General features: G+C 39.6%; 116 protein-coding genes, 1 tRNA gene, 1 other RNA gene and 3 riboswitches (2 of these 121 cut by a window edge). Of the genes, 86 read left to right on the top strand and 32 right to left on the bottom strand.

The features are described from left to right. Together ACWM35_RS18910 and ACWM35_RS18915 are read right to left on the bottom strand one after the other, a co-directional pair. A protein-coding gene (locus ACWM35_RS18910) for an ABC transporter ATP-binding protein (RefSeq protein ID WP_454820418.1) crosses the window boundary here: on the bottom strand, positions 1-93 show its start. It extends 588 nt beyond the left edge of the window; 93 of the gene's 681 nt are visible here — the first part of the coding sequence; the start codon lies at positions 91-93; the stop codon falls past the left edge of the window. Next, the gene (locus ACWM35_RS18915; protein ID WP_454820419.1) at positions 77-1,303 is read right to left on the bottom strand and encodes an efflux RND transporter periplasmic adaptor subunit; all 1,227 of its coding nucleotides are present in this window, start codon (positions 1,301-1,303) and stop codon (positions 77-79) included. The genes ACWM35_RS18910 and ACWM35_RS18915 overlap by 17 nt, the downstream gene beginning before the upstream one ends. A 208-nt stretch (positions 1,304-1,511) precedes the next feature. On the opposite strand from ACWM35_RS18915, the gene ACWM35_RS18920 reads away from it, so the two are divergent. Together ACWM35_RS18920 and ACWM35_RS18925 are read left to right on the top strand one after the other, a co-directional pair. Continuing rightward, positions 1,512-1,889 carry a response regulator gene (locus ACWM35_RS18920; protein ID WP_454820420.1) on the top strand — a complete coding sequence of 126 codons (378 nt, stop codon included), beginning with the start codon at positions 1,512-1,514 and terminating at the stop codon, positions 1,887-1,889. Continuing rightward, positions 1,890-2,786, top strand: a complete 897-nt coding sequence (locus ACWM35_RS18925; RefSeq protein ID WP_454820421.1) for a hypothetical protein — start codon at positions 1,890-1,892, stop codon at positions 2,784-2,786. Between the two features lie 96 nt (positions 2,787-2,882). Here the strand turns inward: ACWM35_RS18925 and ACWM35_RS18930 are convergent, their stop codons facing one another. From ACWM35_RS18930 to ACWM35_RS18940, 3 genes are all read right to left on the bottom strand, one after another. Continuing rightward, entirely contained in the window at positions 2,883-3,809 is a 927-nt protein-coding gene (locus ACWM35_RS18930) for a TIGR03943 family putative permease subunit (protein ID WP_454820422.1), read from the bottom strand. Between the two features lie 12 nt (positions 3,810-3,821). Beyond that, entirely contained in the window at positions 3,822-4,820 is a 999-nt protein-coding gene (locus ACWM35_RS18935; protein ID WP_454820423.1) for a permease, read from the bottom strand. Between the two features lie 140 nt (positions 4,821-4,960). Beyond that, entirely contained in the window at positions 4,961-5,992 is a 1,032-nt protein-coding gene (locus tag ACWM35_RS18940) for a metal ABC transporter solute-binding protein, Zn/Mn family (RefSeq protein WP_454820424.1), read from the bottom strand. Between the two features lie 360 nt (positions 5,993-6,352). Between ACWM35_RS18940 and ACWM35_RS18945 the strand changes: the two genes are divergently transcribed. Then, positions 6,353-7,540 (top strand): GTP-binding protein, encoded by a 1,188-nt coding sequence (locus ACWM35_RS18945; protein ID WP_454820425.1) that lies wholly within the window; start codon positions 6,353-6,355, stop codon positions 7,538-7,540. 23 nt (positions 7,541-7,563) lie between these two features. Beyond that, entirely contained in the window at positions 7,564-7,713 is a 150-nt protein-coding gene (rpmG, locus tag ACWM35_RS18950) for a 50S ribosomal protein L33 (RefSeq protein ID WP_117325841.1), read from the top strand. Positions 7,714-7,760: 47 nt separating this feature from the next. Here the strand turns inward: rpmG and ACWM35_RS18955 are convergent, their stop codons facing one another. Both ACWM35_RS18955 and ACWM35_RS18960 read right to left on the bottom strand, forming a co-directional pair. Then, on the bottom strand, positions 7,761-8,399 hold the full coding sequence (locus ACWM35_RS18955) for a response regulator (protein ID WP_454820568.1): 639 nt from the start codon (positions 8,397-8,399) through the stop codon (positions 7,761-7,763). 4 nt (positions 8,400-8,403) lie between these two features. Next, positions 8,404-9,195: a sensor histidine kinase gene (locus ACWM35_RS18960; RefSeq protein WP_454820426.1), complete on the bottom strand. Its 792-nt coding sequence runs from the start codon at positions 9,193-9,195 to the stop codon at positions 8,404-8,406. Between the two features lie 211 nt (positions 9,196-9,406). Between ACWM35_RS18960 and ACWM35_RS18965 the strand changes: the two genes are divergently transcribed. The 9 genes from ACWM35_RS18965 to ACWM35_RS19005 all read left to right on the top strand — a co-directional run bounded on the left by ACWM35_RS18965 (position 9,407) and on the right by ACWM35_RS19005 (position 21,875). Next, entirely contained in the window at positions 9,407-10,984 is a 1,578-nt protein-coding gene (locus ACWM35_RS18965) for a copper resistance CopC/CopD family protein (protein ID WP_454820427.1), read from the top strand. Positions 10,985-11,005: 21 nt separating this feature from the next. Then, a complete protein-coding gene (locus ACWM35_RS18970; protein WP_454820428.1) occupies positions 11,006-11,647 on the top strand; it encodes a YcnI family copper-binding membrane protein in 642 nt (213 codons plus the stop codon). Between the two features lie 159 nt (positions 11,648-11,806). Next, on the top strand, positions 11,807-14,146 hold the full coding sequence (locus tag ACWM35_RS18975) for an EAL domain-containing protein (protein ID WP_454820429.1): 2,340 nt from the start codon (positions 11,807-11,809) through the stop codon (positions 14,144-14,146). Between the two features lie 80 nt (positions 14,147-14,226). Then, positions 14,227-14,475: a CsbA family protein gene (locus ACWM35_RS18980; protein ID WP_454820430.1), complete on the top strand. Its 249-nt coding sequence runs from the start codon at positions 14,227-14,229 to the stop codon at positions 14,473-14,475. 280 nt (positions 14,476-14,755) lie between these two features. Next, entirely contained in the window at positions 14,756-16,735 is a 1,980-nt protein-coding gene (uvrB, locus tag ACWM35_RS18985) for an excinuclease ABC subunit UvrB (protein WP_454820431.1), read from the top strand. A 7-nt stretch (positions 16,736-16,742) separates the two neighbouring features. Then, the gene (gene uvrA, locus ACWM35_RS18990) at positions 16,743-19,619 is read left to right on the top strand and encodes an excinuclease ABC subunit UvrA (protein WP_454820432.1); all 2,877 of its coding nucleotides are present in this window, start codon (positions 16,743-16,745) and stop codon (positions 19,617-19,619) included. Positions 19,620-20,036: 417 nt separating this feature from the next. Continuing rightward, complete coding sequence (locus ACWM35_RS18995; RefSeq protein WP_454820434.1) at positions 20,037-20,351, top strand: DUF4870 domain-containing protein; 315 nt, start codon at positions 20,037-20,039, stop codon at positions 20,349-20,351. Positions 20,352-20,385: 34 nt separating this feature from the next. Further along, complete coding sequence (locus ACWM35_RS19000) at positions 20,386-21,504, top strand: DUF4097 family beta strand repeat-containing protein (RefSeq protein ID WP_454820435.1); 1,119 nt, start codon at positions 20,386-20,388, stop codon at positions 21,502-21,504. 11 nt (positions 21,505-21,515) lie between these two features. Further along, the gene (locus ACWM35_RS19005; RefSeq protein ID WP_454820436.1) at positions 21,516-21,875 is read left to right on the top strand and encodes a phage holin family protein; all 360 of its coding nucleotides are present in this window, start codon (positions 21,516-21,518) and stop codon (positions 21,873-21,875) included. A gap of 105 nt (positions 21,876-21,980) precedes the next feature. On the opposite strand, the gene ACWM35_RS19010 is transcribed toward ACWM35_RS19005, so the two are convergent. The 3 genes from ACWM35_RS19010 to nagA are packed head-to-tail and all read right to left on the bottom strand — an operon-like array spanning position 21,981 to position 24,644. Then, the gene (locus ACWM35_RS19010; protein WP_454820437.1) at positions 21,981-22,703 is read right to left on the bottom strand and encodes a GntR family transcriptional regulator; all 723 of its coding nucleotides are present in this window, start codon (positions 22,701-22,703) and stop codon (positions 21,981-21,983) included. A 31-nt stretch (positions 22,704-22,734) separates the two neighbouring features. Further along, entirely contained in the window at positions 22,735-23,460 is a 726-nt protein-coding gene (nagB, locus tag ACWM35_RS19015; RefSeq protein WP_454820438.1) for a glucosamine-6-phosphate deaminase, read from the bottom strand. Continuing rightward, complete coding sequence (gene nagA / locus ACWM35_RS19020) at positions 23,457-24,644, bottom strand: N-acetylglucosamine-6-phosphate deacetylase (RefSeq protein ID WP_454820439.1); 1,188 nt, start codon at positions 24,642-24,644, stop codon at positions 23,457-23,459. The genes nagB and nagA overlap by 4 nt, the downstream gene beginning before the upstream one ends. A gap of 336 nt (positions 24,645-24,980) precedes the next feature. Here nagA and hprK point away from each other — a divergent pair, with 336 nt between their 5' ends. From hprK to hisIE, 13 genes are all read left to right on the top strand, one after another. Then, positions 24,981-25,916 carry an HPr(Ser) kinase/phosphatase gene (gene hprK / locus ACWM35_RS19025; RefSeq protein ID WP_454820440.1) on the top strand — a complete coding sequence of 312 codons (936 nt, stop codon included), beginning with the start codon at positions 24,981-24,983 and terminating at the stop codon, positions 25,914-25,916. Between the two features lie 18 nt (positions 25,917-25,934). Further along, positions 25,935-26,765 carry a prolipoprotein diacylglyceryl transferase gene (gene lgt, locus ACWM35_RS19030; protein WP_454820441.1) on the top strand — a complete coding sequence of 277 codons (831 nt, stop codon included), beginning with the start codon at positions 25,935-25,937 and terminating at the stop codon, positions 26,763-26,765. A 14-nt stretch (positions 26,766-26,779) separates the two neighbouring features. Next, positions 26,780-27,727 carry a nucleoside recognition domain-containing protein gene (locus ACWM35_RS19035; RefSeq protein WP_454820442.1) on the top strand — a complete coding sequence of 316 codons (948 nt, stop codon included), beginning with the start codon at positions 26,780-26,782 and terminating at the stop codon, positions 27,725-27,727. Beyond that, positions 27,717-28,370, top strand: coding sequence for a pyrophosphatase PpaX (gene ppaX, locus ACWM35_RS19040; RefSeq protein ID WP_454820443.1), 654 nt, complete (start codon positions 27,717-27,719; stop codon positions 28,368-28,370). Before ACWM35_RS19035 ends, ppaX begins: the two co-directional genes overlap by 11 nt. Next, positions 28,367-28,906 carry an acyltransferase gene (locus tag ACWM35_RS19045; RefSeq protein ID WP_454820444.1) on the top strand — a complete coding sequence of 180 codons (540 nt, stop codon included), beginning with the start codon at positions 28,367-28,369 and terminating at the stop codon, positions 28,904-28,906. Before ppaX ends, ACWM35_RS19045 begins: the two co-directional genes overlap by 4 nt. 128 nt (positions 28,907-29,034) lie before the next feature. Next, positions 29,035-30,204, top strand: a complete 1,170-nt coding sequence (locus ACWM35_RS19050) for an ATP phosphoribosyltransferase regulatory subunit (RefSeq protein ID WP_454820445.1) — start codon at positions 29,035-29,037, stop codon at positions 30,202-30,204. After that, entirely contained in the window at positions 30,201-30,839 is a 639-nt protein-coding gene (hisG, locus tag ACWM35_RS19055) for an ATP phosphoribosyltransferase (RefSeq protein ID WP_454820446.1), read from the top strand. Before ACWM35_RS19050 ends, hisG begins: the two co-directional genes overlap by 4 nt. Beyond that, the gene (gene hisD / locus ACWM35_RS19060; RefSeq protein WP_454820447.1) at positions 30,840-32,111 is read left to right on the top strand and encodes a histidinol dehydrogenase; all 1,272 of its coding nucleotides are present in this window, start codon (positions 30,840-30,842) and stop codon (positions 32,109-32,111) included. It begins immediately after the preceding gene. A 13-nt stretch (positions 32,112-32,124) separates the two neighbouring features. Then, positions 32,125-32,712: an imidazoleglycerol-phosphate dehydratase HisB gene (hisB, locus tag ACWM35_RS19065; RefSeq protein WP_454820448.1), complete on the top strand. Its 588-nt coding sequence runs from the start codon at positions 32,125-32,127 to the stop codon at positions 32,710-32,712. A gap of 14 nt (positions 32,713-32,726) precedes the next feature. Continuing rightward, a complete protein-coding gene (gene hisH, locus ACWM35_RS19070; RefSeq protein WP_454820449.1) occupies positions 32,727-33,353 on the top strand; it encodes an imidazole glycerol phosphate synthase subunit HisH in 627 nt (208 codons plus the stop codon). Next, on the top strand, positions 33,350-34,072 hold the full coding sequence (gene hisA, locus ACWM35_RS19075; RefSeq protein WP_454820450.1) for a 1-(5-phosphoribosyl)-5-[(5-phosphoribosylamino)methylideneamino]imidazole-4-carboxamide isomerase: 723 nt from the start codon (positions 33,350-33,352) through the stop codon (positions 34,070-34,072). The genes hisH and hisA overlap by 4 nt, the downstream gene beginning before the upstream one ends. Further along, a complete protein-coding gene (gene hisF / locus ACWM35_RS19080; RefSeq protein WP_454820451.1) occupies positions 34,069-34,830 on the top strand; it encodes an imidazole glycerol phosphate synthase subunit HisF in 762 nt (253 codons plus the stop codon). The genes hisA and hisF overlap by 4 nt, the downstream gene beginning before the upstream one ends. Beyond that, positions 34,827-35,444: a bifunctional phosphoribosyl-AMP cyclohydrolase/phosphoribosyl-ATP diphosphatase HisIE gene (gene hisIE, locus ACWM35_RS19085; protein WP_454820452.1), complete on the top strand. Its 618-nt coding sequence runs from the start codon at positions 34,827-34,829 to the stop codon at positions 35,442-35,444. Before hisF ends, hisIE begins: the two co-directional genes overlap by 4 nt. Positions 35,445-35,826: 382 nt before the next feature. Here hisIE and ACWM35_RS19090 read toward each other — a convergent pair whose 3' ends face one another. Then, complete coding sequence (locus tag ACWM35_RS19090; protein ID WP_454820453.1) at positions 35,827-36,741, bottom strand: nuclease-related domain-containing protein; 915 nt, start codon at positions 36,739-36,741, stop codon at positions 35,827-35,829. 185 nt (positions 36,742-36,926) lie between these two features. On the opposite strand from ACWM35_RS19090, the gene ACWM35_RS19095 reads away from it, so the two are divergent. From ACWM35_RS19095 to ACWM35_RS19125, 7 genes are all read left to right on the top strand, one after another. Then, entirely contained in the window at positions 36,927-38,432 is a 1,506-nt protein-coding gene (locus ACWM35_RS19095; RefSeq protein WP_454820454.1) for a tetratricopeptide repeat protein, read from the top strand. A gap of 182 nt (positions 38,433-38,614) precedes the next feature. Beyond that, positions 38,615-39,565, top strand: coding sequence for a thioredoxin-disulfide reductase (trxB, locus tag ACWM35_RS19100; protein WP_454820455.1), 951 nt, complete (start codon positions 38,615-38,617; stop codon positions 39,563-39,565). A 446-nt stretch (positions 39,566-40,011) separates the two neighbouring features. Next, positions 40,012-40,470, top strand: coding sequence for an NUDIX hydrolase (locus ACWM35_RS19105; protein WP_454820456.1), 459 nt, complete (start codon positions 40,012-40,014; stop codon positions 40,468-40,470). A 17-nt stretch (positions 40,471-40,487) separates the two neighbouring features. Continuing rightward, positions 40,488-41,381, top strand: coding sequence for an RNase adapter RapZ (rapZ, locus tag ACWM35_RS19110; protein WP_454820457.1), 894 nt, complete (start codon positions 40,488-40,490; stop codon positions 41,379-41,381). Continuing rightward, positions 41,378-42,361: a gluconeogenesis factor YvcK family protein gene (locus tag ACWM35_RS19115; protein WP_454820458.1), complete on the top strand. Its 984-nt coding sequence runs from the start codon at positions 41,378-41,380 to the stop codon at positions 42,359-42,361. Before rapZ ends, ACWM35_RS19115 begins: the two co-directional genes overlap by 4 nt. Before the next feature lie 34 nt (positions 42,362-42,395). Continuing rightward, positions 42,396-43,346 carry a DNA-binding protein WhiA gene (whiA, locus tag ACWM35_RS19120; RefSeq protein WP_454820459.1) on the top strand — a complete coding sequence of 317 codons (951 nt, stop codon included), beginning with the start codon at positions 42,396-42,398 and terminating at the stop codon, positions 43,344-43,346. 27 nt (positions 43,347-43,373) lie between these two features. Then, positions 43,374-43,631: an HPr family phosphocarrier protein gene (locus ACWM35_RS19125; protein WP_454820460.1), complete on the top strand. Its 258-nt coding sequence runs from the start codon at positions 43,374-43,376 to the stop codon at positions 43,629-43,631. 295 nt (positions 43,632-43,926) lie between these two features. Here ACWM35_RS19125 and clpP read toward each other — a convergent pair whose 3' ends face one another. Further along, positions 43,927-44,529 carry an ATP-dependent Clp endopeptidase proteolytic subunit ClpP gene (gene clpP / locus ACWM35_RS19130; RefSeq protein WP_454820461.1) on the bottom strand — a complete coding sequence of 201 codons (603 nt, stop codon included), beginning with the start codon at positions 44,527-44,529 and terminating at the stop codon, positions 43,927-43,929. Between the two features lie 203 nt (positions 44,530-44,732). On the opposite strand from clpP, the gene ACWM35_RS19135 reads away from it, so the two are divergent. The 15 genes from ACWM35_RS19135 (at position 44,733) to ssrA (ending at position 60,074) form a co-directional block, all read left to right on the top strand. Further along, positions 44,733-44,804, top strand: a tRNA-Arg gene (locus tag ACWM35_RS19135). Between the two features lie 100 nt (positions 44,805-44,904). Next, the gene (rpoN, locus tag ACWM35_RS19140) at positions 44,905-46,233 is read left to right on the top strand and encodes an RNA polymerase factor sigma-54 (protein ID WP_454820462.1); all 1,329 of its coding nucleotides are present in this window, start codon (positions 44,905-44,907) and stop codon (positions 46,231-46,233) included. 12 nt (positions 46,234-46,245) lie between these two features. Further along, the gene (locus ACWM35_RS19145) at positions 46,246-46,503 is read left to right on the top strand and encodes a glutaredoxin family protein (protein ID WP_454820463.1); all 258 of its coding nucleotides are present in this window, start codon (positions 46,246-46,248) and stop codon (positions 46,501-46,503) included. 133 nt (positions 46,504-46,636) lie between these two features. Further along, positions 46,637-47,659, top strand: coding sequence for a sugar-binding transcriptional regulator (locus ACWM35_RS19150; RefSeq protein ID WP_454820464.1), 1,023 nt, complete (start codon positions 46,637-46,639; stop codon positions 47,657-47,659). A gap of 52 nt (positions 47,660-47,711) precedes the next feature. Continuing rightward, the gene (gene gap, locus ACWM35_RS19155; protein WP_454820465.1) at positions 47,712-48,719 is read left to right on the top strand and encodes a type I glyceraldehyde-3-phosphate dehydrogenase; all 1,008 of its coding nucleotides are present in this window, start codon (positions 47,712-47,714) and stop codon (positions 48,717-48,719) included. 143 nt (positions 48,720-48,862) lie between these two features. Further along, complete coding sequence (locus ACWM35_RS19160; RefSeq protein WP_454820466.1) at positions 48,863-50,047, top strand: phosphoglycerate kinase; 1,185 nt, start codon at positions 48,863-48,865, stop codon at positions 50,045-50,047. Between the two features lie 34 nt (positions 50,048-50,081). Next, positions 50,082-50,843 (top strand): triose-phosphate isomerase, encoded by a 762-nt coding sequence (gene tpiA, locus ACWM35_RS19165; RefSeq protein ID WP_454820467.1) that lies wholly within the window; start codon positions 50,082-50,084, stop codon positions 50,841-50,843. Next, positions 50,836-52,368: a 2,3-bisphosphoglycerate-independent phosphoglycerate mutase gene (gene gpmI / locus ACWM35_RS19170; protein WP_454820468.1), complete on the top strand. Its 1,533-nt coding sequence runs from the start codon at positions 50,836-50,838 to the stop codon at positions 52,366-52,368. The genes tpiA and gpmI overlap by 8 nt, the downstream gene beginning before the upstream one ends. A gap of 26 nt (positions 52,369-52,394) precedes the next feature. Next, positions 52,395-53,693 carry a phosphopyruvate hydratase gene (eno, locus tag ACWM35_RS19175; protein ID WP_454820469.1) on the top strand — a complete coding sequence of 433 codons (1,299 nt, stop codon included), beginning with the start codon at positions 52,395-52,397 and terminating at the stop codon, positions 53,691-53,693. 83 nt (positions 53,694-53,776) lie between these two features. Further along, positions 53,777-54,694: a DUF7916 family protein gene (locus ACWM35_RS19180; protein ID WP_454820471.1), complete on the top strand. Its 918-nt coding sequence runs from the start codon at positions 53,777-53,779 to the stop codon at positions 54,692-54,694. Between the two features lie 101 nt (positions 54,695-54,795). After that, positions 54,796-55,029, top strand: coding sequence for a preprotein translocase subunit SecG (gene secG / locus ACWM35_RS19185; RefSeq protein WP_454820472.1), 234 nt, complete (start codon positions 54,796-54,798; stop codon positions 55,027-55,029). Between the two features lie 223 nt (positions 55,030-55,252). Then, on the top strand, positions 55,253-55,999 hold the full coding sequence (locus ACWM35_RS19190; protein WP_454820473.1) for an alpha/beta hydrolase: 747 nt from the start codon (positions 55,253-55,255) through the stop codon (positions 55,997-55,999). A 20-nt stretch (positions 56,000-56,019) separates the two neighbouring features. Next, positions 56,020-58,368 (top strand): ribonuclease R, encoded by a 2,349-nt coding sequence (gene rnr, locus ACWM35_RS19195; RefSeq protein WP_454820474.1) that lies wholly within the window; start codon positions 56,020-56,022, stop codon positions 58,366-58,368. Positions 58,369-59,117: 749 nt separating this feature from the next. Then, on the top strand, positions 59,118-59,585 hold the full coding sequence (gene smpB, locus ACWM35_RS19200; RefSeq protein ID WP_454820475.1) for an SsrA-binding protein SmpB: 468 nt from the start codon (positions 59,118-59,120) through the stop codon (positions 59,583-59,585). A gap of 153 nt (positions 59,586-59,738) precedes the next feature. Continuing rightward, positions 59,739-60,074: a transfer-messenger RNA gene (gene ssrA / locus ACWM35_RS19205) on the top strand. A 415-nt stretch (positions 60,075-60,489) separates the two neighbouring features. On the opposite strand, the gene ACWM35_RS19210 is transcribed toward ssrA, so the two are convergent. Next, a complete protein-coding gene (locus tag ACWM35_RS19210; protein WP_454820476.1) occupies positions 60,490-60,822 on the bottom strand; it encodes an LAGLIDADG family homing endonuclease in 333 nt (110 codons plus the stop codon). A gap of 254 nt (positions 60,823-61,076) precedes the next feature. On the opposite strand from ACWM35_RS19210, the gene ACWM35_RS19215 reads away from it, so the two are divergent. The 4 genes from ACWM35_RS19215 (at position 61,077) to metE (ending at position 65,819) form a co-directional block, all read left to right on the top strand. Further along, positions 61,077-61,544 carry a flavodoxin gene (locus ACWM35_RS19215; RefSeq protein WP_454820477.1) on the top strand — a complete coding sequence of 156 codons (468 nt, stop codon included), beginning with the start codon at positions 61,077-61,079 and terminating at the stop codon, positions 61,542-61,544. After that, complete coding sequence (locus ACWM35_RS19220) at positions 61,537-62,427, top strand: hypothetical protein (protein WP_454820478.1); 891 nt, start codon at positions 61,537-61,539, stop codon at positions 62,425-62,427. The genes ACWM35_RS19215 and ACWM35_RS19220 overlap by 8 nt, the downstream gene beginning before the upstream one ends. Beyond that, positions 62,417-62,896, top strand: a complete 480-nt coding sequence (locus ACWM35_RS19225) for a flavodoxin (RefSeq protein WP_454820479.1) — start codon at positions 62,417-62,419, stop codon at positions 62,894-62,896. Before ACWM35_RS19220 ends, ACWM35_RS19225 begins: the two co-directional genes overlap by 11 nt. A gap of 272 nt (positions 62,897-63,168) precedes the next feature. Continuing rightward, positions 63,169-63,359: riboswitch (cobalamin riboswitch) on the top strand. Positions 63,360-63,518: 159 nt separating this feature from the next. Next, positions 63,519-65,819, top strand: coding sequence for a 5-methyltetrahydropteroyltriglutamate--homocysteine S-methyltransferase (gene metE, locus ACWM35_RS19230; protein ID WP_454820480.1), 2,301 nt, complete (start codon positions 63,519-63,521; stop codon positions 65,817-65,819). Between the two features lie 202 nt (positions 65,820-66,021). Here metE and ACWM35_RS19235 read toward each other — a convergent pair whose 3' ends face one another. Beyond that, a complete protein-coding gene (locus ACWM35_RS19235) occupies positions 66,022-66,699 on the bottom strand; it encodes a spore coat protein (RefSeq protein ID WP_454820569.1) in 678 nt (225 codons plus the stop codon). 163 nt (positions 66,700-66,862) lie between these two features. Here ACWM35_RS19235 and ACWM35_RS19240 point away from each other — a divergent pair, with 163 nt between their 5' ends. Genes ACWM35_RS19240 through ACWM35_RS19250 form a run of 3 tightly spaced genes read left to right on the top strand, consistent with a single transcriptional unit; the run spans position 66,863 to position 68,657 of the window. Continuing rightward, positions 66,863-67,438: an IMEF encapsulin system ferritin-like cargo protein gene (locus ACWM35_RS19240; RefSeq protein WP_454820481.1), complete on the top strand. Its 576-nt coding sequence runs from the start codon at positions 66,863-66,865 to the stop codon at positions 67,436-67,438. A 20-nt stretch (positions 67,439-67,458) separates the two neighbouring features. Continuing rightward, entirely contained in the window at positions 67,459-68,307 is an 849-nt protein-coding gene (locus ACWM35_RS19245; protein ID WP_454820483.1) for a family 1 encapsulin nanocompartment shell protein, read from the top strand. After that, entirely contained in the window at positions 68,307-68,657 is a 351-nt protein-coding gene (locus ACWM35_RS19250; RefSeq protein ID WP_454820485.1) for a 2Fe-2S iron-sulfur cluster-binding protein, read from the top strand. Before ACWM35_RS19245 ends, ACWM35_RS19250 begins: the two co-directional genes overlap by 1 nt. 134 nt (positions 68,658-68,791) lie before the next feature. Here the strand turns inward: ACWM35_RS19250 and ACWM35_RS19255 are convergent, their stop codons facing one another. Then, positions 68,792-69,148: a winged helix-turn-helix transcriptional regulator gene (locus tag ACWM35_RS19255; protein WP_454820486.1), complete on the bottom strand. Its 357-nt coding sequence runs from the start codon at positions 69,146-69,148 to the stop codon at positions 68,792-68,794. A gap of 138 nt (positions 69,149-69,286) precedes the next feature. Between ACWM35_RS19255 and ACWM35_RS19260 the strand changes: the two genes are divergently transcribed. Then, positions 69,287-69,916, top strand: a complete 630-nt coding sequence (locus tag ACWM35_RS19260; RefSeq protein ID WP_454820487.1) for a nitroreductase family protein — start codon at positions 69,287-69,289, stop codon at positions 69,914-69,916. Positions 69,917-69,948: 32 nt separating this feature from the next. Here ACWM35_RS19260 and ACWM35_RS19265 read toward each other — a convergent pair whose 3' ends face one another. The 8 genes from ACWM35_RS19265 to argR all read right to left on the bottom strand — a co-directional run bounded on the left by ACWM35_RS19265 (position 69,949) and on the right by argR (position 78,327). Beyond that, complete coding sequence (locus tag ACWM35_RS19265; RefSeq protein ID WP_454820488.1) at positions 69,949-70,428, bottom strand: hypothetical protein; 480 nt, start codon at positions 70,426-70,428, stop codon at positions 69,949-69,951. A 153-nt stretch (positions 70,429-70,581) separates the two neighbouring features. After that, the gene (arcC, locus tag ACWM35_RS19270; RefSeq protein WP_454820489.1) at positions 70,582-71,544 is read right to left on the bottom strand and encodes a carbamate kinase; all 963 of its coding nucleotides are present in this window, start codon (positions 71,542-71,544) and stop codon (positions 70,582-70,584) included. A gap of 31 nt (positions 71,545-71,575) precedes the next feature. Beyond that, positions 71,576-73,066, bottom strand: a complete 1,491-nt coding sequence (locus tag ACWM35_RS19275; protein ID WP_454820490.1) for a YfcC family protein — start codon at positions 73,064-73,066, stop codon at positions 71,576-71,578. Positions 73,067-73,096: 30 nt separating this feature from the next. Then, positions 73,097-74,449 (bottom strand): M20 family metallopeptidase, encoded by a 1,353-nt coding sequence (locus ACWM35_RS19280; RefSeq protein WP_454820491.1) that lies wholly within the window; start codon positions 74,447-74,449, stop codon positions 73,097-73,099. 75 nt (positions 74,450-74,524) lie between these two features. Beyond that, a complete protein-coding gene (gene argF, locus ACWM35_RS19285) occupies positions 74,525-75,535 on the bottom strand; it encodes an ornithine carbamoyltransferase (RefSeq protein WP_454820492.1) in 1,011 nt (336 codons plus the stop codon). Between the two features lie 31 nt (positions 75,536-75,566). Next, positions 75,567-76,847 (bottom strand): arginine deiminase, encoded by a 1,281-nt coding sequence (gene arcA / locus ACWM35_RS19290; RefSeq protein WP_454820493.1) that lies wholly within the window; start codon positions 76,845-76,847, stop codon positions 75,567-75,569. A gap of 302 nt (positions 76,848-77,149) precedes the next feature. Beyond that, on the bottom strand, positions 77,150-77,833 hold the full coding sequence (locus tag ACWM35_RS19295; protein ID WP_454820570.1) for a Crp/Fnr family transcriptional regulator: 684 nt from the start codon (positions 77,831-77,833) through the stop codon (positions 77,150-77,152). 38 nt (positions 77,834-77,871) lie between these two features. Beyond that, the gene (argR, locus tag ACWM35_RS19300; protein ID WP_454820494.1) at positions 77,872-78,327 is read right to left on the bottom strand and encodes an arginine repressor; all 456 of its coding nucleotides are present in this window, start codon (positions 78,325-78,327) and stop codon (positions 77,872-77,874) included. 209 nt (positions 78,328-78,536) lie between these two features. On the opposite strand from argR, the gene ACWM35_RS19305 reads away from it, so the two are divergent. The 4 genes from ACWM35_RS19305 to ACWM35_RS19320 all read left to right on the top strand — a co-directional run bounded on the left by ACWM35_RS19305 (position 78,537) and on the right by ACWM35_RS19320 (position 82,022). Beyond that, entirely contained in the window at positions 78,537-79,544 is a 1,008-nt protein-coding gene (locus ACWM35_RS19305; RefSeq protein ID WP_454820571.1) for an AI-2E family transporter, read from the top strand. 82 nt (positions 79,545-79,626) lie between these two features. Beyond that, entirely contained in the window at positions 79,627-79,860 is a 234-nt protein-coding gene (locus tag ACWM35_RS19310) for a hypothetical protein (protein ID WP_454820495.1), read from the top strand. 168 nt (positions 79,861-80,028) lie between these two features. After that, complete coding sequence (locus ACWM35_RS19315; protein ID WP_454820496.1) at positions 80,029-81,003, top strand: cation diffusion facilitator family transporter; 975 nt, start codon at positions 80,029-80,031, stop codon at positions 81,001-81,003. 17 nt (positions 81,004-81,020) lie between these two features. Continuing rightward, positions 81,021-82,022, top strand: coding sequence for a DUF3231 family protein (locus ACWM35_RS19320; RefSeq protein ID WP_454820497.1), 1,002 nt, complete (start codon positions 81,021-81,023; stop codon positions 82,020-82,022). A gap of 36 nt (positions 82,023-82,058) precedes the next feature. On the opposite strand, the gene ACWM35_RS19325 is transcribed toward ACWM35_RS19320, so the two are convergent. Next, on the bottom strand, positions 82,059-82,571 hold the full coding sequence (locus ACWM35_RS19325) for an acyl-CoA thioesterase (protein ID WP_454820498.1): 513 nt from the start codon (positions 82,569-82,571) through the stop codon (positions 82,059-82,061). Between the two features lie 168 nt (positions 82,572-82,739). Here ACWM35_RS19325 and nadE point away from each other — a divergent pair, with 168 nt between their 5' ends. From nadE to ACWM35_RS19360, 7 genes are all read left to right on the top strand, one after another. Further along, entirely contained in the window at positions 82,740-83,561 is an 822-nt protein-coding gene (gene nadE / locus ACWM35_RS19330) for an ammonia-dependent NAD(+) synthetase (RefSeq protein ID WP_454820499.1), read from the top strand. Between the two features lie 179 nt (positions 83,562-83,740). Continuing rightward, complete coding sequence (locus ACWM35_RS19335) at positions 83,741-85,165, top strand: amino acid permease (protein ID WP_454820501.1); 1,425 nt, start codon at positions 83,741-83,743, stop codon at positions 85,163-85,165. A 162-nt stretch (positions 85,166-85,327) separates the two neighbouring features. Further along, entirely contained in the window at positions 85,328-86,152 is an 825-nt protein-coding gene (locus ACWM35_RS19340; RefSeq protein ID WP_454820502.1) for an amino acid ABC transporter substrate-binding protein, read from the top strand. Continuing rightward, complete coding sequence (locus ACWM35_RS19345; protein ID WP_454820572.1) at positions 86,139-86,834, top strand: amino acid ABC transporter permease; 696 nt, start codon at positions 86,139-86,141, stop codon at positions 86,832-86,834. Before ACWM35_RS19340 ends, ACWM35_RS19345 begins: the two co-directional genes overlap by 14 nt. Positions 86,835-86,847: 13 nt before the next feature. Continuing rightward, the gene (locus tag ACWM35_RS19350; RefSeq protein WP_454820503.1) at positions 86,848-87,582 is read left to right on the top strand and encodes an amino acid ABC transporter ATP-binding protein; all 735 of its coding nucleotides are present in this window, start codon (positions 86,848-86,850) and stop codon (positions 87,580-87,582) included. A 128-nt stretch (positions 87,583-87,710) separates the two neighbouring features. Next, positions 87,711-88,244 carry an NfeD family protein gene (locus tag ACWM35_RS19355; RefSeq protein ID WP_454820504.1) on the top strand — a complete coding sequence of 178 codons (534 nt, stop codon included), beginning with the start codon at positions 87,711-87,713 and terminating at the stop codon, positions 88,242-88,244. Between the two features lie 13 nt (positions 88,245-88,257). After that, a complete protein-coding gene (locus tag ACWM35_RS19360; RefSeq protein WP_454820505.1) occupies positions 88,258-89,772 on the top strand; it encodes a flotillin family protein in 1,515 nt (504 codons plus the stop codon). Positions 89,773-90,256: 484 nt separating this feature from the next. On the opposite strand, the gene ACWM35_RS19365 is transcribed toward ACWM35_RS19360, so the two are convergent. The 5 genes from ACWM35_RS19365 to ACWM35_RS19385 form a co-directional block, all read right to left on the bottom strand. Then, positions 90,257-91,015 (bottom strand): (S)-benzoin forming benzil reductase, encoded by a 759-nt coding sequence (locus tag ACWM35_RS19365; RefSeq protein ID WP_454820506.1) that lies wholly within the window; start codon positions 91,013-91,015, stop codon positions 90,257-90,259. Positions 91,016-91,106: 91 nt separating this feature from the next. Beyond that, positions 91,107-91,850: an ABC transporter ATP-binding protein gene (locus ACWM35_RS19370; protein WP_454820507.1), complete on the bottom strand. Its 744-nt coding sequence runs from the start codon at positions 91,848-91,850 to the stop codon at positions 91,107-91,109. Then, a complete protein-coding gene (locus ACWM35_RS19375) occupies positions 91,847-92,545 on the bottom strand; it encodes an ABC transporter permease (protein ID WP_454820508.1) in 699 nt (232 codons plus the stop codon). The genes ACWM35_RS19370 and ACWM35_RS19375 overlap by 4 nt, the downstream gene beginning before the upstream one ends. 18 nt (positions 92,546-92,563) lie before the next feature. Beyond that, the gene (locus ACWM35_RS19380; protein WP_454820509.1) at positions 92,564-93,430 is read right to left on the bottom strand and encodes a substrate-binding domain-containing protein; all 867 of its coding nucleotides are present in this window, start codon (positions 93,428-93,430) and stop codon (positions 92,564-92,566) included. Next, on the bottom strand, positions 93,424-94,353 hold the full coding sequence (locus ACWM35_RS19385) for a substrate-binding domain-containing protein (RefSeq protein WP_454820510.1): 930 nt from the start codon (positions 94,351-94,353) through the stop codon (positions 93,424-93,426). Before ACWM35_RS19385 ends, ACWM35_RS19380 begins: the two co-directional genes overlap by 7 nt. A 221-nt stretch (positions 94,354-94,574) precedes the next feature. Here ACWM35_RS19385 and ACWM35_RS19390 point away from each other — a divergent pair, with 221 nt between their 5' ends. Then, complete coding sequence (locus ACWM35_RS19390; protein WP_454820511.1) at positions 94,575-95,243, top strand: FMN-dependent NADH-azoreductase; 669 nt, start codon at positions 94,575-94,577, stop codon at positions 95,241-95,243. A 43-nt stretch (positions 95,244-95,286) separates the two neighbouring features. Here ACWM35_RS19390 and ACWM35_RS19395 read toward each other — a convergent pair whose 3' ends face one another. After that, the gene (locus ACWM35_RS19395; protein WP_454820512.1) at positions 95,287-96,069 is read right to left on the bottom strand and encodes an undecaprenyl-diphosphate phosphatase; all 783 of its coding nucleotides are present in this window, start codon (positions 96,067-96,069) and stop codon (positions 95,287-95,289) included. A gap of 172 nt (positions 96,070-96,241) precedes the next feature. Between ACWM35_RS19395 and ACWM35_RS19400 the strand changes: the two genes are divergently transcribed. Both ACWM35_RS19400 and rodA read left to right on the top strand, forming a co-directional pair. Further along, positions 96,242-97,009, top strand: coding sequence for a DUF4931 domain-containing protein (locus tag ACWM35_RS19400; protein ID WP_454820513.1), 768 nt, complete (start codon positions 96,242-96,244; stop codon positions 97,007-97,009). Positions 97,010-97,139: 130 nt separating this feature from the next. Continuing rightward, positions 97,140-98,312, top strand: coding sequence for a rod shape-determining protein RodA (gene rodA, locus ACWM35_RS19405; RefSeq protein WP_454820514.1), 1,173 nt, complete (start codon positions 97,140-97,142; stop codon positions 98,310-98,312). A 70-nt stretch (positions 98,313-98,382) separates the two neighbouring features. Here rodA and ACWM35_RS19410 read toward each other — a convergent pair whose 3' ends face one another. Further along, positions 98,383-99,375, bottom strand: a complete 993-nt coding sequence (locus ACWM35_RS19410; protein WP_454820515.1) for an ABC transporter substrate-binding protein — start codon at positions 99,373-99,375, stop codon at positions 98,383-98,385. A gap of 253 nt (positions 99,376-99,628) precedes the next feature. Here ACWM35_RS19410 and ACWM35_RS19415 point away from each other — a divergent pair, with 253 nt between their 5' ends. From ACWM35_RS19415 to ACWM35_RS19435, 5 genes are all read left to right on the top strand, one after another. Next, positions 99,629-100,633: a FecCD family ABC transporter permease gene (locus tag ACWM35_RS19415; RefSeq protein WP_454820516.1), complete on the top strand. Its 1,005-nt coding sequence runs from the start codon at positions 99,629-99,631 to the stop codon at positions 100,631-100,633. After that, the gene (locus ACWM35_RS19420; RefSeq protein ID WP_454820517.1) at positions 100,630-101,685 is read left to right on the top strand and encodes a FecCD family ABC transporter permease; all 1,056 of its coding nucleotides are present in this window, start codon (positions 100,630-100,632) and stop codon (positions 101,683-101,685) included. The genes ACWM35_RS19415 and ACWM35_RS19420 overlap by 4 nt, the downstream gene beginning before the upstream one ends. 269 nt (positions 101,686-101,954) lie before the next feature. Next, positions 101,955-102,776 carry an ABC transporter ATP-binding protein gene (locus tag ACWM35_RS19425; RefSeq protein WP_454820518.1) on the top strand — a complete coding sequence of 274 codons (822 nt, stop codon included), beginning with the start codon at positions 101,955-101,957 and terminating at the stop codon, positions 102,774-102,776. A gap of 7 nt (positions 102,777-102,783) precedes the next feature. Further along, the gene (locus tag ACWM35_RS19430) at positions 102,784-103,560 is read left to right on the top strand and encodes an IucA/IucC family C-terminal-domain containing protein (RefSeq protein WP_454820519.1); all 777 of its coding nucleotides are present in this window, start codon (positions 102,784-102,786) and stop codon (positions 103,558-103,560) included. Beyond that, complete coding sequence (locus ACWM35_RS19435) at positions 103,520-103,771, top strand: DUF2573 family protein (protein WP_454820520.1); 252 nt, start codon at positions 103,520-103,522, stop codon at positions 103,769-103,771. Before ACWM35_RS19430 ends, ACWM35_RS19435 begins: the two co-directional genes overlap by 41 nt. Before the next feature lie 27 nt (positions 103,772-103,798). On the opposite strand, the gene ACWM35_RS19440 is transcribed toward ACWM35_RS19435, so the two are convergent. Next, on the bottom strand, positions 103,799-103,930 hold the full coding sequence (locus tag ACWM35_RS19440; protein WP_454820521.1) for a YuzL family protein: 132 nt from the start codon (positions 103,928-103,930) through the stop codon (positions 103,799-103,801). 204 nt (positions 103,931-104,134) lie between these two features. Here ACWM35_RS19440 and ACWM35_RS19445 point away from each other — a divergent pair, with 204 nt between their 5' ends. The 11 genes from ACWM35_RS19445 to ACWM35_RS19495 form a co-directional block, all read left to right on the top strand. Beyond that, a complete protein-coding gene (locus ACWM35_RS19445; protein ID WP_454820522.1) occupies positions 104,135-106,522 on the top strand; it encodes a 3-hydroxyacyl-CoA dehydrogenase/enoyl-CoA hydratase family protein in 2,388 nt (795 codons plus the stop codon). A gap of 82 nt (positions 106,523-106,604) precedes the next feature. Further along, positions 106,605-107,780, top strand: a complete 1,176-nt coding sequence (locus ACWM35_RS19450) for an acetyl-CoA C-acetyltransferase (RefSeq protein WP_454820523.1) — start codon at positions 106,605-106,607, stop codon at positions 107,778-107,780. 60 nt (positions 107,781-107,840) lie between these two features. Beyond that, complete coding sequence (locus tag ACWM35_RS19455; protein WP_454820524.1) at positions 107,841-109,622, top strand: acyl-CoA dehydrogenase family protein; 1,782 nt, start codon at positions 107,841-107,843, stop codon at positions 109,620-109,622. A gap of 182 nt (positions 109,623-109,804) precedes the next feature. Beyond that, on the top strand, positions 109,805-110,161 hold the full coding sequence (locus ACWM35_RS19460) for an arsenate reductase family protein (protein ID WP_454820525.1): 357 nt from the start codon (positions 109,805-109,807) through the stop codon (positions 110,159-110,161). Between the two features lie 72 nt (positions 110,162-110,233). Then, complete coding sequence (gcvH, locus tag ACWM35_RS19465) at positions 110,234-110,617, top strand: glycine cleavage system protein GcvH (protein ID WP_454820526.1); 384 nt, start codon at positions 110,234-110,236, stop codon at positions 110,615-110,617. 118 nt (positions 110,618-110,735) lie between these two features. Further along, positions 110,736-110,975, top strand: coding sequence for a YusG family protein (locus tag ACWM35_RS19470; protein WP_454820527.1), 240 nt, complete (start codon positions 110,736-110,738; stop codon positions 110,973-110,975). A 133-nt stretch (positions 110,976-111,108) separates the two neighbouring features. Continuing rightward, positions 111,109-111,465, top strand: a complete 357-nt coding sequence (locus tag ACWM35_RS19475; RefSeq protein ID WP_454820528.1) for a toprim domain-containing protein — start codon at positions 111,109-111,111, stop codon at positions 111,463-111,465. 7 nt (positions 111,466-111,472) lie between these two features. Then, on the top strand, positions 111,473-111,778 hold the full coding sequence (locus ACWM35_RS19480; RefSeq protein ID WP_454820529.1) for a thioredoxin family protein: 306 nt from the start codon (positions 111,473-111,475) through the stop codon (positions 111,776-111,778). A gap of 105 nt (positions 111,779-111,883) precedes the next feature. Beyond that, positions 111,884-112,243: an SCP2 sterol-binding domain-containing protein gene (locus tag ACWM35_RS19485; protein ID WP_454820530.1), complete on the top strand. Its 360-nt coding sequence runs from the start codon at positions 111,884-111,886 to the stop codon at positions 112,241-112,243. A gap of 76 nt (positions 112,244-112,319) precedes the next feature. Then, a riboswitch (SAM riboswitch) is annotated at positions 112,320-112,420 on the top strand. A 324-nt stretch (positions 112,421-112,744) separates the two neighbouring features. Beyond that, positions 112,745-114,061, top strand: a complete 1,317-nt coding sequence (locus ACWM35_RS19490) for an O-acetylhomoserine aminocarboxypropyltransferase/cysteine synthase family protein (RefSeq protein ID WP_454820531.1) — start codon at positions 112,745-112,747, stop codon at positions 114,059-114,061. A gap of 124 nt (positions 114,062-114,185) precedes the next feature. Continuing rightward, positions 114,186-114,293, top strand: a riboswitch (SAM riboswitch). Positions 114,294-114,461: 168 nt separating this feature from the next. Further along, positions 114,462-115,343 carry the 5' portion of a methionine ABC transporter ATP-binding protein gene (locus ACWM35_RS19495; RefSeq protein ID WP_454820532.1) on the top strand. 144 nt of this gene lie beyond the right edge of the window, so the window shows 882 of its 1,026 coding nt (coding positions 1-882); it begins with the start codon at positions 114,462-114,464; the stop codon falls past the right edge of the window.

Here is a 115,343-nt window from a genome sequence, read left to right on the forward strand (position 1 = left end):
ACCCGCTTCAATAGTTAAATCAATGCCATGCAGAACAGGGACCTCAAGGGAATCCTTCCCATAAACTTTCGTGATGTTATTTAACTTCATCAAATGAGGTCACTTCCATTCCATCGTGCATTTCTTCATTTGGAGTAAGGACGACAAGCTCACCTTCGTTTACCCCTTCCGTCACTTCAATGAATTCATCATTCATGGCGCCGGTTTTGACTTCGCGTCTTTCTAGTTTATTATCCACTAGAATATAAACGGTCTTTATACCACCTTCGTCAAGAAGTGCTGGATGTGGGATAACAAGCCGTTTTTCGCTACCACCTGCTTTAATTTCTAAAGAAACATGGAATCCTTGGCGCAACTCTGAAGTATCATCGGTAATCGCGACTTTAAAAGGATACATCGTTACATTTCCTCCGCCAGCACCGCCAGCGAATTCCTCACCACCGCCGCCTTCTTCATTTGGAAATTGGGAGACCGATTCGACGGATCCATTCCATTCACGATCTTTAAACACCTTCGGACGAATAATAACAGGCTGCCCCGGTTGAATTTTTACAGCATCGAATTCACTCATCGTTCCAATTACTTTATATGGTTGACTAGAAATAATATGAATGACTGGTTCTGTAGAGCCTGTCTCTGTTTTTGCGACGTTTGGATTCACCTTTACAATGATTCCATCCATTTTGCTGACGACAGTCATTTCCTTTTTCTTCGCTGTAAGCTCTTTAATTTGATCTTCAGCGGAAGCAATTTCTGATTTTGTACTCTCATACTGCATCTCTAGCTGGACCTTTTCATTGGAAAGCTGATTCACTTCCTCTTGTGTAACAGGTGCATTTTCCGTATTTTCCGTATCCGCAGGCTGGGTCTGTAGATTCTTTTTCTTTTCAGCAATACGATTTGTGATATCCGTAATTTGGCTTTGTTCTGTTTTTCCTCTATTTTGAAGTAAATCTTTTTGTCGTACGGCTCTAGTAAGCTCACTATCAATTTTCGCTGAGTCATAAATAAGCAGTGCATCTCCGGCTTTAACGGCCTGATTTTCCGTTATCTTAACTTCCTTAATTTCTCCCTTATCTGGTTCTAAAAAAATCTTTTGCTCACTTTCCGGAACAATTTTTCCGGTAACAAGAATGGATTGAACCAATTCTTGCTGACTTGCCTTTTGGACTGTAATTCCCATAACTTCTGGTTCAGCGCCAGCCTTATTTGTTTCTGTCTTTGTCATAAAATAGGTAACTGTTCCTGCGATTACAAGTAAACCAACGATAGATGCAACCCAAATCCATAACTTTTTCTTCACGATAAACCCCCGTATAGTAAATTATCTTTCTCTTAATTTACTATAACGTTTCTTGGTAAAAATTCAATATTTTAGTATATTTTGTAAAAGTTATTCTGGGTAACTTTCTTCCTTTACTGATATATTGAATATCCTTTTAGTGTTATTGAAAAGATATAACGATAGGATTGTAAAACTAAAAGGATTCTAATGATAAGGAGTTGCTAATGTGGAGAATAATTTGAAGGTTTTAATTTGTGACGATTCCCTATTAATACGAAAAAAGTTAAGAGAGACATTGGAAAAATGTGATTGTAAAGAAATCTTTGAAGCTGAAAATGGGATTGCAGCTGTAGCGGTAGCGAAGGAGAGTAAACCCGATTTAGTATTTATGGATATTATTATGCCAGATAAAGATGGAATTGAAGCATTGATAGAGATTAAGGAAATCAATCCGAATGCAAAAGTTGTCATGGCTTCATCTGTAGGAACAAAGGAGCATCTGAAAAAGGCCCTGGAAAATGGAGCTTATGATTTTATTCAAAAACCATTATCCCCTGAAGCGATTACTCATCTAATCGAAAAAGTTTTACGGGAGGGGAATTAAATGTTTAGTCAATACTTCGGCCATTATTTATTAAATCGAGAATTGATTACACGAGAACAGCTTGCGGATGTACTTGCTTTTCAGCAATCGGTTCATGTGAGGTTCGGGGTTTTAGCTATCGATGAAGGGTTATTGACCCCACAACAAGTTGAAGAAGTTCATGAGAAGCAAAAACAGGTGGACAAACGCTTTGGAGAAATTGCGGTAGAACTCGGTTATTTAACCGAAGAACAGGTAGATTCACTTGTTTCTACTCAAAAGCAAGCTCACTTATATTTAGCTCAAGCACTTGTTGACCGTGGCTATATGACGATTGAACAATTTGGAACTGCTTTAAATGACTATAAAAAAGAGAATAGTCTTTCGGATGAGCAATTTGATGCTATTAAGAACGGAAGTATGGAATCATTCGTTGAAAGTATTCTTAATGGAAGGGATTCTGAGGAAAAAACAGTTTACGGAAATTATCTATCCCTTTTTGTGAAAAATATGATTCGGTTTATCGATGGCCAGGTTTATTTAGAGGTGGCTGGGCAAGGGGGTAATCAACAAGAAAAAAAGTGGTTAGTCCAACAGGAAATTACTGGTGAATCCCCACTTTTCACAGCAATAGCCGCGGATGAAGAAGTATTTTTGCATATTGCATCCAAATTTGCAGAAGAAGAACTAACGGAAGTGAATGAACTTGCTAAAGCAGCGGTTAGTGAATTTTTAAATCTACAAAATGGCATTTATTTAGTGAATATGTCTAATTTAGGGATAGAGTTAAATATGAAGCCTCAAAAAGTAATGGATAATGCAACGATTTCAGGAGAGTCCTTGCTCGTCATAGTAAATACGACTAAAGGTGCTTTCCAATTAATTCTCTCGGATCAACCTGAAAACATTTCGATCTAGCTGTAAATAGACTTCTCAATGGGGAAGTCTATTTTATTTGAAAATCAAATATCAAGAGCTCCTTACATTTAAGGAGCTCTCATTTATTTATACTTATTATATAACTTTCACGTTTATTGGATAGAGATACGGCTCTTTAGGTTCATCAACGATTTTCCAATTGGTTATTTTTATGATAGGAAGCTCCATGCCGTTATAGGAACCAATATCCAATACACCTGTTGCTTCCATCCATGTATTTTCTTTAAGTGATGAGGCTTCTGGTAATTCTGATATAAACCCGATAATGCTAGCGTCAGCTACACAGTGGGTAATCAAAAATCTAGAAAGAACAAGCTGGTTTTCTTCAAGCCCGTCCTCTTTATAGACAAATCCTGTTAATTTGATTTCTCTTCCTTTGTATTTATTAATATCCGTATGAATTTGGTCATAGTAAGTAGAGAAAATATCATCATTCATCTTAACTGTAGTATTTTGTTCTAATTGCTGTATCAATTGATCATATTCTTCTTGTGTATACAGCTTTTGCTCTTTGATGTCCGTGGGGGGTTCAAGATTTTCAGTTTTGGGGGTATCCTCCTGATTGTTTGGATCCACCTGTCCCTCTTGTTTTTTCTCAATCTTCTTATTCGTTAAAACGGCTATACCGCCTTTTTTATCTGCAATGGAGGCGTCGAGCACCTTTGCAGGAAGCAAAAATCCAGTCACCAATGGAAAAACGATAATCAGATAGGAAATTAATTTTTTTGTATTAAAAGGCGAATCTCCGTGATCGTGGCTGCAGCTATGACCGTGACCTTCGTGCTGACAATGGTGATGATGACTATGCTTATGAACCGACCATATTCTTGTTATCTGGATAAAAAACAAAATGATGAATAAAATGGAAGCGGACTGACTTAACCCTTCATATTTTGGATTGATAAATTTTGTGATTTCCCCAGTATAATGCAGTTTGAAGAGTAGAGCTGAAAAAGCGAGTAAAATAAATGCTCTAAAAGCCTGCTGAAAATGAAACGTCACATTTTTCCCCCCTTATATAAAGCTCTGGACAAGCATAATTGTAATGAAGACGATAGAAGTAATGAATACAAGCACAGCCACGACGAACCTTGCTCGGAATACACTCAGCATCATAAGGGTATTTTTTAAATCCATCATTGGACCGAAAATTAAAAATCCTAAAATCGCTGAAGTTGGGAAAATACTGCTGAAGGAAGCTCCGATAAATGCATCTGCTTCAGAACAAAGTGAAAGGACATAGGCCAAGCCCATCATCACAGCTAACGAAGATACCGTTCCGTTCCCTGCTTCCAAGAAAGCTTTTGCTGGCATATAGGTTTGTACAAAAGCGGCTAAGAATGCACCAATAACCAGGTACTTCCCCATATCAAAAAACTCATCAATCGAATGCGTTAACATCGCCCAAAATTTTTTCATAAAAGCTTCTTTTTTAGAATGTGTATGAGATGAAACAGGAACCATGGAAGATTTTAATTGATTTCCTTTAAAAATCAAGCTGACAACAAAAGCGACCATTATGGCAATAACAAAGCCTAATCCCATTCGTAATCCCGCAATCTTAAAATCATTCCCAAAAGCCATATACGTAGAAGCAATAACTATCGGATTAATGAGGGGTCCTGTTAACATAAAGCCGATGGCAGCATGGATAGGAACGCCTTTTCCGATAAGGCGACGGACGATGGGAACAATTCCGCATTCACAAGCAGGAAAAAGGGCTCCAATTACACAGCTCATGATAATCGCCAAAAACTTATTCTGTGGAATCCAACGTTGAATATGTTCTTCCGTCACAAAAATTTGGATAACTCCCGCAATAAGAACGCCTATCAAAACGAAAGGAAGGGCCTCTATTAAAATACTTAGAAAAATGGTATTGAGATTTAACAATGACGGAGGTATATCGAATGAAAGCTTAAAGCTCGAACTGAAAGAGAGCATTAGAAGGGCTAAGCCAAATATGATAATTCCTGTAATGTCGACAATATTATTGCGAACAATGCGATACATGGTTTCCTCCTAAAAATAGATTTTATCCTTAAAATATATAGGTGCTTTTACTAGAGTATGATTAAAGATTTAAAATAATCCTATTATGTAGTACAATCCCTGCCACGAAAAATGGTAGGGATTGTATAGTCTATAAGATGTTACTCATTTAAAGCAGTCTTAATCGTTTCTAAATTCCTGCGCATAATGCTGAAGTAATCATCTTTTTGTTTAATATTTTCTTCTGTTACCGCTTCTAGATTATGAAGAGTAAGTGACTCTGCTCCTAATTCTTCTTGAATGATTTTCGCTACTTTTGGTGTAACATTTTGCTCGAAAATCAAATAATGAATATTATGTTCTGCAGACTCTTCAATAATCGTTTGCAGTTCTTTCTGGGTGGGTTCTTGTGTCGGTGATAAACCAGCAATCGAAATTTGCTCGATATCATAACGTTTCTCCCAATAACCATAAGCAGAGTGGGAAACTAATAAACTCTTTGTTTTTGAGTTTTCTATCGTCGTTTTAAATTCTTGATCAAGCTTTTCAAGCTCGCTCTTAAGCTGATTAAAATTGGCTTCAAACTCAGCTGCCTGTTCCGGCATTAACTTACTTAAAGAGTTTTTAATATTATTCGCAAGGTCAATCGAAAGTACTGGATCTAACCATACATGTGGGTCTAGGTCACCATGTGCATGTTCTCCCTCTTCGTGGTGTTCCCCTTCGTGTTCTTCAGAGTGTTCACCCATTTCCTCACTGTGTTCAGTTTCAGAATGACCTTCTTCGCCTTCATGATGATGTTCTTCTGTTGATTCTATTAACTGGATTCCTTCCGCAGCTTTTAAAACTTGTACGTCCTCTTTTTTCAAAGCTTCAGATGCTTTATCTGCGAATCCTTCAATACCGATTCCTGTATAGATAAACAAATCAGAATCGGCCATAGCAACCATGTCTTTTGTAGAAGGTTCGTAGGAATGGGCATCTACATTTGGAGGGTAGATACTTTTAACGTCAACAAATTCACCACCAATTTTCTCTGTGAAATCCTCAAGCGGATAAATGGTTGTATAGACAGTTAATTTTTCTTGATCTGTATTTTCTTCGCTTTTGTTTACTGTTTCCGTATTACCACATCCAGATAATATAAGGCTCAATATAAGAACAGAAGCGGGAACGAATTGTTTTATCTTCATTTTCTTAACTCCAATCAAATTTTTAATTAAAACGTAACGATTACGTTTTACACTTTAAATTATTTCTATGATTTTGTAAATGAAAATATGAAACTTTTAGTAAAGGTAAATTTTTGGAGTAGAGCAGTGAAGATAATATTAAAAATTTTTTTAGAAAAAAACTTGCAATAGAGATCAAAGTTTTATACGATACTAATCGTAACGATTACGATTTGAGGTAGGGATTTACGATTGGTGATGAATCAAGTGGTAAAAAACCCAGTTATACTTTGTGACAGGTAATCAGAAAAAGTGGATATATGGCATATTTGTAAGATTTAAATCGTAATCATTTTGATTTGAAAAAATGAGGTGAAAGAATTGACTAATAAAATTCCAGTTACTGTGTTAAGTGGATATTTAGGTTCAGGAAAAACAACTTTATTAAATTATGTGTTAAACAATCGTGAGAATAAAAAGATTGCGGTTATCGTAAATGACATGAGTGAAGTGAATATTGATGCTTCGATGATTAAACAAGGAGGTTTTTCTCGAACCGATGAGAAGCTTGTAGAACTTCAAAACGGATGTATTTGCTGCACGTTAAGAGAAGACTTAATGATTGAAGTAGAAAGGCTGGTTCAGGAAGGGGATATTGACTATATCTTAATTGAATCCTCTGGAATATCAGAGCCTGTACCTGTTGCCCAAACCTTTACATATGTTGATGAAAATCTAGGGATCAACTTAACCGAGTATTGCAGGCTTGATACGATGGTTACGGTTGTTGATGCGAATCGTTTTTGGCATGATTTTTCATCAGGGGAAAGTCTCCTAGATCGAAAGCAAGGAACAGATGAATCGGATACGCGCGAAGTGGTTGACTTATTGATCGATCAAATTGAATTTGCCAATGTTCTGGTCTTAAACAAAATTGATTTAGTGGATAAAGAGAGTGTACTTGAACTAAAAGAGGTTCTTCATAAGCTAAATCCAGAGGCAAGAATTATAGAGAGTGCCCATTCACAAGTAGCCTTAAATGAAATATTGGATACAAAATTATTTGATTTTGAAGAGGCAAGTCAAGGGGCAGGATGGATCAAGGAATTAACAGAAGAACATACTCCGGAAACAGAGGAATATGGGATTTCGTCGTTTGTTTATCGCAGGAGGAAACCATTTCATCCTGAAAGATGGATGCAATGGATGGAAAATTGGCCGGTGGATGTCGTTCGAGCTAAAGGATTCTTTTGGCTGCCAACTAGGAATGATATGACAGGTTTGTTGTCACAGGCTGGACCTTCCATCATGCTTCAGGGAGCAGGTGAATGGCTCGCGGCTTATCCTGAGCAGGAAAGAAATCAAATCCTTAAGGAAGAACCAGAGCTATTGGATAATTGGGATGAAGAATTCGGCGACCGAATGACTGAGCTCGTTCTAATCGGGATTGATATGAACCGAGAAGAAGTCGAGGCTTCCTTGGATCAATGTTTATTAACAGCAGAGGAAATGAAAATGGACTGGGGAGCATTTCTTGACCCGCTTCCAGTATTTACCGTTTCTGAATAAAACCTAACTAGGAGGAAATAAAAATGAGAGTAAAAATCACGTTGGCCTGTACCGAAACAGGAGACCGCAACTACATTACCACCAAGAACAAACGAAACAATCCAGACCGTATTGAGTTAATGAAATACTCACCGCGTTTAAAAAAACGTACGTTACACCGTGAAACAAAATAAGCTTTTAGCTAGAACCCTTAGACATTCACCTAAGGGTTCTTTCCTGTTTATTTGAAGTTTTTAATAGCAAATGTTGCAAGTTGAACACGATTTTCAAGCTCCAGCTTTTCTAATAATTTTTTTATATGATTTTTCACTGTATTTTCAGATATAAATAATTGATCAGCAATTTGCTTATTGGAAATCCCTTCAGAAATCAATAGTAGAATTTCCTTTTCTCTTGGAGTTATAGGTTTAGCGGAAGAGGAATTCTGGAGGTCCTTTTCCCTAAATTGATAAAGAAGCTTTCCTGCCATACCACGAGTGGTATCACTAGTTCCCTCGACAACGGAATGAAGATATTGGAGCCAATCATCAGGATCCATATTTTTTAGAAGATAGCCTTGAGCACCATATTGAATAGCAGTAAACAAGTCCGCTACATTATCGGAAACACTTAACATAATCACTTTGATAAAAGGGAATTTCTCTTTTATGATTTTTGTTGCCTCTAGACCATTTATCATTGGCATTTCAATATCCATTAAAATGATATCTGGATGATGGAGTTCACTAAGCTCTATTGCCTCTTTTCCATTCTTTGCTTGTCCTACTATATTAAAATAGGGATCATCTTCTAGCATGGCGATGATTGCCGTTCGTGCATGGGGATGATCATCCGCGATTAGCACTCTATAGGGATTTATCATATTACTTATTACCTCGCAAACTGATTTTTGTACCGTGCTCCACGTTTGAATCAATTTCTAAGATGGAATTCAACTTTTCGGACCTTTCCTTTAGCATGGAAAGTCCATAATGTTTTAAACCAATGTTGGTTAAGTTAAACCCTCTCCCGTTATCTTCTATGATCATTTCCCATTCATGATTTCCTGAATGAAACTTAAAGAATACATCATTAGCTTCTGAATGCTTGCGAATGTTTGTAAAAGCCTCCTGAACGACACCAAATAGCTGTACTTCTTCAGCAGGTGTAAAGTAATTATCATTTAATCGAATGTCAGAATTTATCTCAATGCCAGAAACGGTACTCCAATCGTCTAGCCAATTTTCGATTCTATTTGCAAACTTTACATGCTCTGTGGGATTCATCCGTAAGTTAAAAATCGCTTGTCGTAATTGGGTATCAATCGAATTAACAAGCGAACTAGCTTCTTCCACTTTTCCTTTTTTTAAATAGACATTCAGTAAGAAAAGGGTTTGGGCAATACTATCATGTAATTCTTTTGCCAGCCTTTCTCTTTCCTCATAAATCGCCCGCATTTCACGCTCATTGGTTATTCTTTGATTTTTCTTTTTAATTGTGATGAACATCCATGAGGCGAATCCATAGGAAATAATAAACGTTAGGATGGTAATTAAATAGTTTCCGGCATCCATAGAGATTTGATGGAGGAGAGCACTATGACGGAAAAATTCAAAACCACCAATTAATAAGGTCGGGATTAAGGCAGTAAAAAATGTAAGCTTACGATAGGACATAGAATGTTTCTCCTTAAAAAAGATATATTTATCCTAACTGAATTCAAACATACAATACTGTGACAGTTTTATGAACAGTTTTGAGCTTATTTTATAAAAAATAGCCCCTAAGGGTCATATAAAAAAGGATAGAAATTCTCTAATTTTATAGATAAGGAACTTATTTACGTTATTAAGTTATCGAGATACATAGGAAGTCGGTGGTTATGATTTGTTTGTACGAAATCCAATAGGGAAGGTGCTTTATCAGTATCTCATTCTATTATTTATGTCCGTTTTGCTGCTTTCTTTTCCACAAGGAGCTTTTGCACATGCGGTACTGGAGAAGGCTAGTCCAGCTCAAGATAGTCATTTACAGTCTTCCCCAAAAGAAATTGTCCTTCAGTTTAATGAAAGGATAGAAAATGAACTTTATTCCATTAAAGTGTTTGATAGCAGTGGGGAAGAAGTTAGTACAAGCAATACAGAGTTAAGTGTCGATCAAAAACAGGTGAGTCAAACCTTGCCAGATTTAGCGAGTGGCTATTATACGATTTCTTATAGTGTTATCTCAGCGGATGGGCATCCAATTAAAGGGTCTTATATGATCTCCGTTGGGGATGTCTCAGATGTCAAAAATGAAAATGTTTTACTCGATCAAGATTCCATTGAAGGTTTAGAGGAATTTCTGAATTCCGCGATCAGAATTTTTTACTATATTCTCTTACTCCTTGTTACCGGTTGGGTATTATGGGGAACCTTATTTAAAGGTTCAGAGGAATTTGGTAGCAGTTATCGAAAGTGGGCACGCTATTTACTTGTTTTATTTTTACTAGCGAATATCGGAATGGGTGCAATTCAAGTTACAGGTTTTCTTGATATTTGGGATTGGAATCAGTTTTTCTCACTGTTAACAGGTACGGCAGTGGGGCTTTCGTGGACGATTTCTATGCTATTAACGCTGCTTGGTTTTGTTACTTTATTTCGCTATACATGGCTTGATAGGGTTTGGGTATTATTAATCCTTACATCAAAGAGTGTAAATGGTCATGCCTTTGCACATGAGCCTCAAATTTTAAGCGTTACAATCGACTTGATTCACCTGCTTGCTGCTGCTATATGGGCTGGAGGGTTGTTCTACATTCTTCTTTATTGGAAAAAACAAAGTGATTTTCTAGTGAAATTTTCTAAAGCGGCCCTAATCAGCATTATCGTCTTAACGCTCACAGGTGTGGCTTCCACCTTGATCTATTTGCCAAAAATAAACTATCTGTTCTATACCCAATGGGGAATTTTACTTCTAGTCAAAATGGCACTAGTAGTATTAGTTATCATAGTCGGTGGTTTAGTACGTGTATATCTGAAAAAGAAACAGGAAGAAAAGATTGGGACGTTGTTGAAAGTGGATTTCTCTCTCATGATAGGTATTTTATGTATCGTAGGAATCTTTACCTTCTTAAGTCCACTACCAGAGAATAAGCCACTCCATTGGGTTGAAAAGGGAGAAGAGATAGACTTCACTGCAACGATTTCTCCAATGGTGCCTGGCACCAATGATTTCATGATTAAAGCAGATGCACTACAAGAAGGACTGAAGATCAAACGAATAGAACTAATTTTAATCAATAAAGACAATTCTGATGTAGCGCCGATTCGTGTTCCCCTTGAAGCTTATGAAGCGGGAGCGAAAGCGCATTATATGATCGATGGTCAATACTTACCGTTTTCAGGAAACTGGGAAGCGGAGGTCAGGATTTTAGATTCAGAAGATAATGAAAAGGTTTATCGAAAAGATTTCAGAGTTTACTAAAAAATGATTGGAGAAATGAAAATGAAAAAATTAATAACTTCTATCGTATCGATGATGGGTGCCATGACCATTTTTGCTAGTGTGGCAAGTGCCCATGTTACTGTCCAACCAAATGAAACATCACAAGGAAAATATGAAGTATTTACGGTAAAGGTTCCAACTGAAAGCGACGATGTTCCAACAACAAAAGTAGAGGTGAAAATTCCTGATACCGTAGATGTTACTCGTTTCGAGCCAAAACCAGACTGGAGTTATGAAGTTCAAAAAGATGATTCTGGTAAAATTACTAGTGTCATTTGGACTTCTAAAGGAGAAGGGCTATCAGCAACTGAATTCGGGATGTTTAATATGTCTGGGAAAGTGGGCGATGATGCTAAAGAAATCGTATGGAAAGCCTACCAAACCTACAAGGATGGAAGTGTAGTGGAATGGGTTGGTGCGGAAGATGCAGAAAAGCCAGCATCTGTTACCGTTGTACATGAAGCAGAAGGAGACGCACACGGACACGGGGCCGCGTCAACCGATTCAACTTCTGATACACATGCAACAGAAGAAACGGAAGTAAGTGCTGATACTGGTTCGTCACAAGTACCACTCTTTCTTTCCATTGCAGCACTAATTGCTGGTTTGCTAGCTTTAGGAATTTCTTTAAAAAAGAGATGATAATATTAAGAAGACAAGGGAATTGATCTCTTGTCTTTTTTTTGTAGATAGCTAGGAAGATTTTACTAATTTATTAATAGGAATAAGATGGTACAATAATGGATATATAAGACAAATTTCTACATATTTTTTTGATTATTCATTTAATGGAGAATCTAATTGGGAAGGAATACAACGATGAAATTAAAAGGCAAAATGGTTTTGGTAGTAGGAATTACCGTGTTTTTATTTCTAACTCTTCTTTATATTATAATACGACCCTCCATTCTTGAAGATTCTGTTAAATTTGATAAAAGTAATGTGCAAAAAGAACTAGAAACGATTAATCACCAAATCCAATCAAAAAAGGATACTTTAAATAGAACCAACCGTGACTGGGCTGTTTGGGATGAAACGTATTACTATTTACAAGGAGAAAACCCAGAGTATGTTGGTGTCAATCTCCAAGACGATACATTTGATAATAATTTGATTAACTATATGATATTTTTAGATTCTGAAAACCACCTAGTTGATCAAAAGGGCTATGATTACATACAAAAGAAGCCAATTGAATTAGGTAGTGATTTCTACCAAATTTTCTTGCCTATTTTATCATCTGATAAAATGAACAGCTCCCAGTTGGTAATGTCGGATCTTGGGTTAACCATGAATTCAATTCGATCGGTCTATAAAAGTAATGGCAAAGGTGAATCGGCAGGAACGTTAATCATGGGAAAAATGGTAAATGCGTCTTTTATAAAAAGACTAGGGGAAGGCCTTTCCCTAGATCTCTCTTTTAAGCAAGTCAAACCCACGAACTCTCATTTAACGAACGTTACACAAATATCTGAAAAAAAAATAAAAGGCTCTTTCTACATAAAAGATTATTCGGAAAAAGAAACATTTGAAATCAGTTTTATCAGCAATAGGGATTTTTATATACAAAAAAAATCGAGCATTAAACAATTGTCAAAGACCGTATTATTTACTGGTTTATTCTTTATCCTGTTGATCACTGTTTTACTTAACCAATTTATTCTATCTCGTGTTCAAGGATTATCCTTTCAATTGATGGAAATCCAAGAAAATAAAAAGGTTAATTCTAGAATTAAAATAAGTAAAGGTCATAAAGACGAATTAACCGATCTCGAACATTCGATAAATAGAATGCTAACCTCACTCGAGGAGAAGCATAATGAAATTGTGCAGCTGGCTTACTATGATCAACTGACATTAATTCCAAACCGCTATTCATTATTTAGGCAATTTACCCGAATTACTGCTGCTTACGAAGGGAAACTGGCAATTTTGTTTTTTGACCTCGATGGCTTTAAAAAGGTCAATGATTCTATGGGTCATAAAACAGGAGATGCATTGTTACAGAGTGTATGTGAGCGGGTGCTTCCGATCATTAAGCAACATAATGGAATAATGGCCAGATATGGTGGCGATGAATTTATTATTTTATTAAAATATCATGAGAAATCCGAATTAGAGTCTTTCATTGAGAAGCTCTTGCAGGAAGTCGGTAAGGAATATCTATTAAGCACTTATAAAGCCTCTGTAACCGCGAGCATTGGGGTTAGCAGTTATCCGCAGGATGGTCAAATGTTAGAGCAGTTACTACAAAAAGCGGATATTGCTCTACATGAAGCAAAAAAAAATGGAAAGAATCAATTTGTTTTTTATCAAGATCTTACAACCAATCGTAATTATATTAATTTACTAGAATTAGAGAATGATTTGAAATTCGCTTTAGGAAAGAATCAATTTGAAATCTACTATCAAACGATTGTCTGTGGCAAGTCACATAGAATATCTGGGGTGGAAGCTCTCTTACGCTGGCATCATCCGGACAAGGGAATGATTTCTCCAGCTGTATTTATCCCAATAGCAGAGGAAACGGGATTAATGCCAGCGATTGGAGAATGGGTCCTAGTTGAGGCTGTGAAGCAGATTAGTGAATTGCACCAAAAGGGCTTTGAAGATTTGACTTTGTCTGTGAATGTATCAAAATCCCAAATGAAGGATTCTCGCTTTATTAGAAAGCTTGATCAAGTCCTGACGGAGTCAAACTTTCCACCTTCCTTATTGCAAATTGAAATTACGGAAAGTGATGTTAATAATGAATTAGCAGAAATACAACGTTTTTCACATGAGCTGAAGAAAAGGAAGGTCAAGTTGGCATTGGATGATTTCGGGGTAGGTACATCTGCTCTCGTTTATTTAAAAGAACTTCCAATTGATGTGATTAAAATTGACCGGAACTTTATTAAGAATGTCCCGAGTGAGACTTTTGATACGCTCCTTTTATCCGGTATTTTTGAAGTTATCACAGGGCTAAATTTAGAGGTTGTAATTGAAGGGGTTGAGTCCGAGGAACAATTGGATTATATTTCTTTCCATTTTAACTCGATGATCCAGGGCTTTTACTTTAGCCGCCCAATGCCGTTCACCATTCTTGAAAAGGAATTTTTTGAATTGGAAAAGAGCGAAACGGGTTCCTTGATTTCTTAAAAAAATAATCATTTATGTTGCTTTTTATTAAATATATTTTTAGAATTAATAAACAGAAAACAATGAATGAGGTGTACCCATTGGAAGAGGTTTTTAGATACTTATCGGCGTTTATTTTGCCAGGATTGCTTGTCTTGCTTTTCACCCGGGTCACATATAATCGGTTCATCGGTCTTGGATTAACGGTTGGACTCATTGCTGCTTCTGTTTATAAAGGGTATACAAACACATTTGCACTTATCGTTATCGATTCTTTTTCATTAACAGCCGGTTTCTGGCTGGCGCTAAAACTGAAACCAAAGCTAGTGTCCTCAAAGTCTGTCGAGTAATTGACAGACTTTTTTGTGTGCTTGGCGAGTAAATCGTCGAGCCTCGCGGGTAAATTGGGAAAAACCGAACTCGCGAGTAAATGGTGGAATCTCGCGAGTAAAACCGAGAAATCCGCGAGTACCTAGGCCACTCTACAAGTAAATGATAAAAAACGAATATTCGTTCGCATATTATTGGTTTGTTTTTAGGGAATTGTGTTAAAATGGTAATATATTGTTTCGAAAATACATTTTTCAGGCAATGCATGTCTGAAAGGTGTTTGAACGGGAGGGAGATCGTGTGAAGGATCAATTTGAATTAGTCTCGAAGTACTCGCCGCAGGGGGACCAGCCGGAAGCGATTCGTCAGTTAGTCGCAGGCATCAATAATAACCAACGTTACCAAACACTTCTTGGTGCAACCGGGACGGGTAAGACATTTACGGTTTCCAATGTCATTAAAGAAATCAATAAACCGACACTTGTCATTGCCCATAATAAAACATTGGCTGGGCAGCTTTATAGTGAGTTTAAGGAATTTTTTCCAAACAATGCTGTTGAATATTTTGTCAGCTACTACGATTACTATCAGCCTGAAGCCTATGTTCCACAAACGGATACCTTCATTGAAAAAGACGCTAGTATTAATGATGAAATTGATAAACTTCGCCACTCTGCAACATCCGCGTTGTTTGAGCGTAAAGATGTCATTATCATCGCCAGTGTCTCCTGTATTTATGGCCTCGGTTCGCCAGAGGAATATCGGGAAATGGTGTTATCCCTTAGAACGGGAATGGAGATCGAGCGCAATAAGCTTCTTCACCGCTTAGTGGATATCCAATATGAACGGAATGATATTGATTTTAAGCGCGGAACGTTTCGTGTCCGTGGTGATGTGGTGGAGATTTTCCCTGTTTCACGGGATGAGCATTGTATGCGAGTTGAATTTTTCGGTGATGAAATCGATCGCATTCGTGAAGTCGATGCCTTGACAGGTGAAATCATCGGTGAACGCGAACATGTCGCGATTTTCCCAGCATCCCACTTCGTTACGAGAGAAGAAAAGATGCGGGTTGCGATTGAAAATATTGAAAAAGAACTCGAGGAGCGGCTTGAAGAGCTACGTGAAGACAATAAATTGCTCGAAGCGCAGAGAATCGAACAGCGCACCCGTTATGACCTTGAAATGATGCGTGAAATGGGTTTTTGCTCGGGAATTGAAAATTACTCAAGACACCTAACCCTAAGACCTGCAGGCTCAACCCCATATACACTCTTGGATTATTTTCCAGAAGATTTTCTACTTGTCATTGATGAGTCGCATGTGACTTTGCCGCAAGTAAGAGGGATGTTCAACGGGGATAAGGCACGCAAGCAGGTGCTTGTCGACCACGGCTTCCGTTTGCCATCCGCACTTGATAATCGGCCATTGACATTCGATGAGTTTGAAAAGCATGTCCATAATGCCATCTTTGTATCGGCAACTCCTGGTCCCTACGAGCTGGAGCACACACCGGATATGATTCAGCAAATTATCCGTCCAACAGGTTTACTTGATCCAACGATAGAGGTTCGACCAATCGAAGGACAAATCGATGACTTAATCGGTGAAATTCAAGATCGCGTGCTGAAGAATGAGCGTGTGCTCATCACAACCTTAACGAAGAAAATGTCTGAGGACTTAACGGACTATCTTAAAGAAATCGGCATTAAGGTTCAATACCTGCACTCAGAGGTTAAGACGCTGGAAAGGATTGAAATCATTCGAGAGCTCCGCCTAGGTAAATACGATGTTCTGGTAGGGATCAACCTGCTTAGGGAGGGCCTGGATATCCCAGAGGTTTCGCTGATTGCGATACTGGATGCCGACAAAGAAGGCTTCCTGCGCTCGGAGCGTTCGTTAATTCAAACGATTGGCCGGGCAGCCCGTAACGCCAATGGTCATGTCATTATGTACGCAGATAAAATGACGAATTCGATGGAGCTGGCGATTAGTGAAACAAAGCGCCGCCGGGCAATCCAAGAGGAATATAACTTAAAACATGGAATCACACCGCAAACGATTCAAAAGGAAATTCGTGATGTGATTCGTGCCACTCAAGCTGCTGAAGAGCAAGAGGATTACAAACCAGCAGCATCATTCGGCAAAATGTCTAAGAAAGAAAAAGATAAATTGATTGCGACGATGGAAAAAGAAATGAAGGAAGAAGCGAAGGCGCTTAACTTTGAGCGTGCTGCTGAGCTTCGTGACCTGATTTTGGAATTGAGAGCGGAAGGATAACAAAAACATGGCAATGGATAAGATTACGATTAAAGGAGCTAGGGCTCACAATTTAAAAAATATTGATATCACCATTCCGAGAGATAAACTGGTTGTTTTAACAGGACTTTCTGGTTCTGGAAAGTCCTCGCTTGCTTTTGATACGATTTACGCTGAAGGACAGCGGCGTTATGTCGAATCGCTGTCTGCCTATGCACGCCAATTTTTAGGTCAAATGGATAAACCAGATGTCGATAAGATTGAGGGATTATCTCCGGCTATCTCCATTGATCAAAAAACCACAAGCCGTAATCCTCGTTCCACAGTTGGAACGGTAACAGAGATTTATGATTATTTAAGATTATTATATGCCCGAGTAGGCAGACCTACCTGCCCGATTCATAACATAGAAATTTCCTCACAAACGATTGAGCAAATGGTGGACCGAATCTTAGAATATCCGGAACGAACCAAAATGCAAATTCTTGCACCGGTCATTTCAGGCCGAAAAGGGGCACATGTTAAAGTCTTTGAGGATATAAAAAAGCAAGGATTTGTTCGAGTTCGTGTCGATGGAGAAATGCTCGATCTCGGTGAAGACATTGAACTTGAGAAAAATAAAAAACATTCCATTGAAGTGGTTGTTGACCGGATTGTGGTCAAGGAAGGTGTTTCAGCAAGGGTTGCGGATTCGCTTGAAACCGCATTGCGCTTAGGAGAAGGCAAAGTAATTGTGGATGTAATCGGCGAAGAGGAACTCCTTTTCAGTGAAAACCATGCCTGTCCTCATTGTGGCTTTTCGATTGGTGAGTTAGAGCCGAGGATGTTCTCCTTTAACAGCCCATTTGGAGCCTGTCCAGATTGTGATGGTCTTGGATCGAAACAAGAGGTTGACTTCGATCTTGTTATTCCTAATAAGGAATTAACTTTAAAGCAGCATGCCATTGCTCCATGGGAACCGACTAGCTCGCAGTACTACCCGCAGCTACTTGAGGCTGTCTGCCAGCATTTTGGAGTTGATATGGATACGCCGGTACAGGATATTCCGAATCATTTATTGGATAAAGTGTTATATGGATCCAAGGGTGAAAAAATATACTTCCGCTATGAGAACGATTTTGGCCAGATTCGTGAAGGCCATATTGAGTTCGAGGGGGTACTTCGCAATGTTGAACGACGCTTCAAAGAAACCAGCTCCGATTACATTCGTGAGCAAATGGAAAAATACATGGCGGAGCAGCCATGCCCAACTTGTAATGGGTTTCGTTTGAAGCAGGAAACCCTTGCTGTCCTGATAAATGGTCGTCATATCTCTCATATTACAGAGTTATCGATTGAGGAAACGCAAAAGTTCTTTTCGGAATTAAAATTGACGGAAAAGGAAATGCAAATTGCAAAATTAATTTTCCAAGAAATCAACGAACGATTAGGATTCCTAGTCAATGTCGGACTTGAATATTTAAGTTTAAGTCGGGCTGCTGGAACTCTTTCAGGCGGTGAAGCACAGCGGATTCGCTTGGCCACTCAAATTGGTTCACGGCTAACAGGAGTACTTTATATACTCGACGAACCATCGATCGGACTCCATCAACGCGACAATGACCGGTTGATTGATACCTTGCAAAATATGCGTGATATTGGGAATACGCTCATTGTTGTTGAACATGATGAAGACACGATGCTCGCTGCTGATTACTTAATTGATATTGGACCTGGTGCCGGTATCCATGGCGGGCAGATCGTTTCAGCAGGAACACCCGCTGAGGTCATGGGGGACCCTAACTCACTCACGGGACAATATCTTGCAGGGAAAAAATATATTCCATTGCCGATTGAAAGAAGGAAGCCAGATGGAAGATATATTGAAATTAAGGGAGCTTCTGAGAATAATCTCCGAAATGTGAATGTAAAATTACCACTTGGAACGTTTATTGCTGTTACCGGGGTATCTGGTTCTGGTAAAAGTACGCTGATCAATGAAATACTCCACAAATCGCTGGCACAAAAATTGAATCGAGCCAAAACTAAGCCAGGTGACCATAAGAGTATTAAAGGGATAGAGCATTTAGAAAAAGTAATTGATATCGATCAATCACCAATCGGGAGAACGCCACGTTCAAACCCGGCGACCTATACCGGAGTGTTTGATGATGTACGTGATGTGTTTGCCTCAACAAATGAAGCGAAGGTTCGTGGTTATAAAAAAGGACGCTTTAGCTTTAATGTAAAGGGAGGCCGCTGTGAAGCCTGTAAAGGTGATGGTATCATTAAAATCGAGATGCACTTCCTTCCGGACGTCTATGTTCCATGTGAGGTTTGCCATGGTAAACGATATAATCGTGAAACACTTGAAGTAAAGTACAAAGGGAAAAATATCTCTGACATTCTTGAAATGACCGTTGAAGCAGCCGTGGAATTTTTTGAAAATATTCCAAAAATCAGCCGTAAGCTTCAGACCATTTATGATGTTGGGCTTGGCTATGTTACATTGGGTCAGCCAGCCACAACCCTATCCGGTGGTGAAGCACAGCGTGTCAAGCTTGCTTCCGAACTCCATCGACGTACAAATGGTAAAACCTTTTATATATTAGATGAGCCGACAACTGGTCTTCATGTCGATGATATCTCCCGCTTGTTGGTTGTTCTTCAGCGACTGGTTGAAAATGGTGATACGGTCCTCGTCATTGAACATAACTTGGATGTCATCAAGGCAGTGGATTATATTGTCGACCTCGGCCCTGAAGGCGGTGACAAAGGTGGAACCATTATCGCTACGGGAACACCTGAAAAGGTAGCAGAAGTACCAGGATCCTATACCGGAAAATACTTAAAGCCAATCCTCGAACGTGAACGGTTGCGGATGAAGCAGCAAATAGAAGAAAAAGAAATGATTTCAAAAAGCTAAAACCTCGTGTTTTAGCTTTTTTGGTTTCATTCCGGTGTATCTTTTACAAAGAAGGAGCAATGTTTAACAAAAGTAGGTGCATCTTTTACAAAGAAGGAGCAATGTTTAACAAAAGTAGGTGCATCTTTTACAAAACTGGGCCAAACTTTTACAATTCCCGCTCCAGTCTCAACAAAACAAAAACAATTCAATCAAAATTGTAAATTTACCCCAAAAAGTGAAACCTTCAAACTTTCTCGTTCGTACATAAGGGATAAAGTGAAACTTCAATAAGTGGGGGGCTTCGTCCCCACTGATTGTTAGTTGAACTTATCGGGCATTTACGGGCAGTTATCCACTACATAAACTTCTTCGCTCTTACTATTTTGAAGTGGGGGTCTTACTGCCCGTTAATGCGAGATAAAGGAGCTGAGCGAAATGGAAACAAGAAAAGTTCTTTCTGGGTTATGTTATTTTAGTATCTTTTTTGCTGGATTTATTTTCCCCCTAGTTGTGATGTTTGCCTCAGGTGATCCAATCACGAAAAGTCACGCGAAGAAGGCATTGGTATCCCATTTGATTCCGCTAATTCTGATACCGGTATTAATTTTTGCCATCTTCAATGATATCTCTCTCGGCCAGGATCAAATACCTGTATTTACCCTTATTACTGCGGGAGTAATGGTGCTGCTTAGCGTTATTGTGGCGATCTGGAATGTGATAAAAGGTGTAAAAGTTTTCATACAGGAATAGGATTTATAGAATACTTAAATTGAGGTGGGTAAAGATGAAGGAAGAAAGAATTCGAATATTAAAGATGGTAGAGGAAGGGAAATTAACCGTAAATGAAGCCTTAACTCTTTTGGAGGAGCTTGAAAAATCAACACAAACGATGGAGCAAAAACAGGCGCAAATTGCCCAAGAATTATCGACCGCCTTCAAGTTTGAGGAAGCCAAAAAAGGGGATAACTTCAATAGTAAGGTTCATACAACAAAGGATAAAATTTTTGATTTTGTTGACACCGCTTTGAAAAAAATTAAAGACCTTGATTTTGATTTGAACTTTGGTCAATCCGTTGAAATCTCCCATATTTTCCACCAAGGAGATGTTTACTTAACCGATATGGATATTGACCTGGCAAATGGCTCGCTTAAACTGGTTGCCTGGGATCAAAAGGATGTCCGCATTGAGTGTCAGGCTAAAGTGTATCGAGTAGAAAATTCAGATCAAGCCAGACAAAATTTTTTAAAGGATGTTCTGTTTGCCATTGAGGGGCAGAAATTGCGGTTTATGACCCAGCAAAAATGGATGAAGGTAGATGCGGTAGTGTATATCCCGCAGGCTGAATATGATCGTGTACGTGTTCGTATGTTTAACGGTCCGATATCCGGCGAAGAATTAACGATAAGAGACCTCCGAGTAAAAACTGCAAATGGTAAAATTGAATTTTCAAGTCTTAATGGAAATAAAGCAGAAATTGAAACGGCAAATGGGCATATTACGTTGAAGGGCAGTGTCATTGATGATCTCGAGGTAGAAACGATCAATGGCGCGATTAAGCTGGACGGTGATTTCAGAAAGGTTGAAACACAGACGCTTAATGGTAACACTAGCTATAATCTAAATGGCAGCCGCTGCGAATTAATTGCGGCCAAGGCAACAACGGGTGGAATTGATTTATACGTTCCTGATGGCGTTGCGGCCAGCGGTGAGCTAAAGACGAATCTAGGCGGTTTTAATATCAAGCTCGATGGGATTCAAATCCTTGAGGAAAAAAGCGAAATGATTCAAAAAATGCTTCGTTTTCAATCGGTTAATCATCCGGAAAGGATGTTAAAGATCTTTGCCGATACAAAAACAGGTTCTATTACCCTTCATAAAACTGATGAGGTCAGTAAACAATAGGAGTTTTGCAAATGAGATGGTTGCTTGGGATTTTGTTGAATGCGGTATTATTTATGGCAATAGCGGGCTATTTTTCAGAAAGTTTTCATTTAGAAGGCTTTGCCGCTGCCGTGCTGGCAAGTGTCTTACTCTCAATCTTAAATGTCCTTGTGCGGCCGATTCTAATTATTTTGACACTGCCAGTTACCATCTTAACATTAGGTTTTTTTCTGTTTGTTGTGAATGCGATTACGCTTGAATTAACGGATTACTTAATGGGTGATGCTTTTGAAATATCCGGCTTTGGAATGGCGTTATTAGCTGCGGTAATTATTTCGCTTGTTAACCTAGTTATCCAAAAAACCATTCTCGAACGAAAGCAGGAAAAATAAATGAAAAAGCAATTGGCATATGTCGCCAATTGCTTTTTCTATTTCACATAAATGGGGCAATACCTCAATCAAGTGCCTGCCAGTTCGCTAGTGCACATGTCTACTTTAACGTTTCATCGTAGCAATAAAGCGATAGCGATCTCCCCGGAAGGAGGATTTAACCAGCTCAAATGGAGTGCCGTCTTGTAAATAGGCGATTCGAACAATAAATAGAATGGGTTCGCCCTTATCGATTCCAAGCGGTTCAGCGATTTCGCCATCAGCAATCGCGGCTTCGATTTCCTGTGTTGCTTCACTGATGGTAAGGGCGAGATGTTCTTCAATGTACTGATAAAGAGACAGATTGCTATTTTCCTCGGACAAACCAGGTATGAGGTTGACGGGAATATAGGCCGTTTCGAGTGCCATTGGGGCTCCATCGGCGAGACGGATCCGTTTTATTTTGTAAATAGGTTCATTTTCAGCAATTTTCAGGTCAAGTGCGGTTTTTTTGTCTGCTCCAATGATTTTAAAGGAAAGCAGCTTACTGCTAGGGTTCATTCCCCTTGAAAGCATGTCTTCCGTAAAACTGGTCATTCCTTGCAGTTCTTGTTCAACCTTCTTTTTACTAACAAAGGTCCCACGGCCTTTTTTTCGATTTAAATAACCGTCTGCCACCAAATTATTAATCGCTTGTCTGACCGTCATCCGGCTGATTTGAAACCGCTCGGCAAATTCCCGTTCTGAGGGAATCAATTCTTCTTCCTTTAAAAGGCCATTTTCAATTTGCTGCTTAATAGCTTCTTCCAGTTGGTGATAGATAGGAACGGGTGAATTTTTGTTGATCAACTCCAACACTCCTTACAACATACAACAAACACTACATATATTTTAAAGCATCCTTATCTGCAATGATAGTCACATTCTGATGCTTCTTTAGTGCTGAAGCTGGGAAGTCTTCGCTGATTCCTTCGTTCATTAAACGAGCAAGCGCTTTTGCTTTTGCTTCACCTGATGCGAGCAGGAAAATTTCCTTGCTATCTAGTATCGAAGCGATGCCCATGGATAGGGCATGAGTTGGCACTTCATCAATGGAGTTGAAAAAGCGCGAGTTAGCATGACGAGTGCTTTCATCAAGCGTAACAATATGTGTGCGGCTGGAAAAAGCCGTCCCTGGTTCATTAAAACCGATATGCCCATTTTGGCCAATTCCAAGGATTTGCAGGTCGACACCGCCTAATTCTTTAATTAAAGCTTCATAACGGACACATTCCTGTTCCAAGTCACTGGCCGCTCCGTTTGGAACATAGGTCTGATTCTGATCGATATCAACATGGTTAAAAAAGTTTTCACGCATGAAATAAAGATAGCTATTTGCATCGTTAACAGGCAGTCCAATATACTCATCTAAATTAACCGATTTAACGTTGTGATAAGTGGTCCCGTTTTCTTGATGATCCTTGATTAAATATTGATAAAGTCCTTTTGGTGTGCTGCCAGTTGCAAGCCCTAAAGTCATCTGTGGGTTAGAGCGGATTTTTTCGGCCATCAGTCTTCCTGCTTGTAAGCTCATTTCTGCATAGTCTTCTGTACGAATAATTTTCATTTTCTGTTCCCCCTGTTAAAAGCAATTTCTCCGCGGCAAATCGTGAGGTCCACCTGATATTCATCCGTTAAGATTGTTAAATCGGCATCTTTTCCTTCGGTAATACTACCTTTACGGTCATAAATCTTTAGCTGCCGTGCTGGATTTCCACTGGCCATTTCTACAGCCTGAAGCAGGGAAATGTCTGCTGCTTCCATCGTATTTTTCACCGAATCATTCATTTTTAAGATACTGCCAGCTAATGTTCCATCTGCAAGAAGGGCTTTGCCGTCTGCAACAGAAACATCCTGACCACCAAGATCATAAATACCATTTTTCAAGCATTTTGCCCGCATCGCATCGGTGATTAAGATCATCCCGTCTGTGCCCTTAGCGTTGATCACGAGCTTCATGACCTCCGGACGAACATGAATGTTATCAGCAATTAATTCGACCATTAATTCTTTAAAAAGAAGGGCTGACCCAGCAACTCCTGGTTCGCGGTGGTGAAGACCTCTCATCCCGTTGAATAAATGTGTTACTTGTCTTGCACCAGCTTCAACGGCTTTTTCCATTTCTTCATAAATAGCATCTGAGTGGCCAATAGAGGCAATTACACCATTTTCATGAAGGTATTGAATAAAATTTATTCCATTTTCCAGCTCAGGAGCAACCGTGATCAATTTAATACTTCCGCCAGCCAGCTCCTGCCACTTTTTAAATAATTCAATATCCGGATCAATAATGTATTGCATTGGCTGGGCACCAGCACGTTTGTTATTAATAAATGGTCCTTCCAAATGTACGCCAATCACTTCAGCTTTCCCGGCTTCGTTATGGCTCAACTGATAATCAGCAGCATTTATTAAGGCCTTTTCGATATTTTCATGTTTTTGTGTAATGGTCGTTGCTAAAAAGCTGGTTGTTCCTTCAGCCGGCAGGGCACGAGCCATTGTGGTGAGCGCTTCTGTTGTGGCATCCATCGTATCTGCTCCTGCGGCACCATGGATATGAACATCAATAAATCCAGGAACAACGGTATGGTTTTTAGGGATTTCAATGGATTTAACATCCTTGAGATGGGAAGGAATCTCATTAATAGGACCCATTTCTTTGATTTTTCCTTTTTCAATTGAAATATATATAGCTTCTTTCACTTCTGTTTCTAATACTGCTTTTCCATGAACCAATAATATCAGGCTCATTTCCTTCATCTCCATTTCAGGTAGTTTCTCTTCTTACTATTATTATATGGTATGGTTGAATAGTTGTCTAGACCACCTAAGGATATATCTTAGTTTATTTTTCCTAAAAGATTAAATTGTATGAAAAACAACTAACTAATTTGGTTATGAATTTTAAAAAATGCTAAAATAGAGGGAAATGAAAATAGAAGGAAATGAAATTGGTCTAGCTGCAGCGCCGAGGGGCTCGGGTCATAAGCCCTAGACACTAAGGAAAGCTCCTTAGAATATTCCTCGCAGGAACAAGCTGTGCTTGTTCCGAACGCGCTTCTGCTTTTCTGAATAGGAGGAAACAACTTGCCAAAGGTACGCACGAAGGATATATATGAAAAATTTCATCTAGAATTGATCAGTGGTGAAGAAGGAATTAACCGCCCGATTACAACAAGTGATATATCACGGCCAGGGATTGAACTGGCAGGGTATTTCGAATTTTATCCTGAGGATCGCATCCAGCTGTTAGGGATGACAGAATTATCGTTTTTTGAAGAGCTGCCAAAAAAAGAACGAATCGCTAGAATGGAGCGTTTATGTACGGACATTACTCCGGCCATTATTATTACCCGTGGCTTGGAAGTTCCTCAAGAACTAATTGAAGCATCGGAAAGGGAGTCAGTGCCAGTACTTCGTTCTCCGATGAAAACCACGCGTTTTTCAGGTCGATTGACTAATTTTCTTGAAAGTAAACTTGCGCCAACGACAGCGGTGCACGGGGTATTAGTCGATATTTATGGAATTGGTGTATTAATTACAGGAAAAAGTGGTGTCGGTAAAAGTGAGACAGCACTAGAGTTAGTCAAGCGTGGACACCGGCTTGTTGCAGATGACTGTGTGGAGATTCGTCAGGAAGACGAAGACACGTTAATCGGTACATCCCCCGATTTAATTGAGCATTTATTGGAAATACGCGGGCTGGGGATTATCAATGTGATGACGCTATTTGGAGCGGGGGCTGTCCGCAGCCATAAACGGATTACCCTTGTGATTGACTTAGAGCTTTGGGATGCGAAAAAGACATATGACCGCCTTGGGCTAGATGAAGAAAAAATGAAAATCATCGATACGGATATCACAAAAATTACTGTTCCGGTCCGGCCAGGACGGAACCTCGCTGTTATTATTGAGGTGGCAGCGATGAATTTCCGATTAAAACGAATGGGTGTCAATGCTGCCCAGCAGTTTACGGAACGCTTATCCGATGTAATTGAAGATGGGGATCATGAAGAACACTAAAAATAAGGAGAAAAAAATATGAATGAAAATATTCAACCACTCGACCCGATAGCCATTTCGCTTGGTCCAATTCAGGTGCACTGGTATGGTCTGATCATCGGTTCTGGTTTAGCACTTGCTCTTTTTCTTGCGATAAGAGAAGGCAATCGAAGAGCGCTGCCGAAAGATACATTTGCGGATTTAATGCTATGGGCAATCCCGATAGCCATTATTTCAGCCCGCATCTATTATGTTATTTTTGAATGGGGATATTATGCGGATCATCCCGAACAAATTATCCAAATTTGGAATGGTGGTATTGCCATTCACGGTGCCCTCATTGGTTCCGTGCTGACAGCTTATATTTTTGCAAAAAAGCGGGGAATTTCTTTTTGGAAAATAGCTGACATTGCGGCACCGAGCATCATTCTCGGTCAAGCAATCGGCCGCTGGGGGAACTTCATGAATCAGGAAGCACATGGCGGAGAAGTGAGCCGGACGTTTCTTGAAAACCTGCAATTACCAGAGTTCATAATCAATCAAATGTATATCAATGGAGCCTATTATCATCCCACGTTCTTATATGAATCTGTTTGGAATATCATTGGGTTTGCGCTATTAATCCTGCTTCGTCGTGTTAATCTTCGTCGTGGTGAGTTATTCCTGTCCTATGTGATTTGGTATTCTGTCGGACGCTTTTTCATTGAAGGAATGAGAACGGACAGCTTGATGATTGGTGGTCTAAGGATGGCCCAAACGATCTCACTTGCTTTAATTGTTGGTGCCATTTTGATTTTATTTTACCGGAGAAAAAAACGTCTTGCCGAAGATCGATATTTAGATAAAAACAATCAGGCATTAACACATTAGAGGGGGTTGGGGAAATGTTGATTCACTCAATAAAGAAGGGTTTGCTGGTTGGCTTTAAAACAACGTGGACATTGGGGAAAATTATTTTCCCCGTGACCCTGATTGTGGCCTTACTTCAGTATACTCCTATTTTGCCATGGCTGATTGAGGCGATTTCACCGTTAATGAAGCTGTTCGGTTTGTCTGGAGATGCTGCCATTCCACTTGTTCTAGGGAACTTTCTGAACCTTTATGCAGCTATTGGTGCGATCCTGACACTTGATTTATCAGTTAAAGAAGTCTTTATTTTAGCTGTCATGCTATCTTTTTCACATAATTTATTCGTTGAATCTTCCGTCGCAATGAAGGTTGGCGTCAAGCTTTGGCTGGTATTGGTCACAAGGCTTGGGCTGGCATTCGTTTCAGCTATTGTCATCAATCTTGTTTGGCATGGCGGAGGAGAATTAGCCAAGTACGGGATGATTGAAGCAAAGACAGAAGAAGTAACAGGGATTGCAGCGATTGCTTGGTCGGCAATTGAAAAAGCTGGCCTTGGAATTTTTCAACTGGCAGTTATAGTAATCCCACTTATGATCGTCATCCAAATTTTAAAGGATTTACAGTGGCTGCAAAAATTCTCTCAAAGCATGTCACCGATAATTAAAAGCCTTGGAATGAATGAAAATACTTCAACGACCATGGCAGCAGGTTTGTTATTTGGGCTAGCAATGGGCGCCGGGGTGATGATTCAGGCAGTGGAGGAAGATGGAGTCGGTAAGAGAGATTTAACACTGGCGTTTATTTTTCTGATGGCCTGTCACGCGGTTGTCGAGGATACATTAATCTTTATTCCACTCGGAATTCCAATCTGGCCGCTATTTTTGATTCGCTTAGGTGTGGCCATTTGTTTAACGTTAATCGTAAGTTTTGTCTGGAAGCGCTCAGGCATCGTCAGAGGAAAGGAAGCAGCTTATGAAAAGTAACATCAATACGATCTTATTTGATCTAGATGGCACGTTAATTGATACGAATGAATTAATTATTTCTACTTTTTTACACACTCTTGAAAAATACTATCCAAGTAAGTACAAACGTGAAGATGTTCTGCCATTTTTGGGTCCTACGCTCCATGAAACCTTTGTAGCAATGGACCCCGAAAGGGTAGAGGAAATGATCTTAGACTACCGCACTTATAATCTTGCGAATCATGATTTGCTTGTGAAAGAATTTGTGGGAGTGCTCGAAACCGTCGAGGCATTAAAGGAAAAAGGCTATAAGCTTGCAATTGTTACGACGAAACGCCACGATGTTGCCCTTAAGGGCCTTCGCCTGACAAAGCTCGATCGCTTTTTCGATGTCATTGTCGCACTTGAACATGTTGAAAAGGTAAAGCCTGATCCGGAGCCGATATTGCGTGCACTCGAGCAGCTTGATTCGAAACCAGAGGAAGCGCTGATGGTCGGCGACAATTTTCATGATGTATTGGCTGGAAAAAATGCTGGGACAAAGACGGCTGGAGTGGCTTGGACGATTAAGGGAAGAGATTATATTGCTAAATATGAACCAGATTATATTCTAGAGAACATGACTGACTTATTAATGATTCTCGGAGAGGGAGAAGAATGAGGAAGACGACCCGCTATCCAGTTGAAGGAGCCAACTCCTTATGGCATGTCTATAAGACCGTTCCTTTTTGGAAAGTTGTCAAAAATTTCATTGTGATTCAACTGGCTCGCTATACCCCATTTCTTGGGATGAAAAATTGGCTTTATCGGAAGTTTTTGGGGTTGAAGGTTGGCGAGCAGACGTCCTTTGCGCTAATGGTGATGCTTGACGTCATGTTTCCAGAAAAGATCAGTGTCGGCCGCAACACGGTCATTGGTTATAACACAACGATTCTTGCACACGAATACTTGATTAAGGAATACCGTCTTGGGGATGTTAAGATTGGCAGCGAGGTTATGATTGGTGCGAATTCTACGATTCTCCCAGGGGTTACGATTGGTGATGGAGCGTTCGTTTCCGCCGGCACCCTTGTACATAAAGACGTACCAGCAGGAGCCTTTGTAGGAGGGAATCCGATGAAGGTAATCTATACAAAAGAAGAACTGGCCGAACGATGGGCGGATGACCCGATATATGGAAAAAGCAATAAACAGTAGAAGTCTGGTTTTTTAAACCAGGCTTTTTTTCAAAGATTAATGATTGACGAAAAATTTTAAAAAGAGTAAACTTTAATTTATTAGCATATTAGCGAACTAAAGGATTCTGAAAATAAAGGATGATCTTCATGAGCCGTTTGTTTATGTTTGAAAAGCCACTGGGGATGCGAGATACTCTCCCAGATTTATATGAAAAAAAGTATCGTGTTCGCACTTTAATGGAAGATTCAATCAAGAGCTGGGGGTATCAATTTATTGAAACCCCGACATTAGAATACTACGAAACGGTCGGCGCCGCCTCAGCGATTCTTGATCAAGAGCTCTTTAAATTACTCGATAAGGATGGGCACACGCTAGTCTTGAGACCAGATATGACGTCACCCATTGCCAGAGTAGCGGCTTCCCGACTTCTTGATGAGGACCTGCCGCTCAGACTTGCTTATTCAGGCAATGTCTACCGAGCTCAGCAGCGTGAGGGTGGTCGTCCAGCTGAATTTGAGCAAATTGGTGTGGAATACATTAATGATGATTCGGTTTCCAGCGATGGTGAGGCCATTGCCTTGCTTGTTTCTTCCTTGAAAAATGCAGGACTTACAAACTTTCAAGTATCCGTCGGTCATATTGGATTTGCCCAAGAGTTATTCATGCAGATCCTCGGTACCAATGGACGGACGAATGCATTAAGAAAGTTTTTATATGATAAGAATTTTGTTGGCTATCGGGAGCAGGTGAATTCTTATAACTTGTCTTCTATCGATAAACAAAGACTGCTTGGCCTCCTTGAATTACGCGGGGGAGAAGAGGTGATCGGCAAGGCTCTCGACATTATTGAGGATGGACAGGGAAAACAAGCGCTGTTACAACTCAAGGAATTATGGGAGGTAATCAATGACTACGGTGTCAGAGATTATGTGAAATTTGATTTTACCATCGTCAGTCATATGAGCTATTATTCGGGGATATTATTTGAGGTTTATGCGGACAATGTCGGCTTCCCGATTGGGAACGGCGGCCGCTATGGATTGATTGAGAAATTTGGAAAAAATGCGAGTGCGACGGGATTTGCGATTCGCTTAGATAAACTATTAGAGGCACTAGGTGATAACAACAAAGTTGTCGAAACAGCATGTATATTTTTTAGTCAGGAAAGACGAAAAGAAGCTTTTCAATTAGCTGAAAAATGGAAAGAACAAGGAAAGCGTACGGTTCTGCAGGACATCATCGGCGTGAAAAATCTTGATGCTTATACGAAAAAGTTTGCCACTACCACCTTTTTAATCGGGGGTGCACAATCATGAATGACCAATTGACGATTGCGATGCCAAAAGGAAGAATATTTGAAGAAGCGGCTGACTTACTAAGAAAGGCAGGCTATCAGCTGCCGCCGGAATTTGATGAGTCGCGGAAACTCATCATTGATGTGGTTGCTGAGAACATTCGCTTTATTTTAGCAAAACCGATGGATGTTGCTACCTATGTCGAACATGGGGTTGCTGATGTTGGGATTGCCGGTAAAGATGTCCTGCTTGAGGAGGAGCGTGATGTGTATGAACTCCTTGACTTACGGATTAGTGCCTGTTATTTAGCTGTAGCTGGTCTGCCAGGGACAAAAATGAATGATGTAGCACCTAAAGTGGCAACGAAATATCCGAATGTTGCAGCCGCTTATTTTCGCGAGCAGGGCGAACAGGTCGAGATAATCAAATTAAATGGTTCAATTGAACTCGCACCATTAATCGGTTTAGCTGACAGGATTGTCGACATTGTTTCCACAGGAAGAACACTGGTCGAAAATGGACTCGTGGAATATGAACGAATCAAGGATGTTACCTCAAGACTTATCGTGAATCCTGTCAGCTATCGGATCAAAGATGCACGGATTAATGATCTTGTCCGACGTTTGAGTGAAGTGGTTTTGTTGGAGGTTAAATAAATGAAAATTGTCAAAGTGAGTGAGCAAATATCGATAAAGCGTTCTGTTGACGCTGGAACCTCCGAGCAGTCTGCCATTGTCAAATCGATTTTAACAGATGTTCGTGCCCGGGGAGATCAGGCTGTACGAGACTATACGGAAAAATTTGATCGTGTGAAGCTGACTTCTTTTTCCGTAACGGATCAGGAAATCGAGGAAGCGTACACGAAAATAGATGCAGAGTTTATTACGATTGTTCGAGAAGCAGGTGAAAACATCCGCCGATTTCATGAAAAACAGCTTCGGCCTTCGTGGATGACAACCGAGGAAAATGGCACGATTCTTGGTCAAAAAATAACGCCCCTCGATTCTGTCGGTGTATATGTACCAGGTGGAACCGCTGCCTATCCATCCTCGGTTTTAATGAATGTCATCCCGGCAAAAGTAGCAGGAGTGAAGCGAATTGTGATGGTTTCACCGCCAGACCTTGATGGTCAACTGCCTGCGGCTGTGCTTGTTGCTGCAAAAGAAGCCGGAGTAGAAGAAATCTATAAAATTGGTGGCGCTCAGGCAATTGCCGCCTTAGCTTATGGGACTGAGTCGATTGTGGCCGTCGATAAAATTACCGGTCCAGGAAATATTTTCGTTGCCTTAGCCAAGCGTGAGGTTTTCGGAGATGTCGATATCGATATGATTGCCGGACCAAGCGAGATAGCGATTCTTGCTGATGACTCTGCCTATGCTGACGAGGTTGCCGCTGATTTATTATCACAAGCCGAGCATGATCCACGGGCATGCAGTGTTCTAGTTACTCCGTCAATGGCGCTGGCCGAAGCAGTTGCCGTCGAGGTGGAAAAACAACTAGCGCTGCTGCCACGCAAAGAAATAGCCGCCCGCTCGATTGAAGATTTTGGTGCCATTTACGTAACCGAATCGCTGGCCGAAGCGGTAGAAGTTGTCAATGGACTGGCACCAGAGCATCTTGAAGTGATCACTGAAAATGCGATGGAGCTTCTTGGGAAAATTCGTCATGCGGGAGCGATTTTTATCGGACGCTTTAGCTCAGAACCTGTCGGTGATTATTTTGCCGGACCGAATCATGTCCTGCCGACAAATGGGACAGCACGATTCTCGAGCCCTTTGAATGTCGATGATTTTCAAAAGAAATCAAGTGTCATCGTCTATAGTGAAAAAGCTTTAAAGGATAACAGTGAAAAAATTGCTAAATTTGCCCGGATGGAAGGTCTAGAAGCACATGCCCGGGCTGTTGAAATAAGGTTAAAAAATCAATAGGGGGCCCCATCTCATGGAAAGATTTGCAAGGATTGAACGTAAAACAGGTGAAACAGATATTAAACTATCTTTGGATATTGACGGTCAAGGCCGCTCTGACCTTGACACAGGGGTGCCGTTTCTCAATCATATGCTTGATTTGTTTGCTAAACACGGACAGTTTAATTTGACTGTTGATGCAAAAGGAGACATTGAGGTTGATGACCACCATACGACAGAGGACATCGGAATATGTCTAGGACAAGCGCTCAAGGATGCTCTAGGTGAAAAAAAAGGAATTAAGCGCTACGGAAATGCTTTTGTTCCAATGGATGAAACGTTAGCACAGGTGGTTATCGATTTAAGTAACCGCCCGCACTTAGAAATACGCGCAGAATTTCCAAGTCAAAAAGTGGGAACCTTCGATACTGAACTCGTCCATGAATTTTTATGGAAGCTTGCACTCGAAGCGAGAATGAATTTACATGTGATTGTTCATTATGGAAAAAACACGCATCATATCATTGAGGCGATTTTTAAAGCACTCGCTAGGGCACTTGACGAAGCAACGACGATTGACCCGCGCATTAAGGGTGTTCCATCCACAAAAGGAATGCTATAGAAAGGACTGTTATCATGATTGGAATAGTAGATTACGGAATGGGGAATTTGTTTAGCGTCAGCAAGGCTCTTGAGCGTTTGGGTGCAGACTATTTTATTACGGGTGATAAAAGGGAATTGCTGGCCGCTGATGCCTTAATCCTTCCTGGGGTCGGTTCCTTTCGTGATGCGATGGAACGTTTGCCCGTGGAGACAATGAAAGAGTTTGCGGCAACAGGTAAACCGCTTCTCGGTATTTGCCTGGGAATGCAGCTCTTATTTGAAGATAGTGAAGAGAATGGTTTTACGAAGGGGCTTGGACTATTGCCAGGAAGTGTTCGTCGCTTTTCTGGAAAAAACTCAGAAGGACACCTCTATAAGGTTCCGCACATGGGCTGGAACAAGCTCGAATTTGTTCAAAACTCACCGATTTTGGAGAATGTAGAAGAAGATTATGTTTATTTCGTGCATTCCTACTATGTAAATGCGGAGAGTTCGGATGTTCTAATAGCAAAAACAAATTACCATGAAGAAGTTTCAGCCGTAGTTGGCCGGGATAATATTTTCGGGATGCAATTTCACCCTGAAAAAAGCAGCAAATTAGGAATGGCCTTGCTAGGAAATTTTTTGCAAATGGCTGATGAAAGGAAGGCTGTCCGATGACGATTACGATTTATCCTGCGATTGATATGCGTGGAGGTAATTGCGTCCGCCTTCTGCAAGGGGACTATAATCAGGAAACAATCTATGGCGATTCTCCTTTTGATATGGCCAATCAGTTTGCTGCCGATGGAGCAGAATGGATCCATATGGTCGACTTGGATGGGGCAAAGGATGGCAAACGGGTCAATGACCGGTTTGTGATTGAGGCTGCTAAAAAGCTAAAGTCAAAAGTTCAAATTGGCGGAGGCATCCGCTCAGAAGCAGATATTGTCCATTACTTAGAAAACCGTGTCACTCGTGTAATCATTGGGAGTATAGCTGTTTCAAACCCTGAGTTCGCCATTGAGATGATAAAGAAATATGGAGCGCAAATTGCTGTTGGCATCGATGCGAAAAATGGCTACGTTGCTACTCACGGCTGGCTGGATACCTCAAATGTTAGAGCAGTTGAGCTAGGAAAACGATTTGCAGATGCAGGGGCTGAGACGTTTATTTTTACGGATATCGCAACAGATGGAACGCTGGCTGGTCCCAATATTGCTGCTGTATGTGAAATGACAGAGGTGACCGGGAAAAATGTTATCGCCTCCGGCGGAGTCAGCAGTTTAGCAGATTTACGTACTCTAAATTCAACGATAGTAGAAGGTGCGATTGTTGGTAAAGCTCTCTATGAAAGGCGTTTTACCTTGAAGGAAGCGCTCGATGAGGTGAGAAAATGACGCTAACGAAACGAATTATCCCTTGTTTGGATGTTAAAGATGGTAGAGTGGTCAAAGGCATTCAATTTGTTCAGTTGCGCGATGCCGGCAATCCCGTCGAATTAGCTAGAATATATGACGAACAAGGTGCCGATGAACTGGTCTTTCTTGATATTTCAGCTTCTGTTGAAGGAAGAAAAACGATGGTTGAAGTGGTAAAGGCTGTTGCCTCAGAGTTAGCGATTCCTTTTACAGTTGGTGGCGGCATCAATGCGTTAGAAGATATGAAAAAAATCCTTCGTGCTGGTGCGGATAAGGTGTCATTGAATACCGCAGCTGTCTTAAATCCAGGGTTGATTTCTGAAGGGGCAGGCTACTTTGGTTCTCAGTGTATTGTGGTAGCAATCGATGCTAAGTATGATGAAGTAATCGGCACTTGGCGCGTTTATACCCATGGTGGTCGGACCCCAACGGATCGGAAGGTCATTGATTGGGCGAAGGAAGCAGCTGAACTTGGTGCAGGTGAAATTTTGCTCACAAGTATGGATAGTGATGGTGAGAAAAATGGCTTTGATCTTGCGTTAACAAAAGCGGTTAGTGAAGCCGTTTCGATCCCCGTGATCGCTTCGGGTGGTGCTGGGAATGCCAATCATTTTGAAGAGGCATTTGTTAAAGGAAAAGCGGATGCGGCATTAGCTGCTTCGATTTTTCATTATAAAGAGACGTCTGTCCATGAAGTGAAGAGTTATTTGAGTGAGAAGGGAGTGACGGTACGATGAATGTGAAGTTTGATGAAAAAGGATTGATTCCAGCGATCGTTCAGGATGCAGAAACAAAGGAAGTTTTAACACTTGCTTATATGAATGAAGAATCCTTGGGCAGAACTTTGGATACTGGTGAAACGTGGTTTTATAGCCGTTCCCGTCAGGAACTGTGGCACAAAGGTGAGACTAGCGGCAATACACAGTCCGTGGTAAGCGTGAAGTACGACTGTGATCAGGATGCAGTGCTCGTTTTAGTAGAACCAAAGGGCCCAGCCTGTCACACCGGTGCCGTCAGCTGTTTTTCACAGGAAGTTAGTGAAAGGAAATCTAGCTTAGCAGATTTTCAAATTTTACAATCATTGGAACAGGTCATTTTGCAGCGGGAGCAAGAGCGTCCTGAAGGCGCCTATACAACGTATCTTTTTGAAAAAGGCGTTGATAAAATTTTGAAAAAGGTCGGTGAAGAAGCGGCCGAAGTCATTATCGCAGCAAAGAATCGCGATAAAGAAGAACTAAAATGGGAAGCGGCAGATCTGCTCTACCACCTGCAGGTATTATTGGTCGAGCAAGGACTCCCCTTTAAAGAAGTATTAAAAACTTTAGAAGAACGACACAAAGACCGGCAATAACTTGCTGGTTTTTTTGTGTTTGTTTTATTGAGGAGTATTAGATTAAAAACTGCTTCGAAAGAGGATTGTATAACCAAAAATCAGTGAAAAGACCGAAAAAGTGGTTCTATGGAGAGTTCATAGAACCAAAAATGAGTTTATGGCCGAGAAAAGTGGTTCTATGGAGAGTTCATAGAACCAAAAATGAGTTTGTGGCCGAGAAAAGTGGTTCTATGGAGAGTTCATAGAACCAAAAATGAGTTTGTGGCCGAGAAAAGTGGTTCTATAAAGGGTTCATAGAACCAAAAATCAGTGCTTAAACTGAAAAAGTGGTTCTATAAGAAGATCAATAGAACCAAAAATTAACAAGGAGAATGAAAAAGTAGTTATAGGACACCACTTTTCAATCAATTGTGTAACTCGTATACTTTCCATGACCAATCCTTATAAAATTCTTTAATAAAATTCTCCTGATTTTCCTTTTATGATCCTCTAATTTGCACCACTCTATGACAGTATTAGCATTTATCTTTAAATCGGGAAAAAGCAGCATAATTTCATCAACGTTCCTCTTTACTACATCTTCTAATGTTTCAACAAAACCACATTTATTACAAATAAGCTTTCTGTCTACGAAAGTAACGAAAAAGGAATTACAATTCTTACAAATATTCCCCTTTCGTAGGTTGGAAAAAGAATATGGTGGTAACTTTTTATAAGGAGATACCGGATTATGCGCTTGGATCAAAAAGTCAGCCACTATACGATGCTGGTCGTTTAGTTTTGCTGGTTTCGACTCCATTTTTTTCAAAAAGCTCTGATGTTGGGTTGGATAGATAATTTTATCATTAAAGGGAGCTTGGTATAAATAGAAATGAGGATTGATGAAATTTAAGTAGCCTTCGATAGGGAAGTTAAATCCATTTTTTTGAAGTAATTGATGAAGTAAGTTTTTACCGCGGTTTAATTGGTGGAGCGGATTAGTTATCTGTTCTTTGGTCACACAATGATAGAAATTGTCTTTTTCAAAGTAATAATTGCCTTCAAAATTTTTAATTTCGCATGGAATAATGGAGTTCTGCGCTACAAACAAGGAATCAATCTGAAATTCAGTACTATGACTTTCCAGTTGCAAGTCGTTTAATATGTAAAATTTACTATCGAGACCAATTGTAAGCTTATCGAACATGACCTCTCCTTCAAAGCCTTTTGTCAGGTTATAGTACCGTCGCTTAGAAGTTTGATCTAATTCCATCCTTGCATTTAATAACTTTAAGATTTTAATTTCCTTCGATTTAGTTCGATTCTTTAATGGCATAACCCACCTCTTTTCTTAGCTTCTACCTCACTATTTTATAAAAAGTTAAGAAAAATGCATATGAATGATTTGTGAAATTTCTTTTATCATAATTTCCAACAATCCCGTCAACATAATCCCTTCTCGTACGCGCTTGGATTGTGTTATACTACATAAGTTAGTTCAATGGAAAGATGGAGGACTTCATGGTTAAAGACTCAAAAGCAAGAATTCAAAAGGGGAAAATTCTGTCGTTTGTTCCTACAGGGGAATATTATTTCAAGAAGGGAATTAAGGCTTATCATCGCCGTGATTTTCTAAAAGCTAAAAAATATCTTGAACGGGCGATGCAGCTTGAACCGGGGGAACCAATGATTGCCTGTCAGTTGGCCATTGTTACAACGGAACTTGGTGAGTTTGAAAATTCCAATCGACTCTTGCATTTAATCCTTGAAGAACTTGATGAAGAAATGGTTGAATGTCATTATTTTTTAGCAAATAATTATGCCCATTTGGGATTTTTTAAAGATGCTTATCATCATGCAAAAATATATTTAGAGTTAGATTCAAAAGGTGATTTTGTTGAGGATACGGAGGATTTGCTTGAACTTCTCACCTTTGAAGCAGATCACTTAGAGGAAGAACTCTACGAGCAGGACGACCTCATAGTTAAGCAGGAGCAGGCCCGCGAACTGTTAGAGTCTGGTTATTTTCCAAAGGCAATCGAACTGCTGAATGATGTTGTTGAGGAATATCCTGAATATTGGTCGGCTTATAATAATCTAGCACTCGCTTATTTTTACCTTGGTCAGGCGGAAAGAGCAGAATCCATTCTCGATGATGTATTAGAACGGAATCCTGGAAATCTCCATGCCCTTTGCAACAGGCTGGTGTTTGCTCATTACCAAGGGAAATTTAAGCGCGTCAATCGTTTGGTAGAATCATTGAAAAAAATTCAGCCGATGCTGATCGATCATCAATTTAAGCTTGGAGTGACCTTTGCTCTAGTTGGTGAGTATGAGCCTGCCTATTTTTGGTTGAAAAAGCTCTATATAAATGGATTTGAAGGCGACGGTCCTTACTATTACTGGCTCTCCTATTCGGCCTATTTCACTGGACGTGAGAATTTTGCCAAATCGATTTGGAAGCTTGTCCTTGAGAATAATCCTGATAAGGAAGGCTTTGAGCCGTGGAATGAGGAAAAATCACAGTCTAATGGTTTCGAAGATCATTCAGGTTCTATTTTTCAAAAATTAGAAAGTGACTACATTGAGGAACGGTTATTTGCTATTTTTCTTGCGTCTGTATCCGAAAAAAAAGATGAAATTTTTTCTTCAAAGCGTTTTTATCAAAATCAAAAGCTGACCTCGATGGAAAAAGCCCTAGCTAAGTCGGACACTCCATCGGAAGCATTTGAAATTGCCGAGGTTTTATACGAAACCCATCAACCGATTGGAACGATTGAATCGAGCTTATATTTAATGTGGTTCTCTGTTTTTGTCGAAATGGCCAAAACAAGTATCTCGCTAAATAACAAGCGGGCGTGGGCTGCAGCAATGGAATACGTTTGGCACAAGTCAAGCAATACCAAGGTTTCACAGCAAGAAATTGCCAGACGCTATGGAACCTCAACTGCAACAATTGGCAAATACGCTAAGTTAATAAAACACCATTTATGTCCAGCTCCAGCGCCTAGGGGCTCGGGGTCATAAGACGAGCCGGCAAAAAGGTTAAAAAACAACCTTTCCGCCGGCTCGTCTTATGCCTGTCGCCCCTAGACAAGGCGCTTCCGCTTTTCGATTAAGCAGATAAATGGACTATATTTGGATTGTTTTATACGATTAAGTAGGGAATACTACACTTAATCGTATTTTTTTTATGGGAGTGAGATATGATGTCTGAAGATAAAATTTATGACGTAATTATTGCTGGGGCCGGTCCTGCTGGTATGACAGCTGCAGTTTATACTTCTCGTGCCAACCTTTCGACTTTGATGATTGAACGGGGAATGCCGGGTGGTCAAATGGCTAATACCGAGGATGTTGAAAACTATCCAGGCTTCGAAAGTATATTAGGGCCAGACTTATCGACAAAAATGTTTGAGCATGCAAAGAAATTTGGTGCTGAATATGCCTATGGTGACATTAAGGAAATCATCGACAATGGGGATTACAAAACGGTCGTTGCTGGGTCAAAACAATATAAAGCATATTCTGTTATCATTTCAGCGGGTGCGGAGTACAAAAAAATTGGCGTTCCAGGTGAAAAAGAACTTGGCGGACGTGGCGTATCTTATTGTGCCGTTTGTGACGGGGCATTTTTCAAAGCGAAAGAGCTTTATGTCATTGGCGGTGGAGATTCTGCTGTAGAGGAAGGCGTGTACTTAACTCGCTTTGCCTCAAAAGTTACGATTGTCCATCGTCGTGATGAGCTGCGTGCTCAAAAGATTCTTCAAGACCGAGCGTTTGCTAACGAAAAAATCGACTTTATTTGGAATCACACTGTTAAATCGATTAACGATAAAGACGGGAAAGTTGGCAGCGTGACACTTGTTTCCACGGAATCAGGTGAAGAGCAGACCCTCCCTGCGGATGGAGTATTCATTTATATCGGGATGGTGCCATTATCAAAACCGTTTGCTGGCCTTGGCATTACCAATGAAAATGGCTATATTGAAACAAATGAGCTTATGGAAACCAAGGTAAAAGGGATTTTTGCAGCCGGTGATATTCGCGAAAAAACATTAAGACAAATTGTTACTGCTACTGGTGATGGAAGTATTGCGGCTCAAAGCGCTCAGCATTATGTGGAAGAACTAAAGGAAGAATTGAAAATAAAACAGTAGTAAGTTTACGAAGCTTTAACAAAAGTAATCCTGTTTTAATTCAACTGTAACAGCCCTGAAATAAAAATAGGTTATTATGGAAATAAGAATTGACCCCCTTTAAAAATATATTTTTTGGACGCACAGGCCCCGCAGCCTGTGCTATTTTTTTTGTTGTCACTCTTACAAACATTTAACAAATTTATAAGATTTGATTTCATTGTGACCGCTTCCTAAAAATAGTATAATGATAAGAATAATTACATTATTTTACGATATTTCTTATCGTTGTATTAAATAAGGAAAAAATTTAAACTTTGAGAATTGTCTAGCTCCGGCGCCTAGGGGCTCTCAGGTCTAAGCCAATCCGTCAAGAAGGTTAAAAAGCAACCTTCTCTCCGGCTTGTCTTATGCCTGTCGCCCCTGGGCAAGGCGCTTCCGCTTTTCTTGTTAGTGGGTGAGATGTTGTGCAGCGAGTCACCAATTGTGTATTAATTAGAGATAATCAAATATTATTACTTAAAAAACCGCGTCGTGGCTGGTGGGTTGCACCAGGTGGGAAAATGGAGCAAGGGGAATCTGTTCGTGACTCATGTATTCGCGAGTACCGTGAAGAAACTGGAATTTATTTAAAAAGCCCGCAGTTAAAGGGTATTTTTACATTTATTATGAAAGAAAATGATCAAATTTTATCTGAATGGATGATGTTTACCTTCTTAGCGACTGATTCTGACGGAATGGGTGTGGATGAGTCAGAGGAAGGTGAGCTTGAATGGCACCCATTAGATCAACTTAAAAACCTGCCGATGGCGGCAGGAGATTATCATATCATTGATTATATGATTCATGGTAAAGGGATCATCTACGGTACTTTTACTTACACGAAAGATTTTCAATTAATCAGCTATCGACTGGATCCAAGTTAATTATAGGGGGTATGAAGATGAGTACCGGTTCAACAAGTGAAACGCAAATGGTTATCATAACGGGCATGTCGGGTGCAGGAAAAACAGTAGCTATCCAAAGCTTAGAGGATTTAGGCTTTTTCTGTGTCGATAATCTGCCTCCAACATTGCTGCCAAAATTCCTAGAACTTATGAAGGAATCAGGGAATAAAATGAATAAAGTAGCATTGGTTATGGATTTACGGGGGAGAGAGTTCTTTGATCATTTATTCAAAGCTCTAGACGATCTCGCTGAAACATCATGGGTTGCCCCGCAAATTTTATTCTTGGATGCCGATGACTCTACTTTAGTTAGGAGATATAAAGAAACTAGACGATTTCATCCGCTTGCGCCATCAGGTTTGCCGTTAGAAGGGATTAAACTGGAGAGGGAACTTCTTGACGATTTAAAAGGAAGAGCTCAACTTATTTATAATACTTCACAAATGAAGCCTCGTGAATTGCGTGAAAAGATTTTAACAGAGTTTACATCAAATAAAAAATCTATTTTTACTGTCAATGTCATGTCATTTGGATTTAAGCATGGTATTCCAATCGATGCTGATCTTGTTTTTGATGTGCGGTTCTTGCCTAACCCTCATTATATTGAACATATGAGACCAAAGACTGGCTTAGATGAAGATGTCTCAAGCTATGTTTTAAAATGGAATGAAACGCATAAGTTTTTAGAAAAGGTGACCGATTTACTTAGCTTTATGCTCCCTCACTATAAACGGGAGGGAAAGGCACAGCTTGTAATCGCGATTGGATGTACCGGTGGCCAGCATCGTTCCGTTGCATTAGCAGAGTACCTCGGCAGGTTTTTTGAAAATGATTACAAGACTTGTGTTTCTCATCGTGACATTGAGAGGAGAAAGGACAAAACCACATGAAAGATTTAGGACAGCCAAGAATCGTCATCATTGGCGGCGGAACAGGATTGCCTGTGTTACTCCGGGGATTGAAGCAGTACCCTGTCGATATCACCGCTATTGTAACGGTTGCAGATGATGGGGGCAGCTCAGGAAGACTGCGAGATGACCTCGATATCCCACCGCCAGGCGATATCCGTAATGTGTTAGCGGCCTTATCGGATGTTGAACCACTCGTTGAGGAAATGTTTCAACACCGTTTTACAACTTCTAATGAACTGTCAGGACATTCGCTAGGAAATTTAATATTAGCAGCAATGACATCGATTACTGGGAACTTTGTTCATGCCATTCAAGAAATGAGTAAGGTATTGAATGTGAATGGCAAAGTATTGCCTGCTGCCAATCAAAGTGTTGTTCTGCATGCCGAGATGGAGGATGGAACGGTCGTATCCGGTGAGTCAAAAATCCCGTATTCTGGCAAAAAAATTAAAAAGGTCTTTTTAACTCCAGGACTCATCCGCCCGCTTCCAGAATCGATTCAAGCGATCAGGCAAGCGGATTTAATTATCATTGGGCCTGGTAGTTTATATACGAGTGTGCTCCCTAATCTATTAGTACCAAGGCTGGGAGAAGAAGTCAGCCGTTCGCAAGCGAAAAAGGTTTACATTTGTAATTTAATGACCCAAGCAGGTGAAACCCATGGGTATACAGCGAGCGATCATGTCCAAGCGCTGTATGATCACATGAGTGGTGCTTTTATAGATACGATTCTTGTTAATGACAAAGAAATTCCAGAGGATATTCAACTCCGTTACAATGAAGAATTAGCGGATCCGGTTAAATATGATTTGCCGCGCATTTTTGAACTCGGTCTTGAAGTGGTTCATGCCGATATTGCAATTCAGGAAAACGGCGCACTAAGACATGATCCAAAAAAGGTGGCAAAAATATTATACAATTTGCTAATTGATGAAACCAAAAAGCGATATGAAGCGTAATAATAGGAGTTATATTATATAAGGGGGTGAAGGGATGTCTTTCGCTTCGGAAACGAAAAAAGAATTGACGAATTTAGACGTGAAATCATGCTGTATTCACTCAGAGCTCTCCGCCCTTATTAGGATGAATGGTTCTCTTTCCTTTTCCAACCGTAAGTTAATTGTAGATATTCAAACGGAAAATGCAGCCATTGCCCGTCGAATTTATACGTTAATTAAAAAATGCTATGACGTATCCGTTGAACTGCTTGTTCGAAAGAAAATGAGATTAAAAAAGAACAATGTTTATATAGTACGTTTGTCACAGCAAGCAAAGGAAATTCTCGAGGATATGAAAATCCTTGGTGAAGGATTTACCTTCATCCATGATATTTCAAGTGATTTGATAAAGAAGAAATGTTGTAAGCGTTCTTATTTGCGTGGTGCCTTTTTAGCAGGAGGTTCTGTGAATAATCCAGAAACATCCTCTTATCATTTGGAAATTGCTTCGCTTTATAAAGAACATAATGATTCTTTATGCGAATTAATGAATACATTTGGCCTGAATAGTAAAACGCTTGAGCGGAAAAAGGGCTATATTACTTACTTAAAAGAAGCGGAGAAGATTACCGAATTTCTTAATATTATAGGAGCTGTCAATGCCCTGTTGCGGTTCGAGGATGTTCGAATTGTACGAGATATGCGAAATTCTGTTAATCGACTCGTTAATTGTGAAACAGCGAACTTAAATAAAACAATTGGTGCCTCAATCAGGCAGGTTGAAAACATTCGTTATATTAATGACACTGTTGGTCTGCAGATTTTACCTGATAAATTAAGAGAAATTGCCGAACTTCGATTGAATTATACCGATGTAACACTGAAGGAACTAGGAGAGATGGTATCCGGTGGGACGATTAGTAAGTCAGGGATTAATCATCGATTAAGAAAAATTGATGAAATCGCAGAGAAATTACGTATGGGTGAAATAGTTACAAGAAAATAGAAAAGATACTTATAGGAGGATTATGTGATGGTGGAGAAACAGGTAGAAGTAAAGTTGAAAACAGGTCTTCAAGCACGCCCTGCTGCATTATTTGTACAGGAAGCAAATCGATTTTCAGCTGATATTTTTCTTGAGAAGGACGGGAAAAAAGTCAACGCAAAAAGTATTATGGGGTTAATGAGTTTGGCAATCGGCTCAGGAGTCGCTGTTAATATTATCGCAGTCGGTGATGATGAGGAAAATGCCATCGCAGCATTGTCTGATTTTGTTCAAAAGGACAATTAATATGAGGGTTTGGCTTAAATCGCCAAACCTTTTTATTTTCAATAGTCACAGCAGGACGGGCTGGAGTGACTGAAATATGAAAAAGAGAGGTAGTCCGGTCACAGCAGAAGGGCTGGAGTTACCGAAATGTGAAAAAGAGAGGTAGTCCGGTCACAGCAGAAGGGCTGGAGTGCCCGAAATATGAAAATGAGAGGTAATCCGGTCACAGCAGAAGGTCTGGTGTTAAAGATTTTGAACGGCTGCTGAATTTAAATAAAAAACAGCCGGATTTTAACCGGCTGCTCTAAACTTCTAATTATTTTTTCTTTTCTTCAAGATTGTTACGTGAGATGATGGTGTCGATGAGACCATATTCTTTAGCCCGTTCCGCAGTCATAAAATTATCGCGGTCTGTATCTTTTGAGATTACTTCTAGTGGTTGACCAGTACGTTCAGCTAAGATACCGTTTAATTTTTCACGAAGGAATAAAATGCGTTTAGCTGCAATTTCAATTTCAGTTGCCTGTCCTTGTGCACCGCCAAGTGGCTGATGAATCATAACTTCGGCGTTTGGAAGGGCAAAGCGCTTTCCTTTTTCACCAGCTGCTAGTAAGAATGCTCCCATAGAAGCAGCCATACCGATACAAACAGTAGATACTTGAGGTTTAATATATTGCATAGTATCATAAATGGCCATTCCAGCTGTAATGCTTCCGCCAGGGCTGTTGATATAAAGGGTAATATCCTTTTCTGGATTTTCCGCTTCAAGGAAAAGTAATTGGGCTACAATCGAGTTAGCTACATTATCGTCAATCGCACTGCCTAGCATGATGATGCGGTCTTTTAACAAACGTGAATAAATGTCATAGGCACGCTCGCCCCGGTTTGTTTGTTCGATGACTGTAGGGATCAAATTCATTTTTCTTCCTCCTTAAGGTATGAAAGATTTAATATGTATAGTTAATGATACACTGATGGTCAATTAAGGTCAAACATTTCGTTTTAAATTTGTTCGACAACTTTCCCTTCATCATCATAACCAAATGGAATGATTTTAAAACGTAAACGCTCTTGCAAAGATTCTTAAACTATCATATAATATTAAAGTCGCATACGATATATGCGCTCGTGGTGCAACGGATAGCACGTAAGATTCCGGTTCTTAAAATGGGGGTTCGATTCCCTCCGAGCGCGTCATCTAAAACCCTCTGTTCAAAGTAACAGGGGGTTTTTATTTTTTACCATACACCAATTCACTTCTATCATGTAAAATAGAGCAAGGGGGGATTGGAGAATGGAATTAAAAGCAGGTTTATGGCAGCAGCAAACGTTAAAGTTAGTCATGACTCAGGAGCTGACGCAGGCGATTGCACTTTTACAGTATTCTACTCAAGAGTTGACTTCTTTTCTGGAAAATAAAGCGCTTGAAAATCCCCTATTGCAGGTCGAAAATAAAAATATTAAACCCATTAACCCGTTAATTGATCGTAATCGTCGGGGGAGAAAACAGACAAAAACGGAAAATGAGTGGATTGAGCAGATAGCGGCAAAGTCAGCCACGTTTGAGGAGCATTTAATCAGTCAGCTAAAAATCAATAGTTTTTCAGATGAGCAACTAAGGGTTATCAGGCATTTAATTGATAATCTGGATGAAAACGGTTACTTAGTTTGTCATTCGGATGAAATATCTGCTAGATTAGGTGTATCGGTGGATTTAGTGGAGGATTGTATTATTGTTATTCAAACGTTAGAACCAGCAGGGATAGGGGCTCGAAATCTACAGGAATGCTTATTAATCCAAGTGGAACGCGAAAATCTGGCGAATGGTTTAGCGATAACGATTCTTACGGATTACTTTATTCCCTTTGCCGAAAAGAAATGGAAGTCGATTGCCAAGGAGCTTCAGGTGTCGTTAAAGGAAATTCAAGAAGTTTTTGATCGAATGCAGCGATTAAATCCTCGTCCAGGTGCGTTATTTACGCATGAAGATACGTCGTACATTACTCCAGATGCGATTGTTGAACGGTCTGAGGAAGGACTAATCGTTCGAATTTGTGATGATTTTTTACCGAAGCTTCACTTTAATGATCAGTATTATCGTCAATTTACCACTAGCAAAGACCAGCAAACTGGCCGTTTTTTGCAGGAGAAAGTACAAGATTATCAGTGGATTATGAAAAGTATTGAACAAAGAAAAGAAACTCTTATTAGGGTTGTTTCGAAAATAGTTGATAAGCAGCCTGAGTTTTTTTATAAAGGGCCGAAATATTTAGCGCCAATGACAATGAAGGAAATTGCCGTCGAGTTGGAAATACATGAATCAACCGTTAGCCGTGCCGTGAAAGATAAATATGTCCAAACGCCAATTGGCACATTCGCATTAAAATCCTTTTTTACAAGTACGATTCAAACGACAGCAAATGAAAATACTTCTTCAAGTCAGGTGAAGAATACGATTGCGAGCTTAATTAAAAATGAAAATAAACAAAGCCCATTATCAGATCAGGAAATTGTCGAACGATTAAAGACAAGTGAAGGAATGGTGATTTCGAGGCGGACGGTTGCTAAATATCGTGATCAGCTTGGTATCCCATCTTCTTCAAAAAGAAAACGGTTTGATTGAAAGGAATAAACGATGTCTCAGCCAATAATCACGTTATATACAAGAAATCGCTGCTCATTATGCGATAAGGCAAAGAACTCAATCTTAGAGTTAAAACAACAGTGGGATTTTACACTGGAAGAAATCGATATTGAACAAAGTGATGAATTAACGGAGCTTTATGGAATCATGATCCCAGTGGTTCATATCGATGGGGAAGAGGTTGCTTTTGGAATTATTAACAAATTGGACATAAGTAACCGTTTACAAGAAAAAATCGAAAACATATAAGTTGAAATAGGTTTTTACTCCTGTTAAAATAAAAATTGTAGCAGGGGTGATTTTTTTTAGCGAAGGTGGGACATAATTTGTCTAGGGTGGACATTTTGTGACCAACTGCATATTATAAAAGGAGCATGGAATCATGCAATCATTTATTGATATCCAAAAAAGATTATTACCTGATCTCCTTCAAGTGTTACATAAACGATATTCTATCCTAAGGCATATCGGATTTATGCAGCCTGTTGGCAGAAGGAGTCTTGCTGCTAGCCTTGGATTGACTGAACGGGTTCTCAGAAGCGAGGTTGACTTTTTAAAGGATCAAAACCTCATTTACATCAATAATATTGGAATGAGTTTAACATCCGAAGGGAAGTATTTGCTTGAGGATTTGGAAGGTTTAATCCGGGAGTTAAAGGGCATTGACGTGATGGAGCTGGAATTGAAACACCGCCTGGGTATTCGTAAGGTTGTGATTGTTTCCGGTGATAGTGATGAATCCCCGATGGTAAAAAACGAACTTGGTAAGGCAAGTGCGCTTTGCATGAAAAAATATCTGACAGGGAAAAATATTATTGCTGTAACTGGCGGTTCCACGATGGCAGCTGTCGCTGAAGAGCTCACACCTGAACTTGGTAAAAAAGAATTACTCTTTGTACCAGCACGTGGTGGAATTGGCGAAGATGTACATAATCAAGCAAATACTATTAGCTCGATTATGTCGAAAAACACCCATTCTAAACATCGAGTTTTTTATGTTCCTGATCAGGTTAGTACAGAGATTTATCAGTCTCTAATTAAAGAGCCTGACATTCATGAGGTATTAAGCTTGATCAAATCGGCAAGCATGGTTCTTCATGGAATTGGGGATGCTATTACAATGGCTGAAAGAAGGAAATCACGGCCAGAGATCCTGCAAAAGTTAGAGGAAGATCATGCAGTAGGTGAGGCTTTTGGTTACTATTTTAATGAAGAAGGCGATATTGTCCACAAGGTACTAACCATTGGACTTCAATTGGAGGACCTTGAGCAGATTCCGAATGTGATCGCTGTAGCAGGTGGTCATTCTAAAGCAAAAGCAATTCGAGCTTATATGAAACAAGCACCCGCATCAACCATTTTGATCACCGATGAAGGCGCAGCAAGAAAGTTACTAAAAGGGTAAAACCTTTTTAAATAAAAATAACCTTTTTTTGAAAACAAGGAGGAAATTTATTATGACAGTAAAAGTTGGTATTAACGGATTTGGTCGTATTGGCCGTAACGTATTCCGCGCGGCATTAAATAGTTCAAATGTGGAAATTGTTGCAATTAACGATTTAACAGATGCAAATATGCTTGCACATCTACTTAAATATGATACTGTTCACGGAACTCTTCAAGAGGACGTTAAGGTTGATGGTGAATATTTAGTTGTTGGCGATTTTAAAGTAAAAGTTCTTGCTGAGCGCGATCCAGCTCAACTTGGATGGGGCGACCTTGGTGTTGAGGTAGTTGTTGAATCAACTGGCCGTTTCACAAAGCGTGAAGATGCAGCGAAACACCTTGAAGCAGGAGCTAAAAAGGTTATCATTTCTGCTCCAGCATCAAACGAAGATATCACAATTGTTATGGGTGTTAACGAAGATAAGTACGATGCAGCTAACCACCATGTATTATCTAACGCATCTTGTACAACAAACTGTCTTGCACCGTTTGCAAAAGTTCTTAACGACAACTTCGGAATTAGACGCGGTATGATGACAACTGTTCACTCATATACAAACGACCAACAAATCCTTGACTTACCACATAAGGACTACCGTCGTGCACGTGCAGCAGCAGAAAACATGATCCCTACTTCTACTGGTGCAGCGAAAGCAGTTTCTCTAGTTCTTCCTGAACTTAAAGGTAAGTTAAACGGTATGGCAATGCGTGTTCCAACTCCAAACGTTTCTGTAGTTGACTTAGTTGCTGAATTAGAAAAGAATGTAACTGCTGAAGAAATCAATGCAGCATTAAAAGCAGCGGCTGAAGGTCCATTAAAAGGAATTTTAGAATATACTGAACTTCCATTAGTGTCTAGCGACTACAATGGCAGCACAGCATCTTCTACAATCGATGCTTTATCAACAATGGTTATGGAAGGCAACATGGTAAAAGTATTATCTTGGTACGATAACGAAGTTGGTTACTCTAACCGTGTAGTTGACCTTGTTGATTACATCGCTTCAAAAGGACTTTAATCCTAATATTCATTATCATTTGGACACGATTGGCAAATTTACCATCGGACCGCTATAATGATAATTGGTGTTGAAAAGGGGAGCGGGGAAGATTCCCCCTCTCCTTTTTTTTGAGTTTTATCTACATTTAGGAGGCTCGTCACATGAATAAGAAATCATTAAAAGATGTTGATGTTAAAGGAAAACGCGTTTTTTGCCGTGTGGATTTTAACGTTCCAATGCAGGATGGGAAAATTACGGATGAAACAAGAATTCGCGCTGCACTTCCTACCATTCAATACTTAATCGATCAGGGTGCAAAAGTAATTTTAGCAAGTCATTTTGGACGTCCAAAAGGTAAAGTGGTTGAGGAAATGCGTTTAACTCCAGTTGGTGTAAAGCTTTCTGAACTCCTTGGTAAAGAAGTGAAAAAAGCGGATGAAGCGTATGGAGATTCTGTTAACGCACTAATTGAATCAATGAGTGAAGGCGATGTCCTTCTATTAGAAAATGTTCGTTTTTACCCAGGCGAAGAAAAGAACGATTCAGAACTTGCTAAAGCATTTGCTGAGCTGGCTGATGTATATGTTAACGATGCTTTCGGAGCAGCGCACCGTGCGCATGCTTCAACGGAAGGTATTGCTCACCATCTTCCTGCTGTGTCAGGTCTTTTAATGGAAAAAGAATTGGATGTATTAGGTAAAGCTCTATCCAATCCAGAGCGTCCGTTTACGGCCATCATTGGTGGTGCGAAAGTAAAAGACAAAATCGGTGTAATTGAAAATCTACTAGAAAAAGTAGACAACTTGATCATCGGCGGCGGTCTTGCTTATACATTTGTTAAAGCACAAGGACATGAAATTGGTAAGTCACTGCTTGAAGCGGATAAAATTGACTTGGCGAAATCGTTCATGGAAAAGGCAAAAGAAAAGGGAGTTAATTTCTATGTGCCAGTTGATGCGATTGTGGCAGATGATTTCTCTGCAGATGCTAACTCTAAGGCAGTAGCAATTAACGAAATTCCAGCTGACTGGGAAGCGCTTGATATTGGACCGAAAACGGCAGAGATTTATCGTGACGTGATTCAAAAATCGAAGTTGGTTATCTGGAATGGACCAATGGGAGTATTTGAAATCGATAAATTTGCTAATGGTACAAAAGCTATTGCCGAAGCGCTTGCTGAATCAAATGATACATATTCGGTAATTGGCGGCGGAGATTCTGCAGCAGCAGTAGAAAAGTTCAATTTAGCAGATAAAATGAGCCATATCTCAACAGGTGGCGGAGCATCATTAGAGTTCATGGAAGGTAAAGCACTTCCAGGCGTAGTTGCTTTGAATGATAAATAATTATAATTTTTAGGTAAGAAGGGTTGTGCTTTTCATGCGTAAACCGATTATTGCGGGTAACTGGAAAATGAACAAAACACTTGCGGAAGCAAAAAGCTTTGCGGAAGAAGTAAAAGGTCTTGTTCCTTATCACGATAAAATGGATTCTGTCATTTGTGCCCCAGCCTTATTTTTACAAAGCCTTGTCGAAGTAACGGAAGGTAGTGATGTGAAAATTGGTGCACAAAACATGCACTTTGAAGAAAGCGGTGCGTTTACAGGCGAAATTAGCCCGAAACCTCTTGCTGAGCTTGGCGTTCAATATGTGGTTATTGGTCATTCAGAGCGTCGTGAAATGTTTAATGAAACAGATGAATCCGTAAATAAAAAGACGCTTGCTGCGTTTAAATACAATTTAACTCCAATCGTTTGCTGTGGTGAAACATTAGAACAGCGTGAAAATGGCGAAACCATGGATTTAGTTGGTTCTCAGGTTCAAAAAGCACTAACAGGATTAACCGCTGATCAAGTAAAACAAACGGTCATCGCCTATGAACCAATTTGGGCAATCGGAACAGGTAAATCCTCTACTTCACAAGATGCGAATGAAGTATGTGCCCATATTCGTCAGGTTGTGGCACAGCAATTCAGCGAAGACGTTGCGAATGCGGTTAGAATTCAGTATGGCGGCAGTGTAAAACCAGAGAATATTAAAGAGTATATGGCACAGCCAGATATTGACGGAGCTTTAGTAGGTGGAGCAAGCCTTGAGCCTCGTTCATTCTTGCAGCTATTGGAGGCAGGAAGCTATGAGTAAGTCCCCCGTTGCCCTCATCATCCTTGATGGGTTTGGATGCAGGGACGAACACAAAGGGAATGCGGTTTTTCACGCGAAAAAACCAAATTTCGATCGGTATTGGGGCAGTTACCCCCATTCCCATTTAACAGCTTCCGGAGAGGCAGTGGGTCTTCCAGAAGGACAAATGGGTAACTCTGAGGTTGGACACTTGAATATCGGTGCTGGCCGCATTGTATACCAAAGCTTAACCCGTGTGAATATTGCGATTCGCGAAGGTGAATTTGAAAAAAATGAAACCATCTGCAGTGCGATGGAGCATGTTAAGAAAAACGGAACAAATTTACACTTATTCGGATTATTGTCCGATGGCGGTGTTCATAGCCATATTAATCATATGTTTTCGCTTTTAAAGATGGCAAAAGATGAAGGCGTTGAAAAGGTTTATATTCATGGATTCCTTGATGGACGTGATGTTGGTCCGAAAACGGCGACAACATATATTCAGCAGACTCTGGATAAAATGAAGGAGTATGGCGTTGGTGAATTTGCAACCATTTCAGGCCGTTACTATTCCATGGATCGTGACAAGCGTTGGGAACGTGTAGAGAAGTCTTACCGCTCTATGGTTTACGGTGAAGGACCAACTTACACAAATCCACTAGAGGTAGTAGAGGATTCGTACCAACATGGAATCTTTGACGAATTCGTAATTCCATCTGTGATAACGAAAGAAGATGGCTCACCAGTTGCAACAATCAAAGATAACGATGCCGTCATTTTCTATAACTTCCGTCCTGACCGGGCGATCCAAATTTCCAATACATTTACAAACGAAGACTTCCGTTCGTTTGACCGCGGTGAAAAGCATCCGAAAGATTTATTTTTCGTTTGTATGACACACTTCAGTGAATCGGTTGATGGATATGTGGCGTTTAAGCCGACAAATTTGGATAACACACTTGGTGAAGTTCTATCACAGAATGGGTTGAAGCAGTTAAGAATTGCTGAAACGGAAAAATATCCGCACGTTACCTTCTTTATGAGCGGTGGACGTGAGGACAAATTCCCTGGAGAGGAACGGATTTTAATCAACTCTCCAAAGGTTGCGACCTATGACCTTCAGCCGGAAATGAGTGCTTATGAAGTAACGGATGCTCTACTTGCTGAAATCAAGGCAGATAAATTTGACGCGATTATCTTAAACTTTGCTAATCCTGATATGGTTGGCCACTCAGGAATGCTGGAGCCAACAGTTAAAGCGATTGAAACCGTTGATGAGTGCTTAGGTAAAATTGTTGATTTAATCGTTGAAAAAGGCGGTACAGCGATTATTACCGCTGACCATGGTAATGCCGATGAAGTAATCACCCTTGAAGGTGAACCAATGACAGCTCACACAACGAATCCAGTACCAGTCATTGTGACGAAAAATGATGTAGAATTGCGTGATGGCGGTATATTAGGTGACTTGGCACCAACGATGCTGGATCTTTTAAAGGTACAGCAGCCAAGTGAAATGACAGGAAAAACATTATTAAAATAATTATTGATTTTAAAGGAGAGAAAAAAATGCCATTTATTGTTGATGTATACGCTCGTGAAGTATTAGATTCTCGTGGAAACCCTACTGTTGAAGTTGAAGTATTTACTGAATCAGGAGCATTTGGCCGCGCTTTAGTTCCAAGTGGAGCTTCTACTGGTGAGTATGAAGCAGTAGAACTTCGTGACGGAGATAAAGAACGTTACCTTGGAAAAGGTGTTTTAAAAGCAGTTGACAACGTTAACGAAATCATTGCTCCACATCTTGTTGGGGAAGAATTCAGCGTTCTTGATCAAGTTGGTATCGACCATGCTCTTATCGCTCTTGATGGAACAGAAAACAAAGGTAAATTAGGAGCTAACGCAATCCTTGGTGTATCAATGGCTGTTGCTCATGCTGCTGCAGATTATCTTGATGTTCCTTTATATCAATACCTTGGCGGCTTCAACTCTAAACAGCTTCCAGTACCAATGATGAACATCGTTAACGGTGGAGAGCACGCGGATAACAACGTTGATATCCAAGAATTCATGGTTATGCCTGTTGGTGCTCCAAACTTCCGTGAAGCACTTCGCATGGGAGCAGAAATTTTCCACAGCTTAAAATCAGTTCTTAAAGCAAAAGGTCTTAACACTGCTGTTGGTGATGAAGGCGGATTTGCTCCAAACTTAGGATCAAATGAAGAAGCTCTACAAACAATTGTAGAAGCAATTGAAAAAGCTGGCTATAAGCCAGGTGAAGAAGTATTCCTAGCAATGGATGCTGCATCTTCAGAATTCTATAACAAAGAAGATGGAAAGTATCATCTTGCTGGTGAAGGTGTTGTTAAGACATCTGCAGAAATGGTTGATTGGTACGAAGAGCTTTCTTCTAAATATCCAATTATCTCTATCGAAGACGGCTTAGATGAAAACGACTGGGAAGGTCACAAATTACTAACTGAACGTATTGGTAAAAAAGTTCAATTAGTAGGTGACGATTTATTCGTAACAAACACGAAGAAGCTTTCTGAAGGTATCGAAAATGGCGTAGGTAACTCAATCCTAATCAAAGTAAACCAAATCGGTACACTTACTGAAACATTTGATGCAATCGAAATGGCGAAGCGCGCAGGCTATACAGCTGTTATCTCTCACCGTTCTGGTGAAACAGAAGATAACACAATCGCTGATATCGCAGTTGCAACAAATGCTGGTCAAATCAAAACTGGTGCTCCTTCACGTACAGACCGTGTTGCGAAATACAACCAATTGCTTCGTATCGAAGATCAACTTGGTGAAACTGCTCAATACAATGGACTTAAGTCTTTCTATAACTTAAAGAAATAATCTTTTATTCTAAGGCACTCATTTTATGAATGAGTGCCTTTTTTTGGTAAAATACTCTTATAAAATAATTGGGGGTATTTACAATGAAACGATTATTGGATTGTACGACATCTGATTTTGAACAGATGAATGGCCAAGAGTTGAAGCAATCAATTTTGGCGTCAGAGGGTAGAACGATTGTGGCAGAAGTTATTGGAGCAGTGTCTCCATACTATCCTGCAGTAACAAATGCGGAAATGGCTGCAGCATTTGGTGCAGACTTAATTTTATTAAACTTTTTTGATGTCTTTAACCCTAGCTTTGAAGGTTTACCCGTAGATGACCCTGAAAGTATTGTTAAGACCTTAAAAAAACTAGTAGGGCGTCCGATTGGTCTTAATTTAGAACCAGTTGATTTGAGTGCAAAACAGGTTGAAGAATTGATAGAGCTACCATTAGGAAGAATGGCTTCTGAAAAATCACTTCAAAAGGCTAAGGAATTAGGCTTCGATTTTGTATGTTTAACCGGGAATCCCAAAACGGGTGTCTCAAATACCGAAATTACCAAAGCAATCGAGATTGCCAGAGGTGTGTTTGGTGAGAATGGGTTAATCATTGCGGGGAAAATGCACAGTGCCGGGGTTGCTGGCGAAGTGGGCAGCAGTTTGATGTCAATCGAAACGCTGCACCATTTCATAGAAGCAGGAGCTGATATTATCCTGATTCCTTCTCCAGGAACAGTTCCTGGCTTTACGGTGGAAAAAACCTCTAAGCTGGTAGATGCAGTTCATGAAAAAGGGGCACTGGCGATTCTTACAACTGGGACAAGTCAGGAAGGGTCTGATGACTACACCATTAAACAAATTGCCCTAAATAGTAAAATGGCAGGGGCTGATTTGTTCCATATTGGTGATGCAGGCGCAGCTGGGATGGCGATTCCTGAAAACATAACGGCCTATTCCATTGTCGTGAGAGGTAAACGTCATACATACGTTAGGATGGCTTCTTCCGTGTTAAGGTAGATCTCTTGGAACTGTCACAATAACGAGTATTGTTAAAAGGACGATAATATGGTAAATTTAAAATACTGTGAAATGTACGACCCTATCAGGAGGTGGCCTTCATGCATGCATTCGTTGTTACATTATTAGTCATCGTAAGTATTGGACTTATTCTTGTTGTCTTGCTTCAATCAGGTAAAAGTGCTGGATTATCTGGTGCCATTTCAGGTGGTGCGGAATCCCTTTTTGGTAAGCAAAAAGCGCGCGGACTTGATTTGATTCTTCATCGTATAACGATCGTTCTATCAGTACTTTTCATTTTACTAGCGATCGCGGTTGCATACTTTGAAGTTTAATAAAGAATGCTAGAAACCTGGTCTAATGGCCGGGTTTTTTTGTGTTTATTAAGGTTAGTACTGCTTTTTGTAAAAGGTGGGCAGAAAATTGTAAAAGTCGGTCCGGGAATTGTAAAAGGCACGCAGAAAATTGTAAAAGCTGATCAAGCCTTTTTTCTGGAATGTTCCCGTTTGCTTTGCTAAAACTAAGAATAGCAACTATTGATTTGAAGGAGTTTTTTAAATGAAAATTGCAATGCCAAAGCCATTTACTTTTGAAGGAGGTAAACGGGCAGTACTTTTATTACATGGTTTTACAGGTAATTCGGCAGATGTCCGGATGCTGGGCCGCTTCCTCGAAAAAAAAGGCTATACCTGTCATGCACCTCATTACAAAGGGCATGGAGTACCACCAGAAGAGCTGGTTCACACAGGTCCTGAAGATTGGTGGCAGGACGTCATCAATGGCTACAATTTTTTGAAAAATAAAGGACATGAAGAAATTGCGGTGGCAGGGCTTTCCTTAGGTGGGGTATTTTCCTTGAAATTGGGTTACACTGTACCTATAAAAGGGATTGTACCTATGTGTGCGCCTATGTATATAAAAAGTGAAGAGGTCATGTACCAAGGAATTCTAGATTATGCACGCGAATATAAGAATCGTGAAGGAAAATCGGATGAGCAAATCGAAATGGAAATGAATGAGTTCCAAAAAACACCGATGAATACTTTAAAGGCGCTTCAGGGATTAATTGCCGATGTTCGCAATCATGTCGACATGATCTATGCTCCAACTTTTGTCGTTCAGGCGCGGCATGACAGTATGATTAACACAGATAGTGCCAATATTATTTACAATGAAGTGGAATCTGAAATGAAGGAAATAAAATGGTACGAGGAATCAGGACATGTGATCACGCTCGATAAAGAACGTGAGCAGCTTCACGAAGATGTATACGCCTTTTTAGAAAAACTAGATTGGCATGACTAACCCTGTTAGGAGGGATTAATTTGGAAGAAAACATTCAAAAGCATATAGAAAGGCTTTTGCAATATATGAAAGATGAGGCATATAAGCCTTTAACAGTACAAGAACTGGAAGAGGCTTTTGGTATTGCTGATTCGAGTGATTTTAAAGAGTTTGTGAAAGCTCTTGTGCAAATGGAGGAAAAAGGATTAGTTGTCCGAACCCGTAGTAATCGCTACGGCTTACCACAAAAAATGAACTTAATTCGTGGGAAATTAACGGGTCATGCGAAAGGTTTTGCGTTTGTGATCCCAGATGAGCCAGGAATGGATGATATTTTTATTCCACCGAATGAGACGAACACGGCAATGCATGGAGATATTGTTTTAGCGCGGATTTCCTCTGAAACATCTGGACAGCGTCGTGAAGGCAGTATTATCCGCATTCTTGAACGCGGAGTCCAGCAAATTGTCGGAACGTACGTAGAAAGCAAAAGTTTTGGCTTTGTGATTCCTGATGATAAAAAGTTTGCTGGTGATATTTTTATCCCGAAGTCAGCATCCAAAGGGGCAGTTGAGGGCCATAAGGTAGTAGTTAAGCTAACTACCTATCCTGAGGGAAGGAAGAGTGCTGAGGGTGAAGTCATCCAGGTTCTTGGCCATAAAAATGATCCAGGAGTAGACATTCTTTCCATCATACATAAGCATGGTCTACCAATGTCCTTTCCAGAGGACGTGCTGAAACAGGCAAACGAAACTCCGGATACGATTGATGAGAGTGAATTGGTCAACCGCCGTGATTTAAGAAACGAAGTGATCGTAACGATTGACGGTGCTGATGCCAAAGACCTTGATGATGCGGTAACCGTTAAAAAGCTTGAGAATGGAAACTACAAGCTTGGGGTTCATATTGCCGATGTCAGCTATTATGTGAAAGAAGGAACTCCGATTGATGCGGAGGCGGAAGATCGGGCAACAAGTGTCTATTTAGTAGACCGAGTTATTCCAATGATCCCGCACCGCCTTTCGAACGGAATTTGCTCCTTAAATCCGAAGGTTGACCGTTTGGTGTTGTCCTGTGATATGGAGATTAACTCAGAAGGTCAAGTGGTTCATCATGAAATTTTTCAAAGTGTGATTAAAACAACTGAACGAATGACTTATCATGATGTTAACCTGATTCTTGTTGATCAAGATGAAGAAACTCGTTCACGGTATGAACCGCTTGTGCCGATGTTTGAAATGATGGAAGAGCTTGCTGCTATTTTACGAAATAAAAGAATGAAGCGTGGAGCGATTGACTTTGATTTCAAAGAATCCAAGGTTTTGGTGGATGAAGAAAGCAAACCGCTTGATGTCGTTCTCCGCGAACGGTCAGTAGCGGAGAGGCTGATTGAAGAATTCATGCTTGCTGCTAATGAAACAGTCGCTGAGCATTTCCACTGGATGGAAGTTCCGTTTATTTACCGTATTCATGAGGATCCAAAAGAGGATAAACTGCGGAAGTTTTTCGAGTTTATCACGAATTTCGGATATATTGTAAAGGGAACAGCGAATGAGGTGCATCCAAGAGCCCTGCAGGAAATTATCGAAGAGGTTCAAGGTAAACCAGAGGAAATGGTGGTTTCCACCGTTATGCTTCGCTCGATGCAGCAGGCAAAATACGATCCTGAAAGCTTAGGTCATTTCGGATTGTCGACCGAGTTTTATACTCATTTCACGTCACCGATCCGACGTTATCCAGATACGATCGTTCACCGGTTAATTCGGACATATTTAATAGAAGGTAAACTGGATGAAACGACAAGGGAGAAATGGAATGCCCGATTGCCGGAAATTGCTCAGCACGCTTCGAAAATGGAGCGCCGTGCTGTTGACGCCGAGCGGGAAACAGATGAACTGAAGAAAGCCGAGTATATGGAAGATAAAATTGGCGTTGAGTATGATGGCATCATCAGCTCAGTCACCAATTTTGGAATGTTTGTCGAGCTTCCGAATACGATTGAAGGTCTTGTCCATGTCAGTTATATGACGGATGATTATTACCGCTTTGACGAGCGTCATTATGCGATGATTGGCGAGCGGACTGGAAATGTGTTCCGGATTGGCGATGAAATTACCGTACGAGTTGTCAAAGTTAATAAGGATGAACGTTCGATTGATTTTGAAATTGTCGGTATGAAGGGTACACCGCGTCGTGAACGGTCGGAAACACCGAAAGTATTTAAAACCGGTAGTGATGTGAAAAAGCCGCGCCGCAACAAACAGAATGATGACCGGAATCAAAAATCAGATGGTGGAAATGGTGCCGGTGGTGGAAAAACACGCAAGAAACGTAAATTCTACGAGAATGTACCAAAAAATAAGAGTACGAAGAGGAAAAAGCGAAGATAGGATAGTGGATCTTTTTGAATAAAGCCTTTATAATGCCCAGAATCATGGATTGGATAGATTTTCGGGCATTATGAGGGCTTTATAATACCCGAAACCATGGTGGGGGAAGGATTTCGGTCACTATGAAGGGTTTATAATGCCCGAAACCATGATGGGGGAAGGATTTCGGTCACTATGAAGGGTTTATAATGCCCGAAACCATGGTGGGGGAAGGATTCGGTCACTATGAAGGGTTTATAATGCCCGAAACCATGGTGGGGGAAGGATTTCGGTCACTATGAAGGGTTTATAATGCCCGAAACCATGGTGGGGGAAGGATTTCGGTCACTATGAAGGGTTTATAATGCCCGGAACCATGGTGGTGAAAGGATTTCGGTCACTATGAAGGGTTTATAATGCCCGGAACCATGGTGGTGAATGAGTTTCTGACACATAGAATCTTTATACGTGCCCGAGCAAGCTCAAACTTGAGGATATTGGTCACGTAGATTCGTTATACGTGCCCGTGCAAGCTCAAATTCGAAGATATCGGTCACCTAGAGTCGTTATACGTGCCCGTGCAAGTTCAAATTCGAAGATATCGGTCACGTAGAAGCGTTATACGTGCCCGTGAAAGCTCATATTCCAACATACCAGTCGCGTAGACTCACTTTCCATTAGCCGACACTAAGCATTAACCTTTGCGCTCTCCTTACAATTGTTATGATTCGTCTTTTCTGCTAAAATGAACCCATAACGAGGTGAGAGACATGCCAAAAGGTGAAGGGAAAGTGGTTGCCCAGAATAAAAAGGCATACCATGATTATTATATTGAAGAAACGTATGAAGCAGGAATGGTTCTTCAAGGAACAGAAATCAAATCGATTCGCGCTGGTAAAGTGAATCTTAAGGATTCCTATGCAAGAATCCAAAATGGCGAGATGTATTTGCTGAATATGCATGTAAGTCCATATGAACAAGGAAATCGGTACAATCATGATCCACTAAGACAGCGAAAGCTCCTTCTTCATAAAAGAGAAATCGATAAGCTGTTTGGTGAAACAAGAGAAGCTGGCTATGCACTTGTTCCTTTAAAGATTTATCTAAAAAATGGTTTTGCCAAAGTATTGATCGGCTTAGCAAAGGGTAAAAAGAATTATGATAAGCGTGAAGTATTGAAGCAAAAAGAAGCGAAGCGTGATATCGAACGAGCATTCCGCGAAAGACAAAAAATGTAGCTTACAAATACTTACAATTGCAAAACACCGCAAGTATGTTATAATAAATTTGTCGCTAAGGAGCGATGACTTAACGCTCAAACTATTGTAGAGCTTCCGACGTCTGTTGCTAGAATCTTTAACTAGATTTAGCGCATTTTATCATGGGGACGCTACGGATTCGACAGGGGTAGTTCGAGCTTGGGTTGCGAGTCGAGGGGATCGGCCTCGTTAAAACGTCAACGCCTATAACTGGCAAAACTAACAACAACTTAGCTTTCGCAGCTTAATACTGCATAGCTGTTCGCCCCTCCATCGCCTATGTGGTAGGGTAGCGGACTCACTCTTAGTAGGCTACGCCGGAGTCCACCGTCTGAGGGCGAAGGAAGAGAACAACCAGACTAGCTGACCGGCCGCCTGTCGATAGGCAAAAGGCTCAGCGAATCACGAATATGTCGACTACACTCGTAGAAGCTTAAGTGCCGATATCTTTGGACGAGGGTTCGATTAGTAAATTAGTCGCCTTATGTGGTAACACATAAGTGAAAATTCGGCTTTATCGGTGAAACCTAAGTCGCTGAAAATTGCGATAAGGCAATGCCGAGCGGTATGTGGAGCAATCTAACAGCCGTGTATCGACTTATAGGCTGCCATTTCGAAATGGTAGTACTAGGATGCGAAACACTATCTGAATGGGTAAAAATTATGTTTCGCATAAGACGCCGAAGGACCTGAAGTGATCAGGTTCAAGATATAGTCAGTGCCATGACGAAAGCATGGAAACGCACGTCCCTCCGTCTCCACCATACATAGGTGGATAACAAGACTAGCATATAAATGCTGGTCTTTTTTATATTTCAAAAAAAGCCTCTTCAAATGCTATTTTTATCTCTACCATTTCCCTGTTGTACTTACCATTCCTAGGTCACACATTTTCATAATTATTTAATATCCATAAAGCTCGGTTCCTTTTTTTATCAAATCTTAGATAAGGGTAAGTTTGTTTTAATATGGATAACACTCTATCTTTTTTCTTAATATTTAATGTAAATGAGTATTTATGCCGTTCTGGCATATAGTTTTTTTTATTTATGATTGTTCCTCCTGTTAAGGATTGTATATAAACTAAAAGTTCTCTATCTGTAGAAGCTATCGTTACACATGGGCGACGATATTCATTTTCATGCATTCTAGTTAATGGAATTGAACCTTCACCATCAATTATTCCTGCGATATAAGAAGCCTCCCAGATTTCCACGTTTATACCTCCTTCATAAAATAAATTGAATCTCCAACGAGGAAACGTATGTTCTATTTTATTTTAATCTTTTTTGAAATCTCTTTCAATAGTGATAGGGATTTCTTTGAAAATAATGAAAACCTATTGCGTGCTTAATATTGAGAGTAAAAAATAACTAAATTTTAAAATTTAATTGACATTGATAATCATTATCATTTATTATCGAATCAACTAGTAAATGAAAACCATTATCATTTAGGGGGCAGGAATAAGTGAAAATACTAATTGGATATGTAAGTATGTCTGGAAATACAGAAGATATGGCAAATATTCTAAAGGAAGAACTTCTCGCAGCAGGTTGTGAGGTGGAAGTGGAAAGTCTTGAAACAACCCAAGCCAACAGAATTCTTGACTACGATTGTAGTTTCATTGGTGCTTATACCTGGGGAGATGGGGATCTTCCGTATGAAGCAGAGGATTTCTTTGAAGAATTGAATCACCTAAATTTAACTGGAGTTTATACAGCCTGTTTCGGGTCTGGTGATCATGATTATCCGCAATTCTGTGCAGCTGTCGATACATTTGCCACCCGCTTAAAAGAAAGAGGCAGCGATGTTTTTCCGGAATTGTTGAAAATAGAGCTTAATCCTGAAACGGAGGAACAAATAGCAGAGTGTCAGCAATTCGCTCAATCCGTATTGACATGGGTGATGGCCAAAAAGGAAATGGAACATGTTTGATCGAGGAGCAACGGCAGTTTTAGCTACTCGGGAGATTCCTTTCATGGTGGCAGTAAAGCAGGAAGGGATTTATTCCTTTGAAGATGGGGAATGGCTTCTCCAATATCGTATGTCAGAAAACATATACAAGCTGATAAATTTAGGAGCATATATTTTCGGAATTGGTGATTATGGCACGATTGTTCGATACAATCTCCAGGAAAATAAATGGACGCATACATCTTTTCCAACTCCGCAGCGGTTGTGGGATATAACGGGTAATCGTCATGGACTCGTAGTTACACATGGAGGTAGTAACCTTTATATCTCTAATAATTTTGGCTCTAATTGGCATATTATCAAGCCATTTAAATCTTTAGCCGTTCAGCCCGTCATCCGTTCCCTGCTCTATGATCATGACAGTATTTACATTGGAACGCAAATCAATAGGGAATACGGTGGCTTATGGAAATATAGCTTTAGCTCAAGGGAATTAAAGCTAATAAAAAAGGAAACACAAACGATGATTTCTTCGATTTACAAAGACGATGATGGATACATCTTTATCTCAAAAGGAGAATCCCGTTCAGGTAAAGGTTCAATTGAAATGCTATGCCCTTATCAGAATCGCTGGATTCCGTTCGATCAGCCTATTGTAGAAAAAAAGGCCTTTTTAGATCTATTTAGTGCAGAACGTAAGCTATATGCAACCACGAGTCATGATAAATATGGTTTTTCAAGAATCTATGAAGTGCAAAAAGATAGCATGTGCTTACATCCTATTGAAATTGTTGCTGGCCATGGATTTAGAGGGGCAGGCATTGAAAATCAACTATTTATCTGTTCACCGGTTGAAAGTAAATGGATCGTTAATAACTGTGGAGTCCCTAAACTTGTACATTGAATGGAGTGGAATCGGAATGAAGATTGGCGTTTTTTATGCAAGTATGTCGGGAAATACGGAAGCCATTGCGGATATCATCGCTGCTAAGCTTAGAGAACAAAATCACGAGGTCATTTTAGACGATATTCTTAGTATTCAATCAGCTACGGAATTATTAAACTATGATTTAACCTTCATCGGAATGTATACATGGGGAGATGGAGATTACCCAGACGAATGCCTTGATATTATTGAAGAAATCGAACAATTGGATCTCGAACAGCATCCTTTTGCGATTTTCGGTTCAGGAGATATGAGCTATCCGGAATTTTGCGGTGCCCTAAACCAACTCTATAAGCTTATTGAAGAGCAAGGGGGAACTATAGTTGGGGAGCCATTAAAAATAGAGTTTAACCCTGAGCCAAAGGATGAAGCAGACATCAAACAATTTGTGATAGAAGCATTAACCGTATATGAAAAAAGCTGTTAAATGAATTGATTTTTCATTCGATTTTAGAAAAAGAAACCGTAAGGAAAGGGAAACGATATCGTTTCCCTTTTTCTCTGTCTCACATACGATTATGCTGACAACAACACTGCCACGAACCTCAAGTTTTTCAATCCTATATCGCGACCAGCCCGTCTATTTGGTGGAATAACAGAAGTATCTATAATCTATCTTCACAGATAGAAATCGATTTTACTTTGACAGTCTCTATTTAACATGTTAATATGGCTATTAAATTCTAAAAATTTTAAAAAGTGAATAAAAAACCAACAGGTGCTGTGTAAAAGATTTACTCAGCTTAAAAGGGAAGTCCGGTGAAATTCCGGCACGGTCCCGCCACTGTAATGGGGAGCAACTTATTAATGACCACTGTTTCATAAGAAATGGGAAGGGATAAGTTGTGATGAACCTAAGTCAGGAGACCTGCCTGTTGTGTGCGCTTGTACTCTACGTGGATATAGGGAGGGGTGAAGAATACGTGTTGGGAAACTCTGCTTGTCTCAACTCTAGTTAACTATGCGTATGAATCTCTCTTTTCTACTTAGAAAAGGGAGATTTTTTGTTGAAGACGAAAATCTAAATAAACAAGGAGTGGAAAAGTTACATGAATACCGTAAAAAGCTCGAATTTAGGTTATCCAAGGATTGGTGAACAACGTCAGTGGAAAAAAGCGTTAGAAAAGTTATGGGCTGGTAAGCTAGATGAGGAAACCTTCCTAAGACATATGAAAGAGATTCGTTTGCATCATCTTCAGAAGCAAAAGGAAAAAGGGATTGATCTAATTCCTGTTGGCGATTTTACTTTTTATGATCATGTACTTGATACAGCTGTTATGTTTGGCCTCGTTCCAAAGAGATTTGGATGTAGAGGGGAGAAAGTTTCGTTAGAGACGTATTTTAATATCGCACGGGGAACGGGTGATGCAGTAGCAGCGGAAATGACGAAGTGGTTTAACACAAACTATCATTATATTGTTCCAGAGCTCGATGAAGCTGTGCCTGAATTACTGGAGAACCAACCGCTTCACTTATATAAAGAAGCGAAGCAAGAACTTGATATTAATGGTAAGCCTGTTATCTTAGGTCCGATTACATTTATAAAGCTATCAAAAGGTTATAAACAAAATGAATTAAAAACAGTTGTCGCTCAGTTTGTTCCACTTTATGCGACTATTCTACGCGAATTACAGAACGAAGGTGCAGAATGGGTGCAAATTGATGAACCAATTCTATCCACAACGATTTCCCAAGAAGATGTTTCACTGTTTCACGAAGTCTATCAACAATTGGCTGCCGCTGCTCCAAAACTAAAAGTGATAATACAAACTTATTTTGATAGTGTTGATCATTACGAAGAAGTGGTTTCAATCCCTGTGCATGGTATTGGACTTGATTTTGTTCATGATCATGGTCAGAATCTTGCTGCATTAAAAAAATATGGGTTCCCAAATGATAAAGTACTAGCTGCAGGTGTTATTGATGGACGTAATATTTGGCGTGCTAATCTAGCTGATAAGCTCTCTATTCTCGCTGAAATCACAGAGATTGTACCTAGAGATCGTTTTATTGTACAACCTTCATCTAGCTTATTACATGTGCCAGTAACGATTAAGAGTGAAGAAGCTCTTAATGCAGTTCTAAAAGATGCTCTTTCCTTTGCAGATGAAAAATTAACGGAAGTGGCTCAACTTGCAAAAGGCGTGCAGGACGGAAATGAGGCAATACGTGAAGAAATCACACAAAGTACAAACGCCATTCAAGCAATAAATGAATCATCTTTTCGAAACAATGCACAAGTACGAAGAGCCATTCAGGAGCTCCATACATACAGTGCTGATCGTTCAGCAGTATTTAATGACAGACAAAAAGTTCAGAGTTTGGCTTTTCAATTACCGCTTCTTCCAACCACAACGATTGGAAGCTTTCCTCAAACACAGGAGGTAAGAAAGCAGCGTTTAAATTGGCGTAAAGGCGAGATTACGGACAATGAATACGAGAATTATATAAAAGCAGAAATAAAAAAATGGATTGAAATTCAAGAAAACCTTCAGTTAGATGTATTTGTACATGGGGAATTCGAACGGACCGATATGGTTGAATATTTTGGTGAAAAATTAGCAGGATTTCAATTTACAAAATTCGGCTGGGTGCAGTCCTATGGATCACGATGTGTGAAGCCTCCGCTTATTTATGGTGATGTCGCTTATCGTTTACCCATGACAGTCAAGGAAACAGCATATGCTCAGTCGCTAACAACCAAGCCTGTAAAAGGGATGCTGACAGGTCCGATTACCATTTTAAACTGGTCGTTTGTTCGTGATGATATATCCCGCTTTGATGTAGCCAATCAAATTGCTCTTGCACTAAGAGAAGAAGTGGAACAATTAGAGGAAAATGGAATCCGAATGATTCAAGTGGATGAACCGGCTCTTCGTGAAGGGCTGCCCTTAAAGCGAGAACGATGGGAAAGTTATTTGAATGCTGCGGTATATGCTTTTAAACTTGCAACAGCCTCGGTACGAAATGAAACGCAAATTCATACCCATATGTGTTATTCGAACTTTGAGGATATTATTGAGGCCATTAATGGCTTAGATGCGGATGTGATTTCTATTGAAACATCAAGAAGTCATGGAGAATTCATTAACGCCTTTGAGCAACATACTTATAATAAAGGCATCGGACTTGGAGTATATGATATTCATAGTCCACGGGTGCCAAAGGTTGAAGAGTTGATAAAAAACATTGATCGGGCACTTCAAGTTCTCGATCCAAATTTATTCTGGATTAATCCAGATTGTGGCTTGAAAACGCGTGGTTTTGAAGAGACGGTTGCAGCACTTGAGACCATGGTTAAAGCTGCAGTACAAGTAAGAGAAAAACTTCTCGTGAAAAAAAGTTACTAGAGTTAAAGGGTTTTTTAGAATGAATCGGTCCTGGGATTGCCAGTCTTGCTCATCAGCCGAATGAATATGTAGAAGTCGATACTTTCTTAGAATCGATCCGTTATTATATGGCGCTGGCAATTGAATTTTTAGGTAGGCGCTAACCTAAAAAAAGCTGCCCTTTATCCTTTTTATAAGGAACAAAAGGGCAGCCTTTTCTTTTTTAATGAGGCATATTGTTCATGTTGTTCATATTATTCATATTTGTATTGGGCATTTGTGTTTGCATTTGTACTTGGCCTTGAGCTGGGGCAAAGGCGTTTAGTAATTGAGTCATATCCTGCTGTGCGAGTTGAGGTACCTGATAATAATGATGTTTGTTTTGATAGATGGAGAGTTCATAAGCCATTTCAATACAATTTGGGACAGAAGCAGCTAATACTCGGCGGACAACAGGGTTTGTTACTTCACAGGCAGCCATTGTCTTAGCCGTGGCGCCATTTTTGCAAGATGCCAGCATACAGCTTGAGATGAATTCATCAGAAATCTCCATAGTAGACTGCCACGGTTTTTTCGGTTGAGACGGCTTCATCCCATAGACGAAGTCATTCCCCTGGGTCATTTTATAGCTTGTTGTACGATGGGAAGGATCTTGTCCGGTTGTAAAGCTTTCTACGGTAATGTTGTATTCATCTTGCATAAATTGATATTGGCGGTCACCAATATCACGTAACTCTGGGTCTTTAATATGCTCCCTGAGTAACATATACTGATTCATCGTTCCAATTGCCGAGGAAAGTACCTCATGAACATCAAACAGTTCATGGCCGCCATGATTCATCTGCTGTGGCACATTTCCTGTATGCATATTTTGGTGAGTTGGTCCCTGTTGGTTTTGCATCATTTATATATTTCCTCCTCATGATTGTAGTCATAACCCATAGTTATTATGTATCAAGAAATTAGAGTTATTCACACCATTACCGATGTCCAAAACTTTTTTACAATTGAAGGTTTTAGAAAGTGATTCCCCGTCAATAATGACTTTTAGTGAGAATGAGGGGGTGCAGGCTTTGCAAGAGGAATTAAAGATTTTTTATCAGATTTTTACTACAACGAAAGATGCAATTGAAAAATTTATGAACATGCTTGACCCAGTCATTCAAAATGCGACGGACGACCATGAACGACTATATTATCATCATATTTTTGAAGAGGAAGAGCAAAGACTTTCGCGTTTGGTGGTATTAATCCCGCTTATCAGTAAATTCCAACAGGAAAAGGATGAGAGGGCGTTTACGCCAACGAATAATGAGTTCAACCGTTTATTACAGGAGTTGAACTTAGAAAAGTTTGGACTACATAACTTTGTTGAACACCTTGATTTAGCTTTATTCCGGTTTACCGATGTAGAGCGAAGTACATTGTTGAATCAATTAAGGCAAGTTTCTTATCAAGACTATCAGCAGGTAAAAACAATGTTAACTGAAATAAATAGCCGCTTTGATACGGATTATGTTGATCCGCATGCGTATCATGATGAGCATCATGACCATTTAGAACGAAAAACTTCAGCAACCGCCAATAATACGCAAAGCACCAAAATGAAAAAAGGCTTTACGGTTGGCACTCTAATTTAAGAAAGCGAGGGTAGTAAGGCATGAATAAAACACAATTATTTCCGGATGCCCCATTAACGGAACAGGATTTTTTACAACTAGACAAAACTGTCATTGATTCAGCTCGCAGGCAATTGGTCGGTAGGAGGTTTATTGAGTTGTATGGCCCGCTAGGCCGCGGTGTTCAGAGTATTTTTAATGATATTTTTTCGGAAACTTTAGAAGCAAAAATGGATTTTCAGGGAGCCTTTGATTCTGCAATTGAGTCCAGCAAACGGGTGAATTATACGATTCCTTTGCTTTATAAAGATTTTGTTTTGTATTGGCGAGATCTCGAACAGGCCAAAGTATTGGATATTCCCATTGATTTCTCCCCAGCAGCGAATGCTGCCCGTGATGTAGCGAATCTCGAAGATCAAATGATTTTTCATGGGGCAAGGGAGTTTGATATTCCGGGGTTAATGAATGTTCCCGGCAGGCTTACGCATTTAATTGGGGAATGGTATGAGTCTGGAAATGCTTTTCAGGATATTGTCGATGCAAGGAATAAGCTCCTTGAAATGAAGCATAATGGGCCGTTTGCGCTTGTGCTGTCACCTCAGCTTTATTCATTGATTCATCGCGTTCATCGCGATACAAATGTATTGGAAATTGAACATATTCGTGAATTGGTTACCGATGGTGTTTTCCAATCTCCTGTGCTAAAAGGAAAAACAGGTGTACTACTCAATACCGGGAGAAATAATTTAGACCTTGCCGTATCTGAGGATTTTGAAACAGCCTATATGGGTGAGGAAGGGATGAACCATCCATTCCGGATATATGAGACCGTTGTTTTGCGAATCAAACGCCCTTCTGCAATCTGTACGCTTGAAGCGATGAGCGAATAATGAAGGAACGTGTTTTTACAGTTGGTTCGCTCATTCCGGGCAGATTGATTGTGGAGCGTCCTGCTCCGATTGTTCACTTCGAAAAAGTGAAACCTCAGGCCGAGAACATTATTGTCGAGCAAAATAGTAAACGATTTACCATTCAGCCAGCTAAAGGAAAACTTCTGGATGTCGCCATAAGCCAAGGTAAACTAATTCAGTATAAATGCAGGAAAGGTACTTGCGGACAATGTAAGGTCAAAGTTGTCCAAGCAAAGGGAATATCTTCTCCAAATGAACAAGAGCAAAAGAAGCTAAAGGATCAGTTATCGAACGGGTATCGCTTGGCTTGCCAAGCTGAAATTTTGTAGGATTTTATCGGTTTTGCGGAATTCGTTGTGATTTCCGCGGAATTAACGAAAATACTCGCGGAATTATTGCCATAACCTGCGGAATTATACCGGTGACAAAAAATAAGGCGTGAACCGTTGGAGCGGTTTACGCCTTATTTTTCGTTGAACTCTGAATTTAAACCATTTTCCCTCTTTTTAACCCACTTCATGATTGCAGAAATGACTTCTTCTAGTTCTTTTCCAGTCTCTGTTAATGCATATTCAACTTTTTTAGGAGAGGAACTCACCACATTTTTTACAATTAGTCCTTCATGTTCTAAATCTCTCAACCGTTCTGTTAGCAGTCTGTCCGAAATTCCAGGAATTGCGGCAACAATTTCGTGAAAGCGTTTTGGGCCTTCTAGCAGTGTATGAATAATAACACCCATCCAACGCTTTCCAATAAATTCAATCGCATTATGGTAATTCGTACATGAGTGCGGAAATTCTTTTCCATTGCAATTTGTCATGTTTTTAACCCCGATTTCCTTTTTCATACTTCAATTTTATCATAAACATTTTAACTTGACGAATTTACTTACTTTTAGTAAGCTGTAAATACACTTACTAAAAGTAAGTGAAATTATGAAAAAAGAGGAGATACTCTCATGACAACTGTTTTAAAAAGCCTATCTGATGTAATTAAAGAACGTCATTCCGTTAGAAAATATGATCCAAACTTTAAAATTTCAAAAGAAGAAATCGAAGAAATGCTTAAGGAGGCAACACTTGCTCCTTCATCAAGCAATCTCCAAGCATGGCGCTTTATTGTTATTCAAGATGCAGAAACGAAAAAAGAACTAAGAGCCATTGCAAACAACCAAGAACAAGTCGAAACAGCGTCGGCTGTGATTGCCGTTTTAGGCGATAAGGAAATGTATAAAAGTGTTGAGAAAGTATATCGAAGTGCAGTAGAAGCAGGTTATATGGATGAAGCCAATATGAATCGCTTGATCACCAGCACAAATAACTCCTATCCACAGGCACCGGACGAAGCAAGAAAAAATATTGCTGCTTTTGATGCGGGTCTTGTATCAATGCAATTGATGTTGATTGCTAAAGACCGTGGTTATGACACTGTTACCATGGGCGGATTTAACAAGCAACTATTCGCGGAAAAGTATAATGTAGATGATCGCTATTTTCCAATTGTGTTAATCTCTTTAGGTAAAGCTGCAGCCCCTGCATTCCAAACGACTCGTTTACCAATAGAAGATGTAATCATTGAGTATAAATAAAAAATGAACCCCACAGTGGGTTCATTTTTTATTTAAGCAAATAACTGATTGTTCATAGGAATAACTTTTTCTTCCATAGGGAAGGGGAGGGTAATATTATGATTTTTTAGTTCGTTCACACTAATATCTTGAACGATTTTCAATGCTTCCTTTTTAAAGGTCTGTGTAACGAATCCTGCATTGACTTCACAGAGCTTTTCTAAATATTGCAGTGTATCTCGAACCATCATTTGTTTAATATAGGTGTTGTTTAGCTGACAGATTAATTTATGCTGTAAGCTTTTAATCACGGCAATTTGATCGACATGGGCGATAATATTTTGCCCTTCACCATCGACAAAGCCGACAGATACATATTGTCCTTTGGAGATATCAACATTGGTAAACACAGGGTTATGATACGTTTCACCAGTAGAAAGACGGATGGAATCTGCTTCTGCAGCTCCGCCAATTTTACGTTGATTCGTAATAACCGTGTGAATATCTTTTAACCCAAATAGCATGTTAAACATGTTGAAAATCCCCCTTCGCTTTTCGGTGTCTTTATCATTATTTTAAAGAGAATGAGAATCATTGTCAATGTAATTCGAAGACTAATTTTGACGAATCAATGAACTGAACTGTAAAGAAAAAAAGACTTACTAAGAGTAAGTCTTCTTTCTTCGTTATACTAGTACTTCGGCACCATGTAAGGAAACAATGGTTCCTGCTTTTCCGTCGATGGCGTTCGCAGCTTGTTCTAATGAGGTAATGATGGTTTTTCGATGTGGACTGGTTTTGGCGAAATTCATCGCTGCTTCGACCTTCGGGAGCATACTTCCAGCAGCAAAATGTCCAGCCTCTATATATTCCTCTAATTCTCTTATACTGACATCCTCCAACCTTTTTTGCGAAGGTTTATTAAAGTCGATGTAAACATTATCGACCGCAGTAAGAATGATTAAGGCGTCCGCATCGACGAGTTCAGCAAGCTTTTGCGAAGCAAAATCTTTATCGATTACCGCTTCGATTCCAACTAAGCCGTTCTCTGTTTCAACGACAGGAATCCCGCCGCCGCCAACGGAGATAACGATATTTCCCTGCTCCACAAGGGAATTGATCACTGAATGCTCTTTAATGCTGACCGGCTTTGGTGATGGAACAACCCGTCTCCAACCACGGCCAGCATCCTCTTTGAAGCTGAAACCTGTTTCCTCCATTATATGACGTGCTTCTTCTTCACTGTAAAAAGGCCCGATAGGCTTTGTTGGCTGAAGGAAAGCAGGGTCATCTGGATCAACGACTACACGAGTCACAACCGTTACAACATCTTTGTTAATCCCGCGTTCTTTCAAAACCTTATCCATTGCATTTTGCATCCAGTAGCCAATCATGCCCTGACTCATCGAACCACAAGTGTCGAGCGGCATCGCTGGGTTTTTAGTCGAATCCGCAGAAGCCTGCTGGAGAAGGATGTTTCCTACTTGAGGACCATTTCCGTGAGAAATAATGATATCAATGCCTTTATCAATAAAATCAACCAGCTGTCTTGCCGTTTTTTCAAGCGCTAATTGTTGAGCCTTTGCTGAAGCATCTCCTGATTGAATGGCATTGCCGCCTAAAGCAATCACAACTTTTTTTCTTTTCATGGTTTTCGCCTCTTTATCTTGTAGTGTTATTTTAACTCATAATGGTTGCTATACTCATAATGACCATGACGATCAGTGATAGTGCCAGAACTAACTTCCAAACGTGCTTGAGATAAGTGCTATATGGAATACGAGCAATCGCTAGAGCCCCCATAATAACCGCACTTGTTGGCGTGACTAGGTTGATAACCCCTGATGCACTTTGGTAAGCCGTAATCATAATATCTCTGCCAACACCGGCAAAATCAGCTAACGGTGCCATGATTGGCATCGATAGCGTCGCCAGTCCTGAAGTAGAAGGGACTAAGAAGGATAATGGCAGGAAGAATAAGTAAGACAAGTTTGTAAATAGGACGGAGCCCATATTATCCAACATACCTTCGCCCCAATGGAGAACGGTTGCTGTCATTCCACCGGCATCCATTACAACGGTAATACCGCGGGAAATTCCAATGATAATCGCAACCCCTAACAAGTCTCTTGCCCCATTAATAAAGGTGCTAGTGAAATTTTCTTCGCCCATTCTAAAAATAAAGGCGATGATGATCGAGGAGGTTAAGAATAACATGGTTAATTCACCGAACCACCAGTCTCCTAATGGAATCATGCCACCTAGCAAACTACCGATAAATGGTATTTTCCCTAAACCGTTCACTAAATCTTCAAAAATAGTAATATTAAATTTATAAGCCCATGGAATAACGCCTAAAATCATTATGACAAAGGTAATTCCGAAAACACTTAGAACAGCTTTGTGGCGTCCAGTAAATTCCATGTCTTCAGCTTTTTGAGATAGGAAGTGCTTTTCATTCTCTTCTTTCATCGAAGCAATCAATGATTTACCTGGGTCAGCTTTTACCTTTTTCGCATAGCGCATAACAAACCAAATTGTAATAATTAATGTTACAGCTAAGATGATTAAACGAAGCCCCATACCTTCGCCAATTGAAATTCCGGCAAATCCTGAAGCAATACCAGTTGCGAATGGGTTCACTGTGGATCCTAATACTCCGACACCAGCACCAAGAGCAATAATCGAAACCGCAGTTAAGGCGTCGTATCCTGCTGCAATCAAAACTGGAATAAGGATCGGATAGAAAGCAATCGTTTCTTCAGCCATTCCGTACGTAGTTCCGCCGAGGGCAAACAGGACCATTAAAATCGGGATCAGCCACTGTTCACGCCCTTTTAATTTTTTTATCACTCGAGAAACCCCGGCATCAATTGCTCCAGTTTTCATAACAACACCAAGGAAACCACCGATAACTAGAACGAAGAGAGCGATGTCTTTTGCATCAAAGAAACCATTTATTGGTGCATTTAATATTTCCCATAAACCTTGAGGTGTTTGTTCATCACTCGGTAACTGCTGATAGGTTCCTGAAACAGGAATTTCCTGATCAGTTGCTTTGTCAACTTTTGTATCGTAGTGCCCACCTGGGATAATCCAGGTTAATGCTGCAATAACGACAATAATCAAAAATAATAGCGTATAAGCGGTAGGCATTTTAAGCTTTTTCATATTGATTCCCCCATTAAATGAATGACAAATCTATCGGGTTAAGCGGTATATTGCCTTTGCATAAATAACCATTGCTGTAAAAATTTTTTCTAATTCGATATGTTCATTAGGTTGATGTTCTGTTTTCGTTTGATTTGGGAAGATAGCACCAAAGGCTACACAATTCTCCATTGCTCTTGCATAGGTAGCGCCTCCTGATGAAATTGGTTCAGAAACGGTATCATCTGTTACTTCTTGATAGACATTCATCAAAGTTTCAATTAAGAAATGATCTTTAGGCAGATAGATAGATTTTAAATAATCAAACTCCTTATACTCTAATCCGTATTCTTCAGCAACTTTTGCTAGGGAGTTTACAATTTCATCTTTATTTGCAGTTACAGGGATTCGAATGTCGATTGATAATCTTTCGAACTCGTCATTTAGTTCTATTTTTCCTATATTAAATTTCAGTTTCCCTGAAGCTTCATCTTCACACTCACCAAATATTTTTAAGGCGTATGGATCCTCTTTGACAAAATCATGGATGAACTCTATCGTTTTGGAGGTATAGCCAATTTTTTTCAACGCAATGAATAAACGGTTAATGGCATTGATTCCTTTTTCCGCGACTTGAGCGTGTACAGATTTTCCTAATACGATGACCTTTTTATTGTTTGTTTCATAGGCAAAGCCTAACTCATCCAAAGCACTCATTAATTCCAGTCTCTTTTCACCATCATAATGTGCATGGTCAGGTACGGCATTAAAGGCATTCCCTGCGATGATTCTTAAACCTGTTTCATTTTTTCCTTCTAACAGGAGTTGAAGTAAGCCTTTTTCTGCATAAACAAGTGGGAAGGCAGAGTCTGGTGTAAAACCCATACTTGGGATTTCTTCAATTTCCACATAACGTTGCATACAACGCCAAAGTGTTTCTTCATCGGTACCAAAGATAAAACGAAATCGCTTATTAAAATTTATTCCGAGGTTCATTAATGCTTTTACTGCAAACAAGGCGGCAAGAGTTGGCCCTTTATCATCCTGTGTTCCTCGTCCGAACATTTTTCCATCGGTAATCGTTGCTTGGAAGGGCGGGGTAGCCCAATCTTCAATCTTTCCAGGTGGCACAACGTCAATATGACCAAGGACACCAATCATTTCTTCACCACTGCCAATTTCAGCATAACCGTAATATCCTTTTGGGTCATAGTACGTCCTGAAACCAAGCTCCTGGCAAATCTTAAGAGATTTCTTTAGTGCTAAATCGATATTTTCTCCAAATGGGTATTCGTCCACATGCTCGGCGATGACGCTAGGGATTCCCACGAGTTGAGTAAGAGCTTGATGAAAGTCTGGTTCGATTTTTCGCAATTCTGTCTCTAAGTGAGTGAATTTTTCCATGCGACCCCTCCATTCAATATTTTAATAATAAGAAAGGAGATGGGAGAAGGGACCCCGCATCTCCTTTGGTTCTTGTTATTCTAGATTTCCTAATGTAGCGGCCATGACGGCTTTGATGGTGTGCATTCTATTTTCTGCTTGGTCAAATACTTTGGAATGCTTGCTGCGGAACACTTCATCGGTTACTTCCATTTCAGGAAGTCCGTGCTTAACATGAATATCTCTGCCATAGCTTGTTTCAAGGTCATGGAAAGCAGGGAGGCAGTGAAGGAAAATCATGTTGCTATTCTCGGTTTTTTCAATCATTTCGGCATTAACCTGATAAGGAGATAGAAGTGCGATCCTTTCAGCAAATTTGTCTTCTTCACCCATGGAAACCCAGACATCTGTATAGATGACATCTGCTCCAGCAACTCCTTCATCAACATTGCTTGTAATCGTTACACGACCTCCAGATTGCTTTGCTAATTCATGTGCTAGTTCAACGATTTCAGTTGCAGGGAACAGGGATTCAGGTGTGCAAATTCGTATATCCATTCCGACAAGAGCACCGCCAATGAGCAGGCTGTTAGCAACATTGTTTCGTCCATCACCAACATAGACAAATTTGATTCCTTCTAAACGCCCAAAGTTTTCTTTCACGGTTAAGAAGTCAGCAAGTGTTTGAGTAGGATGCCACATATCTGTTAAACCATTCCATACAGGTACACCTGAATGCTCTGCCAGCATTTCTACCTTTTTATGTTCAAAGCCGCGGAATTCAATTCCGTCAAACATCCGTCCTAAAACTTTAGCGGTATCCTCAATCGATTCCTTTTTACCAAGCTGGATGTCATCTTTACCCAAGTATTCAGGATGTGCCCCTAAATCAACACAAGCAACGGTAAAGGCACAACGGGTACGAGTGGATGGCTTCTCAAATAATAAAGCGATATTTTTTCCTTCTAGGTAACGATGAGGAATTCCGTGCTTTTTTTCATCCTTTAACTTCATTGCTAGATCGATAAGGTAGACGAATTCTTCCTTTGAAAAATCCTTTTCTGCCAAAAAGCTTTTTCCATGAAATGTAGGTGTAATCGTTAACATGAGTATCTTCTCCTTTATTGGGAATTAGTAGTTATATATCTTCACGAATGATTGGCATGCTCATACAGCGTGGGCCCCCACGACCCCGTGATAATTCTGAGCTGGCGATTTCAAGGACTTCAATTCCGTACTGACGTAATAAGTCGTTGGAAATATAGTTCCGGTCATAGGTAACGACTACTCCTGGTGCAATTGCTAAAGTATTAGAACCGTCATTCCACTGTTCACGAGAAGCGGCAATCTCATCTCCACCACCACATGGGATTAAGACAAGGTCATTAAGATTTAGTACTTCTTTTAATGTTTGCTGCAGGTTGGTGCGATGGGTGATTTTTACATGTTCATCATCAACCCCTTTTTCAAGGATATAAACGTTCATATTGCCTTGAGGTCCTTGGATTTCGGGGTGAATCGTAAATTTATCGTAATCTACCATTGTAAATACTGTATCTAGATGCATAAATGCACGGCATTTTGGAATTTCTACTGCCACAACTTTCTTAACCTTATCTTGCTTCTTAAATAAGTTAAGTGCTAACTTTTCTATCGCTCGCGCAGAAGTTCGGGCAGAAACACCAATGGCAACGACTTCCTCATTGAGGACTAGTTCATCGCCTCCCTCAATGGAGAATCCAAAATCACGGTCTAACCATACTGGAACATCGTGACTAGCAAATCTTGGATGATGCTTAATGATGTATTGCATGAATAGAGATTCTCGACGGCGTGCTGGTTCTCGCATTCTATTAATCGTTAATCCATTTCCGATACTTGCTGCAGGATCCCGGGTAAAATATAGATTCGGCATCGGGTCTAAATAGAATGGATAGTGATCCTCCATTAATTCATATAAATGATTTTTCTTGCTTGCTTCGATTTCATTTTTAAGGATACCGCTCATCACTTTGGCAACCATATCAGCTGTGGAGAATGAGAGTAAATATTCTTTTAATACCTTTGCCGCACCGTTGACATTGGCCTTACTTTCTCTTAAAATATCATCAACAAATTGGTTTTTTAGTTCTGGCTTGCTCAATGTTTCCACGACAAGCTTTTCGAGGTATAGGACTTCTATGCCTCTATTTTTTAGTGTCTCGGCAAAATAATCATGTTCTCTTTGAATGATTGGTAAATAAGGAATATCATCGAATAAGAGTCTTTGTAGATATTCAGGTGTTAGATTTTCGACTTCTTTTCCAGGACGCTTAAGTAATACTGTTCTTAAAGTACCGATTTCTGACGTAACATGGATCGGGTGCTTTAATTGTTTCTGGATATCCTTCTGAGAAGTTATATCTGCTATACTGCCCATCTTTTCTTCCTCCTTTAATCAACTATCCTTGCTACACCTTTATTCTAGGGGATGTAAGCGCTTTAAATTGTAAGGTACATAACAAACGAATTGTTAAAATCATTACATTTTTTTGTCAAACGCATAAATCATGGTGCATAATTATGTAATTCACTGTGCGTATAAACACTTACTAAGGTAAAAACCTGTATAATCAATGGATGTCAAAAAGTGTTCACGGATAAAATAGTAAAATTCAGAAAATTGAAGAGGGAAATAACAAAAAAGAGGCCGACGTCATTGCGCCAGCATCTTATTCATCTTTATATATCTTTTAGGTAATTAGGTTGATGGATTCGAATTTTTTTCGACTTAACGGAGATAATCTTATCCCTTTTTAATTGATTCATTAATAGACTCACGGTTTCTCTGGTGGTTCCAGAAATTTTAGCAATGTTACTAGCTGTGAGCGGGCAGGGTATGATGATTTCATCTCCATCCCGTTCGCCAAGATCCTCCATTAAAAATTGAAGTGAATGTATAACCCGTTCTTGGGCATTTGGAATTAAGATTTTTTGAACCCGTTTCTGATGCAACTTGAGGATATCAGAGAGTTTGGAGATGATGAGCATTAATTGTTTAGGATTAGCCTTAAGCAACTCCTCAAGGACATGGGTTTGAATGAAGTAAAGATATACATCTGTTACCGCGGTTGCCGTGTCCTGATATACTTTATCTTCAAATATTCCGCCATAGGGAAACATTTGATTTCTCTTGATAATGTCTAAATAAAGCATGCTTCCTTCTTCGCTCCCCCGTTCATACATCACATAGCCATCAAGTAAAAAGAAGATTTTATCACGTGGGTCTCCTTCCATATAAAGGAGCTGGTGTTTCTTATAGCTTCTAAAATAAAAATAGGGAAGATATGTTTGCAGTTTTTTTACAGTTAAACAGGATAAAATTTCGAATTGGGATAGATCTGATAAAACATCCATTTTTATCACAGGGGAGTTAAGCATGCAATCTCTCCTTTTCATGTGAATCATGTATTTTGATACTTTTCAATTTGTTCTTTAATCGTGCTTGATTCTTTAGGGGAGCGGCAAATTATTAGGCAAGTATCATTTCCACAAATGGTTCCTGCTTTTCCTTCCAGATGAATGGAATCCAAAAGCGCTCCAAAAGCATGGGCATGACCGGGTAACGTTTTAATAATTACAAAGTAGTTAATGACCTCGATACTTAAAAGCGCATCCCTACATTTGTGCTGAAGCTTCTCCACGATTAAGTAATCATTGTCGATTTTGAAGCTATATTTGAGACTGCCATCCTTTGAAGGGATTTTTATCAGCTTTAGTTCTCGAATATCTCTAGAAATGGTTGCTTGAGTTACGCGTAAACCACCGTCCAGAAGTAATTGTCCTAACTCCTCTTGCGTTTTTATCTCATGTTCAGAGATAAGCTGTGAAATTAACTTTAATCTCATCTCTTTATTCATCAACCTAACTCACTTTCTAAAAAGTTTCTATATTTACATCATATTGCCAATTCTTCACAATTGAAATGAACAAACGATGAACAAATTCTTTTTAGAAAAATTATGAAAAGTTCAGTGATTATTCACGCTTAAAAGTAACAAACAGATAGTAATTTGTTATAATAAACATGTGAAATAGAATTCATAGGACAGATGATGGGGTTTGATAGATAAAGATGATAAATAAACTATTACAACACAGTGGTTTTAAAAGGATTTTAATCTTTGTATTTGTATCTATTGTTTTATATTTAATGAAGGACATGATTAATTTAATCCTCTTTACATTTATTTTTACCTTTCTAATGGACCGATTGGTAGGGTTCTTATCGAAAAAAGTTCCGCTTAATCGGAGATTACTGGTCATCATCTCCTATAGCAGTATTGTTGGTTTACTATCTTACGGGATTGTTAAGTATTTACCGATGATTATCGGAGAAATCAAGCAATTAATCCGGCAGTTAACGGTTTTTTATACATCTAAACATGATAATATGATCTTGAATTATATTGTCAGCAGGCTCGAGGAAATCCAGATTTCAAGTTATTTGGAAAGAGGATTTACTTTTTTAATTACGTATTTTACAGATATTAGTACATTCACCTTACAGATTTTGTTAGCTCTTTTGTTAAGCCTATTTTTCTTATTGGAAAAGCCACGCCTGATTGAATTTACAAAGAAATTCAAAACGAGTAAAGTCGCAAATATCCATGCTGAGATTGAGTTTTTTGCTAGTAAATTTGTCGGAACATTCGGTAAGGTAATTGAAGCGCAGATTATTATTGCAATTGTAAATTGTATACTAACGACCATTTCCTTATGGATTATGGGATTCCCGCAATTAGTGGGACTTTCGATTATGATTCTTTTCTTAGGTCTTATTCCTGTAGCGGGAGTTATTATCTCGCTCATTCCACTCGTTATTATTGGGTATAGTATCGGCGGTATTATTCAGGTTCTCTATGTCTTCATTGCGATTATGATTATTCATGCGATTGAAGCTTATATCTTAAATCCAAAACTTATGTCATCGAAAACCAATTTACCAGTTTTCTACACATTTATTGTACTAATATTCTCCGAACACTTCTTTGGAGTATGGGGGCTGATTATAGGGATCCCAGTATTTGTATTTATTTTAGATGTTTTAGAAGTAACAGAAACTAAGAAAGTATAATACAGCCCATCCTAAGGATGGGTTTGTTTTTTTGTATTTCCGTCTGTTATGCTTAAAAAAATAGAGTGGGAGGGGATTTTTTTTGAGCGAATGTAAATTAGATCATTCACATGAGGATGTAAAAAATAAATTTGAGTCTCAGGCTGAGTACCTGCCAGTTGAATTAAAGCCATTATTTGAACAATTCTTTGCCAAAGAGCATACACAGGATTTATTAAATGAAGTATTTCATCTTCTAAAGAAATATGATTTAGCAACAGAAGAAGAAAAAACTGCGAGAAATAATCGCTTATATTTGGTGTTAAAAAACATCTAAAACCCCCACTTTGGGGGTTTTTTCATTAACATATGGCAAATGTTTTCATTTTTTAGTGGATTTTTCCTTATTTGGAAAGTTTGAATATCCCTAAATTGAATTTCATGAATAGCGCTGATTTAGAAAATAGTAAGGATAGCTAAATTGCAAAATGGAAGAAGGTATCTGATGGGAGAATTATTTCAGTTATTAAAAAAAGGAAATAAATCTGCGTTAATCGCAGCGATTGTCAATACGATAATATCGATTGCCAAAGGAGTTGCTTACACATTTACAGGTAATGTTGCTATGTTTGCGGAAACGATGCATAGTCTAGGAGATGCTGCTAACCAGTTATTTGTGTTCATTGGATCAGCTTTAAGTAAAAAGTCTCCTACCGATCGCTTTCCGAATGGATTTGGGAGATTGGTAAACCTAGTGCTGTTGGGAGCAGTATTAATTGTTGGTATTATGGCGTTTGAAACGATTCAGGAAGGGTATCACCACCTACTTCATCCTGCTGAGTCAGAAGGATTTTTAATTAATGTAGGTGTGCTCGCTTTTGCCTTAATTCTAGAAATTTATGTTCTTTACAAAGCGATGAAGGAAGTTATGCATGAAGTGGGAATAGAGGCAGGCGGTTTAAGTGTTTTTTATCAGAGTTTTGCTCATTTAGGTAGAGCAAAGCCGGCGACAAAGCTGGTTTTCCTAGAAGATTTAGTGGCAACAAGTGGTGGGCTCCTGGCGATTATTGCTGTTGTAATATCCCATTTCTTTCATATCCATTGGATTGAGGGGGCAGCGTCGATCCTTATCGGTTTAATGATGTTCTTTGTCGTGGGCAGAGTGTTTTTGGATAATGCTGCTGGTGTACTTGGCCGAGCAGATGAAGAAATGGAAGAAAAGATTGGCCTATTGGTCATGCAGGATCCTGATGTGAAGGATATTCAGGATATTACGGTAGTAAAGGAAGGCGAAGATTTGCATGTTGAACTAGAAATTGAAATTGATCCTAAATTAACGATTGCTGCAGCAGACGATATTAAGGATCGTTTACAGGAAAAAATTATGGCGGAAAAAGGAGTCGTGGATGTCACGATTGAGTTTGATGAAGAGGATGAGATTATGTCTTGGGATCATGAAAAATCATCAAGAGTTAGATAAAGTTGGGAGGATCCATTATGGTTGTACGTAGTATAAGGCTATCAAGCGCGGAAATTGGCGGCTTGTGGGGGACTTTTATCCAAGAGAGTATGACCATTTGTTTATTAAAATACTTTCTATATCATAATCAGGATGAGGAAATCAAACCCTTGTTAGAAAAGGCTCTTGAGATTTCTGAAAGTCATTTTCAACAGATTTCTAATATTTTTCAATCAGAAGGAATTCCATTACCAGATGTTTTTACTGATCAAGATATTAATTATTCTGCTCCTCCATTATTTTACGATATGTTTGGACTTAGCTTTGTATACTCGATGAGCCGACTTGGGATGATCAACACTTCCTTCATTACTTTGAATGTTGCAAGGAAGGACGTGCTGGCGCTTTTTGTTTCGATGGTGAATCAATCGACGGCTTTATATCAATCCGCTACAACCCTTATGTTATCAAAAGGAATTTATGACCGGCCGCCAATGATTCCCTATCCAAAAAAAGTGGAGTATATTGAAAAGAAGTCTTATATCAGTGGGTTTATGAGTAAAAGACCTTTAAACTCTCTTGAAATTACAGAAATTTTTTTTAATACCGAACGAAATTATTTCTCCATTTTGTTATGTACTGGATTGCTCCAAGTGATGGATGATATGGAAATAAAAGAGTTTATAAAAGAAGGGAAAGAAATATCGGAAAAGCAAATAAGAGTATTTAATGAAATTTTATTAAAAGAGCAACTATTAGGGAACGTTTCAACAGCGATGGAAGTGACGGATTCAACAGTATCTCCTTTTTCCAATAAACTGGTTGTCACCCTGTTTCATTTATTGAATCAGATAGATATCTCGTTGCTTGGACATGCCATGTCGGTATCTATGAGAACGGATTTAGTGACATTTTATCAAAAATTCATTACAGAAATTTTAGTTTATGCAGGTAAAGGCTTCAATTTGTTGGTGGATCGAGGCTGGCTTCAACAGCCGCCTATGGCACCTAATCGGAAAGAGCTTGAAAACATGAAATGAAAAAAAAGAAGCTCGCCATTCGATTGGCGAGCTTCTTCATTCCCATGGTTTACTCGTAGTGAAGTAACTTGCAAGTTCTTTACTGCTTTTTCGATGAATTTTTCGCTTTTCTGCGCGTTCTTTTCCGGTTTCAAACAGCTTCTTTTCTTCCTCCGTTTCAGGAATAATGCCGGGTACTTTTGCCGGCTTCCCGTTTTCGTCTAGGGCAACAAAGGTAAAAAAGGCCGTAGCAGCTATTTTCCTTTCACCGCTAATTAAATTTTCCGCAATAATCTTAACAAAAACCTCTAACGAAGTGTTTCCAGTCCAGGTAACAAAAGACTCGTAACAAACAGAATCCTGCGGGGTAATTGGACTAAGGAAATCAACAGAATCAGTTGAGGCGGTAACGCACTCCTTTCTTGAATGTCTTGTTGCTGAAATGGACGCAAGCATGTCCATATCACTCATTAATTTTCCACCGAATAATGTATTGTGGTTATTTACATCATTCGGGAAAATCCTGCTTGTTCTAACAACTCTTGATTGATTGCAAGTTTTGGATTCCATGTGCACCCTCCATTTTTCGCTTTCCTATCCACTTAATTTAGCAGAAGTACAATGACAAATCAAAATATCTCCTTGAATTCAGGAAAGTATAGCAGGTAATTTTAAAGCGAATGCTAAGTCATTATGATACATTAGTGTTAAGAGTAGATAGATCAAGGGGGAATATCGGTGACGAATCAATCAGAAATTAGCCAAGCATTGAATGTTAAATCTGAAATTAATCCTAAGGAAGAGATTCGGTTAAGGATTGACTTTTTAAAAAGTTATTTAGTAAAAAGCAGAGCTAAAGGTTTTGTATTAGGAATTAGCGGCGGACAGGATTCCACTCTTGCGGGCCGTCTTGCGCAGCTAGCAGTTGAAGAGCTTCGTTCAGAAGGAAAAGAGAGTTTATTTATAGCTGTCCGTCTCCCTTACGGAGTACAGCAGGATGAAGAAGATGCCCAGCGAGCTTTAGATTTTATTAAAGCTGATCAAGAATATGCATTCAATATTCAAGATGCTGTTGATCAGATTCAAAAGGAATATAACTTAATAACCAAAACGTCTCCGTTAAGTGATTTCCAAAAAGGAAATGTTAAAGCAAGGGTGAGAATGATTGCCCAATATGCCTTTGGCGGTATGGAAGGATTGTTAGTTATTGGTACGGATCATGCAGCTGAAGCGGTGACTGGCTTTTTCACAAAATATGGTGATGGCGGAGCGGATGTCCTTCCATTAACTGGTTTAACCAAACGACAGGGGAAGGCGCTATTAAAAGAACTAGGTGCTGATGAACGACTTTACTTAAAAATTCCGACTGCTGATTTGCTCGATCAAAAGCCTGGGCAAGCCGACGAAACAGAATTAGGGATCACTTATGATGATATCGATGATTACTTAGAAGGAAAACCGGTAACTCAGGAAATTGCGGAAAAAATTGAACAGCGCTATCGCATAACAGAACATAAACGGCAGGTACCTGCATCGATGTTTGATGATTGGTGGAAATAAAGATAAAAGCAAGATTAACGAATATTCCCATCTCACCGGTTCACTATTTTTTAATACCATATCAGGATAATATTTTCCATTGACGAATTTATTAGGACAACGTATTCTTATTACGTTATTTTAATAAATATCCATCCCTTAAAAAACATAACTTAGTCAGTCTGAAAGGGGAAACTCGAGTGGGAAATTCAAATAAATTAGGTTTTTGGGTGTTAACGGCTCTTGTCGTTGGAAATATGGTGGGTTCAGGTATTTTTATGCTTCCACGTTCATTATCAGAAGCAGCAAGTCCTGCAGGGGTGTTACTCGCATGGCTTTTGACCGGTTTAGGTGTCATGATGATTGCCCTTGTATTTGGAAACTTGGCAATTCGAAAGCCGAATTTAACAGGTGGTCCGCAAATTTATGCAAAAGAATTGTTTAAAGCAAACTCTCAAGCCTCAGTCTTATCAGGATTTATGGCTTCATGGGGTTATTGGATTGGAAACCTTGCTGGGAATGTGGCGATTATTACCACGTTTGCAGGATATCTATCCACCTTCTTCCCTGTTTTAACGAGTGAAGCAGATTGGTTTACGATTGGCGGTTTTACGTTAAAGGTAGGTAATGGTCTAACGTTTATCGTATGTTCCATTCTTCTGTGGGGAACACATTTTATTATTCTCCGAGGATTAGAGGGTGCAGGAAAATTGAACTTTGCTGCAACAGCAGCGAAGGTTATAGGCTTCTTCCTATTTATCGTAGTCGGCCTTTTTGTCTTTGAAAAATCGAACATGATGCCAATGGTCGATACGAGATTAAGTGATGCTGGAGAGTCATTTGGTTTGTTGTCACAGGTTAACAACGCAGCTTTAGTAACATTGTGGGCGTTCTGTGGATTGGAATCAGCGGTGGTATTTGCCTCACGAGCCCGTAGACAAATTGATGTGAAACGGGCAACTATTGTTGGCCTTGGCATTGCTCTTGCCATTTATATTGGAATTAGTACCCTAGTCATGGGAATGTTGGATCAAGATACCCTTATCCATTCAGATAAGCCATTAATTGATGCGATTGAAACGGTATTAGGTCCAATTGGTGGAAAAGTATTAGCGGGTATAGGGTTAGTAAGTTTATTTGGTTCAACACTTGGCTGGGTAATGTTAAGTGCAGAAATCCCTTATCAAGCTGCTAAGCAAGGGATGTTCCTTCCCGCCTTCTTAAAAGAAAATAAAAAAGGATTGCCAGTGTTCTCGCTCATTTTGACAAATGGTATCGCACAAATTTTTATTTTCTCTACAGTATCAAAATCAATTTCAGGTGCGTTTGATTTTATTATCATCATCGCTACATTAGCATATTTAGTCCCTTACTTTATTGCATCTGTTTATCAATTGAAATTGGTTTTTAAAGGTGAAACGTATTTAAATTCAAGTTCTAGAATGGTTGACGGAGTAATTGCTTTGGTGGCTACGATTTATTCTACTTGGGTCATTATTTCAGGTACATCCGATCTTAAAACATTCTTACTCGGGGTTGTTCTCTTAACCAGCGGAATCTTCTTTTATGGACCTCTTAAGAAAATGCATGAGAAAAATCAGCAATCAAAATCGAAAGTAGCTTAATTTACCTATCAGGGTTTCCTGATAGGTTTTTTACATGTAAAAAATAATTAACGGGCAAGATAAAAGTGGTTAGAACTAAACTTTTCTTTTGACAGAAGTCAAGGGATACTTTAAGATAAGGAAGTCATAGAAAAACCATCGGAATTGGAGGTATTTTATCTCATGAAAAATTTTAAAGTTATTTTCCCATTATTACTAAGTTTATTGCTGGTCCTATCAGCTTGTGGAAATAATGATGCAAAAAATGAAAGTAAAGATAACGAGAAAAAGACAGCTGAAAAGCAAGATCTATTAGCAAAAATTAAGGATGACGGAAAAATTCTCATTGGTACAGAAGGTACATATGCTCCTTTTACTTTCCATGATGAAAGTGGAAACCTTACTGGATTTGATGTAGAAATTGCGAAAGAAATAGCGAAGCGATTAGGTGTTGAAGCTGAATTTAAGGAAACACAGTGGGATTCGATGTTTGCAGGACTTGATGCAAAGCGCTTTGATATGATTGCCAACCAAGTTGGGATTCGCGAGGATCGTCAAGAAAAATATGATTTTTCAGATCCTTACATCACTTCTGCTGCTGTATTGATTGCACACAAGGACAATGATAAGGTAAAATCCTTTGAGGACATTAAAGGATTGAACTCAGCCCAATCATTGACAAGTAACTATGGTGACATGGCCAAAAAATTCGGTGCGAATCTTGTTGGTGTAGAAGGCTTTACTCAATCCGTAGAGTTGCTTGCTTCTAAGCGGGTAGACGTAACAATTAATGATCGAATTTCGTATTTAGACTTTATGAAGCAAAAGCCAGATGCTCCAATAAAAGTGGTAGCAACTAGTGATGATGCCTCTGTGAGCGGCTTTATGTTTAGAAAAAACAACGACACCCTTGTTAAAGAAGTCAATAAGGCTTTAACTGAAATGATTGAGGACGGCACATACACAAAAATCTCAGAGAAATGGTTTGGTGAAGATGTACTTAAATAGTATTTTTGCTGACCCGGAAAGAACAGCACGTTTAATTGACATTGCTCAAAGTTCCTTTCTGCCCCTTCTGAAAGGGGCTCTTTTTTATACGATTCCATTAACCATTATTACCTTTATCGTAGGATTGATATTGGCGATTTTAACTGCGCTGGCTCGAATATCGAATGTGAAGATTCTTCAATACATTGCGAGAGTCTATGTTTCAGCTATTCGTGGAACCCCGCTTTTAGTACAGTTATTTATCATTTTTTATGGCCTTCCAACGATTGGGATCATCATTGATTCTTACATTGCGGCAGTCATAGGATTTTCCCTTAGTGTCGGTGCATATGCGTCAGAAATTATTCGCGCAGCGATTCTTTCGACACCCAAAGGGCAGTGGGAAGCGGGTTATTCGATTGGCATGAGTTATTCACAAGTACTAAGAAGAATCATTCTTCCTCAGGCAGCCAGAGTGTCGATTCCGCCATTATCTAATTCATTTATTAGTCTCGTGAAAGATACTTCCCTTGCTTCGCTTGTGCTCGTAACCGAAATGTTTCGTAAAGCCCAGGAAATTGCTGCTAGCAATTATGAATTTTTGTTAGTGTACTCAGAAGCCGCCCTTATTTATTGGGTCATTTGCTTTATCCTTTCTATCGTACAACAGATGATGGAAAAGAAACTGGATCGTTACGTTTAAAAGGAGTATAAAGATGATTTCAATTAAAGGATTATATAAGCAATTTGGCAAGTTAGAGGTTTTAAAGGGGATAGATCTAGAGGTACAAAAAGGGAAAGTGGTGGTTGTCATTGGGCCATCTGGATCTGGAAAAACGACCATGCTTCGCTGTTTAAATGTATTGGAGACCCCTACGAATGGAGTTATTTCCATCGATGAGCAAAATCTTGACTTTTCTCAAAAAGTTGCAAATAGGAGCATTGCTGCTTTCCGTCGTTTGACGGGAATGGTATTTCAAAACTATAATTTATTCCCTCATAAAACAGCTTTAGAAAACGTGATGGAAGGGCCAGTCATCGTAAAAAATGAAAGTAAAGAAGCGGCTCGGAAAAAAGCTCAAGGCTTGCTAGAAAAGGTTGGTCTTGGTGATAAAATCGACTTTTATCCTTCACAGCTTTCCGGAGGTCAGCAGCAACGTGTCGGGATTGCCCGGGCATTAGCAATGGAACCAAAGGTAATGTTATTTGATGAACCCACTTCTGCACTCGATCCTGAACTTGTTGGTGAGGTATTGAAAGTAATGAAGGACCTGGCTAATGAGGGGATGACGATGATTGTCGTGACACATGAAATGCGATTTGCCCGTGATGTTGCCGATGAAGTTATTTTCATGGACCAAGGGGTTGTCGTGGAAAGAAACAAGCCAGATGAGATCTTCACCAACCCGAAAGAAGAACGGACAAGAAAATTTTTGAATATGATTCAATAAATTGTAAAAGTGCTATGGCAAATGTCATAGCACTTTATTTGTTTTTTAGGTAAAATTTAGTTAATATAGTGAAACTTTTCCAATAAATAACCGTATTAAAGTTACATACGTAGAAAGGATTGATGCCTATGGAATTGTTCAACTTGCCGCTAGAGACGATTTATTTGTATGGCTTAATTGGTTCAGGTATTTTAACGATTTTGTATGTTTTTTTTGCTGATGTTGTCCACTTTGATGGACCTGATTTTCTTAATCCAGTCATTATCTTTGCATTCATAACGATTTTATCAGCCAGCGGCTATTTGTTAGAGAAATTCTCCTCACTTCATTATCTTGCCATTATCGGGATATCTGTTGTTGTCTCCTTTATTCTTGTTACCTTATTAAATGTATTTGTTCTTGTTCCTTTGTCTTCTGCAGAGGAATCGCTAGTCTATAATGAGAAAGATTTAAGAGGCAGAATTGGAACCGTCATCACTGCGATTCCAACTGATGGATACGGAGAAGTGATGATTGACAGCATCAGCGGCAGAATTGCAAAACCAGCAACAAGCTTTGATCACGTCCAAATTGACAATGGAACAAGCGTGCTTGTTGTTGATATAAAAGATGGAGTCCTACAAGTGACGATCCATCAAGAAATAGAGAGCTATTTAGTTTAGGGAGGTTGAGTAAATGGAATTAGGATTTTGGGTTGTAATTGGGGTTGTAGCATTTATTTTATTAGCATTAATCGGTGTATTTATTACAAAGTATCGGACGGCTGGACCCGACGAGGCGCTGATCGTTACCGGAAGCTTTTTAGGAAACGGGAATGTTCATGTCGATGAATCCGGAAATAAAATTAAAATCATTCGTGGCGGAGGCTCATTTATTTTACCAGTTTTCCAACAAGCAAAACCATTAAGCTTACTATCTAGCAAACTAGAGGTGACTACCCCTGAAGTATACACCGAGCAAGGGGTTCCGGTTATGGCTGATGGTGTGGCAATCATAAAAATCGGCGGCTCAATTAGTGAAATTGCTACAGCGGCTGAACAGTTCCTTGGTAAGGCTAAGGATGACCGTGAAAATGAGGCGAAAGAGGTCCTTGAAGGACATTTACGCTCGATTCTTGGATCGATGACAGTGGAAGAAATTTATAAGAACCGTGATAAATTCTCGCAAGAGGTTCAAAGAGTGGCCTCACAGGACTTGGCGAAAATGGGTCTTGTCATTGTATCCTTTACGATTAAAGATGTTCGTGATAAAAACGGTTACCTTGATTCTCTTGGTAAGCCGCGTATTGCTCAAGTAAAGCGTGACGCGGATATTGCTACTGCTGAGGCGGACAAGGAAACTCGTATTAAAAAAGCTGAAGCAGCTAAAGAAGCAAAGCGTTCTGAATTAGAACGAGCAACAGAAATTGCTGAGGCAGAGAAGGTTAATCAGCTGAAAATTGCCGAGTTCCGCCGTGAACAGGATATCGCAAAAGCACGTGCTGACATGGCATATGATTTGGAGAGTGCAAGATCGAAGCAGGAAGTAACGGAACAGGAAATGCAAATTAAGATTATTGAAAGACAAAAACAAATTGAACTAGAAGAAAAAGAAATTCTTCGTCGTGAACGCCAATATGATTCAGAGGTTAAGAAAAAAGCTGATGCGGACAGATACTCGGTCGAGCAGGCTGCTGCCGCTGATAAAGCGAAGCAAATCGCTGAAGCTGAAGCGAATAAATATCGAATTGAAGCAATGGCAAAAGCGGAAGCAGAACGAGTTCGCTTGGACGGTTTATCGAAAGCGGAAGCACAAAAGGCACAGGGTACCGCAGAAGCTGAAATCATTCGATTGAAAGGTCTTGCCGAGGCAGAAGCAAAAGAAAAAATTGCCGAAGCTTTCGAGCAATTCGGTCAGGCGGCTATCTTGGACATGATTATCAAAATGCTTCCTGAATATGCGAAGCAGGTCGCTAGCCCGCTTGGTAATATCGATAAAATTACCGTTGTCGATACCGGTGGCTCTGGTGAGAATGGCGGTGCGAATAAGATTACGGGTTATGCTACTAACTTAATGGCAAGCTTGCAAGAATCGTTAAAGGCATCAAGCGGAATTGATGTTAAAGAATTAATCGAGAATTACTCTGGAAAAGGAAATGTTAAAAGAAGTATCGAAGAACTATCAGATACTATTAAAAAAACAGAAGACTAAACCGTGAAAAATCCTTATCAGCAAGCTGATGAGGATTTTTTCGATTATTACTTCTAAAACTCTGCCCACTGGAATCGAGTACGGTCATTACCAGAGGTTTATAATGCCTATAACAGTAGAGTGAAATGAAATTCGGTCATTATGAAAGGTTTATAATGCCCGTACCAGTGTAGTGGAATGGAATTTGGTCATTATGAAAGGTTTATAATGCCCGTACCAATGGAGTGGAATAGTATTCGGTCATTATGAAAGGTTTATAATGCCCGTACCAGTGGAGTGAAATGGAATTCGGTCATTATGAAAGGTTTATAATGCCCGTACCAGTGGAGTGGAATAGTATTCGGTCATTATGAAAGGTTTATAATGCCCATACCAATGGAGTGAAAGAGTTTCAGGTCATTAATGAAAGGTTTTATTCCAGAATCAGTAGTTTTTTCCCAAAAGAACGATTATAAAGGGGCCGCTACGTAGCGCGCCCCTTTTATTAATTTAATAAGTCTTTAACATGGTAAACCTTCCCGCTTTCCGCTGTACCGCTAAGCAAAAGTTCAACTAAAGCACCAGCAACGAGATCAGGATGCACGAGCAAATTATTTTCCTTCAATTCTCTAAAATTATCTACATCTTTAAATGCTCCTTTGGAGGAAGAACGAATCGTATTCTGCATTTCAGTATCCATAACACCAGGACTGAAGGCAATAATGGTATTCTTTGTATTTAACGTAGCCTGCTCCAGCGCAGCGGTTTCCGTAAACATATTTAAGCCCGCTTTTGAGCTGCAATACACACTCCAGCCCTCGATGGCACGAGTAGCAGCACCCGAAGTAACATTCGTAACGATTACCTTCGTACTAGTTTGTCCAGCTTTCTTAAAGAAAATATTTGTGATAATCATCGGGGCAATTAAGTTTACCTGGATGTTACGAATAATCGGAGTCTGATCTAGGTTACCGACTGTTTCGATTGGTTCGATAACGCCGGCATTGTTAAATAGATAGATTTCTTTTGGATTCTGTTTGAAAATACAATGAGCAATATCTAAAAATACTTCCTGTACTTCATGATCTAAAGCAAGGTTGCAGGAATAATGTTTATAATGATAGCCGTTTTCAGCAGCCAGTTTTTTCAAGTCATTGTTTTCTGTTCTTGAAACTGAAATAACTTCAAATTGCTGTTGAAGTAACTTCTTGGCAATACCTTCTCCTAAACCGCGTGATGCCCCGGTAATAATCGCAAATTTCATACATTTCCCCTGCTTTCTGCTAATCTACTTTTCCTTATTTTATCATTTTCCCTCCAATAAATGAAAAAAACAGCCCCGATAAAGGGACTGGTTAGCAACTAAGCGGATAAAATTTTTTCCATTCATTTAAGAAGGGAGCAGTGGAAGTATTGGGTTGTTCGAGCACCCTTTGGGTAGGTCCAAATTGCTTCACTTCTCCATTCACAATGATTGCAAGTGTTTTGGTTAAATAATGGATTTCCATCAAATCATGGCTGATGAAAACGGTAGTGGTTCCAGAACCTGCGATTATTTGTTTGAAATCTTCCATTAATCTTATTTTTGTTGGAAAATCTAAGGCGGAAAAAGGTTCATCAAGAAAGAGAAGTTCTGGTTCAACAATCATTGCTCTTGCCAAATTTACTCGTTGTGCTTCACCGCCAGAAAGGAATTGGACATTTTTTTTCGCTAAGTGACTTATTTGAAACTGCTCGAGCCATAGTTCCACTTTTTCATTGATTACTGCTTTAGGGAGCCCTCTTAGCTTTAAACCAAGGGCAATATTGTGAAAAACGGTACCATCCAGAAGCAGTGATTGCTGAAGGGCGACTGAGAACTTTCTCCGTAATTCAAGTGAGGGAATGCCCTTGGGCACGACTTGACCACGGTAAAGAATTTCTCCACTGGTTCTACTTTCAAGAAAGGCAATCACTTTAAGCAAGGTGCTCTTACCAGCCCCATTTGGTCCCATTATTCCAAGGAAATCACCAGCTTCAATTTGAAAATCTGGAATGTTTAAAATGGTTTTATTGCTTGCTTGATAAGTAATGTCACTTAACTCAATAAGTGGAATCATAAATATCGCTTCCTTTGCTGTAACAGTGTTAAAACGGCTGTAATGAGCAGGGCGACCAATAGTAAGATGAAGGATATTGCTAATGCTACATCAAAATTACCTTTTAAAACTTCCATGACGATGGAAGTCGTTAGAATTCTCGTATCACCCTGAATATTCCCGCCAACCATCATTGCTGCACCAACCTCAGCGATGACACGGCCAAAGCCTGCCATAATCGCAGCAACCATTGCGATCTTTGTTTGCTTCAAAAGAAGCAGCCATGTCTGAATTTTTGTAGCTCCAAGCGCTCTAATTTGTAAAAGCAGCTTATCATTTATTTGTTGAAACGAGGAGCAGGTTAACCCAGTGATAATCGGTAAGGAAACTAGGACCTGGGCCATAACAATGGCGGTTGGGGAATACAGCAACTGCAGGTGACCTAGTGGTCCTGAGCGCCATAATAGCATCGTAATCCAAAGTCCAGCGACAACAGGAGGTAGACCCATACCAATATTGATAAAAACTAAAATAATTTTTCTTCCTCTAAATTTTGCAAAACCAAGGAACATTCCAAGCGGAAGGCCAATAAGGGAACTAATGAAGATAGCCGTAAGGCAAACTCTTACTGTCAGCCAGGTGATTGCAAAAATTTCCCGATCACCTGAAACAGTCATTTCTATTGCTTTCTTAAATCCATCAATGATTAGATCCATAGTCCCTCAGGCGCCCTTCTATTCTGTGTATTTAAAGAATAACGATTGACCGTATTCTTTTTTACCGAAACTTTCAATTACTTCTTGTGTTTCACTATCAATCATGAATTCTACAAATTTTTCTGCATCCTTGTCATTTACCATGTCATGCTTCTTTGGATTTACCTCCATTACGTGATAGATATTCATTAAATCTTTACCGCCTTCAACAACGATTTTAAGATTAGCTAAATTTTCCTCTTGCACAAGCCATGTGGCACGGTCTGTTAAGATGTATCCGTTCTTTTCTGCAGCAATCTGAAGAGATTGCCCCATTCCTTGTCCAGTGGATACATATGTATCCCCAGATGGCTGAATATTAACAGCAGTCCAAATTCCAAGTTCTTTTTTATGAGTTCCAGATTCATCACCACGAGTGACGAAAGTAGCCTTGGTTTCAGAGATTTTCTTGAAGGCTTCATTAATATCTTCACCGCCAACATTTGCAGGGTTGTCTTTAGGTCCAACTAAAATAAAGTCATTATACATGACACGCTTACGATTAATGGCATCTCCGCTGGCAACAATTTCTTCCTCTGATTTCGGAGCATGCACTAATAGAACATCCGCTTCACCTTTTGTCCCCATTTCTAATGCTTGACCAGTCCCGACAGCAATCGTTTTTACTTTTACGTTATTTTCTTCTTCAAAAATTGGCAGTAATACGTCCAATAAGCCGCTGTCTTGCGTGCTTGTTGTCGTTGCGAGAATTAGTTCTGTTGCTACTGCTTTTGGTGCGCTCTTCTTTTCCTTTGCATCTGCTTGCTGCGTATCCGTATTGCCGCAGGCGGATAAGAACAGAAGCATAAATATAAAAAATAGTGCCAAAATACGATTCTTTAACATGTAATTTCCTCCGTTTGAAAGATGATTTTGCCTAACTCTTGAATATCGTAACCTTCTAAATCTGTTAAACTGCTTTTGAATTCTGGGGATTGAAGATAGTTTATTAACTCAGTCAAGCAATGTTTATTTTCAGATGTAAAGCGAAACACAAGATCAAACTGCTCTTTTGCAATTGGAATGAAATCTAGCCCTAAATGGGTGGCGGCGGATTGGATACCAAAGGCAGCATCGGCCATTCCCCGACTGACATAAGCGGCACTGGAAAGGTGATTCCATTCCTCATTTGTGTAACCCTTAATCTGAGTAGGAGAGATTCCGTATTCTGTAAGCTTAGAGTCAAATAAGAATCTTGTTCCTGCCCCTTTTTGTCGGTTAACAATTTGAACATCTTTTCTGACTAAGTCATAAAAACCTGTTATCTTTTTTGGATTTCCTTTTGCAACAATCAATCCCTGATCTCTTGAAGCGAATCGTATAACAGCAATCGATTCATATACAAAGAGTTGATGGATAAAAGGGAGGTTATATTGTTGGGATGCAGGATCTAGCAAGTGAATGGCTGCAATATCAGATTGTCCTCGATAAAGCATCATTAAGCCTTCTAGACTGCCTATGTAAGTTGGCTGAATTTGTTGTTGTAAAACATTCGAAGCGTGCTTGACAAAACGCTCGACTAGAAAGTCATGGCTGCCGGATAGGATGACTGGAATCACTTGCTGTCTATCAGTCTGCTGTTGCTGGTTTTTCCTGCTAGGAGCCTTCGTTTTTTCCTTAAATCTTTCAATCTCCGAATGCTCAATTCGCATTTTATTACCGACTTTAAATGCTTGCAGTTCACCTCGTTTAATCAGTTCATATACCGTATGTTTAGAGATTTGAAACAAATGTGCAACCTCATCTGGTGTATATGCTTTTACTTCCATCCTTATCGCCACCTTTCTGTTAGCAAGTAAACTATACCCTTACCTTTCCAACGTGTACTGTGATTTTTGTTAAGTTTCGTTTAGTTTTGTTAAGTTACATTAAGTGATGTCACAAATTGTTCAATAAATACACTGGAAATTCACAGTTTGTTCATCAGTGAACAAATGAAATTCATGTAAAATATTTATAGATGAATAATATGAAAAAAGGATGGGATCCGATGAAAAAACTTCTATATATAACTGTGAATCCTAAAAAGGATATTAAGCTGTCTAAAGGGATGCAGATTGGCGAGGTATTTCTCGAGGAGTTTTCAAAACACAAACCGGATGTAGAAATTGAACATATGCATTTATATGATATGGACATCCCTGAAATTGATATGGATTTGTTGTATGCCCGTGCGAAATTATCTTTTATGGGGAAAACCTTTGATCAGCTATCAGAAGCGGAACAAACAAAAATTACAAAAATGCATGAACTGGCAGACCGCTTTATTGCTGCAGATTATTATGTGTTTGTCACTCCAATTTGGAATCTTGGCTCTCCAGCCATTTTAAAAGCATTCCTAGATAATTTATTTATTGTGAATAAGACTTTTACCAATACAGAAGAAGGGCCAAAAGGGCTGCTAACAAACCGGAAAGCACTTCACATTCAAACCCGCGGTGGTATATATTCGACTGGCCCAATGGCAGAATTTGAGTTTGGAGACCGCTTTTTAAGAAAAGCACTCCGTTTTCTTGGAATGGAATTGATGGATACAGTGGTTGCAGAGGGGATGGATCACTTTCCGAAGCAAGCACCAGAAATTATGGCCAAAGCAAAAGAACGAGCTAGAGAAGCAGCAAAGGAAATGGCGAACGAAGCGGTTACAGTATCATATTGAAAAAATGCGACTCACAAGGTCGCATTTTTTCATCGTCTAACCATTAAAATTTTCCTGTGAATTGAAAAAATAACACCGCAAAACCTAGCACCCAGACATAAATGGCGAAGGGTTTTAAAGAATGTTTTTTCAAAAATCCGATCATCCATTTTACTGCTAGATATCCGAATATGGCAGAAGATGCGATTCCAACAAGCAGAGCCGATAGCGAGATTTCTTCACCGGCACCGCCAACCAAATCAAGGGATTGCAGCACTACAGCCCCGGCAATCGCGGGTGTCGATAAGAGAAAGGAGAAATAGGCTGCGGTTTCCCGGTCTAATTTCCGCCATAAAGCAGCGACAATTGTCAACCCTGAACGAGAAATCGCCGGAAAAATCGCGGCAGCCTGAAAGGTGCCAATAATAAAGGCATCCTTATAACTAATATCATCCATTTTTTTATAGCCATTTTTAGCAGAATCGGCAATCCAAAGAAACAATCCAGTAATCAAGAATTCCCATCCGATGGTCACTCCCGTTTTTGAAATTTCCTCAAAATAATCTTTAAACAGCAAGCCAATCACTACAGCCGGGATGGTACCAACAATTAATAGGAAGGTAAGTTTACTAAAAGGATTTTTGATAATCTTCCTAAACTCTTCCTTATAGAAAACGAACACGGCGACTAAGGTTCCGATATGAAGCATCGTATCAAGTAATAGACCTGCTTCCTGCAAACCAAACAAATTTCTCCCTAAATATAAATGTCCGGTACTGCTTATCGGTAGAAACTCAGTCAAGCCTTGAATAATTCCCAATAAAAGTGCCTCTAGTTTATTTAGCATAGTTACCCCCTCTCTTAAAAAAAGCCTGTACTAATAAATAAATATGCAAGACTCCTTACAATTAGCCAATAATTTTTTCAGCTAAAGAGAATGAACTCAAACAAAAATAGTGCAAAAGAAGAGCATCCTCCAATAAAATAGTAATAAGACTAAATGGAGAGGAGCTGCACGTTTGAAAAATCACCATCTACATTTCAATACATCGATAGGTGTAAAGAAACCAGAAAGTATAAGAAATCGAAATACGGTATGCCCATTTTGTGCAAGAGAAGAGCTAATAGACATTATTGAAGTGGATGGTCCGATCATCCTGTTGAAAAATAAATTTCCGGTATTGGAGAATGCTTATCAAACCGTGTTAATCGAAACAGATGATTGTCAGGCAGAACTGTCTACCTACGAGCCTGCTCATCTACATAAACTGTTGCAGTTTGCGATAAGAAATTGGCTAAGCATGGATCAGACTCAAGAATATGAATCAGTGATATTTTTCAAAAATCATGGTCCATTATCAGGGGGAACAATTGCTCACCCGCATATGCAAATCGTTGGTTTAAAGGATATTAATTATAAGGAAAACATAACCGCAGATGTGTTTAAGGGGATATTGATTGAAGAAAAAGCAAATGTCCGCTTTACTTTGTCGACGAAGCCAAAGGTGGGATTTTATGAATTCAATATTGATATGGAGGATTCAGGTTACGCGGAAGCATTTGGGGAATATTTGCAAACCGCGGTCCATTATATTTTAAATAACTTTCCATTTAGAGCGAATAGCTATAATCTGTTTTTTCATCACTTTGATCAAAGAATCTATGCCAAAGTAGTTCCTCGCTTTATTACCACGCCACTTTATATCGGTTATGGAATCCCGCAGGTTCCAAATAACCTGCAATGGATGGTCAACGATATTCAACAAAAATACACACTTTCCATTTGAAGCACAAAAAGTGCTTCTATTTTTTTCTTTTTGTAAATTGCACCAATGCCTGTTTATTGGTTGAGATTTGATCTGATAAAAAATATAATGAAGGAATGGACAAGTTCCCTTAAAAGGAGAATGAATCAACATGACTTCAACCAAAAATACTACTTCAAGACTTGATTATAACCTTGTGTTTATCTTAATGTTATTGTTTTTGGCCAGCTGTGTAGCCATTTTTAGTGCACAATCGAGTGGTCAATATGATAGCAACTTTCTTGTTAAGCAAATTATTAATTATGCTATTGGCTGTGTCATTGTCGCGATTGTCATAAGGCTCGATTCGGATCAGTTGAAAAAGCTTACCTGGTATGCCTATGGGTTTGGGCTGTTTGTGCTTCTTTTCTTAATTTTGGCACCCGAAAGTATTGCACCATATATTAATGGGGCGAAAAGCTGGTTTAGGGTTCCAGTATTAGGTTCTTTACAACCGTCTGAATTTGTTAAGATTATCCTCATTCTTACACTCGCTAGGGTTATTGATGATCACCATCAAAAAAATATCATTAAAACGGTTAAAACGGATTTTTGGCTTCTTGTGAAGCTTGGGGCAGTAACATTAGCTCCATTGATGCTAGTAATGAAGCAGCCTGACTTGGGTACATCAATGGTGTACATCGCTATACTCCTAGGAATGATTTTTATATCGGGGATTACGTGGAAATTACTAGTCCCAATGTTTACTAGTGGAGTCGCACTCATTTCCGTTATTTTTTATTTTGTTTTATTGAAACCTGAGGTTTTAGAGAAATATTTAGGGGTTAAGCAATACCAATTTGGACGGATCTATTCTTGGCTTGATCCATATAATTTTCAGAGTTCCGCTGGATATCATTTAACAAGATCACTACTGGCGATTGGTTCTGGACAAACAAGTGGAAAAGGCTACGGAAATAGAGAGATATATTTGCCAGAGAGCCAGACAGATTTTATCTTTAGCGTAGTTGGTGAAGAGTTTGGGTTTATTGGAGCAAGTATACTCATCAGTTTGTTTTTTTTATTGCTTTATCACATTACCAAAGTTGGTATGGAGACGAAGAACAGTTTTTATACGTATATTTGCGTTGGAATCATTAGTATGATCACCTTTCATGTATTCCAAAATATTGGGATGACAATAGGTGTTTTACCCATCACAGGTATACCACTGCCCTTCATTAGTTACGGTGGTAGTTCGGTAATGGCGAATATGCTGGGAATAGGATTGATTTTTTCGATCCGTTATCATTATAAAAAGTATATGTTCTCAACAACGGATTAAATAGAAAAGAGCGAGGTCATGGCAGCCTCGCTCTTTTCTGTATTTGAATCTATTTATTTAAGGGGAGGTTTTACTTCTTAAGCATGATTTTTTCAAGGTCATCTAGCATGATGTTTGCTGCAAGAACGCCGCCGGCAGTATTCCAAGTGGCATCATCAACCTTGTGGGCATTTCCATTTTTAACTACCTCTAAGTTTTTCCATAGTGGATCGTTTGTCCATTCCTTCTCTGTATCAAGAGCAACTTGATCACCGTTTGGAGCATAAGTGAAGTAGAATAGGATGTCACCATCCATTTTTGGAATCACTTCCTTACCAACCTCGATCGCAAGATTTCCTAGCTTATTATCAGGAGTGAAAAGCTCAGCTTGTTGCTCTGCACGTTTTAATCCTAATTGATCAAAGATAATTCCTGAGAAGGAATCTGTGTAATAAATACGAGACTTTCCAGCCATAAAGCGGACAACTGATACTTCTTGGTTTAACTTATCACCAAGTTTTTCTTTTACTTCTTCCACATGTGCATCAAAATCGCTTAATACTTTAGTTCCTTCTTCTTCAAGGTTTAAAGCTTTTGCGTATAATTTAAAGTTTTCTTTCCAATCTCCTCTAAGTGTTTCAGAAAAAACGGTAGGAGCAATAGCACTAAGTTGGCTGTAAACTGCTTCTTGACGAAGCTTATTGCCAATAATTAAATCTGGTTTAAGGGTTGCAATTTTCTCTAAATTTACTTCACCCTCAACTCCAACAACTTCCACTCCGTCCATATCCTTTTTAATATGGTCGTACCATGGATCGCCAAGCCAAGATTGAACTGCACCAACTGGTTTTACTCCTAGTGACAGTAAAGCTTCTGTTCCTTCATTTGTCAGGATAACGACCTTTTTCGGAGTATCTTTTAATGTCGTAGATCCCATCGCATGTTCAACAGTGTAGCTTGTATCCTCTGTTTTTTTGTCGCTTTCTTTCTTCGCAGTTGTCTTGTCTTCTGTGTTGCCGCAAGCAGCAAGTAGGAAGATAGCAATCATAGAAATGACTGCAAGTAAACTCTTAAAGCCCTTCATCTTATGTAGCCTCCTAGAATAGTTGTGAATGATAATCATTTTCATTTAAAATTACAAACTTATCATAAAACGATTTTACTAGCATGTCAACATAGAAATTGAAAATGTTTTCAAAGCCATAACAATTTTGAGAACTTGTCTAAGTTGTAAATGAAAATGATTTTCAGACTGATTGACAGTTTTCTACTATTCAAATAGACTAAATCTGAAAAAACATAACTATATTATTAGTTGGTCGGAGAGGAATAAAGCTATGCTGTTAAAAAATACAGGGCAAAGATGGGTTGCACTCTTTGTTGCCATCATTGTATTGCTTTTCTTAATGTCTGCCAGTATTGTATACGGTTATACGGATACGACTTGGAAAATGGCAATAGACGCATTAACAAATTTTAATGGTTCAAATGAACATATTGTTATTCAATCCGTGAGAATTCCACGTTCCTTGATCGCAGCTTCGGTCGGCGCAAGTTTAGCCATTTCTGGTGTTATAATGCAAACGGTTACGAAAAATCCACTCGCATCACCGGATATTTTTGGAATAAATGCAGGTGCTGGAGTTGCAGTAGTGGTAGCTGTAACGATTTTCAATGTTGCAAGCCTTCAACTATTTACCTGGCTGGCTTTCACTGGAGCGGCTATCGCAGCCATCAGCGTTTATGCTGTTGGATCTGCCGGAAGGGAAGGCTTAACCCCAATGAAGCTCACACTTGCCGGTGCTGCGATGACAGCGATGTTCGCCTCATTAACACAGGGAATACTCGTTTTAAACGAAGCGGTATTAGAGCAAGTTTTGTTTTGGTTAGCTGGTTCTGTGGCAGGAAGAAACCTTGAAAATCTAACGGCTGTATTTCCTTATTTAGCTGCTGGCTGGATTATTTCATTAATCATAGCATCTAAAATGAATGTACTTTCTATGGGGGAGGATGTTGCCAAAGGTCTTGGTCTAAACACTGCCCTACTAAAATTAATTAGCGGGTTGGTTGTGATTCTATTATCTGGCGGAGCGGTAGCTGTTGCGGGACCAATCGGATTTATTGGCATCGTAGTACCGCATCTAACCCGCTCTATAGTAGGAATCGACCATCGCTGGGTTATCCCTTTTTCTGGTCTTCTTGGGGGAGTGCTGCTCCTAGCTGCAGATATTGCCTCCAGATATATATTAATGCCTCAGGAAGTCCCAGTCGGAGTTATGACCGCTATTATTGGAACCCCGTTTTTCATTTATATAGCTAGAAAGGGGTTTAATGGCCGATGAGCAAATACAAAATTTTTAGGATGAATAAAGGGAAAATTTCTTATTTAATAGATAAGAAGGCATTATTCGTGTTCATTGGATTAGTAGTTGGTGCTGCGGCTATATTTGTCATAAGTACCGGATTGGGAGAAATGAAAATCAGCCCTTTAAACGTGTTGAAAGTGTTATTCGGCGGGGGCACTGAAATGGAGAGCCTGGTTATTAAGTCATTCCGGTTGCCTAGAATCATCGTTGCTCTTCTGGCAGGGATGGGTCTAGCGGTAGCTGGGGGAATTTTACAAGGGATGATTCGAAATCCACTGGCATCACCTGATATCTTAGGGATTACCGGTGGAGCAGCTGTTGCGGTTGTTGGATTCTTAGCTCTATTTAGTGATAAGAATCATGTTTTAACAGTTAGTATTCATTGGCTTCCAGTTGCTGCTTTTGTCGGTGCAACTGTGGTGTCTTTTCTCATTTATCTTTTGGCCTGGAAAAATGGTGTCTCGCCAATAAGGCTCATTTTGATCGGGATTGGTTTGATGAGTTTAACGAAGGCTCTGACAACATTAATGATGGTCTTAGGCCCGATATACCAAACAAGTCAGGCGAACATTTGGATCACTGGTACAGTATACGGTTCAACTTGGAAAAGCGTAGGTGTCATCGTACCTTGGATAGCTATACTGATCTTCATCGTCCTTATATATGCTAGAAATATTAATATTCAAGAACTTGGTGACGAAGTTGCAAGAGGACTTGGAGGACGTGTTCAAAGGCAGCGCTTTATCTTAATGATGCTTAGTACGGGATTAGTTGGAGGCGCAGTAGCGTTTGCAGGAGGAATCGGTTTTGTTGGGTTAATGGCGCCTCATATGGCTAGAAGAATAGTTGGGTCTTCATTTGGAGCGTTATTACCTGTTTCAGCTTTGCTAGGCGGAATTTTGGTTATGCTGGCAGATTTAGTCGGACGAATGGTGTTTTCTCCGTTAGAAATTCCTGCAGGTGTCTTTACTGCAAGTATTGGAGCCCCTTATTTTATTTATCTATTATATAAGACGAGAAACACATAGTTATTAAGTGTAAAGCCATTTCCTTTAGAAAAGGGAAATGGCTAAATTTTTATAGTAGCAGTGTTAGGATAGAATCACTTGAAAATGATTTTCATACTCATTGACAATCATTATCAATTAATTATAAACTGAATACTGTAAAGACTATTTACTACTTAATAAATGGTAATTAATTAATCTTTTATTTTTACTGATAAAAGACTATTTTTTTTTGCTTTCTTCTATATAAAACGATTAATGAAAATACAGTCATAAAAGGAGCTGGCAAGATGATGAATGTGATTGAAACGAAAGATTTATCCCTATCATATGGGGATACACTCATCATTGATGAATTGAATTTAAAAATTCCAAAAGGAGAGATTACCGTATTTATTGGGGCGAACGGCTGCGGGAAATCAACTCTTCTTCGTTCAATCGCGCGTCTTCTGAAGCCAAAGTCCGGGGCTGTTCTATTAGATGGTCAAGCGATTGCCAAGCTTTCGACAAAAGAAGTGGCAAAAAAAATGGCGATTCTGCCGCAATCGCCATCCGCACCAGAAGGATTAACCGTTCTACAACTTATTAAACAAGGGCGCTATCCGCATCAAACCTGGTTAAAGCAGTGGTCTGAAGAAGATGAGAAAAAAGTGAATGATGCCTTAAAGGCGACACGATTGGAAGATTTGAAAGAACGGACAGTTGACTCGCTTTCAGGCGGACAACGGCAGAGGGCTTGGATAGCGATGACACTCGCACAGGATACAGATGTTATTCTTTTAGATGAACCGACAACCTATTTAGATATGACCCATCAAATTGAAATATTAGACCTGCTGTTTGAATTGAATGAAAAGAAAAAAAGAACGGTTGTCATGGTCCTACATGACCTTAATCTCGCATGTCGCTACGCACATAATATTGTGGCGCTCAAGGACCAAAAGATATATGCCCAAGGAAAACCTGAATATGTCATTAATTGTAGTCTGGTTAAAAATGTGTTTGGGATGGAATGTGAAGTAACCATGGATCCATTATTTGGAACACCACTTTGTATTCCTTATGGAAAAGGTAGATGTATCCTTAAACAGGCTGCCGTTTCTAATGGGTAACACTCTCATGGAAAAGGAATTAACCATTTTAGAAAAATACAGGCTAAGAACCGAAGTGACTAGGGCTTTTAATGTTGCAGACTTAATGGACAAAAAGTATTTGCTGGATTTTATGAAAAGGTTATCCTACGCAATTGGAGCTCCGTCAGAAAAAACAGCTGCGTCGATTTTTATTAAACGATATGCTTTTATAGCCGTTATTTCTCTTTATACGATGACAGTTAACGATAAGAAGGTGAATGTTTCATTAAGAAATATTCAAATGGAGGAAGCGGTCCAGGGGAAAAATTGGTTGCCGCTAATTTCCTTAAAAGACCAGAACTACGAACAATGGAACGGTGAAAATCGTCAGGAGTGGCGGGATAGTGTATATCGTGATCTATTTGCTAATAATATTTATCCGCTAATAGAAATGTTTGAAAGAACTTTCAAAGTTTCTAAACTTATCCTTTGGGAAAATATTGCTGTATATCTTTTCTGGCTTTATGAGACGGAACTTAAGGATCTTCCTATCGCCTTAGAGGATTTCCGGTTCTTGATTTTCGAAGCGGAAGGGAATTTGTTTGGACGCTATCAACATAATCCTTTCCAAAATTATTATACTGAGAAACGTTTTATTGACTCCGTTCAGGAAGAAGTAAGGATTCGAAAAACCTGCTGCTTTACCTACCAGCTTGATTCGAAACCTAAGCGCTGTAAAACATGTCCATGTACTCATTTTGATAAGAATGGAGGCTGCTTTGATGGAGAAAGTATTTGCAGCTCAGTTCGAAGCATTACTTGAAAAATATAGCGAGCTTTTAGTCGGTGAAGCGAATGATGAAATCAGGGAAAAGGTAAAGGCATGGGCGCTTTATACCCATATCGCCAAGTCAATGCCGGCATTAGCGAAGCACTGGAATGAACTATATCCTGAAGCAAAAGAAGAAATGAAAGTCATCATAAATGAAATTAAACAGCTAAATGAACAACATAGGAATCCTTCGAAAAAGTAAAACCGGAAGCAGGATCTGCTTCCGGTTCTATCTTTTATACTGGCTATTTTGGCTGTTTACTTTATTTTTATCTCCATGTTCATTGCCAGGACCGGCGTTGCCTTGAACACTTGCTGCACTTACTCCTCGTTTCGAGGGGTTTTTCTTCATTTTACCCATCATTATCACCTCATCTTTAGAATGCCCTGTTAAGAAAATTTATATTTAATTTATTTTTTCAAAAAAATTTCAATTTTCCGCGTTTAATGATTGCGCAAATTTTTGAAATATTTTATAGTTAATAGTAGTTAGAACTCATTCACGGTATTTTTTTTAGTAAAAAAATGAATGAGTATTCATTCAAAAGGATTGAAGGGGGAGACAATGTTGAACCAAGTCATTAAAAAAGCAGCTGTTCTTGGATCAGGAGTAATGGGATCAGGAATTGCAGCACATTTAGCAAACATCGGTATTCCAACACTATTACTGGATATCGTTCCTAGAGAACTAACCGAGGAAGAAAAAGCAAAAGGGCTATCTCTTGAAGATAAGCAAGTCCGTAATCGTATAAGTACTGCGTCCATTCAAAAATTATTAAAACAAAAGCCTGCTCCATTAGCGGTAAAGAAGAATCTTGCATTAATTGAAGCCGGAAACTTGGAAGATGATCTGAATAGACTAGGCGAAGTTGATTGGATCATTGAAGTAGTGGTTGAAAATTTAAATGTAAAACAACAAGTGTTTGAGAAGGTCGAGCAATATCGGAAACCAGGCAGCATCATCAGTTCCAACACTTCTGGAATCTCCGTTGAAGCAATGGTTGAGGGCAGATCAGATGATTTCCAAAAACACTTCCTTGGCACACACTTTTTTAATCCGCCAAGATACTTAAAATTACTTGAAGTGATTCCAACACAATATACATCCCCTGAAGTTCTTTCCTTCATGAAAACCTTTGGTGAGGATGTTTTAGGAAAAGGTGTTGTTGTTGCGAAGGATACACCAAACTTTATCGCAAACCGAATCGGTACATTTGGTTTATTGATTACCGTTCAAGAAATGCTTAAGGGTGGCTATAGCGTTGGTGAAATTGATTCAATCACTGGCCCGCTCATTGGCCGGGCGAAAAGTGCAACCTTCCGCACGCTTGATGTTGTTGGTTTAGATACTTTCGCACATGTTGCCAACAATGTCTATGAAAAGGTAGAGGGAACAGAAAAGGAAGTCTTTGAAGTTCCAGCATTCATGAGAAAAATGATAGAAAATGGCTGGCTGGGAAGCAAATCGGGTCAGGGCTTCTTTTTGAAAAAAGGAAAAGAAATTCTTGAACTAGACCCAGCAACATTAGAATATGGACCGCGTAAGAAGCTATCGACTCCATCCGTAGAGCTTAGCAAGCAAGAAAAAGGTACAGCGAATAAAATGAAAGCGCTTGTTTATGCCGATGATCGTGCTGGTCTATTCCTATGGAACACATTGAAACAGTCGCTTGTTTATTCAGCCCAATTATTAGGTGAGATTGCAGACGATATCGTTGCTATCGATCGAGCAATGAAATGGGGCTTTGGCTGGGAAAAGGGACCGTTTGAAACTTGGGATGCCATCGGTGTTGAAAAATCCGTTCAAAAAATGGTGGATGAAGGGATTGAAGTTCCAGCCTGGGTAACAGAAATGTTAGCTAGTGGAGTTACTTCCTTCTATAAAGAAGAAAATGGCGAACTATATTTCTACCAAAATGGCGAATACCAATTGGTTGAATTTAATCCTAAAGTAATCGATTTGAAAAAGATTAAGAAGCAAAAAGGGGTCATTAAAAAGAATGGCGGTGCAAGCCTGATTGATCTAGGTGATGGTGTTGCCCTGCTTGAATTCCACTCACCAAACAATGCAATTGGACTCGATATTGTACAAATGATTAATTTTGCTGTCGATGAAGTGGAGAAAAATTATAAAGGTCTTGTCATCGGGAACCAAGGCAAGAACTTCTGCGTAGGTGCAAACCTTGCGATGATGTTAATGGAAGCACAGGATGACAATATTTATGAGTTGGATATGGTCATTCGCCATCTTCACAGTGCATTGATGAAAGTGAAGTACAGCTCTAAGCCTGTAGTTGCGGCACCATTTGCGATGACACTCGGCGGCGGAGCAGAGGTTTGTCTGCCAGCAGCACATATTCAGGCAAGTGCTGAAACATATATGGGACTTGTTGAAGTCGGTGTCGGCTTAATCCCTGGCGGTGGCGGAAACAAGGAGCTTTACATTAAACACCTAGAAGGTCTGCCAAACGGTGTTCCATTTGATCTTCAGGCAGTTGCCAATAAAGTGTTTGAAACGATTGCAACAGCAAAAACGTCGACTTCTGGAGCAGAAGCCCGTGAAAATAACTTTCTAGGTTTTGCTGATGGAATCAGCATCAATGGGGATCATTTACTCTATGATGCAAAACAAGCGGTTTTAGCCTTGCATGAAAAAGGATTTAAGCCAAGAGTACGAAGAAAGGTTCCTGTCGTAGGTGAAACTGGCTATGCCACCCTATTACTTGGTGCAGAAGGAATGTTCTTATCTGGCTTTATTTCAGAACATGATTTAAAAATTGCTAAAAAGCTTGCCTATGTCATTGCCGGCGGCAGAGTGCCATATGGTACGGAAGTAGATGAGCAATATTTATTAGATTTAGAAAGAGAAGCATTCCTAAGTCTGATTGCTGAACCAAAAACACAGCAGCGGATGCAGCATATGCTTGTGAAAGGCAAACCACTCCGTAACTAATTAGTGAAACAGGGGCTCCTTGAGCCTCCTGAAAATAAATAGATTCGTATTTTTCAAAAATGAAAGAAAGAGAGGGAACGAAATGAGAGAAGCGGTAATCGTTGCCGGCGCTCGTACCCCGGTAGGTAAGGCAAAGAAAGGTACGCTTGCCCATGTTCGTCCTGATGATTTGGGAGCATTGGTTGTTAAGGAAACATTAAAGCGTGCTGGTAATTATGAAGGAAATATTGATGATTTAATCATTGGCTGTGCGATGCCTGAGGCGGAGCAAGGAAATAATATGGCCCGTAATATTGGAGCATTAGCAGGTCTATCCCATACGGTTCCTGCAATCACCATTAACCGTTTCTGTTCGTCAGGTCTTCAGGCAATTGCTTATGCGGCACAAGGAATTATGCTTGGCCACACCGATACAGCGATTGCTGGTGGTGCGGAATCTATGAGTCTCATTCCGATGGCTGGTCATGTCGTTCGACCGAATGCAAAACTAGTTGAAACAGCGCCGGAGTACTATATGGGAATGGGGCATACAGCAGAGCAAGTGGCGAAAAAATATGGAATCTCCCGCGAAGACCAGGATGCCTTTGCTGTCCGCAGTCATCAACGCGCGGCAAAAGCAATTCAAGAAGGTAAATTTGTCGATGAAATCGTGCCAGTTGACGTAACTTTCCGTTCTGTTGGCAAGGATAATAAGCTTGTTGAAAGAACGATTCAATTTTCTCAAGACGAAGGTGTGCGTCCAGATACAAGTATGCAAGGTTTAGCAAGACTTCGCCCTGCGTTTTCAGTTACAGGCTCTGTTACGGCAGGTAATGCCTCACAAACAAGTGATGGCGCTGCTGCTGTTATGGTAATGGATCGTGAAAAAGCGGAATCACTTGGTCTGAAGCCTTTAGCAAAGTTCCGATCATTTGCAGTGGGCGGCGTCCCGCCAGAAATTATGGGTGTGGGACCAGTTGTTGCGATTCCAAAGGCTATTAAACTTGCAGGTCTTGAGCTATCCGACATTAATTTGTTTGAATTGAATGAAGCCTTTGCTTCCCAATCCCTTCAAGTCATTCGTGAATTAGGTCTTAATGAAGAGATTGTCAATGTCAATGGTGGAGCAATTGCACTAGGTCACCCACTTGGCTGTACCGGTGCCAAACTTACATTGAGTCTTATCCATGAATTGAAGCGCAGAAACGAACAATTCGGTGTTGTGACAATGTGTATTGGCGGCGGAATGGGTGCTGCTGGGGTATTTGAATTATTGTAATAACAGCAATTGGGGGGAAGATTTCAGCCCCCCTGAAAAATAGAATAGGAGGAATTTTTTATGACAGAAACGAAAAAAGTTTTTAAAGGCGGAAGCTTTTTAATTGAGGATATTTCATTTGAAGATCTGTTTACTCCGGAAGATTTTACGGAAGAGCATTTGATGATTGCTCAAACTGCGGAAGAATTTATTGAAAAAGAAGTAGTTCCACAGTTGGAGCATTTAGAAAACCACGAGTTCGATCGTACCGTTAAGCTATTAAAGAAAATGGGTGATCTTGGCCTATTAGCTGTAGACGTCCCTGAAGAGTTTGAAGGCTTAGGATTGGATAAGGTTACATCCTCTGTTATTACAGAAAAAATGTCAGGGGCAGGCGGTTTTTCTCTTTCATACGGTGCCCATGTTGGGATCGGATCTTTGCCAATCGTTTTATTCGGTAATGACGAGCAAAAGAAAAAATATTTACCAGATTTAGCATCTGGTGCAAAAATTGCTGCTTATGCTTTAACAGAGCCGGGCTCAGGTTCAGATGCTCTAGGAGCTAGAACAACAGCTAAATTGAATGAAGCAGGTACACACTACATCCTTAACGGAGAAAAGCAATGGATTACAAATGCAGGCTTTGCTGATGTGTTTGTGGTTTACGCAAAAGTGGATGGCGAACACTTCACTGCATTCATTGTAGAAAAAGACTATTCAGGAGTATCTACTGGTGCTGAAGAAAAGAAAATGGGAATTAAGAGCTCTTCTACACGTACATTAATTTTAGAAGATGTTGCTGTCCCAGTAGAAAATTTATTAGGTGAATATGGCAAAGGTCATGTTATTGCCTTCAATATTTTAAATATCGGCCGCTATAAATTGGCAGTCGGCGGTGTCGGCGGTTCTAAAAAGGCATTTGATATGACGGTGAAATATGCAAATGGGCGTAAGCAATTCCAAACTCCAATCTCTCAGTTCAATTTAACGAAAGAAAAGTTTGGAACAATGGCTTCTAAAATCTATGCTGCAGAAAGCTCTGTTTACCGTACGATTGGTTTGTATGAAGAAAACCAAGGGAAGCTTTCAACAGAAGAAGCGAAGGACATTAAGAAGGTTGCAAATTCGATTGCTGAATATGCGATTGAATGCTCCGTAAATAAATTCTTTGCAAGTGAAGTATTATCTTATGTTGTCGATGAAGGCGTACAAATCCATGGTGGATATGGTTTCATGCAGGAATATCCAATTGAAAGAGCTTATCGTGACGCACGTATCAACCGTATTTTTGAAGGAACAAATGAAATTAACCGTTTGCTAGTTCCAGGCACTTATATCAAGAAGGCATTTAAAGGCGAGCTTCCATTATTCCAAAAAGCGATGAAATTACAAGAAGAGCTGATGATGTTAATGCCTGAAGAGCCAGGTGATGAGCCGCTTGCACAAGAGAAGTACTTGGTAAGCAATGCAAAGAAAATCGGTTTGTTAGCTGCCGGCCTAGCTGCACAAAAATTTGGTAAAGCACTTGACAGTGAGCAAGAAATTTTAGCGAATATTGCTGATATTGTATCCAATGCTTATGCAATGGAATCTGTAGTCCTACGTACTGAGAAAGCAATCGCTAAGACTGGTTTAGAAAAGAATCAGCAAAAACTTCTTTACACGCAAATCTTCTGTCAGGAAGCGTTTAACGAAATTGAGCAGCATGCAAAAGAAACATTAGTTGCTACAGAGCAAGGCGATACGCTTCGTATGCTAGTATCTGCCCTCCGCAAGCTAACACGTTATACTCCTATCAATGTGATTGCGAAAAAACGTGAAGCAGCCGATGTTCTAATTGCCGCTGAACGCTACACAGTATAATTATTAAATGTGTTAGGCTCCTGCCCAGTTACAGGAGCCTAATTTTTTTATTTAATTTTAGGAGGATTATAGCGAATGAAGTCGAATCATTTCTAGTATGCCATTTTTCCTTTTACACATGTTATGGTAATATTTTATTGACTCTTTTATCATTTATTTTCAAGTAGAAGGCGGTGAAATAATTGTCTCTGACTTTTTACTGGTATCCGAAGTGCAGTACATGCCGTAATGCAAAGAAATGGCTGGATCAGCATCAGCTATCATACAACGAAATACATATTGTCGAAAATCCACCGTCTCCAAACGAGCTTAAGGAACTATATCAAAAGAGCGGAATGGAATTAAAGAAGTTTTTTAATACAAGCGGACAAAAATATCGGGAGTTAGGTATCAAGGATAAAATGAACACGGCATCCGAGGATGAGCTTCTTGAATTACTTGCTTCTGATGGAATGCTAATTAAAAGACCGCTTTTAACAGATGGTGAAAAGGTAACGGTTGGTTTTAAAGAAGAAGATTATGAGAAAATATGGTTATAAACATTTAATTGCGCTTTTTAATTCGTTAGAATCGATTTTTTATCGATAAAAATATATTGGAGGTAGTTTAACATGACAACACCAAAGGGATTACGCTATTCTGAAGAGCATGAATGGGTAAAGGATGAAGGCGCAACACTTCGAGTGGGTATCACTCACTTTGCACAATCTGAGTTGGGAGATATCGTTTTCGTTGAGCTTCCTGAAGTAGGCGATGAAGTGACAGCGAATGAGCCTTTCGGAAGTGTTGAATCCGTTAAGACAGTTTCTGAGCTATATGCACCAGTAAGTGGTAAAGTTGTTGAAGTGAATGAAGATTTAAACGACAGCCCAGAGTTTGTTAATGAATCTCCATATGAAAAAGCGTGGATGATCGTGATTGAACCTTCAGACCGCAGCGAATTAGAAAAACTAATGACACCAGAACAATACGAAGAAATGGTCAAAGAAGACTAAACAAATGGATTAAGCACCTTGTTAGCGCAAGGTGTTTTTTTTTGGAAAAAAATTCTCCAGATTAATTCTAAAAGTAGGGGACACTATAATAAAATTTATTTATAAGGTGGTCCTAACAATGACATTGAAACAGCAAAAAATTGATGTAACTGACAGAGTCATTGGAAAAATGCAAAATGGAGAAATAGAATTATTTCTAGAAAATACATCGATTGGAAAAATCAAATTGCCGGGGGATATGGAAGTGCAGCTTGATCATCATTTTGAAGTAGATCAGCGGAAGATATATCAGCATGTATCCGTTACGGAACAGCCCGACGCAAAATATACAGATTGTGATGATGGTGGATGGTGTTAAAGCCTTTGAGAAAGTGCAGACACCTATTATCAAATGGGCATTCATGGTATAGTTAACATATTAAACACGTTATTATACTTCTCGAATATGTTAACATTAAACAAATAACATACTTAATAATAGGTGATGGATGATGAGTGACTCATTTGCTGACAAGGTCCTTATTGTTGAAGGAAAATCAGACAAGAAAAAAGTAAAGAGCATCTTAAAGGAGCCAATTGAAATTATTTGTACGAATGGTACGATTAGCATCACCAAATTGGATGAATTGATTGATTCCCTTGAAGATAAAGACGTCTACATCCTCGTTGACGCTGATGATGCAGGTGAAAAGCTGCGTAAACTATTGAAAAGAGAATTTCCTAATGCTGAGCACCTGTATATTGATCGGATGTATCGTGAAGTAGCTACCGCACCTGTATACCACCTAGCAACGGTTCTCATAGGTGCAAACATCGATGTCCATTCTGAGTACTTAGAAATGGGCTGATAAACGAATGAACGAATGGAGCCTTGATGAGTTATCATCATTCACTAAACAACATGCTACTGGTCTGGTTTACTTTTATACACCCCTATGTGGTACTTGTCAGCTCGCATCACGAATGCTTCAAATAATTGAGCAAATGGTCGATATAAATATGGGGAAAATGAATTTGAATTATTTTCCTGAGATTGCAGAAGATTTTGCAATTGAAAGTGTTCCTTGTTTACTTTTTTTCAAAAATGGCAAGGTTGTGGAAACGGTTTACGCATTTCACTCAGTCCCTTATCTGTATGAAAAAATAAAAACCTATATATAAGAAAACGGATGCTATGGCATCTGTTTTTTTTGTCGAAAGAATAACAAAGGGATTTTAATCGATTTCCTGAATATATAGGGTGAGCAGGTAATCGGAGGGATTGAAATGAGAGATGCCGTAAAAGCTTTTCTTACCACCATTAAAGAGCGTGAACATTTGTTGAAATTGATGGAAAACCTAGAAATGCTTGTAATTAAATTGGTTTATGAACAAAACACGATCGAAATGGCTTTTCATCGTGGTGCCGCAATCTTTCTAGAAGAGAATAAACAAAAAGCAATTTCCTGCGAGATTTCCGGTGATGCGGAGTCGATAAAAAGCCTAATAAAAGGTGAGAAAAAATTAAGATATTTTATGAGGGGCGGGCAGTTAAAAGTTACAGGCTCCTTTCGCACCATATTATTGCTAGAGTCGATATTTTATTTAACAAAGCCTGATGGACAAAAAAGAAAATTAATTTCCTAAAAAGCTATTGACGGCTTCTCCTACAATAGTGTATTATCTTTTTAAATATTCAATCAATAATGACAATTCAATAAATATCTTATCCAGAGAGGCGGAGGGACTGGCCCGACGATGCCCGGCAACCGGTTATACAACACGGTGCTAATTCCAGCAGAGTATTACTCTGAAAGATAAGAAGAGCGTACCGCCCCTCTTCTTGAAGAGGGGTTTTTATTATAGGCTAGTTTTTTGCTCTAGCGGAACATCGATAAGCGGAGAATTTTCCGCTAATCTCTATTTTGAAGCTTAGAAAGGGGAAATAAGCGGAGAATTTACTCTTATCTCTCTAAAAAAGGAGAAATATTAAAAAATTTATCTACTTAAGCGGAAATACTTCCCTTATTTTTATGGAAATAGGGTTATTTCCCGGATTAACCGGAATTTCTCCGCTTAATCCAACCACTTCGAAATCAGCCTAGATTACGATAAGAGACAATATTAAAATATAGGAGGAATGTTTGTATGGGAGAGAATCAAAAAAAATATCGTTTTGAAACACTAGGTGTTCATGGAGGACTATCTCCAGACCCGGTTACAGGAGCAAGAGCAGTACCGATTTACCAAAACAATGCCTATCAATTCAAAGATACAGAACATGCTGCAAACCTGTTTGCTTTAAAGGAGTCAGGCTACATATACACCCGTATTCATAACCCGACAACCACCGTCTTCGAAGAAAGAATTGCTCTCTTAGAGGGAGGGGTTGGAGCCCTTGCCGTGGCAAGTGGTATGGCCGCGATTACATTAGCCATTTTAAATATTGCTGAGGCTGGGGATGAAATTGTTTCAGCTTCTACTCTTTATGGCGGTACTTATAACCTATTTGCTGTTACCCTGCCTAAGTACGGGATCAAGGTGAAATTTGTCGACCCTGAGAACCCAGAGAATTTCCGTGATGCGATCACTGAAAAAACAAAGGCAGTATTTGCTGAAACAATTGGTAATCCGAGCCTTCGCGTTCTTGATATTGAAAAAGTAGCTGAGATTGCTCATGAGTCTGGTATTCCATTAATCATTGATAATACTTTTGCTACACCGTATTTATGCCGGCCAATCGAACATGGTGCCGATATAGTCGTTCATTCTGCCACGAAATGGCTTTTAGGCAATGGAACAACAACAGGCGGTGTCATAGTGGATGGTGGGAAATTTGACTGGAATTCAGCGAAATTCCCTGGGTTTACGACACCGGATGCCAGCTACCATGATCTTGTCTATGCAGAGGCACTAGGTGCAGTGGCCTACATTGTGAAAGCACGTGTACAGCTGCTGCGTGACTTAGGACCGTCACTTAGCCCACAAAATGCCTTTTTGTTTACGCTAGGTCTTGAAACCTTGCATGTACGGATGAAAGAGCATGTCGCCAATACAAAAGCGGTCGTGGAATATTTAGTGAATCACCCTGCGGTGGATTGGGTTTCCTACCCGGGTCATGCCTCCCATCCTGATTCCGAATTAGCAACGAAGTATTTGCCTAAAGGGGCAGGATCGATGATTGTGTTTGGAATTAAAGGCGGCCGAGAAGCAGGGGCAAAAGTAATTAATTCTGTGCAATTATTTGCTCATGTTGCCAATGTTGGCGATGCCAAAAGCCTTATTATTCATCCTGCCAGCACCACGCATCAGCAGTTAGATGCTGAGGGGTTAAAAGCTTCTGGTGTTTCCGAGGATTTAATTCGCCTCTCGATTGGAATCGAGAATGTGGACGATATCATCGAGGATTTAGAAGCGGCAATTGAGGCAGCGACAGGTGTTGGATCCCTAAAGGCAGAAGCTTAACTTTTTTTCGAAATAGGAAGAAAATTTCGTTGACAGCTCTTTTTATCCATGATACGATAGCTTTCGTAATAAAATAATTACTTTAATCAGTGAACGAATTAATTGAATATAGGATTGCTTAATGCTCTTATCAAGAGAGGTGGAGGGATGTGCCCGATGAAGCCCGGCAACCGTCAATATTTTATTGAAATGGTGCCAATTCACACAAAGCGTATGCTTTGGAAGATGGGAGAAAGGATTCATTTATGATGCCTTTCTGCCCGCCTGCAGAAAGGTTTTTTATTTTAGTAAAATAAGAATCTTTTCATATAAACAGTCAAAACCTATATGTAAGGCAAGAAACACATTCTGAATTTTCGTAATTATTATTTAACTTTCTGGATAAAAAGTAGGTGATTCGATGATTTCAATAAAAGATGTCCGAAAGATTTTTCCTTCCAAGCAGGGACAGCTCAAAGCGGTCGACAATGTGAATCTGGAAATTAAAGAAGGAGAAATATTTGGCGTCATTGGTTATAGTGGTGCAGGTAAAAGTACCTTAATCCGCATGTTAAATGGTTTGGAGCTGCCAACAGAAGGTTCTGTTACGGTTGCGGGCCGAGTGATATCAAAGATAAAAGGCAGTGAACTTCGGAAGGCACGTCAGGAAATTAGCATGATCTTTCAGCATTTCAACTTGCTCTGGTCGAGAACAGTAAGTGAGAATATCGCCTTCCCGCTAGAAATCGCTGGCGTGAAAGGGCCTGAAAGACAAAAGCGAGTTAACGAATTAATAAAATTAGTCGGATTAGAGGGTCGAGAAAATGCTTATCCTTCCCAACTAAGCGGCGGACAAAAACAGCGGGTTGGGATTGCTAGAGCACTTGCAAACAATCCAAAGGTTTTACTTTGTGACGAGGCAACCTCGGCACTTGATCCACAAACGACCGATTCGATTTTGGAATTATTGGTTGACATTAATAAAAGGCTTGGGCTAACAATCGTGTTAATTACGCACGAAATGCATGTCATTCGTAAAATTTGCCATCAGGTTGCTGTCATGGAAAGTGGCAAAGTGGTGGAACTTGGTCCTGTATTGGATGTATTCAAAAATCCACAGCAGCCGATTACAAAGAGATTCGTTCAACAGGTTACCGAGCCGGAAGAAACGAAAGAAACGGCGGAGCATCTTCTTGATCGTTACCATTCTGGTCAGGTTATCCAGCTTACGTTTATTGGGGAATCAGCTGAGCAGCCGGTTATCACCAATTTGATTCGTCATCATCAGGTGACCGTAAATATC

This window comes from Neobacillus sp. K501 (assembly GCF_053749995.1).

Bases quoted from the DNA above. Each gene is read 5' to 3' on its own strand.
- ACWM35_RS19250 (WP_454820485.1), top strand. From the start codon at position 68,307: ATGAAGGAACGTGTTTTTACAGTTGGTTCGCTCATTCCGGGCAGATTG.
- whiA (WP_454820459.1), top strand. From the start codon at position 42,396: ATGTCTTTCGCTTCGGAAACGAAAAAAGAATTGACGAATTTAGACGTG.
- ACWM35_RS18960 (WP_454820426.1), bottom strand. From the start codon at position 9,195: ATGTCCTATCGTAAGCTTACATTTTTTACTGCCTTAATCCCGACCTTA.
- ACWM35_RS19320 (WP_454820497.1), top strand. From the start codon at position 81,021: ATGGTTGTACGTAGTATAAGGCTATCAAGCGCGGAAATTGGCGGCTTG.
- hisF (WP_454820451.1), top strand. From the start codon at position 34,069: ATGACGCTAACGAAACGAATTATCCCTTGTTTGGATGTTAAAGATGGT.
- ACWM35_RS18995 (WP_454820434.1), top strand. From the start codon at position 20,037: ATGGAAACAAGAAAAGTTCTTTCTGGGTTATGTTATTTTAGTATCTTT.
- ACWM35_RS19235 (WP_454820569.1), bottom strand. From the start codon at position 66,699: ATGCAAAACCAACAGGGACCAACTCACCAAAATATGCATACAGGAAAT.
- ACWM35_RS19160 (WP_454820466.1), top strand. From the start codon at position 48,863: ATGAATAAGAAATCATTAAAAGATGTTGATGTTAAAGGAAAACGCGTT.
- ACWM35_RS19360 (WP_454820505.1), top strand. From the start codon at position 88,258: ATGGAATTAGGATTTTGGGTTGTAATTGGGGTTGTAGCATTTATTTTA.
- gcvH (WP_454820526.1), top strand. From the start codon at position 110,234: ATGACAACACCAAAGGGATTACGCTATTCTGAAGAGCATGAATGGGTA.
- argR (WP_454820494.1), bottom strand. From the start codon at position 78,327: ATGAATAAAGAGATGAGATTAAAGTTAATTTCACAGCTTATCTCTGAA.
- ACWM35_RS19180 (WP_454820471.1), top strand. From the start codon at position 53,777: ATGAAACGATTATTGGATTGTACGACATCTGATTTTGAACAGATGAAT.
- ACWM35_RS19375 (WP_454820508.1), bottom strand. From the start codon at position 92,545: ATGGATCTAATCATTGATGGATTTAAGAAAGCAATAGAAATGACTGTT.
- rapZ (WP_454820457.1), top strand. From the start codon at position 40,488: ATGAGTACCGGTTCAACAAGTGAAACGCAAATGGTTATCATAACGGGC.
- hisA (WP_454820450.1), top strand. From the start codon at position 33,350: ATGACGATTACGATTTATCCTGCGATTGATATGCGTGGAGGTAATTGC.
- ACWM35_RS19350 (WP_454820503.1), top strand. From the start codon at position 86,848: ATGATTTCAATTAAAGGATTATATAAGCAATTTGGCAAGTTAGAGGTT.
- nagB (WP_454820438.1), bottom strand. From the start codon at position 23,460: ATGAAAATTATTCGTACAGAAGACTATGCAGAAATGAGCTTACAAGCA.
- arcA (WP_454820493.1), bottom strand. From the start codon at position 76,847: ATGGGCAGTATAGCAGATATAACTTCTCAGAAGGATATCCAGAAACAA.
- metE (WP_454820480.1), top strand. From the start codon at position 63,519: ATGAATACCGTAAAAAGCTCGAATTTAGGTTATCCAAGGATTGGTGAA.
- ACWM35_RS19450 (WP_454820523.1), top strand. From the start codon at position 106,605: ATGAGAGAAGCGGTAATCGTTGCCGGCGCTCGTACCCCGGTAGGTAAG.
- ACWM35_RS19150 (WP_454820464.1), top strand. From the start codon at position 46,637: ATGCAATCATTTATTGATATCCAAAAAAGATTATTACCTGATCTCCTT.
- ACWM35_RS19470 (WP_454820527.1), top strand. From the start codon at position 110,736: ATGACATTGAAACAGCAAAAAATTGATGTAACTGACAGAGTCATTGGA.
- ACWM35_RS19440 (WP_454820521.1), bottom strand. From the start codon at position 103,930: ATGGGTAAAATGAAGAAAAACCCCTCGAAACGAGGAGTAAGTGCAGCA.
- eno (WP_454820469.1), top strand. From the start codon at position 52,395: ATGCCATTTATTGTTGATGTATACGCTCGTGAAGTATTAGATTCTCGT.
- ACWM35_RS18935 (WP_454820423.1), bottom strand. From the start codon at position 4,820: ATGTATCGCATTGTTCGCAATAATATTGTCGACATTACAGGAATTATC.
- ACWM35_RS19480 (WP_454820529.1), top strand. From the start codon at position 111,473: ATGAACGAATGGAGCCTTGATGAGTTATCATCATTCACTAAACAACAT.
- ACWM35_RS19005 (WP_454820436.1), top strand. From the start codon at position 21,516: ATGAGATGGTTGCTTGGGATTTTGTTGAATGCGGTATTATTTATGGCA.
- ACWM35_RS19035 (WP_454820442.1), top strand. From the start codon at position 26,780: ATGTTGATTCACTCAATAAAGAAGGGTTTGCTGGTTGGCTTTAAAACA.
- ACWM35_RS19430 (WP_454820519.1), top strand. From the start codon at position 102,784: ATGGAAAAGGAATTAACCATTTTAGAAAAATACAGGCTAAGAACCGAA.
- ACWM35_RS19455 (WP_454820524.1), top strand. From the start codon at position 107,841: ATGACAGAAACGAAAAAAGTTTTTAAAGGCGGAAGCTTTTTAATTGAG.
- uvrA (WP_454820432.1), top strand. From the start codon at position 16,743: ATGGCAATGGATAAGATTACGATTAAAGGAGCTAGGGCTCACAATTTA.
- ACWM35_RS19445 (WP_454820522.1), top strand. From the start codon at position 104,135: ATGTTGAACCAAGTCATTAAAAAAGCAGCTGTTCTTGGATCAGGAGTA.
- lgt (WP_454820441.1), top strand. From the start codon at position 25,935: ATGAATGAAAATATTCAACCACTCGACCCGATAGCCATTTCGCTTGGT.
- ACWM35_RS19425 (WP_454820518.1), top strand. From the start codon at position 101,955: ATGATGAATGTGATTGAAACGAAAGATTTATCCCTATCATATGGGGAT.
- ACWM35_RS19380 (WP_454820509.1), bottom strand. From the start codon at position 93,430: ATGTTAAAGAATCGTATTTTGGCACTATTTTTTATATTTATGCTTCTG.
- hisIE (WP_454820452.1), top strand. From the start codon at position 34,827: ATGAATGTGAAGTTTGATGAAAAAGGATTGATTCCAGCGATCGTTCAG.
- hisD (WP_454820447.1), top strand. From the start codon at position 30,840: ATGAAAATTGTCAAAGTGAGTGAGCAAATATCGATAAAGCGTTCTGTT.
- ACWM35_RS19435 (WP_454820520.1), top strand. From the start codon at position 103,520: ATGGAGAAAGTATTTGCAGCTCAGTTCGAAGCATTACTTGAAAAATAT.
- ACWM35_RS19280 (WP_454820491.1), bottom strand. From the start codon at position 74,449: ATGGAAAAATTCACTCACTTAGAGACAGAATTGCGAAAAATCGAACCA.
- ACWM35_RS19115 (WP_454820458.1), top strand. From the start codon at position 41,378: ATGAAAGATTTAGGACAGCCAAGAATCGTCATCATTGGCGGCGGAACA.
- ACWM35_RS19365 (WP_454820506.1), bottom strand. From the start codon at position 91,015: ATGAAATTTGCGATTATTACCGGGGCATCACGCGGTTTAGGAGAAGGT.
- ACWM35_RS19125 (WP_454820460.1), top strand. From the start codon at position 43,374: ATGGTGGAGAAACAGGTAGAAGTAAAGTTGAAAACAGGTCTTCAAGCA.
- ACWM35_RS19265 (WP_454820488.1), bottom strand. From the start codon at position 70,428: ATGTTTAACATGCTATTTGGGTTAAAAGATATTCACACGGTTATTACG.
- ACWM35_RS19420 (WP_454820517.1), top strand. From the start codon at position 100,630: ATGAGCAAATACAAAATTTTTAGGATGAATAAAGGGAAAATTTCTTAT.
- gap (WP_454820465.1), top strand. From the start codon at position 47,712: ATGACAGTAAAAGTTGGTATTAACGGATTTGGTCGTATTGGCCGTAAC.
- ACWM35_RS19245 (WP_454820483.1), top strand. From the start codon at position 67,459: ATGAATAAAACACAATTATTTCCGGATGCCCCATTAACGGAACAGGAT.
- ACWM35_RS19045 (WP_454820444.1), top strand. From the start codon at position 28,367: ATGAGGAAGACGACCCGCTATCCAGTTGAAGGAGCCAACTCCTTATGG.
- rpmG (WP_117325841.1), top strand. From the start codon at position 7,564: ATGAGAGTAAAAATCACGTTGGCCTGTACCGAAACAGGAGACCGCAAC.
- tpiA (WP_454820467.1), top strand. From the start codon at position 50,082: ATGCGTAAACCGATTATTGCGGGTAACTGGAAAATGAACAAAACACTT.
- ACWM35_RS19370 (WP_454820507.1), bottom strand. From the start codon at position 91,850: ATGATTCCACTTATTGAGTTAAGTGACATTACTTATCAAGCAAGCAAT.
- ACWM35_RS19315 (WP_454820496.1), top strand. From the start codon at position 80,029: ATGGGAGAATTATTTCAGTTATTAAAAAAAGGAAATAAATCTGCGTTA.
- ACWM35_RS19355 (WP_454820504.1), top strand. From the start codon at position 87,711: ATGGAATTGTTCAACTTGCCGCTAGAGACGATTTATTTGTATGGCTTA.
- ACWM35_RS19000 (WP_454820435.1), top strand. From the start codon at position 20,386: ATGAAGGAAGAAAGAATTCGAATATTAAAGATGGTAGAGGAAGGGAAA.
- ACWM35_RS18925 (WP_454820421.1), top strand. From the start codon at position 1,890: ATGTTTAGTCAATACTTCGGCCATTATTTATTAAATCGAGAATTGATT.
- ACWM35_RS19385 (WP_454820510.1), bottom strand. From the start codon at position 94,353: ATGGAAGTAAAAGCATATACACCAGATGAGGTTGCACATTTGTTTCAA.
- ACWM35_RS19090 (WP_454820453.1), bottom strand. From the start codon at position 36,741: ATGCCATTAAAGAATCGAACTAAATCGAAGGAAATTAAAATCTTAAAG.
- ACWM35_RS19145 (WP_454820463.1), top strand. From the start codon at position 46,246: ATGTCTCAGCCAATAATCACGTTATATACAAGAAATCGCTGCTCATTA.
- clpP (WP_454820461.1), bottom strand. From the start codon at position 44,529: ATGAATTTGATCCCTACAGTCATCGAACAAACAAACCGGGGCGAGCGT.
- secG (WP_454820472.1), top strand. From the start codon at position 54,796: ATGCATGCATTCGTTGTTACATTATTAGTCATCGTAAGTATTGGACTT.
- nagA (WP_454820439.1), bottom strand. From the start codon at position 24,644: ATGAGCCTGATATTATTGGTTCATGGAAAAGCAGTATTAGAAACAGAA.
- hisG (WP_454820446.1), top strand. From the start codon at position 30,201: ATGAATGACCAATTGACGATTGCGATGCCAAAAGGAAGAATATTTGAA.
- gpmI (WP_454820468.1), top strand. From the start codon at position 50,836: ATGAGTAAGTCCCCCGTTGCCCTCATCATCCTTGATGGGTTTGGATGC.
- ACWM35_RS19255 (WP_454820486.1), bottom strand. From the start codon at position 69,148: ATGACAAATTGCAATGGAAAAGAATTTCCGCACTCATGTACGAATTAC.
- ACWM35_RS19485 (WP_454820530.1), top strand. From the start codon at position 111,884: ATGAGAGATGCCGTAAAAGCTTTTCTTACCACCATTAAAGAGCGTGAA.
- hisB (WP_454820448.1), top strand. From the start codon at position 32,125: ATGGAAAGATTTGCAAGGATTGAACGTAAAACAGGTGAAACAGATATT.
- ACWM35_RS19395 (WP_454820512.1), bottom strand. From the start codon at position 96,069: ATGCTAAATAAACTAGAGGCACTTTTATTGGGAATTATTCAAGGCTTG.
- ACWM35_RS18970 (WP_454820428.1), top strand. From the start codon at position 11,006: ATGAAAAAATTAATAACTTCTATCGTATCGATGATGGGTGCCATGACC.
- ACWM35_RS19475 (WP_454820528.1), top strand. From the start codon at position 111,109: ATGAGTGACTCATTTGCTGACAAGGTCCTTATTGTTGAAGGAAAATCA.
- ACWM35_RS19490 (WP_454820531.1), top strand. From the start codon at position 112,745: ATGGGAGAGAATCAAAAAAAATATCGTTTTGAAACACTAGGTGTTCAT.
- ACWM35_RS19050 (WP_454820445.1), top strand. From the start codon at position 29,035: ATGAGCCGTTTGTTTATGTTTGAAAAGCCACTGGGGATGCGAGATACT.
- ACWM35_RS19220 (WP_454820478.1), top strand. From the start codon at position 61,537: ATGTTTGATCGAGGAGCAACGGCAGTTTTAGCTACTCGGGAGATTCCT.
- ACWM35_RS19410 (WP_454820515.1), bottom strand. From the start codon at position 99,375: ATGAAGGGCTTTAAGAGTTTACTTGCAGTCATTTCTATGATTGCTATC.
- ACWM35_RS19095 (WP_454820454.1), top strand. From the start codon at position 36,927: ATGGTTAAAGACTCAAAAGCAAGAATTCAAAAGGGGAAAATTCTGTCG.
- ACWM35_RS19260 (WP_454820487.1), top strand. From the start codon at position 69,287: ATGACAACTGTTTTAAAAAGCCTATCTGATGTAATTAAAGAACGTCAT.
- trxB (WP_454820455.1), top strand. From the start codon at position 38,615: ATGTCTGAAGATAAAATTTATGACGTAATTATTGCTGGGGCCGGTCCT.
- ACWM35_RS18940 (WP_454820424.1), bottom strand. From the start codon at position 5,992: ATGAAGATAAAACAATTCGTTCCCGCTTCTGTTCTTATATTGAGCCTT.
- smpB (WP_454820475.1), top strand. From the start codon at position 59,118: ATGCCAAAAGGTGAAGGGAAAGTGGTTGCCCAGAATAAAAAGGCATAC.
- hisH (WP_454820449.1), top strand. From the start codon at position 32,727: ATGATTGGAATAGTAGATTACGGAATGGGGAATTTGTTTAGCGTCAGC.
- arcC (WP_454820489.1), bottom strand. From the start codon at position 71,544: ATGAAAAGAAAAAAAGTTGTGATTGCTTTAGGCGGCAATGCCATTCAA.
- argF (WP_454820492.1), bottom strand. From the start codon at position 75,535: ATGTTAACGATTACACCTACATTTCATGGAAAAAGCTTTTTGGCAGAA.
- rpoN (WP_454820462.1), top strand. From the start codon at position 44,905: ATGGAATTAAAAGCAGGTTTATGGCAGCAGCAAACGTTAAAGTTAGTC.
- ppaX (WP_454820443.1), top strand. From the start codon at position 27,717: ATGAAAAGTAACATCAATACGATCTTATTTGATCTAGATGGCACGTTA.
- ACWM35_RS19345 (WP_454820572.1), top strand. From the start codon at position 86,139: ATGTACTTAAATAGTATTTTTGCTGACCCGGAAAGAACAGCACGTTTA.
- ACWM35_RS19390 (WP_454820511.1), top strand. From the start codon at position 94,575: ATGAAAAAACTTCTATATATAACTGTGAATCCTAAAAAGGATATTAAG.
- rodA (WP_454820514.1), top strand. From the start codon at position 97,140: ATGACTTCAACCAAAAATACTACTTCAAGACTTGATTATAACCTTGTG.
- ACWM35_RS19190 (WP_454820473.1), top strand. From the start codon at position 55,253: ATGAAAATTGCAATGCCAAAGCCATTTACTTTTGAAGGAGGTAAACGG.
- ACWM35_RS19325 (WP_454820498.1), bottom strand. From the start codon at position 82,571: ATGGAATCCAAAACTTGCAATCAATCAAGAGTTGTTAGAACAAGCAGG.
- ACWM35_RS19415 (WP_454820516.1), top strand. From the start codon at position 99,629: ATGCTGTTAAAAAATACAGGGCAAAGATGGGTTGCACTCTTTGTTGCC.
- ACWM35_RS19275 (WP_454820490.1), bottom strand. From the start codon at position 73,066: ATGAAAAAGCTTAAAATGCCTACCGCTTATACGCTATTATTTTTGATT.
- ACWM35_RS19340 (WP_454820502.1), top strand. From the start codon at position 85,328: ATGAAAAATTTTAAAGTTATTTTCCCATTATTACTAAGTTTATTGCTG.